Raw genomic sequence first — 115343 nt, 5'->3', positions numbered from 1 at the left:
GAACTTTCCCGGGGTTTTGTTTTATTTAAATATAGAATCAAGCAATTACGGAATATGAATTACTTTAAGGAGAACAATATATTTTCTGGTCTCATCGCTTTGCTATTATTATGGGCATGTCAGCCAGAATCCAACAAGGATTTGTCCCCGATCATTGATCAAGTTCAATCTGAATTTGCTCCTGATAAGCGTGTGGCATTGTTTAATCTAACTTATGAAGGAGATACACTGAAGGGAGAGACTAATTTGCCTAATGCTCTGGAAACACTTGAATCCAAATTGGACAGTATGGGGCTTGAATATATAAATGAGGTGAAATTATTGCCTGATGCAGACTTGGAAGGGAAAACTCATGGGGTGGTGACCATTTCTGTAGCTAATATTAGAAGTGCTCCCAAGCATTCAGCCGAATTGGCTACACAAGCGACCATGGGCACGCCCTTAGGCGTCCTTAAGAAAGCCGGCTCTTGGTATTTGGTCCAAACTCCTGATAAGTATATTTCATGGGTAGACGCTGCTGGGATTGCATTGATGGACGAGAAGGAGTTTCAGGCATGGGAGGATGCAGAAAAAGTAATTTTTACAGGTTTGCTAGGCTATGTATATGAAGATAAATCTGAAAAAATGATGGTCAGTGACCTTACAGCAGGAAACGTTTTGGAAGTCCTTTCCAGTAGTAAAGAGCACTATGAAGTTGCCTTGCCAGATGGTAGAACCGGATATTTAAATAAAGCGCATGCAGTGGCTTTTGAAAACTGGTTAAGTACAAGGGAATTGAGTGATGAAAACTTGATCAATACAGCTAAAAATATGATGGGAGTCCCCTATTTATGGGGAGGAACTTCCATTAAGGGGGTGGATTGCAGTGGTTTTACCAAAACCATTTATTACCTCAACGGACAAGTAATCCCAAGAGATGCTTCTCAACAAGTACATGAAGGTGAGCTGGTGGATACGGATAAAAACTGGGATAATTTGAGTGTGGGAGATTTATTGTTTTTTGGCAGGAAAGCTACGGAGGATAGTCCAGAACGCATTGTGCATGTGGGTATGTGGATTGGTAATAATTCCTTTATTCATTCCAGGGGAAGGGTAAGGATAAGTAGCTTTGATCCAGAAAGTCCAAATTATGATGAATATGAATTGGGAAGGTACCTTAGAACCAAAAGGATCAGACGGGTTCCAAGTGAAAATATTATGGCTGTTGATCAGGTAATCAACTGATAATGAGATAATATTTTTCTAAGGTTCAGCGTTATAAAGTCAGAGTCAGAAACAGAAAAATGTTGCTTATCTTATCTGGATGATCCGTCCAGATAAATTTTAGCCCTTTTCCAAATCAATGGAAAAGGGCTTTTTTATAAAATCATTAGTACATTTGAAAATCTCGCAATTAAGATAATCTGTATTTATCCTTTTTATCTTTGGTTAATCTTTTCTAGAAGTTGATGCATGCTAATCCTTCTGGTGCTTTCCTTTTTTACTTCCTTGGTAAAGTTCATATTTTAATAAGCGACAATCAATGGTGCCATTGAAGAATTCTATCTTCCTGCTCGGCTTAAGACCTACCCTTTTACCCAAATTCATATTCCCAGTAAAAATATAGCCTGTATATCCTGAGCATTCTTGCTTCATGAAATCTCCCATTCGTTTATAAATTGCCACCAATTCCTCTTCTTCACCCAATCGTTCTCCATATTCTGGGTTAAAGAAAATCACACCATGGTCACTTTCCGGGACGGTAGTTTCTGCAAAGTCCCCCACTTCAAATTGGATATGATCAAAAACCTGTGCGGTTTTCGCATTTTCCTCTGAAGCATAAATGGCCCTTTCACTTAAATCGGAGGCAATGATTTTAGTGCTGATATTATCATTGATCTTCTCCTCTAATTCAAATTTCAGTTTTTGGTAAACGTCATCCTCGTAGCCTTTGATATGCATAAAAGCATAATGGTCCCTGAAAAGTCCCGGATACCTGTTGGTAGCTATCAGAGCCGCTTCAATAGCCAAGGTGCCAGAACCACACATAGGATTGACAAATGGTCCTTTCCTATCCCAGTCACTTGCCAAAATCGTGCTGGCAGCCAGGTTCTCGGCCATAGGAGCCTTGCCAGGAATTTTTCTATATCCCCTTTTGGAAAGTGTCTCCCCAGAAGTATTGATAAATAAGGATGCTTGGGTGTCTTTCCAGAATAGCTGGATTACAGCTCCTTCAAATTCAGAACCAGTATCAGGTCTTACACCAGTGTTTTCCCTAAAACGGTCTACAATAGCATCTTTGATTTTTACATTGACAAAAAGTGGATTGTTGACACTTTCGTTTTCAACGTGCGAGACCACAGAAAAATAAGTGTTATTGTCAATATAGTTTTCCCAAGGCAAGGCTTTTATCCTTCTGTAAATATCCTTGGCGTGGTGAAGGTAAAAAGATTTAATTTCAAATAGCACATGGCTGGCCACCCTGAGATGCATATTCAAAAATATACATTGGTTCAAGCTGGCATAAAGTTCCACACTGGTCCTGCCAACATTTTTTGGCTTAAAACCTAAATCCTTTAGCTCCTGCTCCAAATAGGGTGCAAAGCGATCTTTACAGGTGACCACCACCTTACCTTTATGATCAAAATTATTCATGCCTGCAAAAGTACGTTATTTAAGTGATTTATAAATTGGCTTGCCAGCTAAAAGGAAGAAGTAGTCTCAAAATTCGTTATTATTTGTTTTTTCAACCTAAAAGAAATCACTTTGTTGTATTTTTTATTGATATCGTCAAGACAGCCTGATCCAATAATTCATATTAACAGCTTACAATATTTTAAGCTGAAACTCTTTTGATTAGAAAATATTGTCACTCTGAGCATAGCGAAGAGTCTCTTGTATGGCATAATATAGATAATATATTTTACCGTAAGAGAGCCTTTCCCCAAGTAATCGGGACAGGCTCTGTCGTCAGGATGACAGGCTGTTTAGCTTATGAGGAAGCTCCTTTTGGTTATTATATGGGCGTTATTTAGGCTTTACCTCATTGATCCATTTGGTCAATGTATTGTATCCGATATGGTGTTCCTCAGCAAATTCCTCTGCATTGGCATTTTCATCCACCATGGCATAATCCATCCATTTGTCCATTAGTTCTTCCTTATTATAGACTTTTGGAGGGATAGATTCGGGTAAGTGCCTGCCGTTTTCATTGAGCAAGTCCAGCAATTCCTGCAAATCATTTCTGACTTCTTCTCTGCTTAAGTCCAGTCCTTTTTCTTTCAATTTTTCCACTGCCTTGGTTTTTACCTTTATGGGCTTCACATTGATGCCTTTTTTGGCTGCAGCTTCCAAGTCTATTTCTTTACCTTTTTCATCAAGGTAGATAAAGCTTTCTTTGTGTTCCTTGATGGTTTTTATCGCTTCCCTTATCTGTCGTAACATGTTGAATGGTTTGATTTTTAGGTTTATTAATTTTAAATAATTTCACCCAGCTCGAAGCTTGGGAAAGTTAACCTCTCAAAAGGTCTTTTATTATACGTATTTTAGACTTTCATGTATATCATAGACAACTGAATCTTTGAATCGTTTTCGATTTTAATGATTCATTTGATAATGTTAGTCTATTAATGGTTTTAATAATCATTATCTTTGTAGCTGTATTGGAACTAAAGAGATATAATTTAGTTTTATTACAAGGCAAATGTCAATGAAGATATTTGTCATTTCTCATTACGTCACCTCATGGGCCTTGACCCCATGAAAATGTAAAAGTCATGAATGAAAGAAAAAGGGTTGTAGTAGGCCTTTCTGGTGGAGTGGATAGCTCTGTTACCGCCTATTTATTACAACAAGCAGGTTATGAAGTCATCGGCATGTTTATGAAAAACTGGCACGATGAATCTGTTACCATATCCAATGAATGTCCATGGATGGAGGATAGTACCGATGCCATGCTGGTGGCAGAAAAACTGGGTATCCCCTTTCAGGCCATAGACCTCAGCGAAGAATACAGGGAGCGTATAGTGGATTATATGTTTTCTGAGTACAAGGCAGGTAGGACGCCCAATCCAGATGTGCTTTGTAATAGGGAAATTAAATTTGATATTTTCTTAAAAGCTGCCGAAAAACTAAAAGCCGATTTTGTGGCTACGGGACATTATTGTCAAAAGGGACAGGTTGAAGTAGATGGAAAAACAGTTTACCAGCTTTTGGCAGGTGCTGATAATAATAAAGACCAGAGTTATTTCCTTTGCCAGTTAAATCAGGAGCAACTGTCCAAGGCCCTCTTCCCTATTGGGCATTTGCAAAAATCAGAGGTAAGGAAAATTGCCAAGGAACAGGAATTGGTTACAGCCGATAAGAAAGATAGCCAAGGGCTTTGCTTTATTGGAAAGGTAAGGTTGCCTGAGTTCTTACAGCAGCAATTAAAGCCTAAAAAGGGTGATATATTGATTGTCCCTGATGACTTGCCAATCTATAAAAATCAACAAATTCCGGCTGGAATAGCCCTTGAGGATGTGGAGCAAGAGACATTGGATCAAATATGTTTGCCATTACATTATACTGCAGATCAGGGAAAGAAAGTGGCAGAGCATAATGGCGCCCATTATTTTACCGTGGGGCAAAGGAAAGGGCTTAACGTGGGCGGAACGGGAAAACCATTATTTGTCATCCAAACAGATACAAAGGAGAACATTATCTATACGGGCTTGGGTGAAGGGCATCCCGGATTGATGAGACATGGTCTTTATGTTCCTAAGGAAGATGTACATTGGATCCGTGAAGATTTGAGATTAAATCCTGGAGAAAGTAAACGTTATTTGGCCAGGATCAGGTACAGACAGCCACTGAGCATGGCCACCTTGATCATGAAGGCAAATGGGCTTTACGTGCTTTTTGACCAAGCTCAAAAGGGAATTGCCTCAGGACAATTTGTAGCCTGGTATGATGGTAAGGAAAGTATTGGTTCTGGAGTCATTGCATAAAAATTTATCCTCAGCAAGAGGAAAAACTGGAACCGTAAAGGCATGAAAGTTTTGAAGTTTGGAGTATTAGACAAAAATTGCCAACCCTTAATAACCCTTAATTCTTTAATGGTTGAAAAAACTAAACCATGAAGGCATGAAGGTATGAAGATCATGAAGTTAGAGTGTTCCACAAAAGAGCATCCCATAGCTTAAAAGCCCAAAAACGGGAACCATGAAGAATATGATGGAAATACTATTTTTTATGCTTCTTCAAAAGTCAATTTATGTATAAATACCAATTATTTTCCTTGTTTTTATCTATATTGAGCCAAACAATTAACTTTAATATTTATGAAAGCAAGTATGATCAGCAAGCTTAGTATTTTTACCATTTTAAGCTTTTTACTTTGTATCAGCCTTTATGCACAAGAAGCCCAAAAGCCCAGTCCAGCGGCAAGCGCAAAAGGAGAAATCAATGGTGCGGATATTACCATTAATTATCACAGTCCCGGGGTTAAGGGAAGAGTGATTTGGGGAGACTTGGTACCATTTGGTAAAGTTTGGAGAGCAGGTGCGAATGATGCGACCACCTTTGAAACCAGCAAGGATATTAAGGTAGAAGGTAAAACTTTGCCTGCGGGAAAATATAGTTTCTTTATTATCCCGGGGGAAGAGGAATCTGTATTTATCTTCAATTCAGTTGCCAAGCAATGGGGAGCGTATGATTATGATGCCTCCAAGGACGTTTTGAGAGTCAATATTCCATCTGAGCAAACTTCTACTATGGAAGAAAGATTGGTATATGAAGTAGTCGATGATGGTTTTGAAGTTAGATGGGAATATGGTAAAGGAAAAGTGAATATTCAATAACCCTGATCAGATAAGAACCCATTTTGAATGAAAGCCACCTCTGAAATTAGGGGTGGCTTTTACTTTTATAATAGCGCCAATTTTGTCTTGAATTCTATGACTCCTACCCTTACCTTTGGAGCAAAAATCACAGCACTTTGGTATTTGATCCTTTGAATATAGACCTGCCTGTTGTGGATATTATCCCACAGGTCAGAAAGCAATTAGCAGAAAATTCCTCTTTGATCCTTCATGCTCCCCCTGGTGCTGGTAAAAGTACCTTAATTCCTTTGGCCTTGATGGATGAAGCATGGCTAAAGGGAAAGAAAATCCTAATGTTGGAGCCCCGCAGGCTTGCAGCCAAATCTATTGCTATGCGGATGGCGGATCTTTTGGGAGAAAAAGTTGGTCAAAGTATAGGTTATAGGATACGTTTTGAAAGCAAGGCTACCGAGCAAACTCAAGTGGAAGTGCTTACAGAAGGTATTATGACCAGAATGATCCATCATGATAATGCCCTGGAAAATGTGGGCTTGGTAATTTTTGATGAATTTCATGAAAGGAATATTCATGCCGACGTAGCCATGGCACTTTGCCGGGAAGTGCAACAAGTCCTCAGGCCAGATCTTAGGATCATGGTCATGTCAGCTACCTTGGATATGCCACAGTTGTCCGATTTACTCCAAGCCCCCATAGCCGAAAGTCTGGGCAAGCAGTATCCTGTTAAGGTTATTCATACACAGGATGCTGATGAATGGACGCTTCCTGAATTTATGAGCCAGACAATAGCCAAAGCTTCCAAAGAGAACGAAGGTGATATTTTGGCTTTTCTGCCCGGGCAGAGGGAGATAAAAAAAACAGCAGAAATTCTCCATAGGCAATTGCCAGATTTTGCCATTTGTCCCCTGTATGGACAATTATCACCTCAGAAGCAGCAACAAGCCATATTGCCCCATCCAAATGGGAAACGAAAGGTTGTATTGGCCACTTCAATAGCCGAGACCAGTTTGACCATAGAAGGGATCACGGTGGTGGTGGATTCAGGCTTTGGACGTACATCAAAATTTGATCCTAAATCAGGCTTATCCAGATTGGAAACGGTAAAGATATCCAAGGATGCTGCCGCCCAAAGAGCTGGTCGAGCAGGTCGATTGGCTCCAGGAACCTGTTATAGGCTATGGACCAAAGCTACGGAGGATAGAATGGCTGCATTTAGGACTCCTGAAATCATGGAAACGGACCTGGCTTCCCTATGCCTTGACTTGGTACAATGGGGAATCAAGGATATTCCCAATATGACTTGGCTGACGCCCCCTCCTGCTGGGGCATTGGCTCAAGCTCAGGACTTATTGGAACAATTGGGGGCCATTGAGGACAATAAACTGACTAAGCATGGCGAGCAGCTCAGAGAACTGCCCTGTCATCCCCGTTTGGCCCATATGCTTTTGATGGCCCGAGAGGAGGACAATTTGGCCTTAGCAACAGATATTGCAGCTATTCTGGAAGAGAAAGATCCTTTAGCCAAAGAAGCTGGTACGGATTTGAATTTAAGGATTGAAAAACTGCGTACGCACCGATCTGTCAATAAGCAAGGACGGGGATTTGACCGGATAGCAAAAGTAGCGGCCAACTACAGGAGATTATTTGATTTAGGAGAAGACAATAGTCCTTTTGATCCTTTTGAATCCGGTTTGATCCTTACCTATGCTTATCCAGAGCGAATTGCCCATGCGCGGCCTGGCAACAATGCCCAGTTTAAAATGACCAATGGTAAGCTGGCCATGATGCACCATAAGGATGAATTGGCACATGAGGCTTGGCTTAGTGTTGCCCATGTGGATGCCCGTGATGGAATGGGTAAGATCTTTATGGCAGCCCCGTTGAATCCAAAGGACCTGGCATATATGGTCAAGGAAAAGGAAGTCGTGGCTTGGGACAGTAGAAAGGGAGAACTGATCGCAGAAAGACAATGGCGTATTGGGCATATTGTATTGCAGTCGAAGCCATTGGATGATGTTGATCCAGAATTGGCCAATGAAGCCCTTTATAAGGCCATCCAGTCTGAGGGAGAGCGATTATTAAATTTTGATGAAAAAGTGTTAGCATGGCAAAACCGGGTAAACAGTCTCCGAATATGGAATCCAGAAGAGGAATGGCCTGATGTCAGTACAAAAGTATTGGTAAATGATCCTAAATGGTTAATGCCTTACCTTATTGATATGGACAGTGCAGAAGAGCTGAAAAAACTGGATTTAAAGGAAATTCTTCAACATAGTCTGTCCTTTGAAAAGCAGCAATTATTGGACAGTCTGGCACCGGAAAGATTGGAAGTACCTAGTGGATCAAATATTAAAATCAGCTATCAAAAGGGTGGTGAAAGCCCGATTTTGGCGGTTAGGCTACAAGAAGTATTTGGTATGCTCGATACCCCGAAGGTCAACAAAGGGAGTGTTGGGGTATTGATGCACTTGCTATCCCCGGGGTTTAAGCCTGTACAAGTAACAGCGGATCTTAGGAGTTTCTGGGAAAGTACTTATTTCGAAGTTAAAAAGGAATTAAAAAGACGTTACCCCAAGCATTATTGGCCGGAAAATCCTATGGATGCTGAAGCTGTAAGAGGCGTAAAAAGGAAGTAATTATGTGTTATGATTTCCTTTTGGGTCCATAAGCTCACAAGGGAATCATATAAATTAGGGAAATTTAAAATAATGCTTGTACAATTAGCTATCCTGCGCTTTTTTATTGACCTTTGGTTAATTATAAGCAAGCACATTTCCCGAAGTTTTCCTTAAAGACTATTTCCAAATGTAATTTCTAGTTGAATGCTAATGCATTGTGCTATCTAGTAAAAGATATTTTGTAGAAGTTTTTAACTGAAGCTGGGTGGCTTGTATTTGAGAACCAAACAAAATATATGGCAAGATCGAATAATAGCTTTATCAAAAAGCAGAAGGCAGACAAAAAAGCAAAGAAGAAAAGAGAAAAATTGGAAAACCGCTTGGAAAGAAAGCAACAGGAAACCAGCGGTAAACTGGAAGATATGATTGCTTATGTGGACGAATTTGGAAATATCTCGGACACACCGCCTGAGCCGCCTACTGAGAAAGATGATAAAAAGAAGCCAAGTTCGGATGAAAGAAGAAGAGCAGAGGGGCATCAAAGCAGGAGACCCTATAATCCAGATCGGAGAAGGTCTGATAATGATGATAGAGATAAATAATTGATTAATTAAGCCATTACCAGAGTCTTGGAATGGCTTTTGTTTTATTAATGGAGTTAGTTTGCTTGAATTTTCATGTTTCAATTATCCACAGATTCAGACATATAAACAAAGATTTTTGTGGATATCCATTTCAGCTCTGGCCCTTGTTAAGACCTTAAGAGTTTTTTTAATCCTCAAGCACTTTTTAAATAGTCTTATCAAATAAACTGGACAATATTAATATGGAAGGTATTTAGCTTTATGGTCTAAAAAACTGGGAGTTGTCCAATAGCCATTTTAAAGCTTTTAGAAGAATTTAGCCTACCTAAATGATTGAAATAAGGAACTAAGCTTGAAAATGCTTAGTTTTAGCTAATAATTATGAATAGAATGAAACACATATTAGGCATATTTATATTAATGATTTGTGCTACTGGTCTTTATGCCCAGGAAAAGGCTGAAATCAAGTGGTACAGTTTTGAAGAGGCTACAGCCCTTAATCAAGAAGAACCCAAAATGTTAATTGTGGACGTTTACACAGACTGGTGTGGTTGGTGTAAAAAAATGGACAAGGAGACCTTTACCGATGCAAAAGTGATTGAATATATCAATGCCAATTTTTATGCGGTGAAACTGAATGCAGAAAACAATAAGAAAACCTTTCAGTTTAGAGGCAATGAATACACCGAAGAAAGTATGGCCAGGTCCATGCGGGTCAGCTCCTACCCTAACTTTGTGATCATTGATGCTGCCATGGAAAACATCACCCAGTTGCCTGGATATAGGGAACCAACTGCTTTCCTGAGGGACTTGGGAAGTACCATTGAGCGATTTACAGGAAGTAATTAGTATTGACTGGAGTAGTGAGTCTTGAGTTTAAATTCTCAATACTCCCTACTCAATTCTCAATACTCCCTACTCAATACTCAAGACTACATACTCAATACTCAAGACTACATACTCAAGACTATAATTAATATCAGGTGCCGAATTACAATCATCTAAAGCTCGTCTTGTATCTTGCAATAAATTCTAGCATATAAATTTCAAAAAATGGCTTTTTCAATCAGCGAAAAAGAAGATACTATTATCGCTCTTGCGACCCCACAGGGAGTAGGCGCTATCGCGGTGATCAGATTGTCGGGTAAGGATGCCATCAAGCTATGCAATGAGGTGTTTTCGGGCAAGGACCTAGAAAAACAAGAATCACATACCATTCATTATGGCACGATTAGGGATGGAGAAAAGATCATTGATGAGGTACTTGTTTCATTGTTTGTGGCCCCCAAATCCTTTACCAAGGAAAATGTAGTGGAGATTTCTACACATGGCTCCTCCTATATCATCAATCAAGTTATCAAGCTGTTTATCAAAAAAGGAGCACGGCCTGCCAAGCCCGGAGAGTTTACGCAGCGGGCTTTCCTCAATGGACAGTTTGATTTAGCCCAGGCAGAAGCTGTTGCTGATTTGATCCATTCCGATTCTGAAGCTTCGCACCAGGCAGCTTTGCATCAAATGCGTGGTGGTTTCAGCGGGGAAATCAAGGAATTAAGGGATAAGCTGATCCATTTTGCTTCTATGATTGAGTTGGAACTGGATTTCTCTGAAGAAGATGTGGAATTTGCCAGCCGCTCTGATTTACAGGATTTGGTGGAGAAGTTATTAAGGGTGGTAGAACACCTGATTGCTAGTTTTGATCTTGGCAATGTGATTAAAAATGGTGTTCCAACGGTGATTGCCGGTAAGCCCAATGCCGGGAAGTCTACACTACTCAATGCACTATTGAATGAGGAAAAAGCCATTGTTTCTGATATTGCCGGAACTACAAGGGATTTTATCGAAGACGAAATTAATATTGGTGGGGTGATTTTTCGCTTCATAGATACAGCTGGTTTAAGAGAAACTACTGATACTATTGAGGCCATTGGCGTATCCAGGACCCAGGAGAAAATGAAGACCGCTTCATTAATACTTTATCTCTTTGACCTTTCCGATACTGATATGATAGAGATCAATAGAGATGTCAATAAACTGGAAAATCTGGGTGTGCCTTTTGTTAAAGTAGCGAATAAGATAGACAAGTCCAATAAACAATTTGTCAGCGAGTTAAAGTCAAAATATCCTGATGTGATTTTTATTTCTGCAGGTAAGAAAGAGCACCTGGACGAGTTAAGAGATAAGATCTTGGAATTGGTAAATTTGGATAAGTTTAAAACCGGCAATACGGTAGTGACCAATATCCGTCATTATGATTCATTGGTCAAAACCCGCGAATCTTTATTGGATGTATTGAATGGCATAGACAATGAAATCACCAATGACTTTATGGCCATGGATATCAGAAGGTCCTTACATTTTCTAGGAGAGATTACCGGTGAGATTACCACAGATGATTTGCTGGCTAATATTTTTAGTAAGTTTTGTATCGGTAAATAAATTTACTTTCCTTTATTTTTCAATGCTTTACTTTAGTCTGTAAATCAGTTATTTAACTGTTTTTGGTTTGACTTTAATTTTCTTTGTTAGTACATTGGTTACAACATTTGTACAACCTTATATAAAATGGTTGTACAAATGTTCAACTTTAAACCATCTCCGTACTATGAAGATATCCTTAAAAAAGAAAAAGTTACAGAACGGAAAGCAGAGTCTTTATATAGAGTACTATAAAGGCTCTACCACAGATGAGAAGGGAAAAAGAATCCATTTGAGGGATTTTGAGTTCTTGAAAATTTACCTTCACCAAAAGCCAAAGAATGCTAGTGAAAAGAAAGAGAACAAGGAAAACCTCCAATTGGCAGAAAGCATCCTGGCTATCCGGCAAAGTGACTATATTCAAGGAAAGTTTGATGTAAAAAACATTAGCAAGTCCAAGCGGCCTTTTCTGGATTTTTTTAAGGAGAAAATGGAGGAAAAAGCCCATTCAGAGAAAAACTATGGGGTATGGACTTCCACCTTTGTTCACCTGAAAAACTGTGTCAGTCCTAATTTTCTTTTTGATGAGGTCGATGATAGTTTTACCAAAAGTGTCCGAAGGTACTTTGAGGAGAAAGCCCGTACCAAAAGTGATATCCCCCTCTCCATGAATTCCAAGTACTCTTACTTTAATAAATTCAAAGCTTGCTTAAGAAGTGCCTTTGATGAAGGGTATTTAAATATCAATTACGCTGCTAGGGTCAAATCTTTTGAACAGGCAGAGAGCCAACGGGAGTATTTAACATTCTCTGAACTACAGGCACTCACCAACACCCAGTGTAAATACAAGGTCCTGAAAAAAGCCTTTTTGTTTTCATGTTTAACAGGTCTTAGGTGGTCTGATATCAATAGCCTTACTTGGTCAGAGGTTCGGGACGAGGACGACAATACCTTCAGGGTTAATTTTCGACAAAAGAAAACAGATGGTGTGGAATACCTTTATATCTCTAAACAGGCTAGGGATTTATTAGGTGAACGTCAGTCCCCACATGATAGAGTGTTTTACGGTCTTAAATACAGTGCCGTTTATAATAACGAAATTGTAAGGTGGTGCAACCGAGCTGGGGTATTCAAGCACATTACCTTTCATAGTGCCAGGCATACCAATGCCGTACTTTTATTGGAGAATGGAGCTGACTTATACACCGTCCAGAAGCGATTAGGTCATAAGGAAATTAAAACTACAGCTATTTATGCGAAAATCGTGGATGAGAAAATGAGAGAGTCTGCCCACATCATCCCTAATCTTGACTTGGATTTAAAACTTTAACAACGATGAAATCAAAAAGTAAAATTCTTTTAAGAGCTGCATTAATTTTTGTCGCAGTTATAATTTATACCTCCTTATTTATCTACTTCAGGTTCAACTATTTCGTCTGGACTACTGGATTGGGTATGACTTGCATTCTGTTGTTTTATACATGGAAAATGATTCGGAGATATCCCGCTTGGTATGCCGCTTATATGTTTGATGGAAAAATAGTTGGCCTTAAGAAGAAAGTGGAAAAGCCAAGGTTATTTTTTTATTCTGTTTTTTGGCCACCCATGGTTCTGAGTATATATGTAGTTTTTTCAACCCCGTCCACAGAAACGATGTCCAATAGTATTTTACTTTATTCCCTGTTTATTTCTTTATTTATATCTGGGGTTGCATTTCTTAATTTAACTTGGAAATCCGATTTTGAAAGCAGATACATTCCATTTATAAGGGATGCTGTGGCCAAAAGAAATTATGAATTTAAGGCTCAAATTGATGATGAATCATTAGGAAGCATTTTTGATGGCCTTATCAGTTTTGGTTTTTTGGAATATTTAGATGATTCTTTAAGAATAAGTAATCGTAAAAAATTCATTCGAATTTTCAAGGAAGGATATTATCCAGATAAGCCCCTATTCAAAATGAAAATGGACAATATTCAAACTCATTACTTTTTTGATTGTTTAAAGGAAAATATTAACGGACTGGATTTAGATGGTTACCTTCAAATCTTTTATCATGATCGGAATAAAAAGCAACCCACTGAAGATTCAATAAGATCCTCAAAATCTAAATCATTAAACGGACCTAAACGCAAAGAAGATTTGGACGCAATTTTCAATAAATAGGTTTATATGTTAGGTTAAAAGGTTAATGTACCTTAACCCTAGAAAATTTTGATGATATACTTTACATTCTTTTGCTGCATAGAACAAAACAAATGACAGCAATGGAAAACGAATTAATCTTAAGCAAACTCAATCGTATTGAGAAATTCATTTTTGGTCTGAAAGACATCTTGAATGTGGAAGAGCTATGTGAATATACAGGATTTAAAAAGTCCTTTATCTATAAGCTCGTACACGAAGGAAAGATCCCCTATTCCAAACCCAATGGAAAGGTATTATTTTTTGAACGCAAAAAAATCGATGCTTGGCTTCTTCAAAATTCCCACCAATCTGAGTCCGAAATCAAAAGGGAAGCATTTCTATATGCCAGAAAAAAATAAAGCGGAAATCCGAAGAAATCCGCCTTGTATTTTGTGGAAATAGTATTCCTGTTTGACACTGTAAAGATACTGTTTCTGCATTCATTTTCAAACCATTAGATGTAGAACCATGCAGAAAAGAAGTCCTTTCAAACAGTTGGATGATAATTCCAATTACCCGATGGTTAAGATGATCCGCTATTTAATGAGCAAATATGACTTTATCAATAATGTGGTAGTCTATGAGGTCTTTGCTAGTGAGAAAGAAAAAGACCACTTCTATAGAGTGAACCCACACACTTTGCTGATTGAAGCAAAAGCTGCCGGACATAACACCTCTCTTGCCGATATCAATTCATTTCTTAGCTCTGATTACATACCGAAGGTCAACCCCTTACAACTTTATTTTGAAAAGCATGAAAAAGATTGGATAGAACATGAACATGGCGACTATATAGAAAGATTCGCCAGTTATATCCATGTCCAGGATTCTGATAGGTTCATAATCCAGTTCAAAAAATGGTTGGTGCGGTGCGTGGCTTGCAGTCTGGATGATCAGTACTTTAATAAACAAGCTTTGATCCTAGTCCAGGACAAACAAAACAGTGGGAAATCCACGCTAACTAGGTTTCTAACTCCACCCGATCTTTCTGAGTACCAAACTGAAAACATTTCCATTGATAAGGACAGCCTAATAGCACTTTGTCAAAACTTTCTGATTATACAGGATGAGCTATCAACTTTAAACAAGCAGGAAATCAATGCACAAAAAAGCCTGATGAGCCGATCCTATATCAAAGTCCGGCATCCGTATGACAGAAAACCCAGCATGGAGCCAAGACGGGCTTCTATTATTGGATCCAAAAATAAGTCTGAATTCTTAACTGATGATACCGGTAGTGTAAGATGGCTATGCTTTACCCTGAAAGGGATCAACTGGGCCTACAAAAAGGAAATAGATATCAATCTGGTTTGGTCACAGGCCTATTCGCTATACAAAAACGGCTTTGATTATAATATGTCTGCTGAGGAAATAGCGGAGAATGAAGAAGCCAATGCCCAGTACAGCACGATCACAATGGAGTTTGAACTTGTCCAGAAACATCTAGTCCCAGGAGATAAAGATGATGATTTCCTTACCCCTTCTGACATACTGCAGTACTTGAATAAGGCTGAAGGATCAATATTAAAATTGAGGAGGGAAGAAATTGGAAAAGCCTTGAAAAGACTTGGGTTTGAACAAGGGTCAAAAAGAGGCTATAACAATAAAACATATCCCGTAAAGGGATACCATATAAAATATAGAAATCCACCTACTACATTACTACAATAAATATAACCTATTGAATATCTATTGATTAATGGTAGTGACCTTAAATAAATTAAACCCACTACACTTACTACAAAGTCAAAAATGTAGTTAGTGTAGAAGGGTGAAGTTATCCCAATTACAGTCCGCATACTACACTTAAAATACTGATAAACAACAATCTAAATGATATGTAGTAAGGAAGTAGGCACCATTGTCAATTTTAACAATCAAACGATACAAACCATGAACTGTAAGCAAGCCAATAAAATCCGCATTTCCGAATACCTTTCGGCCCTGGGAATCCATCCTAAAAGGAACTTGGGGCAGTGCTCTTATTATCTTTCCCCAATAAGAGAAGAAAAAACACCCTCATTTAAAGTCGATCATAGAGTGAACCTATGGATTGATTATGGGGACAATAATTCAGGAGGAACCCTCATTGACCTGATCTTAAAGCTGAATCCTTCATTTTCTGTTGAGGATGCTTTGAACCAACTGAAAGACCTTAAACTTGAATCTTTTTCTTTTCAACAGCAAACCATTCTTGAGGATATCAAAATAGAACCTAAAATTAAGGTGACTAACACCAAGCCCATTGGAACCAACAAGGCTATTTCGGATTACTTGGTTTCCAGGCAAATATCTCCACTCATCGCTCAGCACTTTTGTAAGGAGGTATATTTTGTCATGAATGGGAAAAGATACTTTGGGGTAGGAAATGAAAATTCCAATGGCTGGTCGATCCGCAATAAATATTGGAAAGGCTGTTCTGGACAGGGGGTCAGTATTTATGGAGATGTAGAAAACGAATACTTTGCTACACTATCCGTTTTCGAGGGAATATTTGATCTGATGAGTTTTGTCCAGATGAATAAGTTTTCTTGTAAGGCTACTTGTTTTCTAATACTTAATTCCCTTTCAAATGTCAAGGAGGCTTTGCCATATTTCAAAAGCTTTCAAACAGTTGAACTATACCTTGACCGGGATGAAGCAGGAAAGAAAGTGACCAAAGAGCTACTGGAAACCAATGTCAATTGTTTCGATAAAAGCAGGCTCTACGATCTGCATAAAGATCTCAATGAGAAGGTGGTCCAGGAGCGAAAGTTTGGATTGGGAAGATAGGGTCGCTTTGCGAAGCAAGCCATGTTTCCGTCTGACGGAAACGCTTGCTTCGCTCTGCTCAGAAAATGAAAATTCACTTAGTTCATTTCAAAATAAGATGGCAAGACCAAAAATATCAAATGAAGAAAGAAGGACAGTCAGGTTCAGTTTCAGAATGAATGATGAGGAAGTAAGGCAACTGGCGAGCCTTTGTGAAATCTCCAATTTACCAGCTGCGAATGTGGTTCGATCCTGTGTGTTTAAGAACAGGCTCCCTCAGGCAAAAGTCCCAAAGTTGGATTTGCAGACTTATGTGGAGCTGAAGAGGATTGGCAATAATATCAACCAGATCGCCAAACATTATAATTCAAAGTTCAATGTTTCCGATGAGCGATTGAAAGCTTTAGACAGTCTTTCGGATAAATTGGATTATATCATAAAATGTCTACTCGATGATCGCTAAACAGTCCATAGGAAAATCGTTTATGGGGGCCTTTGAATACAATTTTCAAAAACTCCACGATAAGGACATTACAAAAAGGGCTGAGCTGCTAGCCACTAACTTTAGCAGTACTGAAAGGGCAATGGTGAAAAAGGAACTGGATATAATGAAAAGCCTCAATCCCCGATTGACCAGAAATACCTATCACACCAGTCTGAACTTTGGTAAAGAGGAAAGCTTGACCAATGATAAAATGCTGGCCATTGCTGAGGAGTATATGAGGAAAATGGGCTTTGACAATAACGCCTATTTCATTTTCAGACATCATGATACCGAACATCCGCATTGCCATATTCTGGCACTGAGGAACCGATTTGATGGAAGGGTGGTATCCGATAGCAATAATTTCAGGCGGAGTGAAAAGCTGATCAGGGAACTCGAAAAGAAATATGGCCTCCAGGAAGTCAAAAGTAGTCAAGAAGCTACGCTTAAAGCAGCTAATAAGGATGAAATAGAAATGGTATTGAGAACTGGTGAGCCATCCAAACGGATGATGCTACAGGAAAAGGTAAACGAAGCCTTGAAACAAGCCAATAATATCCCCTCATTTATTGAACATTTGGAAAAAGAAGGGATAAACGTCCTTTTCAATCAGGCCAGTACGGGCAGGGTATCAGGAATATCCTATTTGTTTGATGGTTTTACAGCCAAAGGACAGGCTTTGGGGAATCAATTTAAATGGGGAAATGTATCAAAAAAATTAAACTATGAGCAAACTAGAGACAGCAAGGAAATTAGCAAAGCAAATGAACAAACAAGGGCAAAATACCCCTCAGGAGCATCAAAAGGTCAGGATAGAATTTCAGGAACTGATAAAGTGCTTGGTGGAACTTCAGCAAAACCAAGTGCAGATCATAAAGAATCAGAAGGCTTTGTACAATCAGATCAACAGCATTCGCTCACCACAGCCGAAACCAGATCCCAGGATGGATCAGCTTATCAAGGGACAGACTGGGCTAAAGGAATCCCATTCTCAGATGATACAGGTCGTGAAAATAGCCTTTTTAGCGCTTATGGTGCCATTGCTGGCCTTAGCCAGTTGCTTGGTCCTGTTCCGGCTACTGGGAATTTAGAGGAGGCTCCTCAAAGGAAAAGAAAGAAGAAGAAAAAGAAAAGTTATGGGAGAGGGATTTAATATGTATGGTTAGCAGCTAAGTATTTAACATTCATGCTTGGCTACCTCGAATCATTCTTGAATAAGAAATTTGAATAAATTGACTATTCCTTTCATATAAATGAATTAAAAAAAAAAAATATTTAATATATTTAAATGAAAGGATGCATTTTTCAAGAGAAATATGAATTAGATTATCATTCATTGATAATATTTTACTAAATAATATAATCCAAATTTGCTGTTTTGATGTCGCGAAAGCATTTTATCTTCCGTCTATGTAGAAAAAAGATTTCTATACTAAATTTTGTATACTATGAAAAATCCAAAAAATTTTCTCCTAGCATTGATTGCTATTTTCATCTTTTCAGGATGTGAAGAAGTGCCAAATCCTGGATGCATAAAGGCTAAGGTAATTGGATATCAGTCATGTTATAATGTAAATATTGTTCAGATTCTAAGCGGCCCTGTAAAGGGCAGGGAATTAGACTGGTACGAACAAAAATATGATAATGTTGTCCAGTTTACGGGGGCAGTAATACCCAAGGACGAGATAATATATATCAATTATAGTCTTTACGGCACAGACGAAAAACCAGAATACCAAAGTCAAATTTGCCCTTCGAACACTTTCCCTGTACCAGTACCATATGTAAAATTAAATGATTATTCAACCATAAAATGTCCCTAAAAATGAAACACTTAAAAACTTTTTTTATCCTTTTACTTATTGTTTTTATAATATCTTCAATTTCAAGAGAAGAGACCTATTATTGGTCAAATGGGAAAAAGAATTTTTTATCTATGGATAAAAACTCAATACTTTTAAGGGGGAGACCAGACATAGACATGGAAGCATTGGTCTCAAAAATCAAAAAAAAAGATCTCACCAATTCTGTTAGTAAAACATCAAAACGAGAAATTATCGTTAAATCTAAAAATGCTAATTTAGATATTAAAAGAATATTAGATGAAAACCCTGAAATTGAATCTGGTGCATATGGGTTAACTTTTATGAATGACGACAACCCCATTTTTACAAATGGAGAAATTTTACTTAAACCAAAGAATGGGGTTCATATTGATAGTATACTAAATTTAATAAAAGATGAGTATGAGTCATTGAAAGAAAAAAAGCACAACACTTACAAAATAGTAATTAAGGATTGGGACAAAGTTCTCAGTCTATCCAATTTGATTTATGAAAGTGAATTAGTGGATTACTGCCATCCAAATTTTCGTGCTCAGATTTTAAAAAATCAAATTGCAATTCCCTATACCCCTACTGACCCCTTATATCCTGATCAATATTACCTTAACCAAGGAAATAATATTGATATCAATGCACCACAAGCATGGGGAATTTCTACGGGGGTAGGTGAAGTAAGGGTAGCTGTTATTGATGATGGAGTTGAAAACCATGAAGATATTGATGGAAGAGTCCTTCAAGGTTTCACTCCTACTGATCCAACTGGCTTTGGTGCTCCTGTCTTTCCAGTTCCCTTAGGAACGAATGTTATAATAGGTCATGGTCAAGCATGTGCAGGAATCATTGCTGCTTCTCAAGACAATGTAGGAATAGCCGGTATTGCCCCATGTACAGATATTATTCCCGTAAATATTTTTAATGATTATACTACTTTTGTTGATCAAAATGGCCAACTCGTTTCTGTTTCTAATGAGACATGCGAAGATATAAGGGATGCAATAGACTGGGCTTGGGAAGATGGAGAAGCAGATATATTAAGCAATTCCTGGAGTTATCGTAATGAGGGTGCGTGGTTTGATAATATCGAAGATGCGATTGGCCGTGCAAGAACAGAAGGAAGAGGTGATTTAGGGAGTTTAGTGGTCTTTTCATCTGGAAATAATCATTCAGATTTTGGTTGCGACGATTGTTATAGTGGTGTAAACTTTCCTGCAAATGTCCCAGGTGTAATAACTGTTGGTGCCATCGCTCCAAGTGGAACAATATGGAACTACAGTAGTCGAGGACCGGAGATGGATTTAGTTGCCCCATCAGGAGGTGTAGGTCAGCTTGCTGATTTAACTACTACAGACAGGATGGGAGCTAACGGTTATAACGCGGGCAATTATACAGATACTTTTAGTGGTACCTCTGCAGCTTGTCCACAAGTATCGGGTGTTGCTTCATTAATGCTATCGGTTAACCCCAGTTTGACAGAACCGCAAATGAGAAATATTTTACAGCAGACTGCTACAGATATGGGGAGCAGTGGTTTTGATAATACATTCGGATTCGGACGTTTAAATGCCCAAGCTGCATTGCAATCAGCGCTACCGACTGTTTCTGGTTCTTCCCTTCTATGTTCAGGTAGTGGAACATTTACACTTCCAAACACACCTGCGGGGAGTACCGTTACATGGTCTGTAACCCCGACTTCTCCTTTTACAAATAGTAATGGTACTGGCTCATCTGCATTTGTTGAACTATTTGCAAGTACTTATACCGGCCGAACTCCAAAAATAACCTTTAATGTTTCAAGTGATTGTGGAGATGTAGAAATTTCCCAAAACTTTTGGCCTGGGCAGCCACAAATAACCTATTTTCCTCCGGGACAGGATCCATGTCATGCCAATCCGTATTGGAGTGCACCTGATATTCCAGGAGTTACCTATACTTGGTCAGTGGATAATCCAAATGTATGGATTGTCCAAAATGGAGATCGAATAGTAGCGGTACTGTCAGATGATCCTGAATATTTTAATCTTACTTTGCAAATGTCTGATGGGACTTGTTCAACAAGTCATGTTATTAATGCCTACACAGACGGATATTATTGCCAGTGTTTTTCTGATCCTTCCTGTAACAATCAAATGGCTCTAAATGTGTATCCAAATCCTGTTTCAGAGAACCTCACTGTTGAAGTAGATACAACGGATTTTCGTCTTGAAAATACTGGTGAGTATTTATATGAACTTAAAATATATTCCCCATCAGGGGATGAAATGATTTCGAAACAGGTTTCAACATTAAAAACAAGTATAAATGTAAGAGATCTAAAAAATGGATTTTATTATATTCATTTAATTCACAAAGAAGGTATCATACGTGAAAAGATTCGAGTTGAAAGATAAAGGGTTCGAATCTATCTGTAAGTAGAAAGAGTATAAAGAAAAATTTTAAAAAGCATGGCAGATATTATTAGCTGCCATGCTTTTACCTGAAAATATAATGGTTGTTAATGATGATGAAAGAAATATTATATTTCTTTGAATGAAGGGTATTATTTAGCTTCTTTTTCCCCTTTTTCAATTTCCAGCATCTCCTTATACCCTTGGGCAGCACTTTCTGCAATCCGCTTGGATTCAGAAGAATCAGCGGAAACCTTGAACTCTACTTTAAGTGCTTTTAACACAGCTTTAATGGCATCCGCTTTTTCTTGATCTTCTATCTCGATTAGGAAAGTTTCCATTTAACTATTTTATAGATTTGGATATACAATTCACTTATTTCAAGATACTTATATATGCATATATTCCTATATCTGTATATACAAATATGTCCATATTCACATAGATTTATATCTATATATACCTACTATTAAACCAAAGTCAAAAACTAGTAAATCAAGCAGTAGATAAAATTATTCAAGTCTACTTGGCAAAATTCTATTTATTAGTAATTAACCGCTCTAATCTTGCCATCATCTCATCCTTTTCCTTTAACATTCTCTCATACAAGGCGATTTTCTCTTCATGGAGCTGGATCAACTTGTCTACAGGATGAAAGGTAGGATAGTTATTATATATGAAGCCTGTGGCGCTATCGTTAGCATGAAAGGTATTCGAAATAATATTCACCGCCTGCTCTTCATCAAAATTTTGGATGGCTTCGACAGGGATATGAAGGATTTCAGAAACTTGGCGGAGAATGTCTTCTTCGATAGTCTCTTTTTGTTCCAATAAGGAAATTTTCTTTTGAGACCAATCCTCTCCCATTTCGTGTGCCAAGGAATCTTGTTTGATACCGAGCATTTCCCTAAAGCGTTTGATATTTCTTCCTTGATGGATATTTCTTGAAGTTGAATTTGTCATATGGCTTGGTTGCTAAAAAACTAAAGTACAAGTTACGAAAAATGGAATATTATGGAAACAAGGAATGATAGAATGTCCTGATTAAGGGTTTAAAAACCGTTTATTGTTTTTAGTATGTGTCATTCAGAATGTCTCTATGACCAGGAAAATTCTTGCCCTTCAAAACTGATAAAATATTTCGCTATCCCAGCTGAAATCCTCGCATAATTTCCTATTTTAGTCAAAATTTGTCAAGTCAATAATCAAATAGACTTAAAATGATTGGAGATAAAATACGGGAACTCCGTGAAGGTGAAAATATCCTGCTTCGGCAGCTTGCCGCACAGCTGGACATGGATACAGCACTACTCAGTAAAATGGAGCGTGGAGATCGCCTTTTTAGAAAAGAAGATATTATCGAGCTGGCTAAAATCTTCCATCAGTCCCAGGAAGAATTACTAACCTTATGGCTGGCGGATAAAATCCTGAAAACCACCGAAGGAGAAGCCTATATTCCACAAGCCCTCAGCTTAGCCTTGCAAACCTATAATAAAAACCATTCAATCTGAACTTTAGCGATATGAGTATAGATAAACTGGACTTAAAGTCCCCAGACTTGGTCAAAGAAAATTTTGATAAACTGGCTCAACTTTTTCCAAACTGCATCACCGAATCAGAAGTGGAAACAACCAATGGCACTGAGCTCAGCAGAAGCATAGATTTCGACCTGCTGAAGCAAGAGCTTAGCCATGCTGTAGTGGAAGGCATCAAGGAGCGCTACCGGCTGGAATGGCCCGGAAAACGAGAAGCCATCGTCACCGCCAATTTGCCCACTACTAAAACCCTGCGCCCGGTACGAGAAGACTCAGTGGATTTCGACAATACCGAAAATATCTATATCGAAGGAGATAATCTGGAAGTGCTAAAACTCCTTCAGGAAAGTTATTTGGGTAAGATCAAAATGATCTATATAGATCCTCCTTATAATACCGGAAATGATTTTGTTTATGTAGATGACTTCAAAAAAAAGGCTAAAGAATCTGACCTAGAAAGCGGACTTGTTGATGAAGAAGGCAAAAAACTTTCTGGACTAAAGGATAATCCTGCCACTGCTGGCCGCTACCACTCTGATTGGCTAAGCATGATGTACCCTAGATTGAAATTAGCTAGAAACCTATTGACTTCAGACGGAGTCATATTTATTTCTATTGACGATAATGAAGTTCACAATCTTCGAAAAATTTGTGATGAGATATTTGGTGAGAGTAATTTCCTAACTAGTATCGTTTGGGAAAAGCGCTTTACTAGAAGCAATAATTCAAAAACTTTTGCTACCCTGACAGAGCATATACTATGTTTTAGAAAATCAGATTCTCTTTCAGAAATAAAGGAACCAAGAAATGAAAAAGCGGATTCCACGTATTCAAATCCTGATAATGATCCTAGAGGGGTTTGGACAAGTGTATCATACGTTAATCCAGCAACAAAGGAACAAAGACCTAATTTATCATACGAACTAATTAATCCAATAACTGGAGAAAAAGTAGTTCACCCGACTAATGCATGGAAGTATGAATTTTCCAAATACCAAAAACATCAATCAGAGAATAGACTTTATTGGGGAAAGGATGGAGGAAATACCTACCCAAGATTAAAAAGATTTTTGTCTGAAATGGATAAAGGAATGGTTCCAGTAAATTTTTGGACCAGACAAGAGACTGGAACAACTGATGAAGCAAGTAAATACTTACAAGATTTAATGAAGAATAAAGTTTTTGACTTTCCAAAACCATTTAGCCTAATCCAAAAGGCTGTCAGGATGGGAATGAAAGACAGCGACATTATTCTTGATTTCTTTTCTGGGTCTGCATCCTCGGCCCACGCTATTTTAAAACAGAATGCCGAAGATTCCGGAAAAAGAAAATATATCCAAGTACAACTTCCTGAAGAAACGGATGAAAAAAGTGATGCCTACAAAGCAGGTTACAAAAATATCAGCGAAATAGGCAAAGAACGAATCCGAAGAGCAGCAAAAAAGATCAAGGAAGAAACCAATGCGGATATTGATTACGGTTTCCGTGTCTATCGTCTGGACAGCAGTAATATGCAGGATGTCTATTACCGTCCTCAGGACTATCAGCAGAGCCAGTTGGATGCCTTTGCCGATAATGTCAAGCCCGACCGTACACCGGATGATTTGCTGGCACAGATCATGTTGGACTGGGGACTTTCGCTGAGCTTAAAAATCAGGACTAGGGATATTATTGGAAAGAAAGTCTATATGGTAGCTGAAAATTCCCTTTATGCCTGTTTTGATCAGGGCATCGATGAAGACTTTGCCAAAGAAATCGCCAAGGATGAACCACTTAGGGTGGTATTCCGAGACAGCGGCTTTAAAAACGATACCGCCAAGGTGAATGTCCGTCAGTTACTAAAGCAGTTAAGTCCAGAAACAGAAATGAAAGTGATCTGATATGAAGGATTATACAGCAGAAGAATTGTTTAAACTGTTGAACCAACAGGACGAATGCGATTGGATAGAAGCAAAGGGAGGGCATGAAAGTTCACATTCAGTCATGGAGACGGTGTGCGCTTTTGCGAATGAACCCTCATTAGGTGGTGGTTATATCTTATTGGGTGTAGCTGAAGATAAAGCTTCGCTTATTCCTCAATATAAAACAGTCCATATTACCGACCCGGATAGTTTTCAGAAAGATTTTGTCAGCCAGTGTAGCTCAATGTTCAATATTCCTGTACGACCTAAAGTCACGGTGGAAAGAGTGCATGGTGATACCATAATAAAAGTTCGTGTGGATGAGCTTTCTCTTAACCAAAAGCCTTTTTATTTCAAAGCGGATGGACTTCCCCAGGGAGCATACCGACGTATCGGCCCAACAGATCAAAGGTGCAATGAAGATGATTTGCGGGTCTTTTATGCTGACTATCAAGGTTATGATCAGACCCCGGTTACGGGTACTAGCCTTGAGGATATAGATGAAAATGCGCTTAAAAGGTATAGGACTCTTCGTGAAAAAGTAAATGCTGCAGCAGAAGAATTAAGCTACTCTGATGCTGAGCTTTTGGAAGCCCTAGGCTGTGTGAACAAACAGAACAAAAGTGAACTTAACCTATCCGGATTAGTGCTTTTTGGAAGTTCTAAAGCTTTAAGAGCACATATGCCTATGTTGAGGGTTGATTATATCAGGGTTCCAGGCAATGTTTGGGTACAGGATCCTGATGACAGGTTCACTACCATAGATATGAGAGGACCACTTCTAACTTTGGTTTTTCGATTGATCGAAGCGATTAACAATGATCTTCCAAGAGGATTTTTATTATCAGATGGAGAGATGCAAGCCAAATCCGTTGGACTTCCATCGAAAGCGCTTCGTGAAGCCATCGTCAATGCTGTAATGCACAGATCCTACCGTGAGCATAGACCCATTCAGGTGATCCGATATGATAATCGTATTGAGATTATCAACCCAGGTTATTCACTTAAGGCTGAAGACAAATTGGGAGAACCAGGAAGTGAAACGAGAAACCCATTTATTGCAGCAGTATTTCATGAGACGAACTTAGCTGAGACCAAAGGGTCGGGTATTCGGGCCATGAGAAAATTAATGGCTTCTTCTCACTTGGCCCCTCCTACATTCGATTCTGATAGGAATAACAACCAATTTGTAACCCGCTTATTGCTCCATCATTTTCTTGATCAACAAGATGTAGATTGGTTGGCTCAGTTTGCTGGGTTACAGTTGAACGACAGTCAAAAGCAAGCGTTGATTTTTGTAAGGGAAGTTGGAGCCATAGATAATCATAAATATCGTCAGATGGCGGATTGTGACACTTTAAAGGCCAGTATCGAACTTAGATCATTAAAAAATCATGATCTGTTAGAGCCGAAGGGTAAAGGAAAAGGAACTTATTATATCGCCGGAAAAAAATTAAGTACCCCAGCTCAGGATTTAAGTGCACCACCCCAAGAATTAAGTACCCTAGCTCAGCATTTAAGTACACCACCTCAAGATTTAAGTAACCTAGCCCAGGATTTAAGTACACCACCTACCATTAGCAAGGAACTGGAAAATCGAATCAACGAACTAAATCAGAGGGAACATGATCACAAAAAGGTTGGGGAAATTATAAAGGAAATATGTGCAGAAAGAGCGGTGAAAGCTTCCCATATCGCCAACATATTAGGTAAAGGTGAAAAATATATAAAGCGGCAATACCTTAAAGAAATGATCAAATCTGGAGAACTAAAATACCTTCATCCCGAATTGATTAATCATCCTGAACAGGCATATATCAAGAAAGGAGAAGTTAAAAGATGAAACTCCAATTTAAAGAACAAGATTTTCAGATTCAGGCGGTTAAAGCCGTGGTGGATTGTTTTAATGGCCAACCCATAAAAACCAATCGTTTCACCTTAGAGCGCAGCAAAAACCTGATCAAAAAGGCCAAGCAAGCAGCCAGTGGAAGTATTCAAGCATCAGTGTTCGAATCAGAGGTACTGGAAGAAATAGGCTATCGTAATAGTCCTATACAGTTATTGGAACCACAGGTGTTGAAAAATATCCAACAGGTTCAAAAACTGAACGACTTGAACGAGAGTCAACAGATAGAAAGGCCAAAAGGAACAAAGCTGGGCTATAACCTGACCATTGAAATGGAAACCGGTACGGGTAAGACCTATACCTATATCCGTACCATGTATGAATTGCATAAGCATTATGGTTGGAGCAAGTTCATCGTTATTGTCCCCAGTATTGCCATTCGTGAAGGTGTGTTTAAATCTTTTGAGGTAACTCAGGATCACTTTCAGGAATTGTATGGGCATAAGATCAACCCTTTTATTTACAATTCCGGTCGTCCCCAGGATATAGAAAACTTTGCCTCGGACAGCAGGATCAGTGTGATGATTATCAATACACAGGCTTTTTCTTCTGCTCAATACGACAAAAAGACAGGAGAATTAAAGGATAATGTGGGCAACCGTATCTATCGGGAATTGGATCAATTTGGAACAAGGAGGCCTATTGATATCATCTCCCAGACCAATCCTATTTTGATCATCGATGAACCACAATCCGTTGGTAAACAAGGGTCTAAAACCTTAGATAGTATGCAAGGATTTAACCCCTTATTTACCTTAAGGTATTCTGCCACTCACGCCAAAGGTGAAGAATACAATAAGATTTATCGATTAGATGCACTGGATGCCTATAACCAGCATTTGGTCAAGAAAATTCAGGTCAAAGGCATCAACCTGAAAGGCTCAACAGGTACTACAGGGTACTTGTACCTTGAGCATATCAGCTTGAGTACCACCAAGCCGCCTTTTGCCGTATTGGAATTTGAAAAGAGAGTTGGAGAAAGTATCAAAAAAGTAAGGCAAAAGCTTCCTGAAGGTGCTAATCTGTATGAATTGTCTGGAAATCTACCGGCCTATAAAAACCATACAATTTCCGAAATCAACGGATACCTAAATAAGGTAGTCATTAATGGACAGGACATTTTTCCAGGGGATATACTCAATGATAAGGACGAACATTCATTCCGTAGGGTGCAGATCAGGGAAACCATCATGTCCCACTTGCAAAAAGAAAAACAACTGTTTGGCCAAGGGATAAAAGTCCTCAGCCTCTTCTTTATAGACTCCGTTGATAAATACCGTATGTATGATGAATCAGGAGAGAAATTATTGGGTGAGTATGCTCAGATTTTTGAGGAAGAATATAATAATGTCCGAAGTGAGTTCTTGGATATCTTTAAAGCTGAATATAATGACTATCTGGTGGAAACTGATCCAGGAAAGGTCCATAGAGCTTACCTGCCTACCGAACAAGTAGGTTTACCAACGACCTATTCAAGTTACCTATCCAGGGATGATGCCGGAAAAGTACATGATGGCTATTTTTCCATTGACAAAAAAGGTAAATCCATCGATCCTAAAGTAAAACGGGGGAGCGAGGAATCAGATGATACTTCTGCCTATGACCTGATCATGAAGGACAAGGAGAAGCTAATGAGCTTTGAAGAGCCAGTGCGCTTTATCTTTTCACACTCTGCCCTGAAAGAAGGTTGGGACAATCCCAATGTATTCCAAATCTGTGCCCTCAAAAATGCGGATAGTGGAAGCCAGACCAGAAGAAGGCAGGAAGTAGGCCGTGGTATGCGTCTGTGTGTGGACAAACGGGGTGTAAGGCAGGACTTTGATTTGGTGGGCGAACAAATCCATGAAATCAATAAGCTGACCGTTATTGCATCAGAAAGCTATGAGGCGTTTGCCAAAGGGCTTCAAACCGAAATAGCTGCTACACTCAGAGACCGTCCACAAAGAGCCGAAGTGGAGTATTTTGTGGGAAAAGTAGTCAGTAATGAACAAGATGAAACGCATCGTCTAACGGAGGAGGATGCAAAGAAATTGAACAAGCTCTTGTACAAAAATGATGTTATTGACGAAGAGGATAGGATCACTCCTGAAGGAAGGGAATTGATTGAGCAAAACAAAATGCCTCTTCCCTATACCCTTGAACCTTATCGGGAGTCAATTGGGAAATTACTCAAATCAGTATATACCGGGGAAGCCTTTAAGCCTGAAGATGAAAGACAAACCATTATTTTGGATACCAATGCCAATTTTGCAAAAAAGGAATTCCAGGAGTTATGGGATAAAATCAATCTGAAAACCGTGTACGAAGTCAACTTCGATACCGAAAAACTTATCAGGGACAGCAAAAACCGGATCAATGCCCAGCTCCATATTAGTGACCGTATATATGAAGTAAAAACCGGAGAGCTTCAGGAAGGCACAAAGGCAGAAATGGAACAAGGCAGCTTGGTGAAAGAATCCAAAAGGGAATCCCTAAAGCTCAAAAATGACCTGTATGCCAATACGGTTTATGATGTTATTGGAGAAATTGAGGCCTTGACCCATCTGACCAGAAGAACCATTGTGGCCATTCTTAAAGCCATTCATGAGGAGAAATTTTTACTGATCCGTAAAAACCCGGAAGAGTTTATCGCCAGGTCCAGCAAGTTAATCAATGAGGTAAAGGCCAGCTTGATCATCAATAATATTGTCTATCATAAGGTCGATGGCCGTCATGATGCCAAAACGGTCTTTACCAATGACAAGCATGCACTCCGCCAGTCGGACCTGTTGAAAAAGCACATATATGACTATTTGACCTCTGATTCCAAGATTGAGGCTGATTTTGCCAAAGCACTGGAAAACAGTACCGAGGTGGTGGTATATGCAAAGCTTCCCAAGAGTTTTTATGTCTCCACCCCTGTCGCCAAATACAGTCCTGATTGGGCCATTGTATTGGACAAGGACAAAGTACGACACATCTATTTTGTGGCAGAAACCAAAGGGTCTGATTCTGATATGGATTTACGGGAAATAGAGAAATTAAAAATCCACTGTGCCGAAAAACACTTTGATACCATCGGAGGCGGAGTGGTGAAATTTTCAAAAATAAGCAGCTATGAAAAGCTGATGGATATTGTTCAAATGAAATAACTCTAAAATTGACTTTCAGCCATGATTCAACAAATCACCAAAATCAATGGATTCGGTATCTTGGATAATTTGCAAGCCGGGCAAAAAATAGAGCCATTCAATAAGTATAATCTTATTTATGGATGGAATGGAAGCGGTAAAACCACTCTTAGTAGATTGCTGAGGTGCATGGAAATTAAGACAATGCATGCTGAATTTGATTCTGCTGAGTTCACTATTAATCTCACTGAAGGGAAGATCGAATCAAAAAAAATTGATCATACCTTGGATATTAGGGTTTTCAATCAAGATTTTGTGTCGGACAATTTGAATTTATTCGATGCCAAAACAAAGCCTATCATTTTTATAAGTAAAGAAAAAGTCGATGAAAAGAAGGAGCTGGATGGAAAAAAAAGTGAGCTTAAGTCGAAACAGGGTGATATCGAAAAAATAGATAAAGAATTTGTTGGTCTTAAAAGAAAGATAGAGGATTTTCATAAAGCTGCCGGAAAATCAATTAAAGACTTCTTTCTGGGAACGGTCTACGCTAATGTTACCTACAATAAAAACACTTCGGAAAAAATCTGGAATGATTTAAAAAGAGAGGGAAGAAAACTACAAGACTATGAGCTATCAGAGGCAGATTTGTCCCAAGAAAAAAACTATACTCTCCTTAACAGTAAGAAAGATGAAATATCGGAAACACAAATTCCAACAAAAATAGAGGTTGAGAAGCTGACTCAAGTTCAAAAAGAGGTAAACAAGCTACTGACTACTAATATTACCTCTAGAGTCATTGAGAGACTTAAAGATAATCCTGAAATAGGAAAATGGGTTGAGGATGGTCTTGTTTTATATAATAAATATGAAAGTAGTAATTGTGAATTTTGTGGCCAAGCACTTCCAAAGAGCAGGATTGAAGATTTAGAAAAACATTTCAGTAAAGAATATACCGATCTAAAGGATCAGATTACTCAAATGGTTGAAAAGCTAGAAAAAGGTATCAGACTAGAAATAACAGATCAAAGTTATTTGCTTTATGAAAGTTTAAAAGCCAAGTATATTCTCATAATGGGAGAAACAAACAAATCTCTTTTAGATGCCAATGGAATCCTTAGGAATTGGATTGATTCTTTGTCTGCCAAAAAAAGTGATCCCTTTAGAACGTTTGATGAGGAAAATTCAGATCTATTAGAATTTTCTAAATTCAATAATACATTGGCTGATCTTATTAAAGTCATAAAGGAGCACAATGAGATTACTAGATCTCATCAGCAAAAGGCTGAAAATGCGAAAAAGAAGATCGAGTATCATTTCATAAGCCAAAGAGCAATAACTGATGGTCTCAGAGATATAGAGGAAAAGAAAGAAACTTTAGGCGGCCAATTAGGTTCAGAAAAGGAAAAATCTTCATTGTTAGCGGATCGGATATCAGAACTAGAAAATAGCCTAAAAAGTGACACTTTAGCCATTGAAGAAATCAACAATAGTATCCACAAATTTTTAGGGAGGAATAATATAGTACTTGAAAGGCAGGAAGAAGGGGGATACCAATTAAAGAGGGGCGGTATCGTTGCTAGGAATTTGAGCGAGGGAGAAAAAACAGCCATCTCCCTGATCTATTTTTTCTCTAAAATCCAGGAAAATGACGCGAAATTGGCTGATCAAATCATAATTTTGGACGATCCTATATCTAGTTTCGATAGCAATCATCTATTCAATGCGTCCAGTTTAATTAAGAAAACTACCGAAAAATCAAAGCAACTTTTCGTGCTAACCCATAATTTTTGGTTTTTCAAACAGGTTCGAGACTGGATGCATAGAAAAAACAGCAAGGAAAAATCAGTTTCAAATGTATATTTAATAAAGCAAGGGGTAATTGCGGATGCTAATAAGTCTTTAGTGAGTTTTCACTCAGAATACCAACATGTGTTTAAGACTGTCTTAGATTTTCAAGATATGGATAATATTGACGAATCTCTTTGCTTTACAATAGCGAACTCAATCAGACGACTTTTGGAGGCATTTACCAGTTTTAAATGTCCAGACAACTCTGGATTTAATGGGGCATTGCAATTGGGCGAAAAGAAAGGTCTGCCACCTGAGAAAAAAGAAAGAATTTATTATTTCGTGCATAAATATTCTCATCTTGACCGAATTGAATCTCTAGATAATACTGTAGAGCCATTGATGGAGGAAGGAAAAAATGTTGTCCATGATGTATTGCGGTTGATAAAAAAAGTGGATGAGGATCATTACAAAAGTATGCTTAGAATATGTAGCTATGAGGATAAAATTGAGGATTGATTATCTATGCATCTAATTGACAATATAAACCAGCGCCTAGGGGACGACCTAAAAGAGAGCATTGGTAAAAGTGCTAAACTAAGCATAGCCGCTTCTTCATTCTCCATTTATGCTTTTGAGGCTTTAAAAAAGGAGCTGAAGCATATTGAAGAACTTCGGTTTGTCTTTACCTCCCCTACTTTTATTGAGGAGAATTTTAAAAAAGAGGTGCCCAAGTTTTTTATTCCCCACTTATACAAAGAAGCGGAGCTCTGTGGTGGTGATTTTGAACTTCGTTTAAAGAATCAATTGAATCAACGTGCCATCGCCAAGGAATGCTCCAAATGGGTAAAGGAAAAGGTGACTTTCAAATCCAATAAGCACCATCACCAAGCGCTGAATGGGATGATCCATGTGGATAATAATAATCAATCCGCATTTGCCTATTCCAATGTCAACAGCTTTACCACCTCTGATTTAGGTATTACCCCTAAAAAGGGTTTCCCCACACTCATCCAGAAATCTGATTATCCCAATAGTAATGCATATTTGGAATGGTTTAATCAAATCTGGGAGAATGAGGAAGATCTGAAGGAGGTTACCCAAAGCGTTCAGGATTATTTTGCTTCTGCTTATCAAGAGAACAGCCCAGAATTCATCTATTTCATCACGCTCTATAATATATTCAATGACTTTTTAGATGACTTATCCCTGGATAACCTCCCCAATGATCAAATAGGTTTTAAAAACACCTTGGTATGGAGTAAACTTTATAATTTTCAGAGGGATGCGGTAATTGGCGCCATTAATAAACTTGAAAAGTACAATGGTTGCATCCTTGCTGACAGTGTTGGTTTAGGGAAAACATTTTCAGCACTGGGCGTAATCAAGTACTACGAAATGCGGAATAAGGATGTATTGGTGCTTTGCCCCAAAAAACTGGAAGCCAACTGGAACACTTACCGTAACAATGATAAGAACAATATCCTGCAATCTGATCGATTCCGATATGATGTATTATTTCATACGGATCTTTCCCGTGACAAAGGTGAGAGTAATGGAAGACGGTTGGAAAATGTGAACTGGGGAAATTATGGGCTTGTAGTGATTGACGAATCCCATAATTTCAGGAATAATAATGCTTATTCTGATCGAGAAAACAGGTATCAGAAACTGCTAAGGAAGATTGTCAAAGAAGGTATAGAGACAAAAGTACTGATGCTTTCCGCAACTCCCGTTAATAATCGATTCAATGACCTTAAAAACCAATTGGCATTAGCTTATGAGGGAGAAGCTTTTAAAATCGATAGTAAGTTAGATACTAGTAGTGGAATAGAGCAAATTTTCCGAAGGGCACAGCAAGCATTTAATGTTTGGAGTAGATTTGATAATTCTGAACGTACCACAGAAAAGCTGCTCGATATGCTTGATTTTGATTTTTTCGAAATCCTGGACTCGCTAACCATCGCCCGGTCTAGAAAGCATATTACTACCTACTATGACACCACTGCAATAGGTAAATTCCCTAAAAGGAATAAGCCAGTTCCTATGCAATGCCCACTTACCAAAGATGGACAGGTCACCTATGCAGAAATCGCAGAAGAGCTGACTTTACTGAACCTGTCAGTATATACCCCATTGAATTATATCCTTCCAAGTAAACTTCAGCTATATAGAGAGATATTTGAGAAGGATGTAAGGTCAGGCGGTGGTAAATTGTCCCAAATCGATAGGGATAACAGCTTAAGGATTTTGATGCGCATCAACTTATTAAAGCGACTGGAAAGTTCTGTGGACTCCTTTAGGTTGACATTGGAGGGTATTATTTCCCAAATAGAGCGTGCAGTAAAATCCATTGAGAAGGATTCTAATGGTGAATACCAGGGCATTCAAGCCAAAATTAATGATGAAAATTTTGACTGGGAGTCAGACTGGGGAGATGAAGAGGGAAAGATTGGAAAGAAAATAAAAGTCCATATTTCTGATATGGATACCCGCAAGTGGAAGGAGGACCTAAATGAGGATTTGTTTTTACTTCATCGCATATGGAGCAAAATAGTAGATATCCGGGGAAAAGATGATTTTAAACTTCAGCAGCTTATTGAGTTGCTTGATAAGAAGATCAAACAGCCATTTAATCCAGGAAACCAAAAAGCCATTATTTTCACGGCCTTTGCCGACACAGCCAATTACCTCTATGAAAATATTCAGAGCTATTTAAAAAGCCAATATAATTAATACAGCGCTCATTACAGGCTCCAAGAAAATCAGCAATGAAAAGAAAATACCTACAGAACTCAACCATTTATTGAGTTGTTTTTCTCCTATTTCGAAAAGTAAGGCTCAACTGTATGCAGACATTCCTGAATCAATTGATTTACTGATTGCGACAGATTGTATTTCCGAAGGACAAAACCTACAAGACTGTGATTATTTAATCAATTATGATATCCATTGGAATCCGGTGAGAATCATCCAACGCTTTGGTAGAATAGATAGAATTGGATCAAAGAATGACAGCATTACCCTTGTCAACTTTTGGCCGGATATCACCCTGGATGCCTATATAAACCTAAAACAGCGGGTAGAAAGCAGGATGCAGATCAGTAATATGGCCAGTACAGGTGATGACAATATCCTTAACACCGATGAAAAAGACCTGGAATATCGCAAGATCCAACTCCAAAGAATGCAAGATGAAGTGATTGACCTGGAAGATCTAAGGGAAGGTGTAAGCATTACTGACCTAGGGTTAAATGATTTCAGAGTGGATTTATCCAATTATATCAATACCTATGGAGAACTAACCAATATTCCTGAGGGATTGCATGCAGTGGTCCGGGCCACCGATATTTTATCAAAAGGTGTAATTTATGTGTTGAAAAATGTCAATTCAAGTGTAAATATCAATAAACTTAACCGACTGCATCCCTATTACCTGGTTTATATCAAGGAATCAGGAGAGTTGAACCTTAACCATATAGAATCAAAAAAGATTCTTGATGCAGTTAGAATGCTTTGTAAGGGGAAAAGCGAACCACTTGAAGATCTTTGCAAAGCCTTAAATGAGGAAACGGATGAATACCATCAAATGGGTTTTTATTCCGATTTGCTTAAAAAAAGCATTGGGAGTATTCTGAATACTGAAGAGGAAAAGGAAGTCATGAGCCTTTTCAAATCAGGGGGAACAACTACTTTAAAGGAGAAATTCAAAGGAATAGAAGACTTTAAGTTAGTGTCATTTTTAATTGTGAGATAATGGATTTATTCAACTTACCTCGCCAGACCGTGATAAATAGGGTTGTCCCTAAAAATGCTTTTGATAAGTACACCAATACCAAACAAAAGGCATTGTTTTCAAGCTTGATTTTGCGCATCACCTGGACCAATAAATTGTCAGAAGAAACTATTAACCTAAAAGGTCAGGAAATATCGGAAATACAGGTTTTCAAGATAGAACTCAAAGAAGGCGGTGACCCAAAATCACTTTTGGACCTCATCGATAAGTCCATACCCTATCACATTATCTTTATTGTTTCTCATAATGGGAATGTTTTCTTGTCTACTTCCAAAAAGCATCCCCATCCTACAAATGATGATAACTCGGTTATCGACTGGACATTTAGATCTGATTGGTTTACCGCGAATGAAAATCAATTCAGCCTAAACCTTAAGAAAAGCATTGATGCTGTATATCAGGATTTTTGCAATCAATTATCCGGAAACTTTAAGGCAAACGAAAAGTCTATCAGTGAGCTAATTGATCGGAATAAGGAAGTCGATAAGCTAAATAAGGAAATTTCAAGCCTGAAATCTGCCATTTCAAAGTGTAAGCAGTTTAACCAGAAAGTTGAGTTGAATATGAAGTTAAAAGAGGTAGAAGCGAAATTGGAGCATTTATGTGATGGTTAAAATTCTCATTGAAAATAAACTCAATGATGAGGACAAGCTTGGACCTATTTCGAGACAAGAATATTAAGGTACTACTGTAAATAAAAGAACTTATGCATCCAAGAGTTATGTCCAGCCCCTTTGAAAATTTGTAGTGATAAGATTATTAGATTGTAATAAATTTTATAGCTTAATTCGAGTTTGCAATGTAGATTTTTAAAATAGAGCAATTGCAATGTCTCCATAGGGTAAATAGTGGCGTTGATAAACGCAAGAATTTCCTAGTCCCCCTTGCAATCGAGGATTAGATAAAAATTATTTTAGAACGACACATTTTGGCGTACCCTCCATTTACTTTTGCTATAAATAAAAACACAAAGCAAATGATAAAGGATACCGCCAAGATCGCCGTAGAAGCTAATCCAACCCCTGAAGTAGAAAATGCCTCGACTAAAATTAACTTAGGACAGGTATTTTCTCCCTCAGGAGAATACCTTAATGAACTTTCTTTGTTTGCAGCCTATTTTAATTTGATACCCAACCTGATCACCGAAATAGAGATCAATTGTAAACGGGCAAATGAATGGTTTGAAAATCAGTATCAAGCTGAAATCACAAAAAAACATTTTAATAAGCGCTATTTTAACGGAAGTAAGAAAGCCGAACTTGATAAAGTTTTCTATTTCCTGTTTGAGGACTTAGTAGTGTGTTTTGACATCAATAATTCAAAAGCTAAGGTTCTCTTTTCCGGAACTCCTGCCGAAAAAGTGGAATCAATAATCAAAGAAGTCAAAAAATTCAAAAAAAGAGTTCAAAGAAAGCCATTTATCACCTTGCTTATCAAATCATCCGGCCCAGGCTTTGAATACCTATCATTTCCGATAGTCAAACCCAAGCTTAGTATTGCAGACAATTATAATGATGACTTTGAAGATACGCACAAAACTATCCTTCAAAGGCTTCAAAAATCTAACGACAAAGGTTTGGTGATTTTACATGGGAAGCCGGGTACAGGAAAGACAAATTATATACGGTATTTGGTTTCATTGATAAAGAAAAGGGTGATTATTCTTCCTCTTAGCAGGGTAAGTACGATTACCGATCCAGAACTAATTCCGCTTTTGACAGAAAACCCGGATTCCGTTTTTGTCATCGAGGATGCGGAGAACATCGTGATTGACAGGGAAGAAGAAGGTTACTCCCCGGTATCTTCCTTGCTTAATATTTCAGACGGATTGCTGTCTGACCTTTTGAATATTCAAATTATCTGCACTTTTAATACAGATCTGTCAAAAGTCGATAAAGCTCTAATGCGCAAGGGAAGATTAATTGCCAAATATGAGTTCAAGGAGTTGGAAGTGGAAAAAGCCAAGCGGCTCTCAGGGAAGTTAGGCTTTCAAACGGAAATAAACTCCCCGATGACCTTGGCCTCCATTTACAATCAAGAAGAAAAGGATTTCCGTCAAGAACAAAACAATAAATCCATTGGGTTTAAGGCGACCAATGGAAACAAGTTTGCCGAAACCGATTAAATAACCAAAAATATAAAACCATGGCTAATTTTTATTGCGAGCATTGCGGACGAAAATTTTCAAGTGTATCCAGTCTGACAACATCAAACTGTTCGAGGCACCCGATGGGTCCCAACAAAGGGAAACACAAACTGTACGAAGGCAGTGAGAAATCAAGGTACACTTGCAAGTGTTGTGGAAAATCATTTAATTCTATCAGTGCAATGACCACATCAAATTGTTCAAGGCATCCAAATGGTCCCAATAAAGGCAGGCACATGGCGACGTTGTAGCCTTATTTTGAAAGCTCTAGTTGAAATTTTACACTTTAAATTTTATAAACTTAACCTAATTTGAAAAGAACATGTTTGAGGAAAGAACAACTGAGATTGCCGAAAAACGCGGAAAGAGTCCAATTTTTGACGGTATTGTAAATGAAGAAGCATATAAAAATGCTGAGACGAAGATTTTATGGGTTTTAAAGGAAGCCAACAGTACAGGCGAAGACGGTGAGTGGGATTTGAGGGGTGCCATAGATAACCTTAAAACTGATAAAGGGATAAAAAATGGATGGGAAAAGACCTTTCGGAAAATAATTTACGTGACGAACGGGATAATAAATGGTACTGAGTGGGATGATATACCATATACTAATGAAGACCCTTCCATAATTGATGTGCTTAAGAAAATCGCATATATTAACATTAAGAAGGTTGGGGGTATATCTAAGGCGAATGATAATGAATTACAAGAGTATTACAATGAGTCAAAAGATTTATTAATCGATCAAATAAATGCCTATAGTCCAGATGTAATCATCTTTGGGAATACCTATAGGTTTTTCCAAAATGATTTAGGCTTGCCTGATTTTAAAGTATTTGGAACCTGTCATGCTGTGAAAAAGAGTAATGTTATCTATATAGACGCTTATCATCCAGGATCCAGAATCAGTGAAGAAGATTATTTTAAAGATATTATAGAGGCATACAATAGCTTCAGAAACAGAGAGTAGTCATATATCTCCAAGTAATTCAAGTTATTAACACACTACCGATTGGTTACAGGAAGGGGTATCCGCTCCTTCCTTTAGACGGAATTGCTAAAATCCTATCCATCTTCGACTTGAACAAAGAGACCAAATCTATAAACAATGATGAAACATTATTTAATGTCTAAATTCAAATCCACAGGGGTAACTTATTTACTATGGTTATTTTTTGGATGTCACTATGCCTACCTTGGGATGTGGGGAATACAACTCCTTTATTGGTTAGCAATTATTGCCGGATTTCTCTTTTTTCCGTTATCAATAACTTGGACTTGGTGCGTTGTGGACTTATTTCTAATACCCGGAAAAGTCAACAGGTATAATGCGGCAATCTCTGCTAAAATAACTGAGATTGAGAAAAGTGAAAGAGACCTTGAATTTCAGAGAAATTTGACCATTGCCCAAGCAAAATATCAAACAAATGTTACTGACAATAACAACGACACATAAACCAGCTACAGACCTTGGGTTCCTGCTCCACAAACACCCGGAAAAATTCCAATCGGTGGACTTGTCAATTGGCAAGGCGCATGTATTCTATCCTGACAGTTCAGAAGACAAGACGACTGTTGCTCTACTCCTTGACATTGACCCGATTGACAAGGTTGGAGGTACAAGAAATCTTTCAGGCAAGGGATTTACGCTCGGACAATATGTAAATGACCAGCCTTATGTCTCATCATCCTTAATAGTTGTGGCTATTTATCCTTATTGACAAAATGGCTATAATTATAAATCGGTGTTAGCAAACCCAAGATAAGTATGTCAAAAAGAGAATCTATAGCAAGGCAGTATTTGATTATTAATAAACTACGGAATAAGTCAGCTAGCTTTTTGGAGATTGCTGATCGATTGGCTTTGGAATCTGAGTTACAGGGGTACAACTTCAATATTTCCAAACGTACTTTTGAAAGAGACTTAGAGGATATTCGTTCCCTGTACAATATCGATATTCGATATGACCACAGCAGAAAGGGATATTGTATAGTCTATGATGGACAGCCTGATGGAAATCAGAGAGTTTTAGAAGCGTTTGATACATTCAATGCCTTGAATTTGACGGATAGATTGTCAAATTTTATTCATTTTGAAAAAAGAAGGCCTCAGGGAACCGAAAATCTCTATGGACTACTACATGCGATAAAAAACCAGAAGGAAATTCAGTTCACCTATCAAAAATTTTGGGAGGATGAATTGTCCATTCGAAATGTGGAACCCTTCGCCCTTAAGGAGTTTAAGAACAGGTGGTATCTATTGGCAAATGACCTTAGAAATAATCATATAAAAAGCTTCGCCCTTGACCGATTAACTGATCTAAGAGTTCTAAAAAGAAAGTTTAATGCACCCACTGAATTCAATATAAATGACCATTATAAATATTGTTTCGGAATAATAAGTCCAAATGAACTTAAGCCTGAAGAAATCATATTGTCTTTTGAACCCTACCAGGGTAAATATATCAAATCACTGCCCTTACACGAGTCACAGCAAGTCCTGGTGGATAATGAAGAAGAATTGCGCATCAAACTGACTTTATTTATTACTCATGATTTTATGATGGAGTTACTGTCTTATGGAGAAAATCTGAAGGTTATTAAACCAAATAATTTGATCAATGATTTAAAAGCGAAGCTCAAAAATGCACTGAGACTGTACGAATAAAAAATATAACTTACATAAACATGGGGAAATACGCCATTTCAGACAAACATGGTTGTTACTACTTTCTTAATGAGCTTTTGAATAAAATCGGTTTATCAAAAACATATGAAATCTTTTTTGGGAGAAACTTCACCAGAAGGAAATTTCCGGTCTCTGGGAAGACTACCGAGCAAGTTGATACCCTTATTGCAGTAATAAATGGGGAGAACAGTCGATACGAGCCTATGCAGCTTCTCAACAGAATTTTTCCGATCATATTACCTTCAAATAGCACTCTAGTTATGGATGATTGAACTCACTATTTCTGACATGCCAAGTAGTAGATAGGCTGACAAAAATAGGCCAGTATTTAAAGGTCGAAATTACAGGAGAAATTACCGGCGAGATTATTGACAATAAATTAAGCGGTGTTGTACAACTATAGTACATCTTTAATCAACATAAAATGCTTATAATCAATCATTTAAAATTTACTGTATTGGAAAGTAACTAAATCGCATCATTACAAAAGTCAGATTAAATTCCGCCTTTTGAAATGATGCGATCGTTGACAGATAATACCCCTACCAAATCAACACTTCTTTGGGATGTTTTCTTTCGTTGGTCCTGAACAGGTTGAAAATGGCCATGAACTCGTGGGTATTGCCCACCTATAACCAACAGGATTTGAGAAACCGATCAATTCAGAAGAAGCCGTCATCTTAAATGTAACCAGACTTGTACCCGAGTCAACATCTCCAAAATTCCCTCCTGATAAAGCATTTCTAAAATACATTGGGTACTCATCCTCTTCGACTGTAATGGAGGAAGGCAATCTTGTATAGTAAGGATCACCATTTATAGCTTCTATATCAAAAGTTATCGAAGCGGTATTGGAATCGTCGGTTCCATCATTTGCCAAAAATGAAATTGTACCAGCATCGGTACCATTAAAGTTGACATCTGGAAGAAAGAAAGCAGCATCCAATGCAGCATTCAAATCTACTATGAACCAGATGCAGTAAAGCTATTCGAACCATTTCCAGATCCTCCAAAAGTTATTCCGGTAGTTCCAAAGGTAGCTGTAGGTTGCTGGAAGTCTTTCTATTGAAGTAGCTATCCACGATGTTGGAAACCTTGAGCGTTAAGGGGACACATTGAAAAAGTAAATGGATTGGGTTGCTATGACAATGAATATGGTTCAGTTACTGGGGTGAACTTATTTTATCTTTTGTAATTGCTAAGTTCTTGCAAGTATGGACTGGAAGGATTGTCAGGATGAGGATTGGCTTAGGCTTAGCCGAAGTGAATAGTAGATGATTTTTTAAAGTATGATAATATAGTGTTAGTGTGAGACAATATGCCGCAATATTATTTTGTAAATTAAAATTATTTTTACACATATGTTTTCAGCGGTAATTGATTGAACTGTAATAAACTTATCCGTTTTCACAACAATTGCATTATTTCTCACAGGCAGAGCGTGGTGGAAATTTCTCCGATTTGTCTGGAGGTGAACAGGTACTATTAATTCTGATATAAGAATCTTTTTTGTAAGGGTACTTTGGAGGATAATACTTATTGATAGAAAAGTGGATATGCAGAAATAATGATTTGATCTACCTTTTGATTTGTAATTGGCTACCTCAATAAGGCAAAGTTGAAACCACAGATCCAGATCCAAAAGAAATAATATAATGATGAAGGTTAAAAAGTTATTGCTATTCTTACTTTTTATTTTTTTCAGTCTTGCGATACAAGCCCAAAATGGCGATCAAATGCTGGACGGTATCGGTGAGACCGCCTTGGTGGCTCGCTATCCCCTACTGGAAGATTTGCAAGATTGGTCAAGAAATAATCTTCATGGCGAATTTTTAGCTGGAGAAGCGGTCTTTGAACATGATGAAAATTTCCTCCGTGTACTTTCCTTTTCTAAAGAAAACATGGGGTATATGCGTATCCCAGGAGAAACTATAGAGGGATTGGCAGCGCTCAGCATCAGTACTTGGTTTAATATGCAGTCTACAGCAACTGGACAAGTTCTTTTTGATTTTGGGGCAAGCGAAAGGAACCGACTTTCAGTGCGTACTTTAATCAAAGACGGACAATTGCATTTTCAAACCATTATTGTAAACGAAGGAGCTTTAATCGGCAGTTCCCTGACAGCAGTTAGAGATTTATATCAATGGAATCATTTTGTTCTTATTCTTGACCCTGCGTCTAATCATTTGTGGATTTACCTTAATGGTGTAATCATTGAGGAAATTAGTGTTGAAGGCCTTGCTTTGGAAAAAGCGCTTGCCAGTTTCGGACCTAACAATAAGTGTTTCATTGGCCGAGGTATTGACCAAGAAAATAGTGTTCTTGATGCCTATATGCATGATTTTAGGATTTACCGTATTCCATTGAACGAAATTCAAGTGAAGAATATATTTCATCTTTCAGTAGATGGAGAAGGTACTAGCCAGGTAAATGTGCAAGAGAAATCAAGTGATGATTTACCCAAATTTGATGCACATTATCCACAATTATACAATCCCTATTTGACGGATGTCGCAGATATTGAAGTCAAGACAAGTGTGGGGCACCTTCCCGTACTCCCCCGCTATCTAAAGGGAGTGTACCAGGAAGGCATTGATGGACCTTTGGTAAGAGTGCTCTGGCCTGCTCCCAAAGACAATCGAGCAGTACTGCATGAGGGAGAATATACTATTAGCGGAAAGATTGCCGGTAGTTCTATCGTGCCCAAGGCAGTGGTTAAGATTGTAGATGCCCCAGTTCCGTCCACTGGTACCAGTAGCTTGGAGGCCTTCGAATTGGGACAAGTCCGTTTGGATACTGACTTGCAGGGCCGTCCTTCCAAATTTATTGAAAATAGAGATAAGTTTATCTTCACTTTGGCCAAAACCAATCCCGATGATTTTTTGTATATGTTTCGTAATGCCTTTGGGCAAGAACAGCCTGAGGCGGCCAAGCCTTTGGGAGGCTGGGATAGTCAGGAAACCAAATTAAGGGGACATGCCACTGGGCATTACCTTACCGCCATTGCACAGGCCTATTCAAGCAGTAACTATGATACAGCGCTACAGGCTATATTTAAGTTAAAGATGGACTATATGGTCCAAACACTATATCGTTTGTCACAGCTGTCAGGAAAACCTCAAAAGACCACAGGAGATTATGAGGCTGAGCCCACCAAAATTCCAATTGGTCCTGACAAAACAGCTTTTAACTCCGATTTAAGTAAAGAAGGGATCCGAACAGATTATTGGAACTGGGGGAAAGGTTATATCAGTGCCTATCCACCAGATCAATTCATTATGCTGGAGCAAGGGGCTAATTATGGTGGGCAAAAGAACCAAATTTGGGCCCCTTATTATACCTTACATAAGATCTTGGCAGGTCTAATGGATATTTATGAGGTAAGTGGCAATCCAAAAGCTTTAGAAATCGCCGAAGGAATGGGATCATGGGTACATGCAAGATTAAGTCAATTGCCCACTGAGACCCTGATCAAGATGTGGAACAGTTATATCGCCGGTGAATTTGGAGGAATGAACGAAGCCATGGCCAGACTTTCAAGACTTACAGGTCAAACCGTTTTTTTGGAGACAGCCGCATTATTCGACAATATCAAAGTGTTTTATGGAGACCAAGGGCAGCATCATGGACTGGCCAAAAATGTGGATACTTTCCGTGGGCTGCATGCCAACCAGCACATTCCGCAGATCATGGGGGCGCTGGAAATGTACAAGGAGACAGGCTTAAGCCAGTACTTTCATATAGCCAATAATTTTTGGCACATGGTTACCAATGATTATATGTACAGCATCGGAGGAGTGGCAGGAGCAAGAAATCCCGCCAATGCAGAATGCTTTATCAATGAACCAGCAAGTCTTTATGAAAATGGTTTTGCTGCTGGCGGACAAAATGAAACATGTGCCACTTATAATATGCTAAAGTTAAGTCGACAGCTATTTCTATTAGGAAAAAATCCGGTATTTATGGACTATTATGAGCGCGGACTGTATAATCATATTTTGGCATCCGTAGCTGAAAACAGTCCTGCCAATACCTACCATGTTCCACTAAGACCGGGTTCGCTCAAACATTTTGGCAATCCTGATATGAAGGGCTTTACATGCTGTAATGGGACCGCGCTTGAAAGTAGTACCAAGTTACAAAACTCCATCTATTTTAAGGATAGGGACAACCAAAGTCTTTTTGTGAATCTCTTTGTTCCTTCTACATTGAATTGGACGGAACGCCAAATTAGTATCGTCCAAAGCACTTCATTTCCAAGAGAGGACCAGACCCGTTTAAGCATAAATGGAAACGGAAAGTTTACCTTGTATCTTCGGGTACCTCAGTGGGCTTCAGAAGGTTTTTCTATTATGATCAACGGAAAAGAGCTGGATATTGATGGAGCCCCTGGGACTTATGTTAAAATTGCCCGCCAATGGAATGATGGGGACACTGTTGAATACCGCATACCCTTCCAATTTCATTTAGAACCGGTGATGGACCAGCAAAACATTGCCAGCTTATTTTATGGTCCGGTTTTATTAGCTGCCCAAGAAAATGCACCAAGGAAAGCATGGAGGAAAGTGAGACTAAATGCTAAAGATATCGGTAAGTCTATCGAAGCAGATCCTGAGCAATTGGAATTTATCATTGATGGGATTAGTTATAAGCCTTTTTATGATACCTATGGTCGGTATTCCGTCTATTTGGATGTCCTATTAGAATAGTGGATAATTTCAGAAAGTCTCCATAAGCAATAAATGACCAAAAAAATATTAAACATGAAAACCCAAGCCTATTTCCTGTCCTTATTTATTTTCCTGATGGGCACTATAAAGGTTCATGGCCAGAATTACTGGAGCAGTTTGGAAGAGAAGGAATCCACACTGGGAATTGCAGAAGTTTACCAAAAGTTCAAAACACCTGATTTTCATATCAAATTGGTCAAGGCATCTCAGACTGTTGCCAGTTTGGGGCCTGCGCAAGATACTCATTTTGATTTTACACCAGGTGATCGCTTGGAATTAAGGGACAAAGACGGTCTGTACCATCTGGGTGATATCAACTTGAGGATCAAGGAGGGAAAAAACGAATGGAAGTCTTACTCTACTGCTAGCCAAAGAAAAGCTGTCAAGCCCCTCGAAGTTACAGGAAATATTTTGGCAGCTGCAGATTTAACGAACACCTTACCGGAAGATATTCCTGTGTCTGTCACACGCTTTTATGAGTTGATTAATGGGCAGTTGGTACTTCGTTTTCAAATCACCAATAAAACCCATCTAGCAGTAGAAATAGGAGCATTAGGTGTGCCGATGGTATTCAATAATATCCTTGAGGGGAAATCGCTGGTAGAAACCCATGCCCAAAATGTGTTTTTTGATCCCTATATAGGATTGGATGCCGGTTATCTGGAAGCCAAAAGGTTAAATGGACAAGGACCTGCCCTATTGGTCCTTCCTGAGGAAAATATGGCTTTTGAGGCTTATAGGCCATTATTGGATGACCCAACGCCCAGAAGTATTGTTTTTGAAGGTTTTCATGAGTGGATGGTTTACAGTAAAGCCTATGCAGAAGAGGAATGGAAGGGTGTAGAACAATGGAATCCTCCTACTTCCCTTGTATTGCAGCCTGGAGAAAGGAAAGACTTTGCCTTAAAATTTGTCCTTGCAGCAGGAATAGAGAAAATACAGGAAAAACTAAGAGAGGAAAAAAGACCAGTGACAAGGGGTATCCCGGGCTATGTGATTCCTCAGGATATCCGAGCTCAATTATTTATTGATTATGACCATAAGATCAAATCCATTGAAATTACACCTAAGGGAGCGCTTAGGATCCAACAAGATGGATTTACCGAGAAAGGTGTAAAAAAAATGCTTGTAGAAGGGAAAAAATGGGGCCGTTCCAGGGTCATCCTCACTTATGAAAATGGGCTTAAGCAATCCATTAATTATAAAGTCATCAAACCTGAAACTGAAGTAGTGGATGATTTTGGGAATTTCTTAATGACCAAGCAATGGTTTGATCAAGCTGATCCTATTTTCAAAAGAAATCCTTCTGTGATCAGTTATGATTATGAGACCAAAGAGCAACTTACACAGGACAGCAGGGCTTGGGTGGCAGGGCTTAGTGATGAAGGTGGTGCAGGTAGTTGGTTAGCAGCTATTATGAAGCAATTGGTTCAACCAGAAAAAGCAGAAATAGAAAAACTTCAAAAGTTCATTGATCATACGCTATGGGGCCATATCCAATATAGTGAAGGAAAGCACCAGTACGGTGTTAAGAAAAGTGTTTTTTACTATGCACCTGATTCTCTGCCTAAAGGTACTTATCTAGACAGTATTAATTATGATACATGGGCAGCGTGGAACCATCAACAGGCCAATGATCCCGGTAGGTCCTATAATTATCCCCATGTGGCAGCAGCTTATTGGGTGATGTACCGGCTTGCTCGCTACCATGAGGGATTGGTGGATAATAGACCTTGGGAATGGTATCTCAAACAAGCTTACCATACAAGTATCGCTATGGTAGAGCATGCCCCCTATTATGCGCAGTTTGGACAAATGGAGGGATCGGTTTTTCTATTTATCCTGGAGGATTTGAAAAACGAAAATTTAGAAGCAATGGCCAGCGACTTGGAAGCAAGAATGCATAGCCGGGCGATTCATTGGAAAGCCTTGGAATATCCCTTCGGCAGTGAAATGCCATGGGATTCTACGGGACAGGAGGAAGTTTATATGTGGTCAGATTATTTCGGCTATGATCATAAAGCAAGGGTAACCTTAGATGCCATCTTGGCTTATATGCCTACCTTACCTCATTGGGCCTATAATGGAAATGCCCGTCGTTACTGGGATTTCCTTTATGGAGGTAAACTGTCCAGGGTGGAACGGCAGATCCACCACTATGGCTCTTCATTGAATGCCATTCCAGTATTAAAGCAATTTCGAAAAAGCCCAGAAAACCTGTATTTGTTGCAAGTGGGGTATGGTGGTTTACTTGGGGGCATTGCCAATATCACCCAGGACGGCTTTGGGCCAGCTGCTTTTCACTCCTATCCTTCTACCTTAAGGATTGATTATTTATCTGGGGATTATGGTTCTGGTTTTTATGGCTATGCAGTCAATACCGCCACTTATATCACGAAAGACGAAGATTTGGGCTGGCTGGCTTTTGGTGGGAACTTAGAAATAAAAGGTGAAACGGTTCATGTGAAATTGACTACAGCCGCAAAGTCCAAAATCTTTATTGCTCCTGCTCAAGTCTGGTTGACCCTTGATGCGGGGACATTCCATGAAGTCAGTTATCATACTAAAACTGGTAGACTAAAGTTGAGCTTAAATGCTAAGGACGATTATACTCCCAGTGCCTTTTTAAGGATTGAAGGAAATGCAGAGGACTTGGCTTATACAAAAATTGGAGGAGCCTATAAAATCCCGCTGGAGGAGGAAAAAACGGATATTGTATTGCATATAGATAAGGGCCATGATGGGGAAGACTAAATCAGTATTTTGGGATGTTAAAAGCTAAAAAAATGTTAAATTTGTCCTAAATAAATTCAGCATTAAATTTGTCCTAAATAAATTCAGCATTAAATTTGTCTGATTATCTGCTATGATGCCAATAATCATCAATCCATTGTCCAAGTAGTTTCAAGATCGAAGCAGTTGATACTTTAATCAAAATGACCCGTACTGTTCCCTTTTAATCTAAGTAGGTGTACGTAAAAATTCATTTTGGAAAGGACATGCAGGGATAATATAATGTGTAGTTATGGTCATGTTATCCTGATTTATTAAATTATTTAATGCTTTGCCACCCTCGTTAAATCATTCATTTTACAGTGAAATTCAAGAACAAAAAGAAATTAGTCACCTATCTCAATCTTTTAGATCAACCCATAAAGTTCAACCCTTTTGTTTTCAGCAGGTCTTTTCTCCTTTGGGCAGCATTAGGTATTATAGGTGGTATCATGGCAGGTCTCTATTGGGTGAGTTTGGAATTTTTAATTCACCAAGTTACTTTTTTTGAAGGATGGACAGTAATCCCTGTCATGGCTTTGGCTGGATTACTTGCAGGATTGGTCATTCACTGGATAGGTGATCCTGGAGAGATTCATTTAATCGTGAATAATATTCGATTTAATAAAGGAAAACTGGATCCTAAGAATAATCCCTCTATGATACTGTCTTCACTGTTATGCGTTGCAGCGGGAGGAAGTTTAGGTCCTGAGGCACCTCTGGTCCAAGTAACAGGGTCTACCGGAACCTGGTTAGGGAAATTGTTGAGGTTAAAAGGTGAATCCCTGAGATCCTTAAGCATTGCAGGGATGGCGTCTGGCTTTACTGCACTTTTTGGGGCTCCTCTTGGTGGAAGTTTATTCTCTTTGGAAATATTACATTATAAATATGCAGTTGAATATTACAAAGCGATTATACCTGCATTTGTGGCCAGCTGTTTCAGTTATATCATTTTTGCATTGGTGGTCCATTTAGGCATAGGTCCCATATGGCAACTCCCTTCCTACGAAATGGCCAGTAAGCTTGATTTTGGCTATGCGGTACTTTTTGCTTGTTTGGGGACAGCGCTTGGATGGTTTTTTATCTACTGTACTAAATGGCTTAAATCATGTTTTTCCTATTTTCATGCTCCAATTTTTGTCAAAACACTTATTGGTGGCCTTTTGCTGGGAATAATTGCATTTTATTTTCCACTAACAAGATATTTTGGACATCATGAATTGAATGAGTTATTGTCTGAAGAAAGGACCATGTTTTTTCTTTGTTTGCTTCTTTTGTTTAAGATATTGGCTGTATCGATAACGGTGACCTCAGGTTGGAGAGGTGGTTTTATTATACCATTGTTCTTTATTGGAGGTACCTTAGGTTTAATAGTTCATCAATTTTTGCCTGGTATCAGTCTATCACTTGGGATGGTCAGCTGTATGGCAGCCATCAATGTTTGTGTGACCAGAACACCTATGAGTACCACAATATTATTGACCACTTTAACAGGGTTTCAGTATTTCGTGCCTATTTTCTTTGCCAGTTTAACGGGATATTTCCTAGCGCCTAAAGTCCCATTTATTAGTTCTCAAAAAGTGAAAACGAGTGAGGAATAAGTGTTTCTTATGCAATGGAATATTAATTCTCCTCTTTATGGCAGCTGATTCATTCCAATAATTGGGCATTTACTTTATGGTTAGAGATTAGTGCTTAAATTTGCAGGAGTTTTGAGGATTGTAGAAAATATTTACTTTTGAAAAGAATAAAAAAAGGTTATCGAAAGGCTAAATATATTGTTTATAGGCAAACCATATTACAGCCTATAGATCATATTTGGACCTTTGTGGGGGCTGTTTTGGGGATAGGTTCCATTGGTTTTGTTCAGTCAAACTTGCATGGATTTTCATCCTTGGAAAATGTGTTTTTGATTGGTTCATTCGGGGCTTCCGCGGTATTAGTTTATGGAGCGACGAATAGCCCTTTAGCTCAGCCAAGGAATTTGGTTTTGGGTCATACCATTAGTGCTTTTGTGGGAGTTTCCACTGTCAATACGGTTGGGTATTTTGATGTTTTTTGGCTCACTTGTGCCGTTGCGGTAGGTTTGGCCATTGTGGCCATGCAGATGCTAAAGGCCCTGCATCCTCCAGGTGGAGCTTCTGCATTAATTGCTGTCATTGGTTCTGAAAAAATAAAATCCTTGGGTTATTTTTATGTCTTTAGTCCTGTATTTACAGGAGCTATTATCCTATTGGTCATTGCCTTGCTCGTCAATAATTTTCCTAAGGACAGGCATTATCCCTATAATATGCATCCTAAAAAACACCAAAGTCGTGGGGAAAAGTATATCATGAATTTAAAAAGGTGCATAGGAATCAATACCAATAAATAAAATTGCGTCAGGTCATTTAAAGTAAGATCCAAGGCCATTTTCATTGACTTTGGATCTTACCTTTAAATTAAAGAGATAGCTTATAGGGCTAAACTTTCCTGTTTTAAGTCTTCACTTGGACCGAAGAATTCAAAGTGGATATTTTCTTCGCTAATCTCCATTTCTGAGAGCAATTGGTTGACATGTCTCATAAAAGGTTTAGGTCCGCAGAAGTACACTTCCGCTCCTTCGGCTGGCCATGAAGCTTGCAATATGTCTACCGTAAGTAAACCTCTATGATCAAAGTTCTGAACTTTCACATCTTCTTCTGTAGGATCACTATAAACTATTTTATACTCGCTTTGGGCTTTGCTGATAGTTTGGATTTCATTCCTAAAAGCCTGAACATCTGAATTAATGGCACACTGGAAGAGAGTTACCTTTTTGTCTTCTAGATTTAGTTGTTTATACATGCTGAGAAGCGGTGTTATTCCTACTCCTCCAGCAATTAGCACTACTGGTTTTTCAGAATTTTTGAGGGTGAACTCACCTGATGGCATACCTATTTCCAATATGTCGCCCACTACTATGTCGGTATGAAGAAAGTTGGAAACTATACCTACAGGATTACCTGGTTCTTTCTTCACACTGATTCTTAGGCTGTCCTTAGCTGGCAGGTCTGATAAACTATAATTTCTAGTATGCAAATGTTTCTCTCCTGGGATCTGTACACTGAGGGCAATGTATTGGCCTGGTACAAAGTGGGGCACCTCGCTCCCATCGGCTGGCTGGAGATAAAATGAGGTTATAATTTCGCTTTCTACTGTCTTTTGAACGACTTTAAATTGTTTTTTCCCACGGAAACCTCCAGCCCGTTTTTCTTGTGTATGGTATATCGTTTCTTCCGTTTGGATAAATATTTTGGCCAAATCTCCATAGGCTTCTGCCCAGGCATCAATGATCTCTTCTGTGGCAGCATCTCCCAATACCTCTTTGATGGCCAGTAGTAAGTTTTCCCCTACTATGGGGTACATTTCTGGTGTTATGGACAGGGAACTGTGCTTATGCGCTATGGCATTCACGGCCCCGGATAGCATTTCCAATTGATCAATATAGGTAGCATATTGGAAAATGGCATTAGCCAAAACCTTGGGTTGGGATCCCTTGGCCTGGTGTGTCATATTGAAAATGTTCTTCAGTTCTGGATGCTTGGTGAAGATGTTCTTGTAGAATACTTTCGTGATGATTTCTCCATGCTCTTTGAGTACAGGAGCTGTGGATTTTACAATTTCGATGGTTTTAGCACTTGCCATTTTGTCGATTGTTTTATTTGATTAATAGAAGAATAAAAGACCTTTTTATCTTTTAATGGTTGAATTTTTTTTTACCGCTTAAGGAATGTCAATCCTAACTCTAAATCATTGACTAATTTTTTGATGGTGGTATTGTCCAATAATTGATGGATATTGGTTCTTATCCCAAGGAATTCATGGTGCAAAGGGCATGGTTTATCCATATTGCAAGCCTTTAAGCCAAGCGCACATCCTGTAAATAGCTGCTCACCATCCATGATCCTTACGATTTCGATCAGCTTAATGCGCTGCATGCTAGCCTCATCAATCTCAAATCCCCCATTCGGACCTTTTATGGATTGCAAGACATTGTTTTTGGAGAGCTGCTGAAGGATTTTTGCTGTGAAGGCTTCAGGTGAATCTATTTCCTTAGAAATGGCTTTTAAAGAAGTCCTTTTGCCTTGCTCTGATTGGGTCGCAATGTACAAGACGGCCCTGATGGCGTATTCACAAGCTTTTGAAAACATTGATTACTATTTTACTGGGGCAAAGGTAAGCTCTTTTTTATTTCGGACAAACTTATCCTAAATAAATTATAGTCTTAGAGGGCCTATTCATCTAGGATGTATGATAAAGAAATCAGGAAATCTAAGCACCACATCAGGATGTTGGATGCTACTGCTTGTCTGGGAAGATAAGAGCTGATTAAACTATACAATATCTAATTAATTCACAGTGAAATGCACATTAGCTCCTTGGATGGAAGCGGAAATATTGATGGTCAGTGAAACAAAAGCCAATCCTAGGAGTACATAATTTAGAGTACTTGAAACTTTATGTCCTTTACTTGAAATTCTATATGCGTAGAGATTGGCTAAACCAAGAATAATCATACTTGCCATGGCTCCCTGCGCGATGTATTTATGTAAATTGATGGCCTCTATCATTGACGATGAAGGACTTTCGATAGCATCTAATATCCAAAAACCGGAAATATAGGTCAGGACTGTACCTATAGTGCTTATCATAAAGACCAAATAAGCAGTTCTATCATACCTGCGGGATGATACAACCATTCCATATCCTAATAATATTAAGCCTGACAGTGTGCCCAAAACGGGAATAGCATTGATCAAGAAATGTAAGTAAGATGAGTTCATTTTTCCATAAGTTTATGATTCAATTTACGGTACATTTTCACCATATTAAATGACTTGTGTCATATTTCGTGCTGATTTAAAGTGATTTACCCAATTAATTAGGTTGTAAACCATCTCTTTTTAAGAAAGAACGAATTAATCTTTGGGTTTCTTTATTGTCCGTCTTTGGCTGGATATACTTTTTCAAATCCCTACCCAAGGGCTGGTCTCTGACGAAACCATAACCTTTATAAATTCCATTTTCAATGAGTACAATTCCCTTTTCATTCGCTTCCCTACCTGACAGCACGATGATTTTGTCTTCTTTGGGAAGAAAATGGTCTTGCAGAAATTGTTGTACTCTTTTATTATAGGCCAATGGGTCTTCCTTTTGGATGCAGGCCCCTTTGCATATCTTCAAAGTGTATTGGAAGCATGAAGATTTACTGGGATACAGCCCATTGATCTTTTGACAAAGTCCATACTTATCAGTGATTCTAAATAAAAATTCTTTGGCTTCGGATTTGTTCCCAAATGCTATTAGCTCCTGTTCGGACGGGGCTATTTTGCCTAATTGAAGTGTGTGATAGCCATGTAGATCTTTTCCCTCAAATATTCCCCAAAGAAATATTGATCTCCTTTGGGCACGGTTAAAAATAGGCTGGTACCGCTTAATTTGCTCTGATTCCTTCAAAACCGCGATCAGCTCATTGCCCAGGTTTTCTATAGTTACCCTGACCGTTTGCTTTTGCATTCTTTGGGCTTTTTGGCTGGTATTGCTGAAATGTTGGTATAGTCGGGACCTGATATTCTTGCTTTTGCCTATATATATAATTCTATTGCTGGCATTCCATAGGTAGTAAACGCCGGTAATATTTTCAGGAACTCCTTTAATTAAATCTTGTAAGCGATCGGTGAGCATTTCTTCCATATTTCCATATAAATATAGAAAACTATGCTCTAAGGAAATTGTTATGAGTTTTCCTTTCTGCTAAGGCGAAGTGTTGTTGGGATCGAGGTAAAAATATTGAAGCTGGAATAAATCCAGCTTCAATAAAATCAAGAAACCGCATGTTCTGCTGGAAGGGATTTCAAGTACTTGGCAGCGCTTTCCAGTTCCCTTTTTATTTTATTGATGGTTTCATCAGATTCTTTGATGGTCGTACCCAACAGTGATTTGTAATACTGTATTCCCGATTGAAGGTTTTTGTTGAATTTATTCAAGTAAGTCCCTAGCTTTGGCAAGGGTGAAGCTTGGTATTCACTGAGCTCCTTTTTAAAATAGTCTAAGTACAACTGTAATTCTTTGATAAAGAAATAAGGTCTATCTTGCTCAAGTTTCAGTTGGTGCTTACCATAGATATGATCCACCATTTCTTGAAGTTTATAAATCCCCTTGAAATAGGCCAAGTTAGGTCCTGGGCATATGGTCACGGCATCTAGTTTTCGACCTGGTTTTTCTCCATGAGATAGGATTGCTGGAGCTGCCAGCCCTTCACAAAGGCAATCCTTTTCGGTAATCTTGGCGGCTTCCTTTTGGTATTCCTCATCGGATGCGCTGTTCTTTTTGATCTCTTTCAGTTTCAGGTTTTGATATTGTCTAGATGAAGTACAAATGGGGATTTTGGTAAATTCAGTATTGGAGGAAAGGACTTTTTTATAGCAGGGACTGCCTGGTCTATTCTTCGCAATTCTCTCTTTGCGTTGCTGCTCGCCCGTGCTTGTCCTCAAATTATTGAAGGGGACTCCCAAGGGCGAAGCATGACTTAAGAAGAAATCGGTTTTTTCAGCTTTTATTATTCTTTGAATGGTATCGGTATTTACACTGGTTGCTTCAGGTACCATCAGGAAGGGGCTTCCCCAGCCTGTACTGTCCAAATTATAGTGCTTTAAGAGCAGCTGGTTTTCTCCAGCTGTACCAATGCCGCCTTGAGCAGTTATCTTCATTTTACTGTCTTCGGCTAAAGGATATTTTCCTTTTACCGCTAAGGCTTGTTGACATATGGATGCTAATTCTTCTTTTAAGCTGTTCCTATTTTCTTTAAACTCCTCTAAAATCGGTCCCATTAGCTGCCCCTCAGTGGCAAATGCATGGCCTCCGCAGTTTAAGCCTGATTCCAACCTGAATTCCTTTACCCAAAGACCTTTCTTGGCCAGAAATTTACCTTGGATCAAAGCAGATCGGTAATCACTCACTTTAAGAATGATCCCTTTTTGGATATTTCCATGGACATCAGGGAAGAAATCATCAAAAGACTCCAAATAACCGAATAGCGCAGGATTCATGCCTGCTGAAAAAACCACATTGGACTTCAGGTCGCTCTGGGCAAAGCCCCTTAAAGCAGAAAGCGCGGCAGAGAATTCTCTAGGAAGTGTGTTGCCTTCTTTATCGTAGCTGAGGCGGTCTACCTTTGTCATAATATTGACATCTATGCTTCCGGCTTGCAGGGAGTCCTTAAGGATATTTTCCAAAGCCAACTTTTCTGTTCCCTTACTGCCCTGCATTTTATGGTATAATTTTGCAAATGGATGGGAAGTAGGCAACATTTTGAAGTATTTATTCAGGTCATTCTCCTCATTCTGAAAGGAAAGCTGTTTTAAGTTTTCCATCTGGGCATTGAGCAATTTGCACATTAGATTCAAATAGGCTTTGATCCTCTTGGCCCTGGAGTCTTCTTCCTCTGCTGAAATAGGGATATAGGCTTCACCGGATTTTCTGCAGTGAATTTTCCTCATGGACTCTATCAAGTCATCTTCCATTATGGAAACCACACTATTGATTCCAAAGCGCCCAACTTTAAGAGGCGTATCTATGGTAAAGCCAAGGCCCATAACGGGAATATGAAAATCATGCATCTCCTTCGAATGGAGTATAGTGCTGTTGATCAAGGACATATTAGTAATATTTACTTAAATTTCACTGAACAAAATTACATGCTATATGTTCCTAAAAGCAGAGCAATTTTCAGGTTTGAACATGATAAAAATCAGGTAAATGCTACTGCTGTATAAATTTTTGAGCTGATATGGGCCCCCAAAGAGATTTGGGCAAAATTGATATTATTACTTCAGGAGATTTTTTTTGGTCTGGAATTCCAGTAATTTAAAACTTTTAATCTCTTAGGGTCAAATTCCCCGAGGCTAGCCTCGTTTTACTATCTTGTGACTCGATGTCGCAAGAAAGTAAGTATATCCATAAGAGTCATAATGTATCAGTTTTGCTGTACCATATAGTTTGCTCAGCAAAATATAGACGAGTAGTGTTCAGTAAAGAGGTTGATAAAGTTCTGACATCGACGTGTGAACAGATAGAACTAAGATATGAGATTAAATTTCTGGAAATCGGTACAGATGCTGACCATGTACATTTTCTGATCCAATCGGTTCCCACGTATAGTATAACCAAAATAGTGAGAACGATAAAGAGTTTAGTGGCGCGAGAGGTGTTTAAAGAATGCCCAGAGGTGAAAAAACAGCTCTGGGGAGGGGAGTTTTGGGGTAAGGGATATTTTGTCAATACGGTAGGCCAACATGGAACAGAGGAAAAGATCGCTAATTATGTAAAGAGTCAAGGGCTGGAAAAAGGATATAAAAAACTGAAGACGAATTATCAATTAAAAATATTCGATTGACCAATAATGCCTCGCGGGCTTGCCCCGAGGATTATTTACTGAACCCATATACAAACGATAAACACCATGCCTAAAAGTATATCCATTTTTTTTATCTGTCTATACTTCGGAATTCTGAATAGCTCCGCCCAAAGTATCAACTATCAAAGGGTTTACCTGTCTGGAAAGGATGCCGCTTCAGCCGTTAATTGGGATTTTAAAGTTTCTGCTGGAAGAAATGCCAATGAATGGAGTGAAGTGCCTGTTCCCTCCAACTGGGAGCTTCATGGATTTGGTACTTATAATTATGGCCATGATCACAGTCATCCAGACAAGGCCTTAGGAAAAGAAGTTGGATTTTATAAGCATCAGTTTGAAGTGCCCAAAGCATGGAAAGACAAGGTGATCAATATTGTTTTTGGTGCAGCTATGACGGATACAGAAGTATGGATCAATGGTCAATCCGCAGGCCCCATTCATCAAGGAGGATTTTATGAGTTTAAATATAATATCAGCGGCTTATTGAAATTTGGTCAAAAGAATTTACTTGAAGTCAAAGTTTCTAAACATTCCTCCAACGAGTCCATCAATAAAGCAGAACGGCAAGCTGATTTTTGGCTCTTTGGGGGCATATTCAGGCCTGTCTATCTGGAGGTACTCCCTCAATATCATTTTGATAGGATAGCAATCAATGCCAATGAAAATGGACAGTTTGAATCTCTTTTACAGTTAAATAAAAGCCTAAAGCAGGCTTCAGTAAAAGTAGACCTTTATGATCAGGATAGGCTTATTGGCAGTATATCTGAACAGATAAGTGGACAGGAAGGCTGGCTAAAAGGGCAATTTAAAGATATTCAAAGTTGGAATCCTGAACAACCCAAGTTATACCGAGCCAAGTTTCAATTATTGCACAGAGATGAAGTAGTGTATAGCAAAGAAGAACAGATTGGTTTTCGTACCGTAGAACTCCGTGAAAAGGATGGAATCTACATCAATAACGTAAAGGTAATATTTAAAGGCGTCAATAGGCATTCATTCTATCCCAACAGTGGAAGGGCTCTAAGTTGGGAGAATCATTTGGAAGACATTCGCTTAATGAAAGAAATGAATATGAATGCTGTAAGAATGAGTCACTATCCCCCTGATGAGGCATTTCTAGATTTATGTGATTCACTGGGCATGTTTGTGCTGGATGAAGTTACTGGCTGGCAGGATGGTTACGATACCATTGTGGGTCCAAAATTGATCAAAGAAACGGTACTTAGGGATGAAAATCATCCTTCTGTGGTTATTTGGGACCATGGCAATGAAGGAGGATGGGATTTCAGGAATGAACCTTGGTTCCATTTTTGGGATATCCAAAAGCGACCGGTAATCTATCCTTGGTTACGCAGAAATGGTGTTGACACTTTTCATTATCCGGTTTATGGTGCAGGGATTCAGCGTCTATCCAACGGACAGGATATCTTTATGCCTACCGAGTTTTTACATGGTCTGTATGATGGAGGGCATGGGGCAGGTTTGGAAGATTTTTGGAAGAATTATATGTCAAATCCAGCTGCTGCAGGTGGTTTTCTATGGGTATTTTCGGATGAAGCTGTGCTTAGGACAGATTTAAAGGACAGTTTGGATGCAGATGGAAATCATGCGCCAGATGGGATTTTAGGTCCATACAGGGAAAAGGAAGGCAGTTTTTACACCATTAAGGATATTTGGTCCCCTGTTCAAGTGAAACCTATGGTCATCAATGACTACTATGATGGGCAGTTGGCATTGGAAAATAAATACTTATACACTGATCTTAGAGGCTATCATTTGCAATGGTCATTGATGTCTTTTGATCAATGGGAGCATGAAAAACTGATCAGATCCGGTGTGCAGGTCTTGCCAAGGATCTTACCTGGTGAAAGGAAGAAAATTAAACTTGACTTGCCCCCAACATTAGCGAAAGCTGATTGGTTAAAAATAGCTATAATTGATCCCAGTGGTATGGAAGTTCACCATTGGACCTGGCCAATAGGACAGGCTAAGGAGTTTACCCAGAGAAGGATTGCTTTAAAGGGAAGAATAGACCATGGCAATTTGAAGCATGCAGCATCTGGAAACAAAATAAAAGTGGGAACGGATAAGTTTGAATATGAATTTGACCAAAAGTCCGGTATGCTTATCCAAGTTATTAAGGGAGGGGAAAACTTTGGCCTATCCGGACCTATTCAACAAGAAAATAACTCCTTGGAAAAGCTCGAATATGAACTGGATGAGGAAGGTAATTTCCTTTTGACTGCTTCGTATTCTTCCTATCCAAAACAGATTCAGTGGAAAGTATTTAAAAATGGATTACTAAAAGTCGTGTTTGCCGCTCCAGATGAAAGTCTATCGAATAAGTCCTTTCTGGGGGTGAATTTCTCATTGCCAGAAACTATGGTGAAAGGAATTTCCTGGCTGGGAAATGGACCGTACAGGGTCTGGAAAAACAGGATGCGTGGTCCCCAATTTGGTATTTGGCAAAAGGATTATAATAATACCATTACAGGTTATTCAAATGGTAGGATGGAGTACCCAGAGTTTAAAGGTTATCATGCTAATCTATACGCTTATAATTTAGCCTTGGAGCAAGGCAATATGATGGTCTATACAGAGACTGCAGGTTTATTTTTCAGACTTTTCAGTCCAGAAAACGCTCCTTTTGCGACCAAACATTTAAGAGTTCCTTTTCCAAAGGGTGATTTGTCCTTTTTATACCATATCCCTCCTATAGGTACGAAGTTTCATAGTGCTCAAGAAATGGGACCTCAGGCTGAGCCAGCTAGGGATGTTATGCATAAAGGAGACGAAAAAATGGATATTATTTTATGGTTTGATTTCAGTCCTAAATAGTATAGCTCAAATGCTTTATTTCAGTTTTGGATTGTCTGAGCTATCCCTTCCAACTTAGCAGTTTACTAAAGTTATCTGTTTTCTAGGTTCCAAAGTTAAATAATAGTCGATTATTGAACTATTCTAGGTGAAAAGGGGTATAAATATTATTGAATAGAAGTTATGGATATACAAACTGCTTGGAACAATAATTTCCCTTATTTGGTCAGTCAAAGAGAACTGTCCTTCTTGCCATTACTGGCGACATGGAAGGAAAAAGCGCATGACAAGGATGAGCTTAACGCCTTTTTCTTTCAAAAGCTATTAGAAGAAGTTAAGTCCTACCCTATTTTACTCCAAGAAAAGGTGGATAAGGAGGAATTGGTCAAGGATAAGGAAGCCCTTGCTTTTATTGTCAATAGCGTATTTCCTGTTTCACTTGATTCAAAAAAGCAGATGTATATGATGTCCTTGCCATTTGCGATGGACATCGTTTATGCTTCTCAGGGATTTAAGGATAATTTTCTATGTCCGGATGCCTTTTCCCCCTCCAATATTGAGGAGAAAAAGGAGGAAATGCGCTATTCAAAATTAATCCATGCCTATAAGATCATTTTAAACCAGTTTTATGACCTGAACATCAAAACAGACAGTAGTTTGGTCTATAAGGTCATGGACAAGACTGGCCTCAACAGGTATTTCTATTCTGAAGCCAATGCGGATTTTATCGAAGTAAGGACGAGCAAGCGCCTACCACCCAAGGAAGAAATTTTAAAACTTTGTTCTGGTACCAGCCCTTGCATTAGGGACTTGGAAAACTGGCAAAAGGTCTTGCCCTTGGAAGACTTTGTGTTTTCCGGTTTTCTGATCTTACAGCTCAAGGATTTCACCAATACAGAAAGTGTTTCAGAGCTGAGCAACGCCCTTTTGGAAGAAAATGATTTTTCTTCCAAAAAGTTCATGGAGGTAGTAGACCAAAGTGTAAAAAGTCTTTTAGGAGTACCCAACATCAAAGTCGGTATTGCCGCTTTTCAGAAATTTGACAATAAATACTTGATTTCCGACAGGAGACTGGCCAATAGCTTTCTGATCAGACATTTATGTATGATGGATTGTGATCATAGTTATGAAAGTGTGGTATCTTTCCTTTCCAATGTAAAGGATCCTGTTTTTCTAAATGATTTTGCAACCTGTGCTGAGGCACCTGATTCCTACACACAAATTCAGCAAATGGGTATTAAGGAAATCATCATTGTGCCTTTACATTACGATGGAAGATTAGTGGGCGTATTGGAAATCTGTGCTGAAGAGGAAGGCGTGCTGAATGCATTGATGTTGGATAAACTGAAAAGTGTCAATCAACCTTTGGCCGTGGCCATGCAAAAAAACATGAAGCAGTTTGAGTACAAGGTCCAACAGGTCATCAGGAAAAATTATACCGCTATACAGCCTGCTATAGAATGGAAATTCAATGAGGTCGCCGTACAAAAAATAGTGGATCAAGAAAATGGTAAAAACAGCAGTTTGCAGCCTGTTGTTTTTGATAATGTTTATCCTTTATATGCTGCAGTGGACATTAGGAACTCTTCGGCTACCAGACTAGAAACCATACAGAGAGATCTACAGCAACAATTAAGAATGGCGCAGAAAATCATTCATGGAGCACTTGTCTTAAATGATCTCCCTGTACTAGAGAAAATGAGTTTTAAGATTCAAAAAATGCTGGATGATATCCAGCTGATATTGGTGGCAGATGATGAGTCCAAGATCAACTATTTTCTTTTAGATGAGCTTGAACCATTGTTTAAGCACTTACAAATTGTTCATCCAAGTTTGAATGAGGAAATCAGTACTTATTTTTCCAGAGTGAATGGAGAATTAGGCTTATTGTATGAAAACAGAAGTGCGTTTGAGCAAAGCCTTAGCCTGCTGAACAGTGCTCTAAGCCAACATATAGATAAAGCCCAGGTTCAAGCCCAAGAAATGTTTCCTCATTATTATGAGAAATATAAAACCGATGGCATTGATTATAATATTTATATAGGTCAATCTTTGGTAAGGGATAAGATTTTTGACCCTGTATACCTTAAAAGTTTGAAATTATGGCAATTGACCACCTTGTGTGAAAGTGCTTTTTTAAGTGAATCCTTGAAGGAGCAATTGCCTATTCCCTTAGAAACCACACAATTGCTATTGGTACACAGCTCACCGCTGTCCATCAGCTTTAGAATGGATGAAAGGAAGTTTGATGTGGAAGGAGCCTATAATATTCGCTATGAAATAATGAAAAAGCGGATAGATAAGGCCCTGATCAAAAACAGCAAAGAAAGGCTTACCCAGCCAGGTAAAATTGCGATCATTTATTCCCAACCTAAAGAAGAGGCGGAATACATGGATTATATAACATATTTGCAAGTAAAAGGCTTATTGGGAAGTGAGGTAGAGCGTCTGGACTTGGAAGACCTGCAGGGCGTGAATGGGCTTAAAGCCCTGCGCGTGGATGTTGGGAAACCTTTGTTTTCAGAGCTTTCCGAACATGAAACGCATAAAGCCAAGCTTAAAACTGATAGCCAAAGGTAAAGCTTGGCAATATTTCTTCTTGCCCAATGGAAAGGGTGCCAGAAACCACCATCATGTTCATCGGTGCCAGCCAAAGTCCAGCGCCGAAACTATTATGCCATTTTGATGAATTTTCGTCTTCATACCATACCCTTCCTATATCATGAAATAACGTGAGTCCAACACTTGCAGGAAACAGTCTGGTGGTGAAGTTATTAAGTCTGATTCTGGCCTCTGTGTTATTATAAACCATAGCTTGCCCTTGGAAACGGCTTCTTCTGTATCCCCTTAGATTATCTTGTCCGCCTAGGTTTTGCGATTGGAAAAACTCGTACTGTCCCCAATTGAATCCCGAGCCAAATCTGGTGGCCCAGGTTACTTGGGATGGAATCAACCTGCTCCAAAATAGGGCTATCTCCGTATTCATTGAACTCAAGGTATTACTGCTTTCATTTAGGCCGGCATTAAAATTAAATTCATGCAGAAATTTGATTCCTCTGTTAGGGAGTTTTGGATGATCTGTTTGGTCGATGATAAACTGGGCATTTAAACCAGCATATTGTTTCAGTTGATTCAATTCCTCAATATCAATATCCGTTTGGTTTTCCGAATTGATATATTTTCCAATATTATCATCTTCATCCATCTTTACTCTTTGGTATTGTGGTCCTATCCTGAAGAAAATATTTTGATTGAGATTATGCCTGATCCAGGTATTTAGATTAATTTGATTGTACCTTATTCTGTAATATTGGGGACCGAATTCATCCTTTAGGAACTCGCTGCTTTCATTTCCATAGCCAAAGAAATTATTCACATAATCTGGCGCTCTTAAGGAAGCGTTCCACTCTAAGTCCAGTTGATTGATGAGTTTTATGGCATGTCCTTCGTAGTAAATATTAAAAGCACCTGTTTTTACGGCCATATTGGCCTTGATACTTTGCTTTACGGCATAGGGATCTTTTCTAAATCCATGGGTTGTCCAAAGGGCTCCTGCCCCCAAAAAGATCCCATCATCAACATTATATTCAAAGGAAGCCAATGGCATTAAGATATCATATTTAAAAGCCTTTCTGTTGTAATTGAAAACGGTACTGCTTTTTGACTCTTTGATTTTATTTGAAGTGCCCAAATGTAAATTGTCTTTTTGGTCTTTCCATTGATAGATAATATTGGATTTTTTCTTAAGCTGGCTATCGTCGATGATGGTGTCAGCACTAAGTCCGCTCATCAACCTTATCTTAATTTTTCCTGGGCCCTTCCCTATTATGTTGAATTTATCATCTCCATTCAGTCCGTAGATTCTGACCTCTTTCGTTTCTTCCGGATCGAATTTCCTGCTAAAAAATTTTTGCTCCAGCTTACCTTTTTTGGTTATTTTGGTAATTTCTACATCTACCTTTCCATCCGGTTCATGCCTAATTTCAAACAGTTCATCTTTATTTGTTCCATATACATCTACATTTTCAGCTAAAAACCCATAATACTTTAATGCTTCCTCTTTTATCCATGATTTTCGAAAATTCAATGTAGAATTAATATGATGTTCTTCTCGAAGGATGTCTTGGATGGTCTTTGGTAAAGTTGCTATTGCCCCTTCGATGGTGTTGCTGTCCATCTTCTCTTGAAAACGATCCAATTCATCTTCCCAATCTTCCCGATCAAGGTCGTTTAAAAATGAACGATCAAAATATCTCCCATTAAACATAAAACCATTGATATCCCGCAAGTGGTCATCAAATCCCTGAAATTTAGGCATGATCCACTTTCTACTAGCTATTTTGGGTAAGATTCCCTGGTTTACAAAAAAAGCTTGGTCTCTATCGCGGGGCATGGGGAGAAATTCCCTTCCCTCTTTGTGTTCTATTCCTATCCATCTCCACTGGTCATCATGTCTATCCCAATCGCCTATAAACAAGTCCAACAATCTTGCACGAAGCACATTTTTTTGATCCAGGACATAATCTTGGTCTTCCAAGCGTTTTTTGAGCATTTTTTCTGTGCTGTAAAACTTATAATCTTCATCACTCAGCCCTTCAGGGCTTGTTTCCCTTTCTTCATAGAGATAAACCGCATTTCCAAATTCCTGCTGGTATATACCCAATGCAGGATCATCAGGGAGCCACACCAACTCTGGATGAGTATGGTAAACTTTAAGGGCATCTGCCAAAGGAGGAATCATTATGGCTCCATATGGATTTGAAGCTGAAATTTGATCTTGTACAATATCTATGGCCACTGTTTTTCTCAGTACTTCTGGAATAGCCGCTGCTGGATATTTTTCCACTGATCTTAGCACATATTGTTTTCCTGAACTATCTTCAAGTCTAAGGGATTTGGTTTGCATGCCTCCGCCCCTTTTGACGATTTTCATTCCACCTCTTTCCTTACTGATATCGAATACCCTAAATGCTACCTCCTCGCTCCATATTTTTCTATAGTTGGTTCCATACCATTTTTCTTGTTGCCTGTTTGCGTGATATTGTTCACTGATGGACACTTTTACAGTATCAGGGAATGTGTTACTATTGATATTAAGTGAATCGAGCAATAAGGGTTTTCCCTTAATAATTTCTGATTGATAAACTGGATTGAGCCCAATTTCCAAACTAAAGAAATTTAGATTTACGCTTCCATTACTATATAGGTCCAGACTGGCAAAACCCCTTTGGTCCATAGCAAAAAGACATGGTTTATTTTTCCTTAATTTTGTGCTTTTGGAGCCAGATCCACTAACGATATGGTGTATATGTTGATCCAAGGTATACTCCAAAGCGTGTTCATGTCCGCCTACTACGATGACCTTGGAATGACTTGAAATGATTTTATTGATGCCTTCAATCATTTCCTGGTACTTGGGATGCGGTATATCCTGAATATTGCCTAGATAGGTCCTATACAAGGGGTAAATGGACCCAATGACTGGAAGCGGGATATATAAATTGGGGTTGATTGCCGTAAAAGGAAAAAGATGGTCCTTCCAGTTATAAGCTCCATTGTGTTCCCCGTAGGTTTTGAGCGGATGGTGCATCGCCAAGATAATGGTCTTGTCTTTATTGGCATTGACCATATCTGCCATGGCAGCCAAGACTTCCTCAGCAGTTTTGTAGTCACAGTCTGAATCCAATCCGGGTTTTTCATTGGGGTGCAGCCACCATTGACTGTCTACAATGATCATAATGGCCTTATCACCTATTTCTCGAAGTTCTGGGCCTGGGCAGGCATCTCTTGGCTTCCAAAACAACTTTTCTCTATTCAATGAATCGATAAAGGCTTGGGCCCTCAATACAGCAGCATAGCCTCCTTCATGTCCTTTTTCCCAATCATGATTGCCCGGTAGAAAAATCACTTCGCCATTAACTTTATCCGCCATATTTGCCTGAAGTGTCAAAATATATTCACTTTCTGGTCTATTAGGATCTCCGATTTCGGGCATTCCTTTAGGGTAAATATTATCACCAAGAAATAGGATATCAGTTTTTTGGCTAAGGGTATCTTCATCTATGAATTCACTCACCAATTCTACCACAGGATGTTTGCCATCATCTAATTCTCCCGCATCCCCGATCAGGATGATCCTTCTCTCCAGTGTTTGGGCCTGGAGTATGCCAGTTAGGGAAAAAAACATTAATAAAGCTATATGTTTCATTTTTTGGATTGGGGAAGGTAGTCAAACTTCAAAATATTAGGGTTTCCGTCATGCGCTTCATTTGAAATGAACATGTCTCCTCTTTGGTTAAAAGTGATTCCTTCCGCCTGTTTGAAAAGTCTTGGGTCCAATCGGTGAATCTCTTCAGCATCCCCAAATTTATCCATGATCAGCAGCCATTTTCCAACAGATGAAATGACATATAATTTCCTTTCAATAGGATGCATGACCGCAGCAGAGGGTTTTATCGTCAATTTAAAATCAGTCTCTTCATGGAGAATTTTTCGTAGCTCCTTTTCGGTCAATTTATAATCTTTGATTTCGCTGTAAGTTTTGGTGTTAAAATCAAAAACGAAAGCACTGGCTTCATTATCCTTATCTAATTTACAGGATTTACAAAATAGAATGGCTTGGTCATCAGATAATTGGGCCAGAGATTCCAAGTCCCTTTTTCCATCAAAAGGAAAATCATAGCTCACGGAACTCACAGTTTCTTCAAATACATTAATTATTTCATAAATATCACCATTACTTTTGAGTCCATATAGTCCTTTTTCGGTATAAAGGATGTCTTCCAAATCCATATTTTTGGCAAACTTACTCTTTCTCAGGATTTTTTTGTTGGGCCATTTTAATTCATAGACGATGGAGGCTTCATCTTGAATAGCCCAGATATTGCCGTTATCACCAATGGTAATTCCAGAAACTTCATCTAGGACTTCTGGGATGATCAGCTTTTCTCCCTTTGTCAAATCATAGGATTCTGGGGAGGTATATGTACCATCAAAGCGCCTTTCTTTAAGGCCACAGGAATGGATGAGTACAAAAAATAAAATGACTATAAACTTAAATGAATTCATGCTTTACTAATATAATACTGTTAAATTTAGTTCATTCTAAAGTATTTAATATATATGGAAGAAGTTAATATTAATTTACTTCATAAGGTAGCATCTTATGTAAAAGCCCTCTATGAAGATAGTAACCAAAAGCTTTTCAAATACCATAATCTGGAACACACTATAGACGTAGTCAAGGCCTGCGAAGAAATAAGTTCCCATCATTCTCTTTCCAAAGAGGAAAAATTGGTTTTGCTGATTGCAGCTTGGTTTCATGATGTGGGCTGTTGGGCCAGATCAAAACTGGAAAACCATGAAAGTGAGGGGGCCAAAATAGCCAAAACATTTTTATTGGAAAATGGCATGGGAGAGGAATTTGTAGAGAAAGTTCAAAGTTGTATTTACTCTACCCAAATGCCTCAAAAACCATCCGTTTTAATAGAAAAAATATTGTGTGATGCTGATCTCTCCCATTTGGCTAGGGATGATTACTACCAAAGATCATTGAAGTTAAGAGAAGAATTAATGGAACTGAAACTCTTGAATTTGGATTTAGACTCTTGGCTTCGTTCAAATTTGATCTTTTTAAACAAGCATCAGTACAAGACGGAATATTGCCAGCAAAAATGTCAAATTGGAAAACAAAAAAACATCAATACCTTGATCGAGAAAATAGAAGCAACCGAACAAAAATCAGATAAAAAGAAAAAAAAGAAAAAGGGAACAGAAAGAGGCGTAGAAACACTTTTTAGGACCACTTCAAGAAATCATTTGGAGCTCTCCTCCATTGCAGACAATAAGGCAAATATCATGATTTCTGTAAATTCAATAATACTCACCATTATCGTTTCAGTATTGCTCAGGAAATTGGAAGAGTATCCAAATTATATTATTCCAACCACAATGCTGCTCGCGACAAGTTTGGTGACGATGGTGTTTGCTATTTTGGCTACCCGTCCTAATGTAACATCAGGAAAGGTGACCAAGGAAAGCATTGATAATAAGGAAGGAAATCTTCTTTACTTCGGCAATTTTCATGAAATGAGCTTGGCAGAATATGAATATGGCATGGGTAAAATGTTAGATAATGCAGATTATCTCTATGGCAGTATGACCAGGGATATTTATTATTTGGGAAAGGTATTGGCAAAAAAATATGTTCTACTGAGAAAGAGTTATACCGTTTTTATGTTTGGATTTATCATTTCGATTTTAGCATTTGCAGTCGCTACTATTTTCTTTCCGGTGGATACTTACTAAATGGTTCACAGACATCAAAAAAGGCCAGTAATCCATAAACTACTGTTTTCAGATTGCTGGCCTTTTTCTATAATATAGTTATGCTTAGAAATCGGTATTGGACTTTTTGATATTCAAATTTTCAATCCAGATATTTCTGTACAATACTTCATGACCTTCAGACTGTAATTTTAAGCCTCCCGGACGGTCAGTCACTCCTTTGCCTCCATCATTGCCGCCATCCAATCCTGAATATGCTCCTCCCCAAACTTGCTGTATATGCTCGTTTTCATGAACTTTTACACCGTTGAAGTAGATCGTTACCAAAGGTCTCTCTATTAATTTCCCCTGCTTATCAAAGCGGGCGGCGCGAAACTGTATATCATAAGCGTTCCATTTTCCCAGACCATTATAGACATGATAGGGAGCAGCTTTTTCATTGATGATGGCGGCCATGCCATGGCTGGTAGAATCACCGTCCAACACTTGAATTTCATACCTGTTTTGCAAATAAACACCACTATTGCCTCCCTTTTTCGGGATAAGGAATTCGATGTGCAATCTAAAATCCCTGTACTTTTCTTTGGTGACAATATCTGCCGCACCATAGCGTCCATTGGCCGCACTTTCATCAAAGGTGTTTAAGACCAAGTCTCCATGGACAGGGTCTTCTGACAGCTGCCATTTGATAGGCAAAGAGGCTTTTAGTCCAGGCCCTTCCCAATAGGTCCATTTTTCATCAAGCATTTCACGGCTTCCATCAAACAGCCATTTTGCACTTTTGGGCTTTTTTGCTCCTACTCCTATTTGGGCAAAGCTAGCTTGGATGGTGAAAAATAGTAGAAAAAAACAAATGAGGGCAGAACAGTTATTCGTGTATAGATTCATGTTAGTCAACTTACATTTTACTTTAAATATATAAACAAGTAAATCAATTTAGCATAAAAATGAAAGGATTTTTATAGGAGTCAATTAGGGCTAGCTTCAAAGGAACATTTTTCTCCTGTCCACAAAATGAAACAGGCCCCTATCAAAATAAATTAGTAATCCAAAACCATTTACCGCTAATGATGATGTCCACCTTCTCCTTTATTCATCTCGGCCATGATATAGTAGGCTTGATTCATGACGAATTGTTGATGTTGGTCTGCAGCATTTAAGAACTTAATGGATTTCCAACTGTCATTACCATCGGTTACCAAAACTTCAATGGGTTTAAAATCCCATTCTTTGCCATTTTTGCTGGCAGCAAAGAGGAAGTGTTTTTCACCCGATTTAGCTATGGCTCCTTCCTTAACTGCATATTCCAGTTTGCCATCAATGATTACCTGTCCTCGCACATACATTCCCGGAATCAATAGTCCCTTTTTATTTGCTATTTCAGCATGAATATGCACCGCTTTAGGTTTTTCTTCAAAGGATTTTCCTACAGCATATACCTCGGCATAGAGTTCATCTTCTGGAAGGGTTTGTACTTTGAATCTCACCTTTTGTCCTACCTTGACTTTGTAGATATCCTTTTCAAATACCATCAGATCAGCATGAATATGTTCTATGTTTACTACCTCAAACATGGTGAATTGGGGAGAAACATACTGGCCAGTTTTAATATGGACTTTTTTAACATATCCTGAGATGGGGCTTTTTATGGGGATATTTGCTGAGATATTTCCTTTTTGGATGTTTTTTGGTGAAATGCCAAGTAGGTTTAGTTGGCTTTCCATTCCAGTTACATTTCCTCTTAACCCAGCCAAATTGGCCTTAATCTGTTGAAATTCCTTTCCAGCCCCAACTTCATTTTCAAAAAGTGTTTTCTGTCTTTCATATTCCAGCTGAACAAACTTCAATTCATTCCACTTTTGTTGGTAATCGATTTGCAATTGGATCAAATCCGGGTGGCTCACATAGGCTATTATTTGACCTTTATGTACCTTATCACCTTCAATTACTTTGATATTATTGACATTTGCCCCTATGATCGCCGTTATGTTCGCCTCATTTTGAGGAGGTACTTCCAGTACGCCATTGGCTTCCACTATTCCAGTAATGATTCTTTTTGGAATACTGTCTACTTTTATCTGCAATGCCTCAACCTGATCTGCTGATAAATGTACTGATTGATCATTTTCATGCTCAGAATGATCCTCTGCTCCGCCTTTAGTATTGTGAAGAGATTTTTCATCACTTGGGTTGCAAGCACTTAATAGAACAATAAATATGATATTATATAAATATTTGAATTTCATTTTTCTAGTATTTTAGAGGGATTTCGAAATAGGATAAGTTCACCTTGCTCATCAGGTATTTTTCTAAAGTCTCCAATGCCCCAAACTTGATATCCATAACGGTATTGATATTCTCCAAGAAGGTAACATAATCAATGGCTCCCTGCTTATAAGCTAGTTGCGCTCCTTTTTCCTGTTCAACTGCCAAGGGCAATGCCTCTGTAAGGTAATATTGGTAGGATATTTTCCATTTAATATTGGCTTCCAAACTATTTGAATAAGCAGTTTTGAGTTTTATTAACTGTTCCTGATAATCCTTATCAACCTGTTCAGCACTGATTTTGGCACTTTGTACTTTTGCTTGGTTGACATTAAAGGCCAATGGAATATTCAATCCGATTTGGAACGCATTGTATCCACTTGATCCATTGACGTTTTGCCAGCCATACTGTCCGCTAATGGTTGGTAAATAAGCGGCTTTGGCTTTCTTCAATGATCTAATGGCCAATTCATTTTTTTCAGAGGAAAGCACCATACTTGGATGGGCTTCAAGGTTAGGATCATTGCTAGTAAAGGCCTCCAAAAGTGATGTTTCGCTATCCACGGCTATGGTGTATCTTTGGTCGCTTACCAGCCACAAATTGAATTTTTGTTCTGCAATATTCAGATCATGCCAGGCCTGCTGTTTTTGAATTTCTATTTGCTTGGCCTTGTTTTCAGCAGTCAACCATTCCAGTTTACTGCTTGCTTGAGTTTCCCATCTTAACTTTGCGGCCCGGCTAAACTCTTCAAACAAACTGTCCAAATGTGTATATAATGATAGTTTCCTTTTCGCAATATATAAGTTGGCAAAGGCTTTACTGACTTCTCGTTTCAGCTCCAATGCCGAAAGGTTTAAGGCAGCTTCAGCAAGTGCTACTTTTTGTTGTTGGTATTTGATTTTTGAAGGCACTCCGAATATGTCTATTTGTTGTTGCATTAGGCCTAATCGAGTATAGATTCCCTTTCCATCAAGCAATTCTTCTCCACCGGTAAATACCTGCGTATTGCCCATATCCCAAGCGCTCTTTTTCATGGATACTTGCTTTTCAATTTCCATTTTGGCTTTACTGATCAGTGGATAATTGGTATTGGCCATTTCCATTGCTTCATTCAAACTGAGGCTTGGTATGCTGTCCTGATTTTGTGCTTTGACCCTTTGTGTGCCCATGAATAGTCCGACCAATAGCAAAGCGGTTCCTATTTTTGGAAAGGTTGCAAGGGTACTTTTCCTCTCTACCCATTGGTAAAGTACAGGAAGTAAAAAGAGAGTCAACAAGGTGCTGCTTATCAATCCTCCAATAACAACAGTGGCCAGCGGTCTTTGCACTTCTGCTCCTGCTGTGGCCGAAAGGGCCATGGGGAAAAATCCAAGAATATCTGTCAAAGCGGTCAGTAGAATGGGTCTTATCCTTCTTTTGGTACCCTGGCGTATCCTATCATTTAGATTCAGTTTAGATTCCATTTTCAGTTCATTAAGTCCATTTATCATTACCAGCCCATTTAAGACGGCCACCCCAAAAAGCACAATGAATCCAACTCCCGCAGAGATGCTAAAAGGCATATCCCTTAGCCAAAGTGAAAATATTCCACCTATGGAAGCCATGGGAATGGCTATAAAAATCATCAGGGATTGCTTCATCGAGCCCAATGCAAAGAATATGAGTATAAATATGGATGCCAAAGCGATGGGAACGACCAATAATAGCCGGGAAGTAGCTCTTTCAAAATTTTCAAAAGCACCACCATAGCGGATATAATAGCCGGGAGGCAACTTCAATTCAGCCTTAAGTTTATCTTGAATTTCATTTACCAATGATTTGATATCTCTTCCTCTGACATTGATGCCCACGTAGGTCCTTCGATTGGTATTGTCCCTACTGATCTGCATCGGACCTGGCTGGTAACTTACCTGAGCAATTTCTTTCAAAGGAATCTGGGAACCATCTTGAGTATTTACATAGAGGTTTTTCACATCATTGATTTGTGTACGGTAAAGGGTGTCCAATCGTAGGACCAAGTCAAAGCGTTTCTCTCCCTCAAAAATCACCCCTGCTTTTTTTCCGGCAAAGGCTGTTTGTATAATGGCATTAATATCTTCAACGTTCAAATCATATTGGGCTAATTTATCCCTTTGGTAATCCACGGTCATTTGCGGCAAACCTGTAGTAGCTTCTACCCTAAAGTCAGCCACACCATCTATGCCATTGACTAAAGTGCCAATTTCCTGTGCCTTTTGGGCCAACACTTCCAAATCTTCTCCAAATAACTTGATGGCGATATCCTCACGAACCCCTGTGAGCAGTTCATTGAAACGCATTTCTATAGGCTGAGTAAATTCATAATTTACCCCTGGAACGATACTGATCTTTTCTTTGATCTTATTGATCAATGCTTCCTTGGTCTCCGCAGAAACCCATTCAGATTTGGGTTTTAGGATGATAAAGCAATCGGCAATATCCATAGGCATGGGATCAGTGGGGACATCTGCGACACCAAATCGACTCATTACTTGTTCGACCTCAGGAAAATTATCCAAGATGATCTGCTCTATTCTGGTGGAAGTCTCCAATGATTCGGACAGAGCACTTCCAGGTTGAAGCATAATATGAAAGGCAATATCTCCTTCGTCCAACTGTGGGATAAATTCACCACCCATTTTTGAAAAGGAATAAATGGCCATAGAAAACAATACCAAAGCTATGGCCACTACCCATTTAGATTGCTTTAATACCCACTGCAATAAAGGCAAATAGGCATTTTCTACTGCCGAGATAATTTTATCACCCCAACTTTGGGAAGTTTTCTTTTTACTGGCTTTGATAAATACAGCGGAGATCATCGGGACGTAGGTGAGACAAAGCAGCATGGCACCGATCATAGCAAAGATAAATGTAAGTGCCATTGGTTTGAACATTTTACCTTCCACTCCTTCCAAAGCAAGAATTGGAAGGAAAACAATCAAGATGATCAACTGACCAAAGAACGCCGCATTCATCATCCTTTTGGATGCGACGCTGGCCACTTCATCTTTTAATTGACCATTTAGTTCTTTGCCTTCCCTCAGTTTGGAATAGAGCAAAAAGACAGTGCTCTCTACTATAATTACAGCGCCATCCACTATTATCCCAAAGTCAATTGCTCCTAAACTCATTAAATTGGCCCAAACACCAAAGGCCTTCATCAAAATGAAAGCAAATAATAAACTTAAGGGAATAGTGGAAGCCACAATCAACCCACCACGCCAATTGCCCAATAACAGTACCAGGACAAAAATAACAATCAATCCCCCCTCCAAAAGGTTAGTTTTTACTGTGCTGGTTGTTTTTTCAACTAATTTGCTGCGGTCCAAAAATGGTTTGATCCTGATACCTTCCGGTAAAGATTCCTGGATCTGTTCTATTCTCGATTTAACAGCAGTAATGACTTTATCGGAATTAGCTCCTTTTAGCATTAAGATCATACCTCCAACGGCTTCTCCTTCCCCATTCTTGGTAAATGCACCATAGCGAACAGCATGGCCAAACCTGACATCTGCCACATCCTTGATTTTTATGGGTAGGCCTTCCTCATTGCTGATAATTATATTCCTTATTTCATCGAGGTTTCTGATAAGTCCCTCTCCTCTAATAAAATTGGCTTGGTGACTTCTTTCAATATAGGCACCACCTGTATTTTGGTTGTTTTTTTGGAGGGCTTCATAGATGTCCAGTATGCTTATCCCTATAGCCCTTAGTTCATCAGGAGCGACAGCTACTTCATATTGTTTGATTTTGCCTCCAAAGGCATTCACTTCCACCACTCCCGGAACCATGGCCATTTGTCTCCTGATAATCCAATCTTGAATGGTTCTTAGGTCTGTGATGTTGTATTTGTCCTTATAATCGGGTGCTATCTCCAAGGTGTATTGATAGATTTCTCCTAAACCAGTAGAAATAGGGCCTATAGTTGGGGATCCAAAACCACTCGGAATTTCTTCTCGGATGGCATCAAGCTTCTCCGCAACTAGTTGACGGGGTAAATAGGTATCCATATCGTCATTGAAAACAATGGTTACCAATGAAAGACCAAATCTAGAGACTGACCTGACCTCTTTAACACCGGGTAAATTGGCCATCGCCAACTCCACAGGGTAAGTAATAAATTGCTCTATATCTTCTGTGCCCAAATTAGGAGCTTGGGTAATTACCTGAACTTGATTATTAGTAATATCCGGTACGGCATCTATTGGGAGCTGTTTGACAGACCATATCCCAGCCACTACAAGTGCAATGGTAAACAGTGATATAATAAGCTTATTCTTGATAGAAAAATCTATAAGCTGATTAATCATATTTGATTGATTTTATGATGTTATGTCCACGAGAACTTACCTGACATGCTTCCCTAGCACTGCCTGTCTAGTTTCCTTTTCTACAGGCATAGGTCAGGAAAATCCTTTGACATTAGATAAAATGAATTTTAAAGATGTAGCTCAATTCATTAATGGAGCATAGGAATCAATTAAGGGATAAGAGGCTACTGCGTTTTGGTACCAACCCCACATGTCCCCATTGCTCGTCAGGAATTAATATAAATGAATCAAGCATTATGGTCTTATGAAATGCTTGCCTTTGGAGGCTTTAAAAAATCCTGAATTTGTCCTTCAGGTATGGTGGGAATATAGACCCTATTTGTGGCTGTGTAACATTTTACAAACCGAATTTCAGGTTTGTCATGAATAACATAATGCAGATGACAACAATGGCATACACATAATGGAGAACAATCATCATGGTCTGTATGATCGTGATTCCCATGATCTTGGCTTATGAAAATCGTTTCTGGTGAATCGATATTTATTTGTGCTTGTTCATCCCCACAAGGGAATAACATCAGGGCAAATAAATAATACCTCACTATGATTTCCATCCATTTCATTGAACAAATATATCCATTAAACCCATGCAATAGGTTTGCAAAAGTCAAATAATCTATGGGACTTAAACCTTAATAATATTCATTCTGTAAGTGAATTATAACTAATATATCAATTTATTAGTTTTGTAGTAGCTTCTTTCACACTTGAAATTAGTTGATTAATACTGAAGGGCTTATAGATAATTAGAGCATTATTCATCAGTTTTAATTCATTCCCAAATATTTCACTTAGGTATTGATCACTGATAAATAAGATGGGGAGCCCATTATCAGGCAATATTTTTTTTACGAGTTCAATCCCAGATTGCTTTTGGTCCAAGGATACAGAAAGTATTAATAAATCAGGTACAAAATCATCGATTTGCTTTAACAGGTTATGCGTTTCGTAACATTGTTGGGTTTGGTAATTATATAATTCCAAAATCTCACAGATATTACTTGAAAAGTTTTGGTCCTTTTCAAGGATTAAAATTTTAGACATGCTGATTATGTTTAGGGTGATTACGTGTCCTGATTCGAGTAATCTACTAATCCATTATGGTATGGGATACCTAAAAACGTAAGATGAAAATGACTAAAAATTAATTTTAAGAATTACTAGTATTACCAGTCATCAGGACATGAGCATTTTTTGCCAGTCGTTATACTTTTCTTATTGACTAACAACTAATTTAACACCAAAAGTAATTCTGGAGATGTTATTTAAAAAATTATACTTAGTGATTTTTTCAACTTACTTAAGCATCAAGAAACATCAATATTTTCACATCAAATGAAATAAAAGTTTTATCAATTCATAAAACTTCCCCAAACCATGAATTAGTAATATATAAGGCTGAAAAACGATTATTTATTTTGTGTTATATAATCTTAATTATTGGTTAATATAAATTAAGAAATGCCCTTTTTTTCGTAGAATTGTTTGAAACTTTATGTATTTAAACAATTGTATATCATGACTTCAAAGCACAATACTTTGTACCCACTTTTAATTATGCTAATAGTATTAGTATCCTGTGAATCAAAGAATTTTAATGATAATAAAGTAATTGCCCATAGAGGGGCCTGGAAAACAGGTGATTTACCTCAAAATTCAATAGCTTCATTGGAGAAAGCCATAGAATTGGGCTGTGAAGGTTCAGAATTTGATGTATGGATGACCAAGGACAGTGTTTTAGTGGTCAATCATGACGCGGATTTTGAAGGCATGGAAATAGAACAACATAATTACCAGGATCTCCTCTCAAGCAAACATTCCAATGGTGAAAAACTGTCTACCGTAGAAGAATATTTGACTGCTGGAATGAAGCAGACAAAAACTAAGTTGATCTTTGAAATAAAACCTTCCAAGCTTGGAGTGGAAAGAAGCGAATTTCTTGCAGAAAAATGCTTGCAGGCAGTAAAATCCTTGCATGCTGGAGAATGGATAGATTATATAACTTTCAGCTATGAAGCAGGACTAAAGATCATTGAATTGGATCCAAATGCAAGAGTTGCTTATTTAAGCGGAGACAAAAGTCCAGCTGAACTGAAGCAAGCAGGCTTCTTCGGATTTGATTATAATATAAAAATTCTGAAGGACAAACCAGAATGGATCAAAGAAGCTCAGGATTTAGGTCTAACGGTAAATTCTTGGACAGTAAACAAAGAAGAAGACATGAAATGGCTATTGGACCAGAAAGTGGATTTCATTACTACTGATGAGCCTGAAGCATTGCTGAAGCTGATCAAGGAAGAAAAGATAGGATAGTATATAGCTGAAGAAGCCTTTCACGCATTTTTGTTGGAAATGAACAATTTGAATCCAATTCATAGTTGTAATTAAGGGATTTGAAGTTTAAAATTTGTAAATTAAACCATGTCATTGAAGCCGACATTACTTCTTTAAACTACCACCCATAGTATTTCATCAGTAGGATTCCCTTATTATTCAACTATAACCTTTCATATCATGTCTGACAAAAAGATAATTACCATTATGGGGGCTACTGGTGCTCAAGGTGGTGGACTCGCAAGGGCAATTCTTAGCGACACAAATAGTGAATTTGCGGTAAGAGCGGTAACTAGAGATAAAAATTCTGATAAAGCCAAAGAATTAGGAGATTTGGGTGCAGAAGTGGCAGTAGCAAACCTTGATGACAAGGCCAGTATCATTGAAGCAATGAATGGTGCTTATGGTGCCTATCTGGTCACTTTTTTCTGGGATCACTTTTCACCCGAGAAAGAATATATCCATGCAAAAAATATGGCTGAGGCCGCCAAAGAATGTGAATTGCAACATATCATCTGGTCTACCTTGGAAGATACCAGAAAATATGTTCCTTTGGAGGACAATCGAATGCCTACTTTACAGGGAAAATTTAAAGTTCCTCATTTTGATATGAAGGGTGAGGCCAATCAGCTTTTTATCGATATGAGTCTTCCTACCACTTATCTCATGGCCTCATTTTATTGGGACAATTTTATTTACTTTGGAAGCGGTCCCCAAAAAGGTGAAGATGGCAAATATTATCTGACATTTCCTCTGGATGATAAAAAGATGGCAGGGATCGCAGCTGAAGATATTGGAAAATGTGCTTATGGCATTTTTAAAAAGGGGAAAAGCATGGTCGGGAAAACGGTAGGACTTGCTGGAGAAAAACTAAGTGGAACTGAAATGGCGGCAGCTTTCTCCAAGCACCTAGGAAAAGAAGTAATCTACAATAATGTAAATCCGGATACCTTCAGAAGTTTTGATTTTCCTGGGGCCGATGATTTGGGAAATATGTTTCAGTTTTATAGGGATTTTGAAGAGGTTTGTAATCGTCACAGAAATGTGGACCTTTCCAGGGAGCTCAACCCTGAACTCAAAGACTTTGATAGCTGGCTAAAACAATATGGTCATAAAGTCCCTATGGATTAAAAGGAACAAAAGGTCAAATTTCCATGGAAATTTGACCTTTTGTTCCCTTGACCCTATTCCATTTCGACGCATTAATCATTATCTGAATATTGATGATAAATCATCACATTAAAATTTATTAGCAGTATTTTACTTAGAAAGCTTCGCCAATATAAATATAAAATCCACTGGTATCCTTGCCAAAAGCGTAATCCAAGCGAGTGTAGATATCCTTTTTTGGGAACAACAAAAAGCGTAAACCTGCCCCTGCCGACCAGACAATCTTATGCAAGTATAAATTATTGAAATCAGGAAATACAGTACCTGCACCGGCGAAGGCTGCCGCTCCAAACCTCTTACTGAAACCTAGCGGAATAGGTAATAATCTGAATTCAACCTGATTTGAGATATAATTATTGTCTCTATAGCGGCCATAGTAATAGCCCCTCATTTGACTCTCTCCTCCGAGGGCACTGGTCATATTAAATGGCACCTCACCAGTATTGAATTGGCCAAATAGTTGGGCTGCCAATACATTATTTTTACCCACTGGACGGTAAATTCTATTATCAGAAATAATGGTAGCAAATTCATATTGCCCCTTCCAAAAAGGGGCATATTGGATATAGGCCAATTCAGAAAAAAGTCCTTTTCTTACATTAAGCACATTATGCCTGTTGTCATAAACTAGGCCCAATCCCAAGCCTATATTAGTAGAACCTTCACTTCCCAAGGGCAAATCAAAATTAGCTTCGGGGTGGTTGGGTTCAAAGCTTACTGATCCAAAATGATTGAAATCTAGTTCCATTCCCAAATAAAAATCCTTCTTTAATTTTCTCAATACCCTTTCTTTAATCAAAACCTGTTTTGAATCTACTAATGCCAGATAATCATTACTGGTACTTGGCCCCAAACCATAGTAGTACAAAGGAAATTGCTGATAGCGAAGTCTACCCAAAAAGAACCAGTCTTCCTTATCCGAATAATTGGCATGGTCAAACCATAAACCATATTGACCTTCCAAAGTGACAAATGTGAAGCCATTGATTTCACTTAGCCTATTGCTCGTGTCTTTATTGGCATAATAAACATATAAGGAACTAAAACCAATCTCCCAACTCGTTTCTGGAGAATAAGCCAATGTAGGATATAATAGGAATTGGGGTTCTGCCGCATCGCTGGTGTCATTAATGATTTTATTAATATATCTTTTGATAAAGCCTTGATCCTGGGCATTGGATTGTACAATGCAACAGAACAAAATCAGTGGGAGCAGTAAAAGTTGTTTTTTCATCGAATAAGGAAAATATTTATGGCTTAAAAGGTTTTAACTGCATTATATCCAAAGAAGTTTTACCCTATCTAATATTATCTGTAAAGCATTAGCATTCAAACTTATAAAATCCAATATATTACCTAGCAGTTTGTAATAAGAAAAAAACAAAAAAGCAGCCCTTTGCAGGGCTGCTTTGGATAATGAGGCCTTGATCTACGCTATAGTCCAAATAGACTTGGTAACCATAAAGTCATTTGCGGGAATAATGTAATAATAATCAATCCTATGATCATTGCCACGAAGAATGGAAGCAATGGGCGGACGACCTTCGCTATGGAGGTTTTGGCTACGCCTACTCCAATGAAGAGGACAGAGCCCACTGGTGGCGTACAAAGTCCGATACAGAGGTTAAGGACCATAATGATTCCAAAATGAACAGGGTCTATACCCAATTCACTTACCACAGGCAGAAAAATAGGCGTAAAGATCAATACAGCAGGTGTCATGTCCATAAATACACCAACAAATAGTAAAGTCAAATTGATGATAATTAAAATGATATATTTATTATCGCTTAATGAAAGTAGGATTTGACTGAGCGATTGAGGGATATCCTCACTGGACATCACCCAGGACATGCTCATAGAAGTAGCGATTAGCAAAGCTACTACAGCAGTCGTAGATGAGGATTTAAGTAAGATGGCGGGTAAATCTTTTAACTTTAATTCGCCATAAATAAAGGAAAGTCCCAAAGTATATAATACTGCAATAGCTGAAGCCTCAGTAGCGGTAAAGATACCTATAACTATACCTCCTATTACTATGACCAGTAAGGTCAAACTAGGGGCTGCTTTAAGGAAAACCTTTCCGAATTCACTAATACTAGTTGTTTCCCCCTGTGGCAAATTATGTTTTCTAATAAAGAAGGCCGCTGTTAGCATCAATAAAAGTCCCACAAATAAGCCCGGGATATAACCTGCAACAAACAATGCACCAATGGAAACACCACCACTAGCCAATGAATAAACGATAAGGATATTAGAAGGAGGAATGATCAAGCCAGTTGTGGAAGAAGTCACATTCACAGCAACTCCCAATTCCTTAGGATAACCTTCTTCATCCATTCTTTTTCCTAATATGCCTCCTAGCGCAGAGGCTGCAGCCACCGCTGAACCAGCAATAGCACCAAAAAGCATGGCAGCAATGACATTGACATATAATAAACCACCAGGAAGTCTTCCCGTGATGGCCTTGGCAAGGTTTATCAATCGGTTGGCTATCCCTCCCTTATTCATAATTTCTCCGGCCAGTATGAAAAAGGGAATGGCCAGTAAGGAAAAACTATTTAAACCAGCACCCATTCTCTGTGCAATGGTGGTCATTGAAGGCACTGCTGCGACAGTGATCATCAAGGTCAACAAACTACTGAAACCCAAACTCCAGGCGACAGGAACTCCAAGCCCCATTAGGGTAATAAAACTTAAAACTAAAACGATTATGGTTATGTATTCCATGGTTATGACGCTGGTTTATGTTGGGTCAAAAGTTTAATGTCTGCTATTTGGTAAATGCTGATCAATAGGCCACTTAGAGGGATAATGGTATACACATAGGCTAAAGGAATCTGTAGTGTACTGGATTTCTGTCCAAGCATATAGGTGATATAAACCAAATTACTTCCACCAAAGATCATCACTGGTATAGCAAAAGCCAAAATGATGATATGGATAAATATTAACAACTTGTTTTTCGCTTTACCTGTTAGTTTAGTAGGCAAAATATCTATGGCCAAATGTTCATTATGTCCAGCCACGTAAGCTGATCCCAACATCCCTAACCAAATCAATAAAAATCTGGACAGTTCATCGGTAAATGAGCTTGGAGACATCAGAATATATCTGGATAGTACCTGCCAGGTCACATTGATTACCATTAAGCTCATAATGATCATCAGCACATAGCCTACCCTATGGTTAATTTCATTCTTAATAGAACTGCTGTGTTTATTCATGGTTTCTGATTTTTTCAATGATTTCATACATTTCAGGCTGCTCCTTTTTGATGGTTTGATACAAGGGCTCCACCGCTTTTCTGAATGGTTCTTTATCAGGATAGCTGATTTTCACCCCTTCTTTTTCTAATAATTTCATGGATTCCTCTACAGATTCAGCCCAGATTTTGTACTGATAGGTGGCGGATTCATCTGCCGCTTCCTGTAACCATTGCTGTTCTTGCTCTGTCAGTCGTTCCCATACCTTAGTGCTGACGATCAACATATCAGGTACAGCAGTATGTTCATTGATAGAATAAAATTTGCATATTTCATAATGTCTGGAACTTACCACACTTGGCGGGTTATTCTCAGCTCCATCCACAATTCCTTGTTGCAGAGCCGTATAAAGTTCACCCCATGAAACAGGTGTGGGAGAACCTCCCAAACTATTGACCATATTAATGGCAGTATTACTTTCCATAACCCTGATCTTCTTGCCCACCAGATCTTCAGGGCTTTCCACAGGCTTGTCCTTGGTGTAGAAACTCCTTGAGCCTGCATCATAAAAGCAAAGCCCCTTTAGCCAAAACTGGGTACCTTCATTGAGTAACATTTTTCCAATTTCTCCATTCAGCACCCTTTCTTTATGGTCATTGTCCCGAAACAAATAAGGTTGGCTTAATACCTGAATTTTAGGAGCAAAACTTTCCATAACGGCAGAGGAAACTTTGGTCATGCCCAAACTCCCTATCTGCAGGAGTTCAACTAGTTCACGTTCACTTCCAAGTTGGGCATTTGGATAGACATGGACTTTCATTTGCCCATTTGACTTTTCCTCTACTCTCTTGGCCATAAAGATCATCGCATCATGCACAGGGTGGTTGGTGTCCAAACCATGGCCTAGTTTTATAACTGTTTTACCCCCTGGACCTTTACATGAACTTGCTATAGATAGAACAATAAAAACCAGTAGGTTAATGTAGGTTATTGTTTTCTTGGGTCTTAAAAATCTCATTATTTCTTTTTTAGGATTAAAGGGATTTTATGATTGAAAGTGCATGGCCAATCTGTTCTTCCAAGGCAGCATATTTCTTTTCCTGAATCCACTCTTTTTTGAATAATTGTGAGCCCATTCCTACACAGCTCACGCCCGCTTTAAACCATTTTCCCAAATTATCTTCTGTAGGCTCTACACCGCCTGTGGGCATAATCTTTATTTCAGGTAAAACCGCTTTTACCGCTGAAACAAAAGCAGGACCTAGGACATTGCCCGGGAAGGCTTTGAATACTTGGGCGCCCATTTCTTTAGCGTTGAAAATTTCTGTAACTGTTCCGCAACCCGGGATCCATAGCACATCTTGTTTATTGCAGACCACTGCCACAGAAGGAATCAAGGCGGGAGATACAATAAAATCCGCCCCCGCATCTAAAAATTCTTCTACTTCAGTGGGACTAAATATGGTTCCAATGCCTAAAACTAATCCTTCGAATTGGTCTGCATGTTCTTTTAAGGCCTTGAAGACCTCAAGGGAATTGGCTCCTCTATTGGTAAATTCAAACACCCTGACACCCGCTCGATAGGATGCTTCCATGACTCCTTTGGCTACCTCAATATCGCTATGATTGAAAACAGGGATCATACCTGTTCCTTCCATAGCCGAAATAATATCACTTTTACTAAACTTCATATTTGATATTTATCTTAACAATTTTCCAACATTTTCTCCTTTAACCAACTGCTTGACCTCATCAACTGAAACAAAATTTGCATCACCAGGAATGGAATGTTTGAGGACAGATGCTGCCGTGGCAAATTCCAGGGCTTCCAGGTCAGAAGACGCTAGTAAACCATAGATCAGTCCGGCCATATAAGCATCTCCTCCCCCTACTCTATCCACTATATGTGTCATGTCATATTCTGTTGATGTAAGGAGTTCTTTTCCATTCCATAGTACACCGGAAAGTTTATTATGAGAAGCACTGATTGAATCCCTGTAAGTAGTAGAAACATACTTGATGGAAGGTGATTTTGCCTGAGCTTTTTGACAAGCGGTCACAAAATCCTTTTCATGAATATCCATACAATTTTCAAAGTCAGTCAGTCCGGCAATGATCAGGTCTGTTTTATCTATCAATGCGGGCATAATGTCCAATGGGCCTTTTCCATACTGCCATAGATTTCTTCTATAGTTGATGTCTCCACTTATTTTCACGCCCTGTTGACGGGCTGCTATTACTCCTTCTAGGCATATCTGAGCTGCAGATGCTGAAATAGCTGGAGTTATGCCAGTCCAATGAAACCAATCAGCTCCTTGGAATATTTCTTCCCAATTGATTTTTTTTGGATCAAAATTCGCAAAAACTGAGTCAAAACGGTCATAAATGATTTTTGAAGAGCGCTGCATGGCTCCATTCTCTACAAAGTACAACCCCATCCTTCCTTCATCAAAATACACATATGAAGTATCCACCCCTGCAAATCTCAAATACTGTGTGGCGGCTTTGCCAAGATCGTGATTTGGAAAGGCTGTCACATGCGCTGCTGATAGTCCCCAGTAGGCTAAGGATACCGCCACGTTGGCCTCTGCCCCACCATATACTGTATTGAATGTGTTTGAATTAACAAATCTTTCGTGACCCGGAGTGGATAGTCTCATCATGATTTCCCCCAGGGTGATCACCCGTTTTTCCATTGATAACTTCTATTTTATTTCCCGAATTAAAGTCAAAATAAATTTGTTTTGAAAAAAACCGCTGAATTTATTCTGATTAATTTTTTTATTCCATAAATTGCGCAATCGATTGCGCAATATAGTAAAAATATCATATATGAAACATAAAATATTAAAGATCCATCCTAAGGACAATGTCTTGGTCGCCCTTACAGACCTTAAAAAAGGCGACCAAGTTCACTTTGAAGGAAAACCTATCACACTAAGTCATGATGTCAAGGCCAAGCATAAATTTGCCGAAGAATCACTAAGCATTGATGATAATATCTTCATGTATGGGATCATTTGTGGTAAGGCCATGCATCCTATCATGAAAGGTGAAGTACTTACAACTCAAAATGTAGCCCATAAAACTGAGGAATTTACAGGTAAGAGACAAAGTAAAGCTTGGATTGCTCCTGATATAAGCAAATGGAATAAGCTCAATTTCATGGGGTATCAGCGTGGAGACGGTCAGGTGGGCACAGCCAATTATTGGTTAGTGATTCCATTGGTTTTCTGCGAAAACAGGAACATAGAAATCATGAAAGACGCATTTGTTGAGGAACTGGGTTTTGCCAAACCTAATAAATACAAGGCTTTTGTTAAACAGATGCGCGAACTCTATGCTCAAGGCGATAAAGAAAAGATTTCCCAACTTAATGTAGAAACGGTAGAACGCGATCAAGACAATAAGCTATTTAAAAATATTGATGGCATTAAATTCCTGACCCATCAGGGAGGATGTGGGGGCATCCGACAGGATTCTGATATGCTTTGTGCCCTGATTGCTGGGTATATCAACAACCCAAATGTGGCCGGCGCTACTATACTGAGCCTTGGCTGTCAAAATGCCCAGCCAAGTATCTTGAAAGATAAATTAAATAAAATCAATCCTGAGCTCAAAAAACCAGTCTTACTATTTGAGCAACAGAAAGAAGGAACAGAAAGCACCTTGTTGACCAATGCTATTCAGCAAACTTTCTTGGCCCTGACAGAGGCAGATCAAATTTCCAGAACACCAGCTCCTCTCAGTAAATTGACTATAGGTTTGGAATGCGGTGGTTCTGATGGTTTTTCTGGTATTTCAGCTAATCCATCAGTGGGACATGCTTCTGATTTGATTGTCGCACTAGGAGGCAAAACCATATTGTCAGAGTTTCCTGAACTGTGTGGAGTGGAACAAGAACTTATCAATCGATGTACTACTGATGAGTCGGCAGAAAAATTTGTTCATTTGATGAGAGCCTATGCGGCATCTGCTGAAGCAGTGGGATCTGGTTTTGATATGAACCCAAGTCCTGGAAACATTAAAGATGGATTGATTACGGACGCTATGAAATCGGCTGGTGCGGCTAAAAAAGGTGGGACCTCGCCTATTGTAGATGTTTTGGATTATGCGGAATATGTGGTCAAACCAGGATTGAATTTGCTATGTACCCCAGGCAATGATGTGGAAAGCACTACGGCTATGGCCGGTTCTGGAGCAAATATTATTTTGTTCACAACAGGACTTGGCACTCCAACGGGAAACCCTGTTACTCCTGTACTAAAAGTTTCCTCAAACCACAACCTGGCGGAAAAGATGTCTGATATCATAGATATCAATACCGGTGAAGTGATTTCGGGTGACAAAACCATTGAGGAAATGGGAGAAGAAATTTTGGAGCAGATTATTGAGGTTGCCTCTGGAAATAAAAAGGCCAAGGCGATGGAACTTAACCAAGATGATTTTATTCCGTGGAAAAGAGGGGTATCTCTTTGAGTTGTCAAACAGTTTTAACGGAGAAAATAGATTAAGAAGGCGCTTTTCAGCGCCTTTTCTTTTGGTTATTTCCTGATATTCTCGGAATCGATTTCGTAATTAAACTGAATCCTTTATTTGACAAGCTATGATTTAATTGTCATTTTTAGACTTGAATAATTTAATCAAATATAAAAATGATGTTTAAGAAATTTTCTTTTACTGCAGCGTTAATCCTCGGTGGATTAATTTCCTTTTCCTGCTCCCAAAAGACCGAATCAAGTGTCCAAGAAGATGGCTGGACCATATTATTTGATGGCGAATCACTGGATGGCTGGAAAGCCCTCGGTGGTGAGGCTGACTTTCAGATAGTAGATGGAGAAATCGTGGGGATTTCCAAAGTAAATACACCCAACACTTTCCTTAGCACTGAAGAATTATATTCAGATTATATCCTTGAATTGGATTTGAAGATTGAAGATGAGACAAGTAATTCTGGTGTAATGACCAGGGGGCAGTATGATGCCGAAAAAAACCGCGTCTATGGTTACCAAATCGAGGCCGACCCAAAAGAAAGAGCTTGGTCTGGTGGACTTTATGATGAAGCAAGAAGAGGATGGTTGTATCCATTGACCTTAAATGAACCAGCCAGAAAGGCATTTAAATTGGGAGAATATAACCATTATAGAATTGAGGCCATAGGAAATGAAATCAAAACTTGGGTGAATGGAGTTCCAGTGGCCTATGTAGTAGATGACATGGATAGCAAAGGTTTCATTGGTCTGCAGGTACACAGTATTGGCAATAACCCTGACCATGCAGGTAGAAAAACCTACTTTAAGAATATTAAGGTAAAAACTGAAAGTTTGGATCCTAAGCCTTTTCCTGCTGGACATTATGTAGTAAGTACTGTTGATAATACATTGACAGACTATGAAAAAGAGGATGGTTGGAAACTTTTGTTCAACGGCCAGAATGCAGATGGCTGGAAAGCGGCTTATAAAGAAGAATTCCCATCAAATGGCTGGATAGTAGAAAATGGTGTTTTGACCATTAAAGAATCAGATGGTAGTGAATCTGAAACATATGGTGATATCGTTACTGAAGAAGAATTCAGTGCTTTTGACCTTTCCTTCCAGTTTAAGCTAAGTGAAGGTGCCAATAGCGGTGTTAAATATTTTGTTACCCTTAGTGAAGGGAATACCGGTTCAGCCATTGGTTTGGAATACCAAATATTGGATGATGAAAAGCATCCTGACGCCAAGAAAGGAAAAGACGGTAACCGTACCCTAGCTTCCCTTTATGATTTGATCAAAGCGGATAAGCAAAGCAGATTTATCAAGCCAATTGGTGAGTGGAACCAAGGTAGAGTGGTCGTTTATCCGGATAATAAAGTAGAGCACTATCTAAATGGTGTTAAAGTAGTGGAATATGTAAGAGGATCTGAAGAATACCGAAACCTGGTAGCAGGTAGTAAATACAAGAATTGGGAAAACTTTGGTGAAGCTCCTGAAGGACATATCCTGTTGCAGGACCATGGAAACAGGGTTAGTTTTAAATCCATCAAGATCAAAGAGCTCAAATAATCGTATTTAGAAAATAAATGTCCTTATAGCGCCAAAACATAAATGACTCCGAGTCCAAAATAATTGGCATTTGGGGTCATTTGTACTTTAAAGGTCAATTAATAGTAAACCCCAAATAGAAGAATTTATATTCCGTTTAATTATGAAGAATAAAAATAACAGACGAGAGTTCATTAAAAAATCCGCTTTGGCAACTGCAGGAATATCCAGTTTAGGAGCCTTAGGTTTTTCTGCCAAAAGCTATGCAAATATCATCGGAGCCAATGAACGCCTCAATATAGCTGTATGTGGATTGGGAAGAAGACTTGGTGCTTATTATGATCCGATAAAATTGCCTCAATCCAATGTAAACCTTGTTTATCTATGTGATGTAATGAAATCACAAAGAGAGAAGGCCGGCAAAAAATTTACCGATCTACTGGGCTATAGCCCAAAATTGGAAAACAGTATTTTCAAGGTAATAGAGGATTCTGAGGTGGATGCTATCATCAACGCTACCCCTGATCATTGGCATGCTCCAGGTACTTGGATGGCAGTAGAAGCAGGGAAGCATGTTTATGTAGAGAAGCCTTGTAGCCATAACCCAAGAGAAGGAGAGCTTTTGGTTGAATACCAAAAGAAATACAATAAAGTGATCCAAATGGGGAACCAACAACGCTCTTCTTTACCCAGCAATGAAATTATCAAGGCTATTCATGAGGGGGCTTTAGGAAAAGTATTTAAGGCTACTGCATTCTACTCCAATTCGAGGGGACGTGTACCCAATCCAAGTAAAGCAGCTGTTCCTGAAGGTTTGGATTGGGATTTATTCCAAGGACCGTCACCAAGAAAGGAATATATGCATGACACATGGGATTATAATTGGCATTGGTATGGTTGGGACTTTGGTACTGCAGAGACCGGTAACAATGCAACCCATGAATTGGATATCGCCAGATGGGCATTGGGAGTGGATTTCCCCAACAGGGTCATGGTAGACTCAGGAAAGTACCATTGGGAAGATGATGGTTGGACCATGTATGACACGATGGATGCAGTATTTAAGTTTGAAGACAACAAGACCATCCAATGGGACGGAAAAAGCCGAAATGGAATGCAAACTTATGGAGGTGGTAGAGGCACCATTATATATGGTACTGAAGGCTCTGCATTTATTGACAGAAGTGGCTACAAACAATATGATCGCGGTGGTAAATTGGTAAGGGAAAATTACGGTAAAGGATCAGAATCAGCTACTGCTCTAGGTGGCGGCGGTGATGTATCCACTACCCACGTATATAATTTCTTTGAGGCGATTAGAGGTAAAGAGAAACAGAACTCCCCTATTGATGAAGGAGCTAAAAGTACTTTACTTTGCCATTTGGCCAATATAGCATCCAGAACTGGAGAGGTTTTGGAATGTGATCCTAAAAACGGCCATATTACCAATAGCAAAGAGGCTAAAAAGCTTTGGTCCAGGGAATATGAAAAAGGTTACGAACCAACCATTTAATAAAGCAACCATATAGTAAAAGTAGGGAATTAACGTTCTCTGCTTTTTTTGTCTACAAATGAAGTGAATAAAAAAGGCCATAGAACTTTAAGTTTTATGGCCTTTTACATCATTAAGGTTAATTAAACCACCTTGGTTTTACCAGGTACTGCATGTGGATATAAGCCATCTGCATTTGGAAGTACTTTTGGCATGGCATCCCAAGCATAAGTATCAGGCATAAGGTCAATTTCTGAATTAAAGGCCTCATCCCAAGTAATTTCCTTACCTGAATAAGTCGCATTTCTACCTAAGATAGCTGTCATGGTACTCATAGCGGACCTAGTAGCATCTTCGTATTTGTATTCACCATTTACAATAGCAGCAAATAGCTTATTATGTTCCTGTTGGTAGGGGTTGATATTTCCTTTGCCATCATGGTCATAAAGTTCGCTACCATCTAATCCCCAAATTTTACCTACATTACCCGCATTCATATAGGCACGGCCCTTGGTCCCAATAAAGGATTCATCTACCTTATTATCTGCCCCAGGGAAATGACGGCATTCACTGTTGATAATTGTACCATCAGCATAGGTCAATCGAATGGTATGGTGATCAAAAATCTCACCGGTATCCAATCCCGTACGCACCATTCTTCCACCAGTTCCTTCTGCTTTTACAGGATAGCCTCCTTTTACCCAGTTAGCAATATCCAAATTATGAACATGCTGTTCTGTGATATGGTCGCCGCATAACCAGTTGAAATAATACCAGTTTCTCATTTGGTACTCCATTTCAGTTTGGCCTGCTTGTCTGGCACGGGTCCATACACCGCCACCATTCCAATATACATGGCCACCTACCACATCTCCAATAGCACCGTCTTGAATTCTTTTGATTGTTTCTATATAATTGTCCTGGTATCTTCTCTGAAGACCTACTACCACATTCAGTTTTTGCGCTTTGGCCTTTTCTGCTGCGGCTATTACTCTGCGAATACCATTGGCATCAACTGCCACTGGTTTCTCCATAAATACATGTTTGCCTTGCTTGATAGCTTCTTCAAAGTGTATTGGCCTAAAACCAGGAGGTGTGGCCAGTAATACTACATCCGCCTCCTTAATGGCCTTTTTATAGGCATCAAAGCCCACAAACTTTTTATCTTCAGGTACCTGTACTTTCTCTGGTCCTATTTTTTTTGACAAGGCATTATAGCTATCGTCCAGTCGATCTCTAAAAGCATCGGCCATAGCCACCAATTTAATATTTTGGTCTGTGCCAAAAGCCTGGAAGGCTGCCCCCGTTCCTCGTCCTCCGCAGCCAATTAAGGCTATTTTTATTTCATCTGTTCCAGCAGCATAAGCTCCTGGAAGGCTAAAAGGACTGATCATTGCACCACCGGTAATTAATGCTGTGGTTTTCAAAAAATCCCGTCTGTCGTTTTTCTCTTTAAGGTTCATCGTATTTTTAGGTTTAATTATTAATAGTCATCAATTGGTGCTTGGTTATAATATGCCATGATTTCTTCTTTTGAAGGAGTTTCCAATGGCCTAACCACCCTGATACCCAAAAATGGCGCTTCAGGAAACCACCATTGACTTTTGGGAATTTGAGGATCAATTTGTTTCCATTCTGGAGTAGAGGCAAAGCGGTTACTGCTTCTCAGTTCTACTGCTTCACTGATATAGCTACCTCCTCGTATTGCCCTCGGGTATAATTCTTCGGTTGTTTCTTGAGGATTGGCCACAGCTCCTTTTGATTCAGGATAATTAGGTACATAAGCATCCCCAGTCCACTCCATTACATTGCCATAAATATCATACAATCCCCATGGATTAGCTTTTTTCTGGCCGATTTTATGAGTGCTTTCTTCCGAATTTTCGGCATACCAAGCGTAATCTCCTAATTTACTGCTGTCATCTCCAAAGAAAAAAGCCGTTTCAGTGCCAGCCTTGGCAGCATATTCCCATTCTGCTTCTGTAGGTAGTCTATAAAAAACTCCTGTTTTAGTATATAACCATTTGCAGAACTGAATGGCTCCATACTGTGTCATTCCAATGGCGGGCATTTCTTCCTTCCCCATGCCAAAAGTCATGTCCAAATAAGGTGTTGAGGGTCGGGTCAAACCATCTACTTCAGGACTAAGTGCTTTTTCACTTACTGAAGCCTCATAATTTTTGTTTAGAAACAATTCAAAAACATCCCAAGTGACTTCATGCGTGCCCATCCAAAAAGCATCAATTTTAACATTTCTTTGAGGACCTTCATCGGCTTCCCTGCCCTTCTCCGAGCTCGGACTCCCCATGACATATGTTCCTGCAGGTATCGGTGTGAGACCAAAGGCTAATTGGGTATTGGGTATTTCTTGTTGATAGGCCTTAAAATCAACAGAATTAATCTTGGCTTTATCCTGACTTGGTAAAACGCTACCGGCCAATATTGCTGCCAAAATGAATTTATTAATCAACATATAGCTTGTACTTTTAATAATATTTGGCTCACAATATAATAACTATTTATAATATCAGTTACCCATTCATATAAATAATAAAGGAAATTGAGTGTGAGGATATTTGGGAGTGTTTTGAAGGTTTCCCGTCCATATTATTAAAACGTTCTAACCACGGACAGGAAACCTCGCATTAAAAATAACATTCTAGTTTTTTCTATTATTTTCCATTGAATCTTATCTTCTGACCTGAAACTGTCTGTATATAATATTCATAAAAATCATTTTTATTCTGATTTGCCAGATCACCATTGAAATGATTAAGCGGATCGCCAGGGTGTATAGGCTCCAGCAATGGATTACTTTGTCTTTCAATGAACTTAAGCGTTTCATTAAAATGTAAAGGAGTTTTGCTTCTGATAGGTAATACTCCTCCTGAATGGGCTGTAATACAGCCATTTTTTAACTGATTCCCAGACCATTCCAGGTCTACCTCAAAGCCCCCCCTGGCCTTCAGTCCAGTTATTTTACCGGATTTCCACGGTTTAGGCAAGGCAGGTAATAAATGAATGGCTCCATCATGGCTTTGTAAAAGCATTTCTGCAATACCAGCTGTGGCACCAAAATTACCGTCAATTTGGAAAGGTGGATGTGCATCAAATAGGTTGGTATAAGTTCCACTCCTGCTAGCACCTTTTTCTCCATCTTTAACTAAACTCAATAGGTTAGTCAATAACTGAAGAGATTTATCTCCCTCATATAGTCTGGCCCAAATATTGACCTTCCATCCCATGGACCAGCCCGTCGCCTGATCACCCCTCCTTTCCATGGATTTTTTTACGGCTGCAGCTAATTCCGGCGTGTCTGTCCAGTTAATTTGATTTCCCGGATGAAAACCATATAGATGGGAAATATGTCTATGCTTTGGGTCTTGTTCCTCAAAATCAAATTGCCATTCCTGTAGTTGTCCATATTGACCAATTTGGTAAGGTAGCAGCTTTTCCAATTTGGCATTGATTTCTTCACTTAGTTCTGATTCCAAATCTAGTAAGCTACAAGCTTCCAAATACCGGCTAAATGACTCCCGAATAATCGCCATATCCATCGTAGGTCCAGGGCTTTGGGTAGAGATTTCCTTACCCCTGAAGATAAATTTGTTTTCGGGGCTATGTCCCACTGGTGTGACCAGATAGCCTTCTTTATTAGGGACTAACCAATCTTTGTAGAACAATACGGCCCCTTCCAATAATGGAAAGATTTCAGTTTTCAAAAATGTTCTATCAGCACTATAAAGGTAATGCTCCCATTTGTGGCTCATTAACCATCCAGCTACCATAGGCCAAAATGAACATTCACACATATCAACAGGCTCAGCATGTCTCCACACCGTCATATTGTGATTTCCCAACCATCCTTGGTTACCGAACATCTGTTTGGCCGTTTCCTGACCATTGATCGCCAATTCGTCAATTGCTGTAAAGAGTGGTTCTTGGCATTCAGATAAATTGGTCATCTCGGCAGGCCAATAGTTCATCTCCAAATTGATATTCATGGTGTAGGCACTGGCCCAGGGTGGGATGACCTTATCGTTCCATATACCTTGCAGGTTGAGGGGTTGACCTCCAGGTCTGGAACCTGAAATCATCAAATATCGGCCAAATTGGAAATACAAACCTACCAAAGATTGGTCTTTGCCATTGGAAAACTGGAGTAATCGCTGATCTGTAGGAAGCATGGATTGCTTAGTTTGCTTATCCAGTTTGATTTTTACCCGATCAAATAACTGCTGATAATCATTGGTATGCGTTTCCAAAAGTGAGGCATAACTTTTGTTCTCTACAGCCTTTAAAAAGCCTTTGGATTTAGCTTCCTCATCTATCCCTTCCCGCACGGGAGATTTATCAAAGCCATTATAGCTGGTAGCAGCGGATATTAAGAAAACCACTTCATCAGCTCCTATTACTTTTATACTGCCATTTTCTGAAAGGATCTTTCCTCCATTTATCTTTGTCTCTATGCGTGTATCAAAGGCCATTCCTAAGCCAAATACATCTTCATCATACATGACTTGACTAGCTCCGGGCTTGACATTGCCATTCATGTCAAAAATCTCCGGATATTTGTGTTGGTCTCCAATATGCTGCACCGTTTGAAGGGACCTTCTCAGGGCAATACCAGGAGCCTTGCCCTGCAGGACCAATTGATTTTCATCATTGAATACTTTTTCTGTGGGCTTATGTGGAGTAGAGAGTTTTAGTTCACATGTAATGGCTGCTTGTTTATCCGCAGATAGCTTTACGGCAATCAAATGATCTGGATAGCTGGCAAAATACTCCCTTGTATAGTTTACACCTCCCTCTAGGTAGCTTACTTTGACAATAGACTGGGCCAAATCCAAGCTTCTCTTGTAGTTCTTTATTTCTCTTTTATGATCAAAATCTATCCAAACATCTCCCATAGGCTGAAAGCACTGCTGTGCCCTTCCCAACCAATCTTTTTTGATAATATCCTGCGCCTCTCCATATTCCCCAGACTCCAATAAAGCCATAACTTCAGGGTAGCGCTTACGCACATTGATGCTCTTAAAGGTAAAATCAGGATCTCCAGAATACAAAGTTCCTTCATTCAATTGAATACGTTCCTGCTCTACACCACCAAAGACCATAGCCCCCATATAGCCATTTCCAATAGGGATGGCCTCCGTCCATTCTTTTGCAGGTTGATTATACCAAACGGTTAAATCTTGATCATTTATTTGAATTTGTGATTTATCTTGGGCAAAGCCATAGAGGTTGATCAGGCAAAAGAGGCCCTGAAAAAAAAAGAACTTGGTAAATAGTTTCATTGGACAATTGGATTCATAAATATGCAATAAATAAAATCTCAACTTTATCTTACCCCAGAGATTTGAAAGATTATTCCCTTGGGCATAAAGCATCGATTCTAAAAAATAAAACTACACTCTATGCATGGATAATTACAATTGATTATTATCCAAAACTAATATTATCTTTTCATGGTTCGAAAAAGAAAAGGCCACTTCACCCATTGGGTAAAGTGGCCTTTTTTATCATGATCAATACTGCTTAAAACACCTCACTCGCTACCTTATACACTGTACTAGCTTTACTCATGGTATAATAATGTAAACAAGGAACACCAAATTCAATCAGCTCTTTGCTTTGCTGAATGGCCCATTCAATACCAACTTGCTTAACATCTGCATTGGTTTTACATTTTTCCAGTTCATTCATTAATGGGTCTGGAAGATCTAGGAAGAAAATACTTGGCAGCATGGTAATTTGCCTTAATGTAGTAATCGGTTTCAATCCAGGAATGATAGGCACATCAATACCAGCAGCCCTCACTTCCTTCACAAAGTCAAAATACTTTTCGTTATCGAAAAACATTTGCGTGACAATATATTCAGCTCCTGCATCCACTTTTGCTTTAAGGTATTTAAGATCAAATTTAAAGCTTGGTGCTTCAAAATGTTTTTCTGGATAACCTGCTACTCCCACACAAAAATCCGTTTGAAAACCGGTCTCAGTCTCTTCATGTAAGTATTTTCCATTATTCATACCGACTATCTGGCTTACCAGCTCATTGGTATAATTATGTCCATTTTCATCCGGAACAAATCTACCTTCGGACTTCGGGGCATCCCCTCTCAAAGCAAGGATGTTTTCTACTCCAATAAAATTCAGATCAATAAGGGCATTTTCAGTATCTTCTTTGGAAAATCCACCGCAAAGGATATGGGGTACTGCATCTACTTTGAACCTATTCATCAGGGCTGCACATATTCCTACAGTCCCGGGTCTCTTTCGGGTACTTACCTTTTCCAAAAGTCCGTTAGGATGCTTTTTATAAATGAATTCTTCCCTGTGGTACGTTACATCTATAAAAGGTGGGTTAAAGTCCATTAGAGGCGAAATCCCATCGAGCATTTCGTTGAGGCTTTGTCCTTTTAGAGGAGGTAATATTTCAAATGAAAAAAGGGTTTTCTTCGCTTGCTTAATGTGTTCGGTTACTTTCATTATTCTATATGGTTGTCATAAGACCTATTGGATATTTATCATCAGTTAAAATATCCAACAGGTCCACTGGTCAAAGCTAATCTTTATTGCATTACTGGATTCAGTTTTGGATTGTAGGCCAAATTAGGCGCAAGTAGTTTTTCTGCCTTTTCCTTAGATATTCCTTTTCTATGGGCATAGCTTACGACTTGGTCCTCGGCGATTTTTCCCAATCCAAAATATTTACTCTCTGGATGGCCAAAATAAAATCCACTTACGGATGAGGTAGGCAACATGGCAAAGCTATCCGTTAATGCAACTCCAATTTCCCCTGCCTCCAAAAGCTCAAATAGGGTGATTTTTTCTGAATGTTCAGGGCATGCAGGATATCCTGGAGCAGGTCTGATTCCGGCATATGCTTCTTTGATCAATGACTCATTGTCAAATTGTTCCGACTTGGCATATCCCCAGTAATTTTTTCGCACCTCTTCATGCATGTATTCCGCAGCAGCCTCAGCAAGCCTGTCGGCAAGGGCTTTTAACATAATTTCGTTATAATCATCCGTTTTGGCCTTGAATTCCTCTACCTTTTCATCCATCCTTAATCCGGCGGTAACGGCAAATCCACCAAAATAATCCACTTGATCCGGGTGAAGGTAATCTGCTAAAGACCGATTCGGAACCCCCTTACCTTTTTTGCCTTGTTGTCTAAGAAAATGAAAGGTGGTGGCTGTATCCTGATGGTGCTCATCCAGAATGGTAATATCATCACCTGATCTTCTGACTGGATATAAACCTATAACCGCCTTGGCATCCAACCAAGATTCATTAATGATCCTGTCCAGCATATCATTGGCTTCATTATATAATTTCAACGCCTGCTCCCCTACTACCTTATCTTTAAGGATTTTCGGGAATTTCCCGGCCAACATCCAAGTACTGAAAAATGGTGTCCAGTCTATATACTTTCTTAAGGTCTTAAGGTCAAGGTCAATCACCGTTCTTCCTAGCTTAGCAGGTGCTACGGGATTGAAACCTTGCCAATCAATAACTGTATGGTTGGCTTTTGCCTCTTCATAGGTAGCCAATTGTTTGGCTTCTTGTTTGGCTTGGTGAGATTCCCTCAATTCCTGATAAGTAGCTTTCATTTTTTGGTGAAAAGCTGCTTTAGTTTCTTCACTGATTACTTCACCGGCTACTGGAACAGATTTAGAAGCATCCATCACATGCACCACAGTGCCACTATATACCGGATCGATTTTTACAGCTGTATGGATTCTACTGGTGGTTGCTCCACCGATCAGCAATGGAATCTTCAATCCTTGGCGTTCCATTTCAGAAGCCACATTGACCATTTCATCCAATGAAGGGGTAATTAATCCGCTTAAGCCAATGATATCCACCTTGTTTTTAATAGCTTCATCGATGATTTTTTGGGCATCTACCATTACTCCCAAATCTATGATTTGGTAGCTATTACAGGCGAGCACTACGCCCACTATGTTTTTTCCTATATCATGGACATCACCCTTTACGGTAGCTAGTAAGACCTTTTTGATAGAACTGCTTCCCTCGTCGAAATCTGCATCACCTGCCTTAGGCATAAAGGGTTCCAAATAAGCTACTGCCTTTTTCATTACACGGGCAGACTTCACCACCTGTGGCAAAAACATTTTACCTGAACCAAAGAGATCCCCCACGACATTCATACCATCCATCAAAGGCCCTTCAATGACTTTTAGTGGACTATTAAGCTCCTGTCTGGCCTCTTCAGCATCTTGTTCTATAAAATCAATGATACCTTTCACCAAGGAATGTTCCATACGCTTGGCTACAGGATCTTCCCTCCATGCTTCACTTTTGACTTCTTTTTTCCCTGATGACTTGACCGTTTCCGCAAAATCCAACAATCTTTCCGTGGCATCATCCCGCTTGTTCCAAATGACATCTTCCACATGTTCCAGAAGATCCTTTGGAATATCATCATATATTTCCAGCATGCTTGGATTGACAATTCCCATATCCATTCCATGTTGGATAGCATGGTAAAGAAATACGGCATGCATAGCTTCTCTTACAGGATTATTTCCCCTGAATGAAAAGCTCACATTACTTACACCACCACTTACTTTAGCCCCAGGCAGATTTTCCTTGATCCACTGGGTGGCTTTGAAAAAGTCTATGGCATTGGTTTTATGTTCTTCCATCCCTGTGGCTACAGGGAATATATTTGGATCAAAGATGATATCCTGAGGGTTAAACTTGACCTTTTTTACAAGGATATCATAACTCCGCTTACAGATATCGATTCTTCTTTGGTAGGTATCAGCTTGGCCATCCTCATCAAAAGCCATTACCACTACAGCCGCTCCAAATTTCTTGATGACCTTGGCCTGGCTGACAAATTCTTCCTCACCATTTTTCAAACTAATGGAATTGACGATACCCTTACCTTGGATACACTTAAGCCCTGCAAGGATAATATTCCATTTTGAACTGTCAATAACTATTGGAATCCTGCTGATTTCAGGCTCAGAAGCCAAAAGATTAAGGTATTTTACCATGGCCGCTTCACCATCAAGCATCCCCTCGTCCATACAGACATCAAGTACCTGAGCACCGCCACGTACCTGATCCAAGGCCACTTCCAAAGCCTCGTCAAACTGTCCATTAAGAATTAATCTGGCAAACTTTTTAGATCCTGTAACATTCGTCCTTTCACCAATATTGACGAAATTCAATTCAGGGGTAAAAACCAAAGGCTCTAGCCCTGAAAGCTTCAAAAGATCATGTTTTTTATTATTGTCCATTCCCACTCTTCTTCTTATGCAAACGCTAGTTTTCTGGGTTCATATTTTTTACTGACTTCGGCAATCACCCTAATATGTTCGGGCGTAGTACCGCAACAACCACCCAAAATATTGATCAGGTCGTCTTTTAGGAATTCTTCCACTTGGTCCGCCATCTCGTGTGCTGTTTGGTCGTATTGTCCAAATTCATTGGGTAATCCTGCATTAGGATAGGCACTGACATAAAAAGGTGCCTTATCAGCCAAAACCTTAAGATATGGTCTTAGTTCTTTTGCTCCTAGGGCACAGTTCAGCCCAATACTGATCAAAGGTACATGTGACAATGAAATTAAAAAAGCCTCTGTAGTTTGCCCAGACAAGGTCCTTCCTGAGGCATCTGTAATGGTACCTGAGATCATGATCGGTATGCCCCCTTCATCAGGATCTAATGGAATGCCTTTTTCTTCATAGACTTCCTGAATAGCATATACGGCTGCTTTGGCATTCAAGGTATCAAATATGGTTTCCACCAAAAGTATATCCACACCTCCATCAATGAGCCCCCTGATCTGCTCTGCATATGCTTCTGCCAACTGATCAAAGTTTACCGCCCTGAAACCGGGATCATTTACATCTGGGGAAATTGAAGCTGTTCTATTGGTAGGTCCAATGGCACCAGCGACGAATCTTGGTTGATCGAGAGTTTTTTCTGAATAGGCCAATGCGACCTCTTTTGCTATTTTTGCTGAAGCTACATTTAATTCGTAAGCTAAATGAGAAAGGTCATAATCTTCCTGTGCAATAGAAGTACTGCTGAAAGTATTGGTCTCTAATATATCAGCACCGGCATCCAAATAGGCTTCATGGATCTGCTTGATCACATCAGGTCGACTGAGGGAAAGTAGATCATTATTGCCTTTTAATGATTTTGGGTGACTTTTTAGTGCTGCAGTTCTAAAATCATCCTCTTCCAATTGATACCGCTGTATCATGGTCCCCATGGCACCATCAAGGATCAAAATTTTCTTTTTAAGCTGCTGAAGTAATATATCCGTTCTAGTATTCATGCTCATTGTTATTCTAAAGCTTATATCGAGCAAGAACCGGAAGAAAAATGAAGCATTTATCTGCCGCTCATCTTTTCCTGTCTTACTCAGGATGGGAGTTAGCACCTTGGTATTGTTCAGGTTGCTAAGACGTCACTGGGCCCTTCCCTCGGTCTTTCTCGATAAGCAATCCCAAAGTTAACAGGAAAAGATGGAAAAAAATTGCAAAGAAGATATTTTATTTAGATTTCTATTTGACAACAGAAAAAATCGGTTTATTGGACTTAGGGTCTTATTCCCAAGCCGAATTGTAGAAAAGGCCCGGCCATATAACTGGACATGTTCACATCTGCCAACTTATAATTTGCCAAGGGGATTTCGTAGCCAGCTGTGATTGAGTACTTAAGTGCCAATTGTGATTTTTTGGAAAGGCTGGAAGCATAGGACAAAAAGACTTCAGGTTTTGCCATTAACCCTCCTTTTTTCAATTCCCCATCATATTCAGGAAGGTCTATCAAGCTAGGGAAATCCAATTTGTATTTATGCAATAATGAATACCTCAAAGAAGCGTAGCCCAATCCCCCCATCATCCCGAGTTCCCAGTTGTTCAAATCCAAAAGTTTGTGTCCTAAGTTGCCATACACCCTTGTACTACTCAAACTTTGATGGTAGGATGCATTGGCATCACCGCTTTGATTGGCATTATAAAGGTCCACACCATACATAAAGCCCCTGTTTTCTCCGACAATTTTCACACCGATATTGGTAGGCCAACCATCCAACTTTTGATACCCATTATTGACCAGGTAGTTATTGAGAGATTTGGGCTTGGTAAAATGAAATCCATAAAATAGGTTTAGGGCCAAAGTAGCATCCCGGTAGAAATAGTTGGATTCGGGCAAAGTAATGCCAGCCCCTATTCTAAGGAAGGGACCACTTTGTATATTGTCAAAGTTCATCCCTTTAATTTTCCATGATTCTTCAAATGGATTGAAAGAATATCCAAACTTGGCCGAAAGACTTATTACTTCTTCAGCCGACAACAAATCAAGGTCATAACCAAGTTCAAAACCAATTTCAGTCAGAAAACTCCCGAAATTCTCAGCCCCTTTGTTAACATCGTTTCTTCGCAATATAAAACCTTGGGCAGGGGCTGATAAAAAAGCATCCATTGATTCTGGGGCTTGGTCCTTGAGCATTTGGAAGTTCATATACCCCATGCCTATGGACATGAAATGAATGAGTTGTACTTTTCCCTCTTCAGTAAAGGCATATCCTACATTTAGAAATACCCTACTGGTCCGATAATCAATTATATAATCTCCATATTGCGTATTTAATCCATTATTTTGATAGATCTCTGTGCCAATAATAAAATCGTTAAACCTCGTCTGATAGCCGAGACCAAAACTTCGGTAACTACTTGAGATTTTCGAGTCTCCCCTATCTTCCAATAACTTATTAAAATCCAAAAGAGGTGCTCCTGATATACCATAGAAAAAATTGGCACTGGTCCTTTGGTACAAATTGCGCTGTTGGGCTAAAAGGCTGTTTCCCCACAGCAATAAAAGTATTATCGAAACTAAAGATCTTTTCATGTATAGATATTTCAACTCAAAATTAAAACTTTAATTAAGGATATGGCCATTTTGACCTCCAAAATCCCCGTGAAACGTGAATTACTATCAGGTCCCTAAATATCCTATAATGATCGCCAAGTATATTTCTGAGCAAATAAGCAAAAAAAGTGCCTTGAGGAAATGTAAAATGATGGATCAATTCTCATTATTTCAATTTATATTTAGCCTAGAGAAAGTAATAATTTTGAATCAATTAAAAGAAAAACAATGATTACTACTACAACACCACATATTGAAGGACATGAAATCAAAAAATATTGTGGAATAGTTTCAGGAGAGACCATTATTGGGGCAAATATTTTTAGGGACTTTTTTGCGGGTATTACTGATATTGTCGGAGGAAGGTCCGGAGCTTATGAAAAGGTACTGAAAGAAGCAAAAACTACCTCATTAAGGGAAATGGAAATGCAAGCTATGGCTTATGGAGCAAATGCCGTCGTTGGTGTGGATCTGGATTATGAAACAATTAGAGATGGCATGTTAATGGTTACGGCCAGCGGAACAGCCGTGATTACTGAGCCCAAATAAATCATAGTGCTGCTGTACATATCTTATATACAAACATGTACAGCAGCACTTTTTAGATGATTGGTATCAATGATTTTTATTTTCCAATACTGCCTTCAATTTTTCCTTGGTGGATTTTTTTATCACCTCGTTGCTTACAACACTTATTGGTCCGGATTTACAAAAATCCATGCATTTTGTTTTGACAATCTTATACTTACCCTTATGATCATCCAGTTTGGTCAAGTCCTTTATATCTTTCAATAGGCTCTTACAACCGTTTTTTTTACAGTCGGTTCCTGTACATACAAATATGAATTTTCGGAAAAGGGCCATAGTTAATTTGATACGAATTGTAATAATAAGCCACAAATATACGCACCATAAGTCCCAACGGCATAGCCAAATACAGCCAACAATACCCCAACTGGGGCTAAAGATGGATGAAAGGCTGAAGCTACAATCGGTGCTGAAGCTGCTCCCCCTACGTTGGCCTGGGAACCAACCGCTACAAAGAAGAAAGGTGCTTTTATAAGATACGCAATTATTAGCATTATACTGATATGAACAAGCATCCAAACTGCCCCAACAATAAACAAAGATGGGTTATCCAAAATGGCAAACAGATCCATTTGCATGCCTACTGTGGCGATCAGTACATACAATAAAACACTGCCCAAACGTGAGGCCCCCACTCCTTCCAAATTCCGTGCCTTGGTGAAGGACAAGATTAGTCCCCCTGAAGTAGCGATCACCACTATCCAAAAGAAAGTAGAATCCAGGGCATATTTTTGCAGCTGTGGATAATTGTTTCCTATCCAAGGCGCCACATAATCTGCTATCCAATGGGAAATTCCTGTAATCACAAAACCCACCCCCAATACTTTGAAGGTATCACCCATATTGGGGATTTTCATAATACTGCCCCGATATGCTTGTATATTTTTCTGTAGCTCTTCGATAGCTGAACTGTCAGCTTTGAATATCTTATCTATTTTTTGGGGATTTGCCGCCCAGAAAAGTAAAAATGCCAACCATAGATTGGCGATCACTACGTCCACGGCAATGACAGAACTGAACAGTTCAGGGCTAGCACCGAAGGTCTTGAGCATGGCCGTTTGGTTAGCACCACCGCCTATCCAGCTGCCTGCTACTGTAGCCAGACCTCTCCAAACCTCATCAGGACCAACCCCTCCTATAACGGAGGGATCAAAAATAGAAACTAATAAAACGGCAATAGGGCCACCCAGAATAATCCCCAAAGTTCCGGAAAGAAACATGATCAAGGCTTTGGGACCTAGTTTTATGATACCCTTGAAATCTATACTCAAGGTCAAGAGAACCAATGAAGTAGGCAATAAATACCTGGACGCGACCAAGTAAAGTTTGGATTCACTTCCTGAAATAATTCCTAAGGTATTGAAAATCGAAGGAAGAAAATAACAAAGAAGTACAGAAGGTACTACCCTATAAAACTTTTTCCAGAATGGTCTTTTACTGCTAGCTGTCCCAAAAACCAATGCTAAAATACCAAAAAGAAGACCTAGCACAACAGCATCATTGCTGATCAAAGGAGTAGATTCCTGCATGTATAATAAATTAAATGAATTTAAAGTACTACAAAACAAGCAAAAGCTAGCTTAAAAAAAAATATAATACCCGGCCATTATGATTGCCAAATGGCCATTAGTTCTCCCAAAATCATGGCAGTAGCACCCCAAACTACTTCTTTTTCTATATCAAAATATGGCGCTCTTAGTTGGAAACCTGAAGCTAGTTCAAAAGAAGTTTCTTTTATATTCTTTTTGTCCATCAAAGCAGAGAAGTCACTGTGGATAATCCTACTGACCTCTCTTGGGTCTGGGCGGAACATCGGCGTCTTTTCCGAGAAACCAATATAAGGTGTGACCAGAAAATTACTTGGAGGAATATACAAATTGGACATTTTCCCGATGACGGTTATCTGTTTTTTGTCCACGCCTATTTCTTCCTCGGTTTCCCTTAATGCTGTTTCCTTTAAGTCAATGTCTTCTTCTTCCCATTTACCACCAGGAAAAGAAACCTGCCCACTATGGTTGCCTTCATATTCAGGTCTTTTGATAAAGGGAACCATACAGCCTCCCTTGCTCATATAAAGCAAGATCATTACGGCTCCTCTCCGCGCATTTTTTACGTCATGGTTGGCAAATCTTGCTTCATCCAAAGGCTGTGGAGCCATTAGGATTTGTCCTTTTTTTCCAGGCAATGGTCCATGAAGCTTTGCTTCTAAATGTTTAACTATTTTCAATAATTCCATGGAAATAAATGCTGCTATTTGTTGGTTTAAACAAACAATATTCAGGGATAATTCAAAAATAGGTGACTGCATCAAGAACGGCTCCACAAAAAAGGTCCGATTATTAATCGGACCTTTTTATACTATCAAACCTATTAAACCTATTGTTCAGTTATCCAATATATTGGATAACTTGTTGGAAAGGTATAAAAATATTTGCATTCTACAAACAATCGATTGCGGAAGAAATAATTTATCCAAAACCCGATCAGCACTCCCTATTAATATTTCTCCAAATATGATTTTACCAAATAATAATAAAATTATATTTTGTTTTAAGAACAAAGAGTTTAATAAGAAATTAAAAGCTTTTCAAGAATGGGGTTATTTTCAAAAATTAATGATATAGCTTATTGTAGTTCAGCTAATTTCTGATGAATTAATTAACTTCGGTTAGGCTTTAGGAGATAAATCAACAATATGTTTAGAGCAAGTACCAAAAAACCACTAGTCGTCGACGAAATCATAAACGGATACATCAAATACATCAATTCATTTAATGAGTATACCAAACGGGCGCCGATTTATTTCAGGGAAAGAGATTGGGATGGTGTTCAACTTAATCAAAGACAAAGGTTAAGACTTTACAAAGACTGTGTGAATGAAGTGGTGAAAATTTGTAAGGTCAATTATGGTGAGTACTTAAATGACCGTCATTATTGGCTAGCTGTCAAACATTCTTTTTCAGAAACGATCAATGAAAGAAATGATAAGGAGTTGGCAGAATCATTTTATAATTCTGTAATCAGAAAGTCAGTTGCCAAGCTGTCCATTGATGAAGAATTAATGTTTGTCTTGGAGGGCTATGACTCCTGCGAAATTCATCCTCAGGAAAATCTCTTTCATAACTATCCGTCCACATGGGGAGTTCAAAAAATCATCCGGAAAATATTGGAAGATTTTGATTTTAAAGCCCCCTACTTTCAGAAGGAAAAGGACGTACAATTCTTGGTCAGAAGTATTAGGGAAGTCATCCTTACCCGCTATGAAGTAGACAAAAGTACCACTACCCAAGTCTTGAAGCAGGTTTTTTACAGAAACAAAGCAGCTTATTTGATCGGAAGAACCTTTTTGGGAGGAAAATGGATGCCTTTTATCATTCCCTTTATGCATGGGCCCAATGGTGTTTTTGTAGACACCTTGATATTTGATCCCAATCTGATGAGTGCGGCATTTAGCTATACACGATCTTATTTTATGGTGGAAACTGAAATTCCTTCCCAGATAGTCGCATTTTTGAATTCAGTCATTACCCATAAAAAGGTCTATGAACTTTATAACGCCATTGGCTTCAATAAACATGGTAAAACAGAGTTTTATCGTGATTTTCTTAACCATCAAAATACAAGTGATGACCAATACACCCTGGCACCGGGGATCAAAGGCATGGTGATGACTGTTTTTACCTTGCCCTCTTACAATATAGTTTTTAAAATGATCAAAGACAGTTTTGATCCTCCAAAAAACATGACGCGACAGGAAGTCAAGGACAAGTACCGACTGGTATCTCTCCATGATCGGGTCGGTAGGATGGCTGATACCCATGAATTTGAATACTTCAAGTTACCGCTTGACCGCGTTCATCCCGACTTACTAAGAGAACTGAGAAACACGGTCAATTCATTGATTGAAATCAAAGATGATACGCTGATCCTCAAACATCTCTATACAGAGCGGAGACTAACTCCCTTAAATATGTACTTGGAGGATTGCAGTTTGGAAGATGCTAAGATCGTCGTGGAAGAATATGGAAACGCTATATTACAATTGGCCAAAGCCAATATCTTCCCTGGGGACATGATGACAAAGAATTTTGGCGTAACCCGACAGAAAAGGGTCATTTTTTATGATTATGATGAAATTGAATTTTTGACCCAAATGAATTTCAGGGAAAAGCCCAAGCCTAGGACCTTTGAAGAAATCTATGCCGCCAGCCCTTGGTACGAAATTGCCAAAAATGATGTCTTTCCGGAAGACTTTAGACGGTTCATGATTGGTCGAGCAGATGTAAAACCCTATTTTCTCGATTTCCACAAAGATCTATTCGATCCAGCACACTGGAGAAACATCCAAAAACGCATCGAAAACGGAGAGTTTATCCATGCCTTTCCCTATCCTGACTATATGAGATTTAGGCCACATGAACCCGTTTAAGGATATTTTTAGGGGGAATTCGCATCTAAACAGGAATGGCTTATATCCAAATAAGCCACTGGCATAAAATACTTTTTTTAGGCATAATCCAAGGTAATTCTTATATCGTATATTTTGGATAATTGGAGTTAATTGACTAATATTCAGTAAGTCGAGTAAGAAAATTTATAACAATTGATTTTCTTCCCGGTTATATATAAACTTTCCTTTTATGGAAAGCAATGAAACTCCATCCTTACTACCACAAATTGCTTTATCATGTTTGTTTAGATCTTTTAAATTCCTGAAAAATGAAAAAAGCTCAATGGTTCATTATCCTAGCTGGCCTGTTATTTACATCATGCTTTTCCTCTAAAGATTTTGTAGCAGAATACGATTACGATTACAGGGGCAATTTTAAGAAGTACAAAACATTTGCCTTTATGGAGGATACTGGAACAGATTCGATAAAGCATATTCCTATTATCGATAAAACCATCATTTCCAGGTTAAATTCCCAAGGATTTAAGCATCAGATTTCACAACCGGATATTTTAATTTATTACAAACTGTTCATTAGCCAAGTCCGATACAGAGGCTATGTACAACCTGAGTTCGACAACTGGTTGTCGGCAAGAGGGCTGGAAATCCTTAAGGAAGAAGAACGAAAAGAGGAATTAATGAAAAAAAGGGGGATAGAGGTCCTTGAAGAAGATGAAGAAGAAAGAGAAGTGGGCGAAGATTATGATAATATCAAATACTATGAGAATGAGGGGATGTTGATCATTTATGTAATCGACTACAAGAAAAACAAAACCATATGGCAGGGATACACAGCAGCAAATTTTGATGTTAATTCACCAAGCATCAATCTTGATCTTACAAGAGCCACCTATAAAGTAATGAACCAATTCCGCTTGGTTACAAATAATTACACCTTTTAGCTATTGATCCATAACTTTTTGAATCCCCATCTAGCAGGTGGGGATTTTTTTTTGTAGATAGGGTCTACGGTTTCAATTTGCTTTAGAATATACATAATTCCGCTCCTAAAGTTGACAGCTACATCAATACGACGAAATTTTTATTTCCCCACCTTCTGTCGTAAGACAGCACTTATTTAACACTATAGATGTAGGCAGATCAAAACCTTACAAACCCAAGCATATAACCAAATATCAGTGTTCATCCTTTTTATCTGTGGTCGATATTATTTGTCCACAGATAAACATACAGTAGCCCATATGTTTTTGTTGCTTTTCAACTAGGTCAGCATTGAACGATTATAGTATAGGTTTTAAATATTTAAAACCTATACTATAATATTTGCCCCCAAAATATTGATTGATCCTACTAATCGCAGAAGCTAATGAAGGAAAAATAGGTGTATAAAAATAAACCCTCCTGAAATTTATCATCAGGAGGGTTTAATAAAGAATCTCGTCGGGGTGGCGGGATTCGAACCAATAAATATAAAAACCTGAAAACCAGTTAATTACAACATATTAAGATTATTCTATCACCTAATTGCTCTCAATTTTATTTTAAGGCCTAGATTTTTCCATAATACCACAAATATACAGAAATTTTCGAACCATCGAATACAGCTTTCAAATCGATTCACAATTTTTATGATATAATAAAAAAAGGGCCTTACAGCCCTCCTTCATCTGCGAAGGAATAATACCCTTCTGATGTTACAATGATGTGATCTATTATGGGCAGTTCCATCAGCTTACCCAATTCCACTACCCTTTCGGTAAGCTTACTATCTGCATGACTAGGGATTCTATTTCCAGAAGGGTGATTATGGCTTAGAATGATAGCTGAACTATTGGTCTTTAAAGCACTCGCAAAAATCAACTTGGGATCAGCCACAGTTCCAGATATACCTCCAGTAGATATATTTACGATTCCTAGGACTTTATTAGCCCGATTTAACAACATCACTTTAAACTGCTCGATAAATTGCAATTTGGATTGATCCCAATTATCAATTAAAAGTTCATAAGCTTCTTTGGATGAAGTGATTTTTGGCAAATCGGACAATTTGATTTTCGGCTGATAGCTCAGAACGATTTCTGCTACTTGACTGGAAACGATGTCTTTGTTCTTGGTATCCATAACATTTCGATTTAATGGTTAGAAATTAATTATGGTACCCATCGCAGCTTGAGGGCAATCAAGGCCAAGTGGCAACGGAATAAATGAGGGACTTGCGGGAAGCCTCGTGTTTATGCCGTAAGCTCTTGGCCGCTTCAGCAGCGCAAAAGCTAAATTGTATCATGATTAATGAAATAATATTCAACGCTTTATCCCTTTTCTTCTAAGCATTATTTCTTATGTAAAAAATTTTCCCTACCCTATTGATATGATCTAATAGTTCCTGATTATTAATATGTTTCTTTATGGACAAATCAATCTTATAAGGTAAAAGCATATCATCCAATCTGTTTTCTAGGTCAAACAGGTCACTAAGATCAAAACCTTCGGCTTCAATTGTCAAATCGATATCCGACGCTGGACGAAAATTTCCCTTGGCACGGGAACCGTATAGAATAACTTTAGATATTGCTGGGTACTCGGAAAATATCTTGTTAATAGATGCTATTTCCTCTTTTAAAAGACCAAATTTCATCTTTCAAAAATGTCTTTTTGCTCCCCACTACGTTTATTTTCCATTATTACTTTAAAAGTTAAAAACTCAGGATAATACTCCTCTAATATTTTTGAAAAAATTTCCTGAGCAGTATCTTCATTATAAGTATGGGAAGTTTTATTCCTACTTTGGATCATTTCCATCCATACTTTTCCTTCAGTAATCAAACCAGTACTAAAAGCTTCTCTTGTAGCATCCTTGGATCCATATATCTCATTGTTCCCTTTTTCTTTTAGGAAGTCCTTCATTACATTCCAAGCCAATTCATGGGTATATTCAAATCGTTGGATCAAACCTTCTTTAACAATATCCTCTCCCTTTTCGAAAAGTAGCTCATCATATTCACCATTGGTATAATAATTCTCCCTAATATACTTCACTGCTTCTTCAAGCTTAAGGAGGGCCTTATTATAGTTAGAAAACCTTTGCTCCCATCTAATATCTTTTGACATATTCAAATAATTATCTATTGGTCCATCAATTCAAAAGTAGAACCTTTTTTTTAATCAAAAAAGAATCGGAATTAATGCGTTCCTCCTCTCAAAAAAAATCATGCTGTTCGGATAAAAATCTAAATTAGCTTGAAAAGATCATCCTTCAATTTTGGGATGTGCTGATTTAATCAGCTATCTACAACAAATGAGATAAACAGAGATAAAATTTGAACGTTCCCACTACGTCTCCTCCATGTTCCCCGTTGTCCTAGCAGCTGAGCTACGCCACGGCGCACAGGTGCAGGACTTCATAAACCAGCGTCTCCGACTCAGCTAATTTCAGCCATCTCAAGCCCCATTACTCCTGGCTAATACCCTTCTATTTTTTCCCCTCTCCCTAGTATCTTTCTAACATATACCTAGGGGATGTCTTGGGGATACGTTGCCTTCAGGTCAATTATTTCTTGGAAATATTATATATTTCAACAACCTAGCGACAATTATAAAATCAGGATACGTGAATTCAAATTCCTAGAATATTACGGTGAACTAACATTCTCACCCAGTCAGTAGAAAAAAGGATTATTTAGCCATGTTAACTTATAAAAACTTTTCAGCCAAACAAGTTACGAAGCATTGTCAAATAAATGAATAAAAAGTAGAATCATTACTCCTTGTTATCCCTTTTCATTCTTTCCAATTTAACTTGAACCAAAATATCATAAAGCTCATCCCAATTTCCCTTTTCTGAGATTAGATGGTCTCTACTTCGTAAAATTCCAGGAACCAAATAAAAAACACTTGGTACAATTATAATAAACAAAAGTAAGGAGATCATTTCGAAATACTCTTTTTCGATCGTGCCTAAATATATACCCAACCATGATAAAAAGAAGGCTCCTATAATAGTGGAGGAAATAATTATTTCTGAGATCTCATTTTTCCCTTTATTTTTAACTCCCTCCATAAGTAAATCAACTGCTTCTTTTTTATAATGTTTATCCAAATATGCTGATAGTTTATTTATGAATATCCTGGAAAGTGTATATTCCGATGATCTTGACCACCAATCCGGTCATCCTGACCACCCTTTCAATTAGGGTTTTCAGTTACCGTTTGGAGGCTGTTAATGTTATTGTTTTTTTCTCATTGATTCTCCTTTTAGCTCGATTCTGTGTGCGGTGTGCACCAGTCTGTCGAGAACAGCGTCGGCTATGGTACTGTCACCTATGGTTTCGAACCATTTTGTAACCGGAAGTTGTGATACCACTATTGTTGAAGCCCTTCCATGGCGGTCTTCTATGATTTCAAGCAGGGCCATTCTTGCCATTTCATCCAGTTGCTGAATGCCGAAGTCATCCAGGATCAATAAATCCTGTTTTTCTATTCTCGCTATCTCTTTGATATATGAGCCGTCAGCTTTCAGCATTTTGAGTTTCGGGAACAGCTTGGTGGTATTATAATATTGGGTTCTGACCCCTTGCATACAGGCTTGGTTTCCCAGGGCCGAAGCAATGTAGCTTTTGCCGGCCCCTGTTGCTCCTGTGATCAGTATGTTTTCTTTTCGTTTAATAAAGGACATATCAGCAAGTCTGAGGACCTGCATTTTATCCAGCCCCCGGTTTGGAGAGAACTCAAGCTCTTCAACAGTGGCACTGTACCTGAACTTTGCCGTTTTGTACAGTCTGTTGATTTTCCTGTTCTCTCTTTCTTCCCATTCTGCCTGCAAGAGATGGTTTATAAGCTCTTCGGGATTGAGATCATGATGTTTGTTGCTGTCCAGAATGGTTTTGTATGCTTCCATCATTCCGTGAAACTTCATTTTGGACATCTGGTTCAATGCGATGCTCTGTGTCATAATTGTGTGATCGGTTATATGTTTGATAATTACCTGAAGCTTTCCGCTCCCCTTATGTTTTCGTGGTCAACTGATTTATCGGACTTGTTTTCAGTATCTAAAGGGATTGAATCCATCCCGCTGTTGAGTATTCTGGTGATGACCGAATAATTATAAGTGTTGTAGTGTTTGGCACGTATTACTGCGTTTATGAGCCTTTCCCTGCCTGCCTTTTTATCATATCCCAAAATCCCCAGACAGCTTTTATAGGCCTGTTCCGGATACGGGTAACTGTCGAGGATAACCTGTAAATAATGCCGGACTTCAGGATGTATCCCTTTTGCCCAGTTCAGGAAGAATTCAGGGTTCCAGTCACTTACAAACCTGTGGGCTGAAGGCATATGGTCCTGGACCGTAGTGTATCCGCGCTCCTTAAGGCTTCTTTTATGAAAAGCGATCCTTTCCCCATCGTAGAAAACAGAAACGTAACTGGCTGAGTACACAACCTTGACTTTTTTGCCGATATACCTGTAGGGAATAGAATAATAATGGTTTTCAGGGTTCAGGGATATGTGGGAGGTTTTAGTGACGGTGGCATACTTGAACTGTTTGAGTTCATATCTTTCGGCAGGCAGGGGGGCCAGGGTTCCCTTTTCTTCCCTGTCGAAAAGCTCCTTCCTTGTTTCCGGTCTTTTCTGGAAAGGGGTATTGTTATGGATATTGAGGTAGTGCCGTATATCCGCATTCAGTGTATTGATGTCATGGTAAACTTTGTTTCTGAGCGGGGCGTATATCCTGCTGTAGACAATGCTGACGGTCTTTTCCACCAAGGCCTTGTCCTGCGGCTTCCTGCTCCTTGCCGGAAAGACCACACAGCCGTAATGGTTGGCAAAGTCCAGGAAATCGGGGTTGATGGCCGGTTCATACTTGTCGGCTTTGGTGACCGCGCTTTTGAGGTTGTCGGGCACCAGGGCCCTGGGAACACCGCCCAGGTAATGTAAAGCATTTTCAGTGGCTGCTATGAAGTCTTCTTTTCTTTGGGAGGGAATGGCTTCTACATAGCTGTATTGACTGGCTCCGAGTGTGGCAACATACACTTCCAGATCAGTGAGTTCACCTGTTACAGGATCTACTATGGACAGCCTATCACCCGTAAAGTCTATATAGAATTTATCTCCCGGAACATGTTCAATTCTCATACTGGCAGATAGACCGGTACGCCACTGCCTGAAGCTTTCACAGAACTGTGAGTAACTGTATCCGTCAGGATGTTTTTGTCTGTATTCTCCCCACAGGACCCAACGGTTCACACCGGTCCGTTTAAGCTCCGGTTCCATATAGGGAAAAAAAGATATAAGCTCCTGGTACCGCTCCCCTGAAACATGGTCCGGATCAGAAAGTAGGGCATCAAGCTCTTCGTCATTCATGGACAAAAGCTCTCCGTAAGAAAAACCTTTGGAATCAATCAGCTGAAGGTACTTCTTGACCGTGTTCCGGGCAATTCCCAAGGTTTTGGAGATGGTCTGCAGTGCCATTCCGTTGTCACGGTGGCGAATTATCTGTTTGAGATTACTCATGGTTATCGTTTTTCCTGCCATGCTTTACGGTTGGTTTTAAATCAACCGTAAAGGAAACGATAACTGAAAAATTAAAGGTGGTCAATAATGTCATTCTGGCCATTCTGACCACTTAAAGTGGTGGTCAACATGGCCGGATTGACAGTGGTCAATATCACCGGAATTTTACCCTTCGACAAAAGTTGATACCCAGAAGGGGGGTGGTCAACATCATCGGAAAAAAGTGGTCAGCATCACTGGAACAGGTGGTCAACATGAATCGGAATATACAAAAGGGTTGCATCTGACCATTTACCTAGAGAAATATAAGCTTCAGATAATACTCTTTTAATGGTATTAGCATTAATTCGTTCACCCCATAAAATCGCCACGTATCGTAATAACATACCAAAGGCAACACCGCCAACCCAACCTCATTGATTATTAAAAAAGTAAATCAAGCTGACCATAATAATAACACTTAAAACTATTAGCCCAAAAAACAAAAAAATTATGCCGCTTCTTATTTTGCCATACAATTAAACGTTGGGAAAGATATCCACTTAAATTAATTTAAAGCTTTATCCAAAGCATCATTAGCTCTGTTTCGAATTGAAGGTACCTGCAATAGTTTATCAAATACATCCAAAGCAGTATTTTGCTCGTCCAAATATTTAAATGGCTTTAGTCTTAATTTAGAGTAAATGGATAGGATAAGAACCAAAGACTCATCGCCATTGAAAGCTCTTTTTCTTATATCAACATTTTCTGGAACATCCATATCAACTAATAACGCCAAACATTCTGTAGGATATAAAGCAGAGCATTCTAGCAAAAAATCAAACAAATATTGAGGATCATCCCTGAAATGAGGAGTACTTATATATTTCTCAATAAAGCTGTAGAGCTCCCGAAAATTTTCAATTTTAAATTTTCTTAAAATCAATCCCGAAAGGTCGTTTGATATATCAATATCAGGATACTTCATACATCTTTCTAATACTTCTATTGCTTTGGTATTTATTTTTCCATTATTAATTAAGAGTTCCTCGGCTACTTCGATTCCGCACTTAATGGACTTTTCTCCAAGATTTATGAAGTTATCGTACATTTCGTAATCACTGATATGGTCAAATATCCAGCTACTAATAAAAAAGTAGCATTTGTCATATAATTCCTCATGTAAAAGCATTTCTTCGAAATAAAAACCCATCCTATCATGAAACACATTGTTGAAATATTGAGCGGACATTATTGAGTGTTTAAGTATTATGGGACTTTTAAGTGCAATGAGTTTCTGGAAAATCAAAAAAGATCTCTCGATATCAAGATGGTTAAGTAGCCCTAAATTTGTCATAATCCCAGCTAAAATTGTTGATGAAGGATTATTCTTTGGACTAATAACAAATTCAATGGTTGAAAAAATGGACTCTTTATATTGTGGGTACATATATGAATGGATCAAACTATAAATCGCTGCTCCTCTTGGAGTATTAATAAAATCCATTAGTGGGTCATTAGGGTTTAATACATCATCCAAGTATAGTGATGATTTAGCAGTCGAGACCCAAAAATTGATGATTTTTTCAGATACTAGGGATAAATCAATTAAATACTGTGTGTGCCATACGGCATAGAGCGTATGGCTTTTATCTAGGTCCAGCTTAATTTCTTTTTCTATTAGCTCCGATATTTTACTCCCATCAAATTCGGCATCAATTAGTCCGGAAATACCCTGAGAAATATATGAAGGAGAAATACCTCTTTCATTAAAAAGCCTAACAATAAGTCCAAATAAATAATCGGGTTTTTTCTTAACAGTGGCACTAAATGACCTTGAAAGTTCTAACAACCCTCCTTTGAAAAAGTCATCGGATTTAAAGTTCTCATCTATTTTTCTCATGCTATTAATCCATGCCTGATGACCGAATTTATCAAAATTTGGATTAGAAAGTGGAGACCTAGCCGGACCAAAACTACTTTTAGGTCTATCAAATGCTTTATTATAATCAACTTCCCCAAACCGTCGACTAAACATTTGATATTTCCTTTTTAGTTCTATATCTTTTTGTCGGATACCATCTGGCAAAGCTTTAATAAAAAGGTATTGTTTTAAACCTAGTTTAAGCGATAATTTCCTTTTTCCTTCATTTGTATATTTAACTATCTCATAGGGGTTAGATATAGTAAGTAGTATCTCTTTAATTGCTAAAAATTGCTGGATATTGAAATTAATTAAAGATCCACTTATTAACTTACGCATATTTAATTGAAAAAAATCATCTGGCCCTTTAAATCCATTTTTTTTATCAATAATTAAAATAAATCGATAAGCTTCATGGGTAAACTCCTTCACTCTTTCTTGAAGAAGCTTTGCAATTATTATAAGTAGTTGGATATAATTTGATTCAATATGACTATCCATCATTTTTTCTACTTCCTCTTCCCCACAGTTACGGTAATACTTAAGAAGGTAGAACTCTATTGATTTTTCATCTTCACTATCCTTGTAGTACAACCTATTATCATAATGATTTGATCCAAGAAGTTCAGATTCAATACCATGATAATCATTGAAATAAAGTGATTTTGTATCCTCTAGATATTGCAAAAAGATTGACAATAAAAATTCAGAAAGTTTCTTAGGATTATTTTGGTATAATTGATCAATTATTTTAGCGAACTTATAATCAAATTTAAAAGGTTTGTGATGCCGGTTCATTTCAGAGATGACCACTGGTCGGATTTTTTCCAAAACAAAATTCAAATCTAGAGGAGCTATCTTCTTTAATGTTTCGAAATACCATATCTCAGTATTATCGTTAAATGAGTAATATTCATTAAAAAAAGGCAATAGGTCTTGGTCCCAAATTTTGATATTGGGAATAAGTTCGGCTATCATCTTTTCTTTTGACTCAAATGAGGAATTTTCTAAATAGCTTAGTATTAAATAAGGGTGATAGTTAATGTTTCTAAAAAGAATTTGAAAAGTTTCATTCTCATTTTCAGGAATAAGAGAATTTGTAATTAAAAAATAAATCCATCCCCTTGAATTAACCACATCTAAGAACACCTTACCATATTTATTTTGGAGAATGTCTATGAGAATTCTTTTCTCTTTATGGGTAGGCATATCAACTAGCCCAAATTGTAAAATGAATAGGAATTTTATGTGAAACCTGATATGATCACTATTAATCGCTTTACGATATAGGTCTATGTATTCGTTATGATTTACTTCACGTAAGTATTCAATAACCTGTTTAATCAAAGATCTGATATATAGGTTTTGATCTTCATCAAAAATATACTCGATCAAATCCTTTTTTGACTCTACAAACCAACGAGCTAAATAATGTTCATAAAATGATTGATGAAAAAAGGAAAGCTTGTTTTCATTTTTTAAAATTATCCCATTTGATATTAAGTAATCTATTTCTGGTTGATGCTCTTTGAGATAAGATTGATCTATTAAATTGGGATGTGCGTTATACATACGCTCTACCACGACATCAAGACAATCAATTACATTAAGCTCTCTATTAACCAATATTTGCCCCCACAACTCTAAGTAAAGCTTAGATAATGGAATCCTTTCTTCGTATTGTAATATTTTCTCAAGATCTGGGATTAAAGTAAATAGCTCTAAATTATATGGTGTAGTAAGAAGGTTAATCAGCATTTGATTTTTAACGCTAATTCCAAGAGATTTTAACACTTTATTTACCTCATCTGGAGAAAGGGATCCAACCTCAATTCTTTTTATCCCTGACTCCGAATTTATTTTTCGAAGATCAGCATCATACTCTAAGTCAAAATTTCGGGAAGAGATTATTATCCTTACATTTTTTAAGTTTATTAATTCATAGATCAACTTTACATAGGTACGTAAATACTCTCTATTTGAAGAAAGAGTTTGTGAAAGAGCATCTAACTGGTCAAGAAACACAATAAGCTTTTTTTCTTGCTTAGAAATCGTATAAAATAGTTCTTGAAATGAATTTACATTATTAAAGAGTTTTTTTGAGAGGTCCTTCAAGCTTATACCATAAAATTGATCACACTTTATAGCTAATATTAAAAGATCATTTTGATTCGATAATTTGAAATATGAA

General features: G+C 38.6%; 85 protein-coding genes and 1 riboswitch (1 of these 86 only partly in view). Of the genes, 45 read left to right on the top strand and 40 right to left on the bottom strand.

What is annotated here, in order from left to right; all coding sequences use genetic code 11:
• Positions 1 to 54: 54 nt before the first annotated feature.
• Positions 55 to 1224 (top strand): C40 family peptidase, encoded by a 1170-nt coding sequence (locus KZP23_RS17810; protein WP_226333137.1) that lies wholly within the window; start codon positions 55 to 57, stop codon positions 1222 to 1224.
• A 231-nt stretch (positions 1225 to 1455) separates the two neighbouring features.
• Here KZP23_RS17810 and KZP23_RS17805 read toward each other — a convergent pair whose 3' ends face one another.
• Positions 1456 to 2634 carry a THUMP domain-containing class I SAM-dependent RNA methyltransferase gene (locus KZP23_RS17805; protein WP_226333136.1) on the bottom strand — a complete coding sequence of 393 codons (1179 nt, stop codon included), beginning with the start codon at positions 2632 to 2634 and terminating at the stop codon, positions 1456 to 1458.
• Between the two features lie 372 nt (positions 2635 to 3006).
• The gene (locus KZP23_RS17800; protein WP_226333135.1) at positions 3007 to 3423 is read right to left on the bottom strand and encodes a hypothetical protein; all 417 of its coding nucleotides are present in this window, start codon (positions 3421 to 3423) and stop codon (positions 3007 to 3009) included.
• Positions 3424 to 3755: 332 nt separating this feature from the next.
• On the opposite strand from KZP23_RS17800, the gene mnmA reads away from it, so the two are divergent.
• The 15 genes from mnmA (at position 3756) to KZP23_RS17725 (ending at position 21068) form a co-directional block, all read left to right on the top strand.
• Positions 3756 to 4967 carry a tRNA 2-thiouridine(34) synthase MnmA gene (gene mnmA / locus KZP23_RS17795; protein WP_226333134.1) on the top strand — a complete coding sequence of 404 codons (1212 nt, stop codon included), beginning with the start codon at positions 3756 to 3758 and terminating at the stop codon, positions 4965 to 4967.
• Between the two features lie 333 nt (positions 4968 to 5300).
• Positions 5301 to 5819: a DUF2911 domain-containing protein gene (locus KZP23_RS17790; RefSeq protein ID WP_226333133.1), complete on the top strand. Its 519-nt coding sequence runs from the start codon at positions 5301 to 5303 to the stop codon at positions 5817 to 5819.
• A 137-nt stretch (positions 5820 to 5956) separates the two neighbouring features.
• On the top strand, positions 5957 to 8434 hold the full coding sequence (gene hrpB / locus KZP23_RS17785) for an ATP-dependent helicase HrpB (protein WP_226333132.1): 2478 nt from the start codon (positions 5957 to 5959) through the stop codon (positions 8432 to 8434).
• Between the two features lie 278 nt (positions 8435 to 8712).
• Positions 8713 to 9018: a cold-shock protein gene (locus KZP23_RS17780; RefSeq protein WP_226333131.1), complete on the top strand. Its 306-nt coding sequence runs from the start codon at positions 8713 to 8715 to the stop codon at positions 9016 to 9018.
• A 372-nt stretch (positions 9019 to 9390) separates the two neighbouring features.
• Positions 9391 to 9849 (top strand): thioredoxin family protein, encoded by a 459-nt coding sequence (locus KZP23_RS17775; RefSeq protein ID WP_226333130.1) that lies wholly within the window; start codon positions 9391 to 9393, stop codon positions 9847 to 9849.
• Positions 9850 to 10053: 204 nt separating this feature from the next.
• On the top strand, positions 10054 to 11436 hold the full coding sequence (mnmE, locus tag KZP23_RS17770; RefSeq protein ID WP_226333129.1) for a tRNA uridine-5-carboxymethylaminomethyl(34) synthesis GTPase MnmE: 1383 nt from the start codon (positions 10054 to 10056) through the stop codon (positions 11434 to 11436).
• Between the two features lie 166 nt (positions 11437 to 11602).
• A complete protein-coding gene (locus KZP23_RS17765; RefSeq protein WP_226333128.1) occupies positions 11603 to 12745 on the top strand; it encodes a site-specific integrase in 1143 nt (380 codons plus the stop codon).
• 5 nt (positions 12746 to 12750) lie between these two features.
• Entirely contained in the window at positions 12751 to 13581 is an 831-nt protein-coding gene (locus tag KZP23_RS17760) for a hypothetical protein (protein WP_226333127.1), read from the top strand.
• A gap of 101 nt (positions 13582 to 13682) precedes the next feature.
• Positions 13683 to 13961, top strand: a complete 279-nt coding sequence (locus KZP23_RS17755; RefSeq protein WP_226333126.1) for a helix-turn-helix transcriptional regulator — start codon at positions 13683 to 13685, stop codon at positions 13959 to 13961.
• Positions 13962 to 14070: 109 nt separating this feature from the next.
• A complete protein-coding gene (locus KZP23_RS17750) occupies positions 14071 to 15273 on the top strand; it encodes a virulence-associated E family protein (protein ID WP_226333125.1) in 1203 nt (400 codons plus the stop codon).
• Positions 15274 to 15435: 162 nt separating this feature from the next.
• Entirely contained in the window at positions 15436 to 16374 is a 939-nt protein-coding gene (locus KZP23_RS17745; RefSeq protein ID WP_226333124.1) for a toprim domain-containing protein, read from the top strand.
• A gap of 97 nt (positions 16375 to 16471) precedes the next feature.
• Positions 16472 to 16816, top strand: coding sequence for a plasmid mobilization relaxosome protein MobC (mobC, locus tag KZP23_RS17740; protein WP_226333123.1), 345 nt, complete (start codon positions 16472 to 16474; stop codon positions 16814 to 16816).
• A complete protein-coding gene (locus tag KZP23_RS17735) occupies positions 16806 to 17990 on the top strand; it encodes a relaxase/mobilization nuclease domain-containing protein (protein WP_226333122.1) in 1185 nt (394 codons plus the stop codon). The genes mobC and KZP23_RS17735 overlap by 11 nt, the downstream gene beginning before the upstream one ends.
• Before the next feature lie 295 nt (positions 17991 to 18285).
• Positions 18286 to 18660, top strand: a complete 375-nt coding sequence (locus KZP23_RS17730; protein WP_226333121.1) for a hypothetical protein — start codon at positions 18286 to 18288, stop codon at positions 18658 to 18660.
• A gap of 2 nt (positions 18661 to 18662) precedes the next feature.
• The gene (locus KZP23_RS17725; protein ID WP_226333120.1) at positions 18663 to 21068 is read left to right on the top strand and encodes a S8 family serine peptidase; all 2406 of its coding nucleotides are present in this window, start codon (positions 18663 to 18665) and stop codon (positions 21066 to 21068) included.
• A gap of 149 nt (positions 21069 to 21217) precedes the next feature.
• On the opposite strand, the gene KZP23_RS17720 is transcribed toward KZP23_RS17725, so the two are convergent.
• Entirely contained in the window at positions 21218 to 21406 is a 189-nt protein-coding gene (locus tag KZP23_RS17720; RefSeq protein ID WP_226333119.1) for a DUF2683 family protein, read from the bottom strand.
• Positions 21407 to 21602: 196 nt separating this feature from the next.
• Positions 21603 to 22028 carry a helix-turn-helix domain-containing protein gene (locus tag KZP23_RS17715; RefSeq protein ID WP_226333118.1) on the bottom strand — a complete coding sequence of 142 codons (426 nt, stop codon included), beginning with the start codon at positions 22026 to 22028 and terminating at the stop codon, positions 21603 to 21605.
• Positions 22029 to 22285: 257 nt separating this feature from the next.
• On the opposite strand from KZP23_RS17715, the gene KZP23_RS17710 reads away from it, so the two are divergent.
• From KZP23_RS17710 to KZP23_RS17650, 13 genes are all read left to right on the top strand, one after another.
• Positions 22286 to 22576 carry a helix-turn-helix domain-containing protein gene (locus KZP23_RS17710; protein WP_226333117.1) on the top strand — a complete coding sequence of 97 codons (291 nt, stop codon included), beginning with the start codon at positions 22286 to 22288 and terminating at the stop codon, positions 22574 to 22576.
• A gap of 11 nt (positions 22577 to 22587) precedes the next feature.
• Positions 22588 to 24480, top strand: coding sequence for a site-specific DNA-methyltransferase (locus KZP23_RS17705; RefSeq protein ID WP_226333116.1), 1893 nt, complete (start codon positions 22588 to 22590; stop codon positions 24478 to 24480).
• Position 24481: 1 nt separating this feature from the next.
• On the top strand, positions 24482 to 26344 hold the full coding sequence (locus tag KZP23_RS17700; RefSeq protein WP_226333115.1) for an ATP-binding protein: 1863 nt from the start codon (positions 24482 to 24484) through the stop codon (positions 26342 to 26344).
• Positions 26341 to 29538, top strand: coding sequence for a type III restriction-modification system endonuclease (locus KZP23_RS17695; protein WP_226333114.1), 3198 nt, complete (start codon positions 26341 to 26343; stop codon positions 29536 to 29538). The genes KZP23_RS17700 and KZP23_RS17695 overlap by 4 nt, the downstream gene beginning before the upstream one ends.
• A gap of 21 nt (positions 29539 to 29559) precedes the next feature.
• Entirely contained in the window at positions 29560 to 31824 is a 2265-nt protein-coding gene (locus tag KZP23_RS17690; RefSeq protein WP_226333113.1) for an AAA family ATPase, read from the top strand.
• A 6-nt stretch (positions 31825 to 31830) separates the two neighbouring features.
• Positions 31831 to 34041 (top strand): SNF2-related protein, encoded by a 2211-nt coding sequence (locus KZP23_RS17685; protein WP_226333112.1) that lies wholly within the window; start codon positions 31831 to 31833, stop codon positions 34039 to 34041.
• A 70-nt stretch (positions 34042 to 34111) separates the two neighbouring features.
• Complete coding sequence (locus KZP23_RS17680) at positions 34112 to 35062, top strand: C-terminal helicase domain-containing protein (RefSeq protein WP_226333111.1); 951 nt, start codon at positions 34112 to 34114, stop codon at positions 35060 to 35062.
• Complete coding sequence (locus KZP23_RS17675; RefSeq protein WP_226333110.1) at positions 35062 to 35715, top strand: DUF4391 domain-containing protein; 654 nt, start codon at positions 35062 to 35064, stop codon at positions 35713 to 35715. The genes KZP23_RS17680 and KZP23_RS17675 overlap by 1 nt, the downstream gene beginning before the upstream one ends.
• A gap of 362 nt (positions 35716 to 36077) precedes the next feature.
• Positions 36078 to 37226: an AAA family ATPase gene (locus KZP23_RS17670; protein WP_226333109.1), complete on the top strand. Its 1149-nt coding sequence runs from the start codon at positions 36078 to 36080 to the stop codon at positions 37224 to 37226.
• A 343-nt stretch (positions 37227 to 37569) separates the two neighbouring features.
• On the top strand, positions 37570 to 38217 hold the full coding sequence (locus tag KZP23_RS17665; RefSeq protein ID WP_226333108.1) for a hypothetical protein: 648 nt from the start codon (positions 37570 to 37572) through the stop codon (positions 38215 to 38217).
• A gap of 138 nt (positions 38218 to 38355) precedes the next feature.
• Positions 38356 to 38703, top strand: coding sequence for a TM2 domain-containing protein (locus KZP23_RS17660; protein WP_226333107.1), 348 nt, complete (start codon positions 38356 to 38358; stop codon positions 38701 to 38703).
• Positions 38675 to 38968, top strand: a complete 294-nt coding sequence (locus KZP23_RS17655; RefSeq protein ID WP_226333106.1) for a hypothetical protein — start codon at positions 38675 to 38677, stop codon at positions 38966 to 38968. The genes KZP23_RS17660 and KZP23_RS17655 overlap by 29 nt, the downstream gene beginning before the upstream one ends.
• 47 nt (positions 38969 to 39015) lie before the next feature.
• Positions 39016 to 39915 (top strand): helix-turn-helix transcriptional regulator, encoded by a 900-nt coding sequence (locus KZP23_RS17650; protein WP_226333105.1) that lies wholly within the window; start codon positions 39016 to 39018, stop codon positions 39913 to 39915.
• 571 nt (positions 39916 to 40486) lie between these two features.
• On the opposite strand, the gene KZP23_RS17645 is transcribed toward KZP23_RS17650, so the two are convergent.
• The gene (locus tag KZP23_RS17645; RefSeq protein WP_226333104.1) at positions 40487 to 40894 is read right to left on the bottom strand and encodes a hypothetical protein; all 408 of its coding nucleotides are present in this window, start codon (positions 40892 to 40894) and stop codon (positions 40487 to 40489) included.
• Positions 40895 to 41591: 697 nt separating this feature from the next.
• Here KZP23_RS17645 and KZP23_RS17640 point away from each other — a divergent pair.
• From KZP23_RS17640 to KZP23_RS17625, 4 genes are all read left to right on the top strand, one after another.
• Positions 41592 to 44645: a beta-L-arabinofuranosidase domain-containing protein gene (locus KZP23_RS17640; protein ID WP_226333103.1), complete on the top strand. Its 3054-nt coding sequence runs from the start codon at positions 41592 to 41594 to the stop codon at positions 44643 to 44645.
• A 54-nt stretch (positions 44646 to 44699) separates the two neighbouring features.
• Entirely contained in the window at positions 44700 to 47420 is a 2721-nt protein-coding gene (locus tag KZP23_RS17635) for a DUF5695 domain-containing protein (RefSeq protein ID WP_226333102.1), read from the top strand.
• Positions 47421 to 47761: 341 nt separating this feature from the next.
• The gene (locus KZP23_RS17630) at positions 47762 to 49039 is read left to right on the top strand and encodes a chloride channel protein (protein WP_226333101.1); all 1278 of its coding nucleotides are present in this window, start codon (positions 47762 to 47764) and stop codon (positions 49037 to 49039) included.
• A gap of 137 nt (positions 49040 to 49176) precedes the next feature.
• Positions 49177 to 49812: an HPP family protein gene (locus KZP23_RS17625; protein ID WP_226333100.1), complete on the top strand. Its 636-nt coding sequence runs from the start codon at positions 49177 to 49179 to the stop codon at positions 49810 to 49812.
• Positions 49813 to 49892: 80 nt separating this feature from the next.
• Here KZP23_RS17625 and hmpA read toward each other — a convergent pair whose 3' ends face one another.
• The 5 genes from hmpA to KZP23_RS17600 form a co-directional block, all read right to left on the bottom strand.
• The gene (hmpA, locus tag KZP23_RS17620; protein ID WP_226333099.1) at positions 49893 to 51104 is read right to left on the bottom strand and encodes an NO-inducible flavohemoprotein; all 1212 of its coding nucleotides are present in this window, start codon (positions 51102 to 51104) and stop codon (positions 49893 to 49895) included.
• Between the two features lie 71 nt (positions 51105 to 51175).
• On the bottom strand, positions 51176 to 51610 hold the full coding sequence (locus tag KZP23_RS17615; protein WP_226333098.1) for an RrF2 family transcriptional regulator: 435 nt from the start codon (positions 51608 to 51610) through the stop codon (positions 51176 to 51178).
• Between the two features lie 198 nt (positions 51611 to 51808).
• A complete protein-coding gene (locus KZP23_RS17610; protein WP_226333097.1) occupies positions 51809 to 52243 on the bottom strand; it encodes a hypothetical protein in 435 nt (144 codons plus the stop codon).
• A gap of 94 nt (positions 52244 to 52337) precedes the next feature.
• Entirely contained in the window at positions 52338 to 53153 is an 816-nt protein-coding gene (locus KZP23_RS17605; RefSeq protein ID WP_226333096.1) for a GIY-YIG nuclease family protein, read from the bottom strand.
• Between the two features lie 128 nt (positions 53154 to 53281).
• Positions 53282 to 55117, bottom strand: coding sequence for a hypothetical protein (locus KZP23_RS17600; RefSeq protein ID WP_226333095.1), 1836 nt, complete (start codon positions 55115 to 55117; stop codon positions 53282 to 53284).
• Positions 55118 to 55392: 275 nt separating this feature from the next.
• Here KZP23_RS17600 and tnpA point away from each other — a divergent pair, with 275 nt between their 5' ends.
• The 3 genes from tnpA (at position 55393) to KZP23_RS17585 (ending at position 61269) form a co-directional block, all read left to right on the top strand.
• Positions 55393 to 55854 carry an IS200/IS605 family transposase gene (tnpA, locus tag KZP23_RS17595; RefSeq protein WP_226333094.1) on the top strand — a complete coding sequence of 154 codons (462 nt, stop codon included), beginning with the start codon at positions 55393 to 55395 and terminating at the stop codon, positions 55852 to 55854.
• Between the two features lie 66 nt (positions 55855 to 55920).
• Positions 55921 to 58710 carry a glycoside hydrolase family 2 protein gene (locus KZP23_RS17590; protein ID WP_226333093.1) on the top strand — a complete coding sequence of 930 codons (2790 nt, stop codon included), beginning with the start codon at positions 55921 to 55923 and terminating at the stop codon, positions 58708 to 58710.
• A 162-nt stretch (positions 58711 to 58872) separates the two neighbouring features.
• Positions 58873 to 61269 (top strand): GAF domain-containing protein, encoded by a 2397-nt coding sequence (locus KZP23_RS17585; RefSeq protein WP_226333092.1) that lies wholly within the window; start codon positions 58873 to 58875, stop codon positions 61267 to 61269.
• Here KZP23_RS17585 and KZP23_RS17580 read toward each other — a convergent pair.
• Both KZP23_RS17580 and KZP23_RS17575 read right to left on the bottom strand, forming a co-directional pair.
• On the bottom strand, positions 61247 to 64897 hold the full coding sequence (locus KZP23_RS17580; protein ID WP_226333091.1) for a metallophosphoesterase: 3651 nt from the start codon (positions 64895 to 64897) through the stop codon (positions 61247 to 61249). The genes KZP23_RS17585 and KZP23_RS17580 overlap by 23 nt on opposite strands.
• On the bottom strand, positions 64894 to 65757 hold the full coding sequence (locus KZP23_RS17575) for an SdiA-regulated domain-containing protein (protein WP_226333090.1): 864 nt from the start codon (positions 65755 to 65757) through the stop codon (positions 64894 to 64896). Before KZP23_RS17575 ends, KZP23_RS17580 begins: the two co-directional genes overlap by 4 nt.
• A 54-nt stretch (positions 65758 to 65811) precedes the next feature.
• Here KZP23_RS17575 and KZP23_RS17570 point away from each other — a divergent pair, with 54 nt between their 5' ends.
• The gene (locus tag KZP23_RS17570; RefSeq protein ID WP_226333089.1) at positions 65812 to 66996 is read left to right on the top strand and encodes a Pycsar system effector family protein; all 1185 of its coding nucleotides are present in this window, start codon (positions 65812 to 65814) and stop codon (positions 66994 to 66996) included.
• An 84-nt stretch (positions 66997 to 67080) separates the two neighbouring features.
• Here the strand turns inward: KZP23_RS17570 and KZP23_RS17565 are convergent, their stop codons facing one another.
• The 5 genes from KZP23_RS17565 to KZP23_RS17550 form a co-directional block, all read right to left on the bottom strand.
• On the bottom strand, positions 67081 to 67863 hold the full coding sequence (locus KZP23_RS17565; RefSeq protein ID WP_226333088.1) for a 3-keto-disaccharide hydrolase: 783 nt from the start codon (positions 67861 to 67863) through the stop codon (positions 67081 to 67083).
• 176 nt (positions 67864 to 68039) lie between these two features.
• Entirely contained in the window at positions 68040 to 69221 is a 1182-nt protein-coding gene (locus KZP23_RS17560) for an efflux RND transporter periplasmic adaptor subunit (protein ID WP_226333087.1), read from the bottom strand.
• 4 nt (positions 69222 to 69225) lie between these two features.
• Entirely contained in the window at positions 69226 to 73572 is a 4347-nt protein-coding gene (locus KZP23_RS17555) for a CusA/CzcA family heavy metal efflux RND transporter (protein WP_226333086.1), read from the bottom strand.
• Between the two features lie 263 nt (positions 73573 to 73835).
• Complete coding sequence (locus KZP23_RS23180; protein ID WP_394370986.1) at positions 73836 to 74150, bottom strand: DUF6660 family protein; 315 nt, start codon at positions 74148 to 74150, stop codon at positions 73836 to 73838.
• A 118-nt stretch (positions 74151 to 74268) separates the two neighbouring features.
• On the bottom strand, positions 74269 to 74640 hold the full coding sequence (locus tag KZP23_RS17550; protein ID WP_226333085.1) for a response regulator: 372 nt from the start codon (positions 74638 to 74640) through the stop codon (positions 74269 to 74271).
• Between the two features lie 513 nt (positions 74641 to 75153).
• Between KZP23_RS17550 and KZP23_RS17545 the strand changes: the two genes are divergently transcribed.
• Complete coding sequence (locus KZP23_RS17545; protein ID WP_226333084.1) at positions 75154 to 75909, top strand: glycerophosphodiester phosphodiesterase; 756 nt, start codon at positions 75154 to 75156, stop codon at positions 75907 to 75909.
• 201 nt (positions 75910 to 76110) lie between these two features.
• On the top strand, positions 76111 to 77061 hold the full coding sequence (locus KZP23_RS17540) for an NmrA/HSCARG family protein (RefSeq protein WP_226333083.1): 951 nt from the start codon (positions 76111 to 76113) through the stop codon (positions 77059 to 77061).
• 133 nt (positions 77062 to 77194) lie between these two features.
• Here the strand turns inward: KZP23_RS17540 and KZP23_RS17535 are convergent, their stop codons facing one another.
• From KZP23_RS17535 to KZP23_RS17510, 6 genes are all read right to left on the bottom strand, one after another.
• Positions 77195 to 78334, bottom strand: a complete 1140-nt coding sequence (locus KZP23_RS17535) for a BamA/TamA family outer membrane protein (protein WP_226333082.1) — start codon at positions 78332 to 78334, stop codon at positions 77195 to 77197.
• A gap of 200 nt (positions 78335 to 78534) precedes the next feature.
• Positions 78535 to 79830: a TRAP transporter large permease gene (locus tag KZP23_RS17530; RefSeq protein ID WP_226333081.1), complete on the bottom strand. Its 1296-nt coding sequence runs from the start codon at positions 79828 to 79830 to the stop codon at positions 78535 to 78537.
• A gap of 2 nt (positions 79831 to 79832) precedes the next feature.
• Positions 79833 to 80327 (bottom strand): TRAP transporter small permease, encoded by a 495-nt coding sequence (locus KZP23_RS17525; RefSeq protein ID WP_226333080.1) that lies wholly within the window; start codon positions 80325 to 80327, stop codon positions 79833 to 79835.
• Positions 80320 to 81324 (bottom strand): TRAP transporter substrate-binding protein, encoded by a 1005-nt coding sequence (locus KZP23_RS17520; protein WP_226333079.1) that lies wholly within the window; start codon positions 81322 to 81324, stop codon positions 80320 to 80322. Before KZP23_RS17520 ends, KZP23_RS17525 begins: the two co-directional genes overlap by 8 nt.
• A 16-nt stretch (positions 81325 to 81340) precedes the next feature.
• Positions 81341 to 81997, bottom strand: a complete 657-nt coding sequence (locus KZP23_RS17515; protein ID WP_226333078.1) for a bifunctional 4-hydroxy-2-oxoglutarate aldolase/2-dehydro-3-deoxy-phosphogluconate aldolase — start codon at positions 81995 to 81997, stop codon at positions 81341 to 81343.
• Between the two features lie 9 nt (positions 81998 to 82006).
• Positions 82007 to 83002 (bottom strand): sugar kinase, encoded by a 996-nt coding sequence (locus tag KZP23_RS17510; RefSeq protein WP_226333077.1) that lies wholly within the window; start codon positions 83000 to 83002, stop codon positions 82007 to 82009.
• A 136-nt stretch (positions 83003 to 83138) separates the two neighbouring features.
• Here KZP23_RS17510 and KZP23_RS17505 point away from each other — a divergent pair, with 136 nt between their 5' ends.
• The 3 genes from KZP23_RS17505 (at position 83139) to KZP23_RS17495 (ending at position 87842) form a co-directional block, all read left to right on the top strand.
• Positions 83139 to 84785: a UxaA family hydrolase gene (locus KZP23_RS17505; RefSeq protein WP_226333076.1), complete on the top strand. Its 1647-nt coding sequence runs from the start codon at positions 83139 to 83141 to the stop codon at positions 84783 to 84785.
• Between the two features lie 179 nt (positions 84786 to 84964).
• A complete protein-coding gene (locus KZP23_RS17500; RefSeq protein ID WP_226336545.1) occupies positions 84965 to 86350 on the top strand; it encodes a 3-keto-disaccharide hydrolase in 1386 nt (461 codons plus the stop codon).
• Between the two features lie 142 nt (positions 86351 to 86492).
• Positions 86493 to 87842, top strand: a complete 1350-nt coding sequence (locus tag KZP23_RS17495; protein WP_226333075.1) for a Gfo/Idh/MocA family protein — start codon at positions 86493 to 86495, stop codon at positions 87840 to 87842.
• A 122-nt stretch (positions 87843 to 87964) separates the two neighbouring features.
• On the opposite strand, the gene KZP23_RS17490 is transcribed toward KZP23_RS17495, so the two are convergent.
• The 7 genes from KZP23_RS17490 to KZP23_RS17460 form a co-directional block, all read right to left on the bottom strand.
• Positions 87965 to 89284 (bottom strand): Gfo/Idh/MocA family protein, encoded by a 1320-nt coding sequence (locus KZP23_RS17490; protein WP_226333074.1) that lies wholly within the window; start codon positions 89282 to 89284, stop codon positions 87965 to 87967.
• 20 nt (positions 89285 to 89304) lie between these two features.
• A complete protein-coding gene (locus KZP23_RS17485) occupies positions 89305 to 90294 on the bottom strand; it encodes a formylglycine-generating enzyme family protein (protein WP_226333073.1) in 990 nt (329 codons plus the stop codon).
• A gap of 199 nt (positions 90295 to 90493) precedes the next feature.
• A complete protein-coding gene (locus KZP23_RS17480; RefSeq protein ID WP_226333072.1) occupies positions 90494 to 93118 on the bottom strand; it encodes a glycoside hydrolase family 95 protein in 2625 nt (874 codons plus the stop codon).
• Positions 93119 to 93359: 241 nt separating this feature from the next.
• Entirely contained in the window at positions 93360 to 94313 is a 954-nt protein-coding gene (metF, locus tag KZP23_RS17475; protein WP_226333071.1) for a methylenetetrahydrofolate reductase [NAD(P)H], read from the bottom strand.
• A gap of 83 nt (positions 94314 to 94396) precedes the next feature.
• The gene (gene metH / locus KZP23_RS17470) at positions 94397 to 97102 is read right to left on the bottom strand and encodes a methionine synthase (RefSeq protein ID WP_226333070.1); all 2706 of its coding nucleotides are present in this window, start codon (positions 97100 to 97102) and stop codon (positions 94397 to 94399) included.
• Between the two features lie 14 nt (positions 97103 to 97116).
• Complete coding sequence (locus tag KZP23_RS17465; RefSeq protein ID WP_226333069.1) at positions 97117 to 98148, bottom strand: homocysteine S-methyltransferase family protein; 1032 nt, start codon at positions 98146 to 98148, stop codon at positions 97117 to 97119.
• Positions 98149 to 98212: 64 nt separating this feature from the next.
• A riboswitch (SAM riboswitch) is annotated at positions 98213 to 98316 on the bottom strand.
• Between the two features lie 95 nt (positions 98317 to 98411).
• Positions 98412 to 99725 carry a hypothetical protein gene (locus tag KZP23_RS17460; RefSeq protein WP_226333068.1) on the bottom strand — a complete coding sequence of 438 codons (1314 nt, stop codon included), beginning with the start codon at positions 99723 to 99725 and terminating at the stop codon, positions 98412 to 98414.
• Positions 99726 to 99974: 249 nt separating this feature from the next.
• Here KZP23_RS17460 and KZP23_RS17455 point away from each other — a divergent pair, with 249 nt between their 5' ends.
• Positions 99975 to 100295 carry a YbjQ family protein gene (locus tag KZP23_RS17455; protein ID WP_186757728.1) on the top strand — a complete coding sequence of 107 codons (321 nt, stop codon included), beginning with the start codon at positions 99975 to 99977 and terminating at the stop codon, positions 100293 to 100295.
• A 66-nt stretch (positions 100296 to 100361) separates the two neighbouring features.
• Here the strand turns inward: KZP23_RS17455 and KZP23_RS17450 are convergent, their stop codons facing one another.
• The 3 genes from KZP23_RS17450 to KZP23_RS17440 form a co-directional block, all read right to left on the bottom strand.
• Positions 100362 to 100610 (bottom strand): (2Fe-2S) ferredoxin domain-containing protein, encoded by a 249-nt coding sequence (locus tag KZP23_RS17450; RefSeq protein WP_226333067.1) that lies wholly within the window; start codon positions 100608 to 100610, stop codon positions 100362 to 100364.
• 2 nt (positions 100611 to 100612) lie between these two features.
• Positions 100613 to 101863, bottom strand: coding sequence for a DUF819 family protein (locus KZP23_RS17445; protein ID WP_226333066.1), 1251 nt, complete (start codon positions 101861 to 101863; stop codon positions 100613 to 100615).
• Between the two features lie 77 nt (positions 101864 to 101940).
• Entirely contained in the window at positions 101941 to 102570 is a 630-nt protein-coding gene (locus KZP23_RS17440) for an NUDIX hydrolase (protein WP_226333065.1), read from the bottom strand.
• Between the two features lie 459 nt (positions 102571 to 103029).
• On the opposite strand from KZP23_RS17440, the gene aceK reads away from it, so the two are divergent.
• Together aceK and KZP23_RS17430 are read left to right on the top strand one after the other, a co-directional pair.
• Entirely contained in the window at positions 103030 to 104763 is a 1734-nt protein-coding gene (gene aceK, locus KZP23_RS17435) for a bifunctional isocitrate dehydrogenase kinase/phosphatase (protein WP_226333064.1), read from the top strand.
• Between the two features lie 290 nt (positions 104764 to 105053).
• Positions 105054 to 105686 carry a DUF4136 domain-containing protein gene (locus KZP23_RS17430; protein ID WP_226333063.1) on the top strand — a complete coding sequence of 211 codons (633 nt, stop codon included), beginning with the start codon at positions 105054 to 105056 and terminating at the stop codon, positions 105684 to 105686.
• 709 nt (positions 105687 to 106395) lie between these two features.
• Here the strand turns inward: KZP23_RS17430 and KZP23_RS17425 are convergent.
• The 7 genes from KZP23_RS17425 to KZP23_RS17395 form a co-directional block, all read right to left on the bottom strand.
• A complete protein-coding gene (locus KZP23_RS17425; protein WP_226333062.1) occupies positions 106396 to 106866 on the bottom strand; it encodes a JAB domain-containing protein in 471 nt (156 codons plus the stop codon).
• A gap of 202 nt (positions 106867 to 107068) precedes the next feature.
• Positions 107069 to 107380: a nucleotidyltransferase family protein gene (locus KZP23_RS17420; protein ID WP_226333061.1), complete on the bottom strand. Its 312-nt coding sequence runs from the start codon at positions 107378 to 107380 to the stop codon at positions 107069 to 107071.
• Positions 107377 to 107853: a nucleotidyltransferase substrate binding protein gene (locus KZP23_RS17415; protein WP_226333060.1), complete on the bottom strand. Its 477-nt coding sequence runs from the start codon at positions 107851 to 107853 to the stop codon at positions 107377 to 107379. The genes KZP23_RS17420 and KZP23_RS17415 overlap by 4 nt, the downstream gene beginning before the upstream one ends.
• A 649-nt stretch (positions 107854 to 108502) precedes the next feature.
• On the bottom strand, positions 108503 to 108841 hold the full coding sequence (locus KZP23_RS17410; RefSeq protein ID WP_226333059.1) for a hypothetical protein: 339 nt from the start codon (positions 108839 to 108841) through the stop codon (positions 108503 to 108505).
• Positions 108842 to 108967: 126 nt separating this feature from the next.
• A complete protein-coding gene (istB, locus tag KZP23_RS17405; RefSeq protein WP_226332542.1) occupies positions 108968 to 109693 on the bottom strand; it encodes an IS21-like element helper ATPase IstB in 726 nt (241 codons plus the stop codon).
• A 29-nt stretch (positions 109694 to 109722) separates the two neighbouring features.
• A complete protein-coding gene (istA, locus tag KZP23_RS17400; protein ID WP_226332541.1) occupies positions 109723 to 111270 on the bottom strand; it encodes an IS21 family transposase in 1548 nt (515 codons plus the stop codon).
• 526 nt (positions 111271 to 111796) lie between these two features.
• Positions 111797 to 115343, bottom strand: the 3' portion of a protein-coding gene (locus KZP23_RS17395; protein WP_226333058.1) for an AAA family ATPase. The gene runs 737 nt beyond the window's last position; the window shows 3547 of its 4284 coding nt (coding positions 738-4284); its start codon lies off the right edge, out of view; it ends in the stop codon at positions 111797 to 111799.

It is taken from the genome of Echinicola marina (assembly GCF_020463795.1).
Lineage (GTDB): Bacteria > Bacteroidota > Bacteroidia > Cytophagales > Cyclobacteriaceae > Echinicola > Echinicola marina.
Note: the sequence above shows the minus strand (reverse complement) of the source record. Positions and strands in the feature narration are given on the sequence as shown.

Excerpts from the sequence above, each read along its gene's own strand:
- KZP23_RS17810 (WP_226333137.1), top strand. The coding sequence starts at position 55 with ATGAATTACTTTAAGGAGAACAATATATTTTCTGGTCTCATCGCTTTG.
- KZP23_RS17805 (WP_226333136.1), bottom strand. The coding sequence starts at position 2,634 with ATGAATAATTTTGATCATAAAGGTAAGGTGGTGGTCACCTGTAAAGAT.
- KZP23_RS17800 (WP_226333135.1), bottom strand. The coding sequence starts at position 3,423 with ATGTTACGACAGATAAGGGAAGCGATAAAAACCATCAAGGAACACAAA.
- mnmA (WP_226333134.1), top strand. The coding sequence starts at position 3,756 with ATGAATGAAAGAAAAAGGGTTGTAGTAGGCCTTTCTGGTGGAGTGGAT.
- KZP23_RS17790 (WP_226333133.1), top strand. The coding sequence starts at position 5,301 with ATGAAAGCAAGTATGATCAGCAAGCTTAGTATTTTTACCATTTTAAGC.
- KZP23_RS17780 (WP_226333131.1), top strand. The coding sequence starts at position 8,713 with ATGGCAAGATCGAATAATAGCTTTATCAAAAAGCAGAAGGCAGACAAA.
- KZP23_RS17775 (WP_226333130.1), top strand. The coding sequence starts at position 9,391 with ATGAAACACATATTAGGCATATTTATATTAATGATTTGTGCTACTGGT.
- mnmE (WP_226333129.1), top strand. The coding sequence starts at position 10,054 with ATGGCTTTTTCAATCAGCGAAAAAGAAGATACTATTATCGCTCTTGCG.
- KZP23_RS17765 (WP_226333128.1), top strand. The coding sequence starts at position 11,603 with ATGAAGATATCCTTAAAAAAGAAAAAGTTACAGAACGGAAAGCAGAGT.
- KZP23_RS17760 (WP_226333127.1), top strand. The coding sequence starts at position 12,751 with ATGAAATCAAAAAGTAAAATTCTTTTAAGAGCTGCATTAATTTTTGTC.
- KZP23_RS17755 (WP_226333126.1), top strand. The coding sequence starts at position 13,683 with ATGGAAAACGAATTAATCTTAAGCAAACTCAATCGTATTGAGAAATTC.
- KZP23_RS17750 (WP_226333125.1), top strand. The coding sequence starts at position 14,071 with ATGCAGAAAAGAAGTCCTTTCAAACAGTTGGATGATAATTCCAATTAC.
- KZP23_RS17745 (WP_226333124.1), top strand. The coding sequence starts at position 15,436 with ATGATATGTAGTAAGGAAGTAGGCACCATTGTCAATTTTAACAATCAA.
- mobC (WP_226333123.1), top strand. The coding sequence starts at position 16,472 with ATGGCAAGACCAAAAATATCAAATGAAGAAAGAAGGACAGTCAGGTTC.
- KZP23_RS17735 (WP_226333122.1), top strand. The coding sequence starts at position 16,806 with ATGATCGCTAAACAGTCCATAGGAAAATCGTTTATGGGGGCCTTTGAA.
- KZP23_RS17730 (WP_226333121.1), top strand. The coding sequence starts at position 18,286 with ATGAAAAATCCAAAAAATTTTCTCCTAGCATTGATTGCTATTTTCATC.
- KZP23_RS17725 (WP_226333120.1), top strand. The coding sequence starts at position 18,663 with ATGAAACACTTAAAAACTTTTTTTATCCTTTTACTTATTGTTTTTATA.
- KZP23_RS17720 (WP_226333119.1), bottom strand. The coding sequence starts at position 21,406 with ATGGAAACTTTCCTAATCGAGATAGAAGATCAAGAAAAAGCGGATGCC.
- KZP23_RS17715 (WP_226333118.1), bottom strand. The coding sequence starts at position 22,028 with ATGACAAATTCAACTTCAAGAAATATCCATCAAGGAAGAAATATCAAA.
- KZP23_RS17710 (WP_226333117.1), top strand. The coding sequence starts at position 22,286 with ATGATTGGAGATAAAATACGGGAACTCCGTGAAGGTGAAAATATCCTG.
- KZP23_RS17705 (WP_226333116.1), top strand. The coding sequence starts at position 22,588 with ATGAGTATAGATAAACTGGACTTAAAGTCCCCAGACTTGGTCAAAGAA.
- KZP23_RS17700 (WP_226333115.1), top strand. The coding sequence starts at position 24,482 with ATGAAGGATTATACAGCAGAAGAATTGTTTAAACTGTTGAACCAACAG.
- KZP23_RS17695 (WP_226333114.1), top strand. The coding sequence starts at position 26,341 with ATGAAACTCCAATTTAAAGAACAAGATTTTCAGATTCAGGCGGTTAAA.
- KZP23_RS17690 (WP_226333113.1), top strand. The coding sequence starts at position 29,560 with ATGATTCAACAAATCACCAAAATCAATGGATTCGGTATCTTGGATAAT.
- KZP23_RS17685 (WP_226333112.1), top strand. The coding sequence starts at position 31,831 with ATGCATCTAATTGACAATATAAACCAGCGCCTAGGGGACGACCTAAAA.
- KZP23_RS17675 (WP_226333110.1), top strand. The coding sequence starts at position 35,062 with ATGGATTTATTCAACTTACCTCGCCAGACCGTGATAAATAGGGTTGTC.
- KZP23_RS17670 (WP_226333109.1), top strand. The coding sequence starts at position 36,078 with ATGATAAAGGATACCGCCAAGATCGCCGTAGAAGCTAATCCAACCCCT.
- KZP23_RS17665 (WP_226333108.1), top strand. The coding sequence starts at position 37,570 with ATGTTTGAGGAAAGAACAACTGAGATTGCCGAAAAACGCGGAAAGAGT.
- KZP23_RS17660 (WP_226333107.1), top strand. The coding sequence starts at position 38,356 with ATGATGAAACATTATTTAATGTCTAAATTCAAATCCACAGGGGTAACT.
- KZP23_RS17655 (WP_226333106.1), top strand. The coding sequence starts at position 38,675 with ATGTTACTGACAATAACAACGACACATAAACCAGCTACAGACCTTGGG.
- KZP23_RS17650 (WP_226333105.1), top strand. The coding sequence starts at position 39,016 with ATGTCAAAAAGAGAATCTATAGCAAGGCAGTATTTGATTATTAATAAA.
- KZP23_RS17640 (WP_226333103.1), top strand. The coding sequence starts at position 41,592 with ATGATGAAGGTTAAAAAGTTATTGCTATTCTTACTTTTTATTTTTTTC.
- KZP23_RS17635 (WP_226333102.1), top strand. The coding sequence starts at position 44,700 with ATGAAAACCCAAGCCTATTTCCTGTCCTTATTTATTTTCCTGATGGGC.
- hmpA (WP_226333099.1), bottom strand. The coding sequence starts at position 51,104 with ATGGCAAGTGCTAAAACCATCGAAATTGTAAAATCCACAGCTCCTGTA.
- KZP23_RS17615 (WP_226333098.1), bottom strand. The coding sequence starts at position 51,610 with ATGTTTTCAAAAGCTTGTGAATACGCCATCAGGGCCGTCTTGTACATT.
- KZP23_RS17610 (WP_226333097.1), bottom strand. The coding sequence starts at position 52,243 with ATGAACTCATCTTACTTACATTTCTTGATCAATGCTATTCCCGTTTTG.
- KZP23_RS17605 (WP_226333096.1), bottom strand. The coding sequence starts at position 53,153 with ATGGAAGAAATGCTCACCGATCGCTTACAAGATTTAATTAAAGGAGTT.
- KZP23_RS17600 (WP_226333095.1), bottom strand. The coding sequence starts at position 55,117 with ATGTCCTTGATCAACAGCACTATACTCCATTCGAAGGAGATGCATGAT.
- tnpA (WP_226333094.1), top strand. The coding sequence starts at position 55,393 with ATGTCGCAAGAAAGTAAGTATATCCATAAGAGTCATAATGTATCAGTT.
- KZP23_RS17590 (WP_226333093.1), top strand. The coding sequence starts at position 55,921 with ATGCCTAAAAGTATATCCATTTTTTTTATCTGTCTATACTTCGGAATT.
- KZP23_RS17585 (WP_226333092.1), top strand. The coding sequence starts at position 58,873 with ATGGATATACAAACTGCTTGGAACAATAATTTCCCTTATTTGGTCAGT.
- KZP23_RS17580 (WP_226333091.1), bottom strand. The coding sequence starts at position 64,897 with ATGAAACATATAGCTTTATTAATGTTTTTTTCCCTAACTGGCATACTC.
- KZP23_RS17575 (WP_226333090.1), bottom strand. The coding sequence starts at position 65,757 with ATGAATTCATTTAAGTTTATAGTCATTTTATTTTTTGTACTCATCCAT.
- KZP23_RS17570 (WP_226333089.1), top strand. The coding sequence starts at position 65,812 with ATGGAAGAAGTTAATATTAATTTACTTCATAAGGTAGCATCTTATGTA.
- KZP23_RS17565 (WP_226333088.1), bottom strand. The coding sequence starts at position 67,863 with ATGAATCTATACACGAATAACTGTTCTGCCCTCATTTGTTTTTTTCTA.
- KZP23_RS17560 (WP_226333087.1), bottom strand. The coding sequence starts at position 69,221 with ATGAAATTCAAATATTTATATAATATCATATTTATTGTTCTATTAAGT.
- KZP23_RS17555 (WP_226333086.1), bottom strand. The coding sequence starts at position 73,572 with ATGATTAATCAGCTTATAGATTTTTCTATCAAGAATAAGCTTATTATA.
- KZP23_RS23180 (WP_394370986.1), bottom strand. The coding sequence starts at position 74,150 with ATGGAAATCATAGTGAGGTATTATTTATTTGCCCTGATGTTATTCCCT.
- KZP23_RS17550 (WP_226333085.1), bottom strand. The coding sequence starts at position 74,640 with ATGTCTAAAATTTTAATCCTTGAAAAGGACCAAAACTTTTCAAGTAAT.
- KZP23_RS17545 (WP_226333084.1), top strand. The coding sequence starts at position 75,154 with ATGCTAATAGTATTAGTATCCTGTGAATCAAAGAATTTTAATGATAAT.
- KZP23_RS17540 (WP_226333083.1), top strand. The coding sequence starts at position 76,111 with ATGTCTGACAAAAAGATAATTACCATTATGGGGGCTACTGGTGCTCAA.
- KZP23_RS17535 (WP_226333082.1), bottom strand. The coding sequence starts at position 78,334 with ATGAAAAAACAACTTTTACTGCTCCCACTGATTTTGTTCTGTTGCATT.
- KZP23_RS17530 (WP_226333081.1), bottom strand. The coding sequence starts at position 79,830 with ATGGAATACATAACCATAATCGTTTTAGTTTTAAGTTTTATTACCCTA.
- KZP23_RS17525 (WP_226333080.1), bottom strand. The coding sequence starts at position 80,327 with ATGAATAAACACAGCAGTTCTATTAAGAATGAAATTAACCATAGGGTA.
- KZP23_RS17520 (WP_226333079.1), bottom strand. The coding sequence starts at position 81,324 with ATGAGATTTTTAAGACCCAAGAAAACAATAACCTACATTAACCTACTG.
- KZP23_RS17515 (WP_226333078.1), bottom strand. The coding sequence starts at position 81,997 with ATGAAGTTTAGTAAAAGTGATATTATTTCGGCTATGGAAGGAACAGGT.
- KZP23_RS17510 (WP_226333077.1), bottom strand. The coding sequence starts at position 83,002 with ATGGAAAAACGGGTGATCACCCTGGGGGAAATCATGATGAGACTATCC.
- KZP23_RS17505 (WP_226333076.1), top strand. The coding sequence starts at position 83,139 with ATGAAACATAAAATATTAAAGATCCATCCTAAGGACAATGTCTTGGTC.
- KZP23_RS17500 (WP_226336545.1), top strand. The coding sequence starts at position 84,965 with ATGTTTAAGAAATTTTCTTTTACTGCAGCGTTAATCCTCGGTGGATTA.
- KZP23_RS17495 (WP_226333075.1), top strand. The coding sequence starts at position 86,493 with ATGAAGAATAAAAATAACAGACGAGAGTTCATTAAAAAATCCGCTTTG.
- KZP23_RS17490 (WP_226333074.1), bottom strand. The coding sequence starts at position 89,284 with ATGAACCTTAAAGAGAAAAACGACAGACGGGATTTTTTGAAAACCACA.
- KZP23_RS17485 (WP_226333073.1), bottom strand. The coding sequence starts at position 90,294 with ATGTTGATTAATAAATTCATTTTGGCAGCAATATTGGCCGGTAGCGTT.
- KZP23_RS17480 (WP_226333072.1), bottom strand. The coding sequence starts at position 93,118 with ATGAAACTATTTACCAAGTTCTTTTTTTTTCAGGGCCTCTTTTGCCTG.
- metF (WP_226333071.1), bottom strand. The coding sequence starts at position 94,313 with ATGAAAGTAACCGAACACATTAAGCAAGCGAAGAAAACCCTTTTTTCA.
- metH (WP_226333070.1), bottom strand. The coding sequence starts at position 97,102 with ATGGACAATAATAAAAAACATGATCTTTTGAAGCTTTCAGGGCTAGAG.
- KZP23_RS17465 (WP_226333069.1), bottom strand. The coding sequence starts at position 98,148 with ATGAATACTAGAACGGATATATTACTTCAGCAGCTTAAAAAGAAAATT.
- KZP23_RS17460 (WP_226333068.1), bottom strand. The coding sequence starts at position 99,725 with ATGAAAAGATCTTTAGTTTCGATAATACTTTTATTGCTGTGGGGAAAC.
- KZP23_RS17455 (WP_186757728.1), top strand. The coding sequence starts at position 99,975 with ATGATTACTACTACAACACCACATATTGAAGGACATGAAATCAAAAAA.
- KZP23_RS17450 (WP_226333067.1), bottom strand. The coding sequence starts at position 100,610 with ATGGCCCTTTTCCGAAAATTCATATTTGTATGTACAGGAACCGACTGT.
- KZP23_RS17445 (WP_226333066.1), bottom strand. The coding sequence starts at position 101,863 with ATGCAGGAATCTACTCCTTTGATCAGCAATGATGCTGTTGTGCTAGGT.
- KZP23_RS17440 (WP_226333065.1), bottom strand. The coding sequence starts at position 102,570 with ATGGAATTATTGAAAATAGTTAAACATTTAGAAGCAAAGCTTCATGGA.
- aceK (WP_226333064.1), top strand. The coding sequence starts at position 103,030 with ATGTTTAGAGCAAGTACCAAAAAACCACTAGTCGTCGACGAAATCATA.
- KZP23_RS17430 (WP_226333063.1), top strand. The coding sequence starts at position 105,054 with ATGAAAAAAGCTCAATGGTTCATTATCCTAGCTGGCCTGTTATTTACA.
- KZP23_RS17425 (WP_226333062.1), bottom strand. The coding sequence starts at position 106,866 with ATGGATACCAAGAACAAAGACATCGTTTCCAGTCAAGTAGCAGAAATC.
- KZP23_RS17420 (WP_226333061.1), bottom strand. The coding sequence starts at position 107,380 with ATGAAATTTGGTCTTTTAAAAGAGGAAATAGCATCTATTAACAAGATA.
- KZP23_RS17415 (WP_226333060.1), bottom strand. The coding sequence starts at position 107,853 with ATGTCAAAAGATATTAGATGGGAGCAAAGGTTTTCTAACTATAATAAG.
- istB (WP_226332542.1), bottom strand. The coding sequence starts at position 109,693 with ATGACACAGAGCATCGCATTGAACCAGATGTCCAAAATGAAGTTTCAC.
- istA (WP_226332541.1), bottom strand. The coding sequence starts at position 111,270 with ATGGCAGGAAAAACGATAACCATGAGTAATCTCAAACAGATAATTCGC.